The sequence below is a fragment of the Enterococcus sp. DIV0703 genome (genome assembly GCF_051711065.1).
GTDB classification, from domain to species: domain Bacteria; phylum Bacillota; class Bacilli; order Lactobacillales; family Enterococcaceae; genus Enterococcus_B; species Enterococcus_B hirae.
This window is the reverse complement of sequence record NZ_JBIOLX010000001.1, coordinates 173,015-288,357: the sequence shown is the minus strand read 5'-3', so window position 1 is coordinate 288,357 and position 115,343 is coordinate 173,015. Positions and strand designations below refer to the sequence as shown.

The window sequence follows — 115,343 nt, the reverse complement described above, 5'->3', positions numbered from 1 at the left end:
GCCCTTCGTTTCATCTATCCACCAAGAAAAATGACAGCTTGCTAGAGTGATTGTTTGGTCATCGATCATCGTCTGACTGATCAAAATTTTCCGAGTGTGGTAATCCTCTTTTTGCTTTGTTTCAGAAACATAGATTGCTTCACTGGTTAGCGGTGTCTTAGAAAGCAGCGCGTTCCCCTCTTCATAAATTCCATAACCGACATGACTCATTTCCCAACTCCAATAATAGTCTTTCCCTTGTTTGGCTAAGTAGCGCACCAAACAATAAGCAAAATTATCGACATGGACGGGCGATTGTTCTATAACTGGACAAAAATTATTTAATTCTTCATTCACGATACTTTCGGAAGTGATTAATTGATTGACTTCTTGTAAAGCAATCACATCATAATCTGCTTGACAGATTTTATCTACGATCTGGCGCATCTTTTCTTCTGGTGATTCTTCTAACCAGCTATGTGTATTCAAAGTCATCATCTTCATCTTCAATTCTCCTTATTGATTAAAACTTACTTCATTTCTTTTATGATAGGATAGCCATGGATCATTAGCTGTGATTGTTTACCCGCTCGCAGATATTCAAAAAAATAAGTCTGAGAACTCAAAAACGAAGTATAGCGTTTTCGTGTTTTCAGACTTATTTGAGAAACAGAAAAACTGACTATCGGAAACCAAATAAGGAATTAAATTTGGTACTGGTCATCTTACTCATTATTGTTGGGTGTCTTTTATGATGATCACAGTTTTATTTCGCCAATTACTGTTCCTAATTCCGTTGGTCCTAAATGTTTGAGAATCATTTCATTGACTTTCCCATCCGTAAATACCACCATAATCGTTATATCTTTTCCTTCATTTTTGATTTCGGTTAGATTCATTTGTGCCAGTTTTGTTCCTGCTTCAACGGTCTGACCTTCTGTTACCAGGATTTCAAAAGCTGGTTGATCCATTTGGACTGTGTCGATTCCCATATGGATTAGTACTTCTGCACCTTCTTCTGTTTCCATTCCAATAGCATGTTTGGTTGGAAAAATACTAACTACTTTCCCAGTAATAGGTGCCACAACTTCACCAGTCGTTGGAATAACAGCAAAGCCATCACCCATCATTTTCTTTGAAAAAACAGGATCGTTGACTGTTGCCAAGTCTATCACTTCACCAGCTGCTACAGTCTGCAACTCTTTTCGTATACCTAACGTTTGATTATTAGCTGTTTCTTTTTCAACAACAACTTCTTCTACTGGAGCAGGAATAGGCGCCCCCGATTGAAGCAAATCTTCGATATCTGATTTTAATACATCGGCTTTTGGACCATAGACAGCTTGTACACCATTATCTTTGACGATTAGCCCCATAGCGCCTGCACGTTTCCATTCTTCTTCTGAACCTACTTTCTCACGATCAGCTACACTTACACGTAAACGTGTCATACACGCATCTACATCTTTGATATTATCTTTCCCGCCTAATAAGTGAATGATTTTGATGATTTGTGGGTCTGACGTGCCAGCTTGGACTGTCGTTTGTTCTCCATTCCCATTGCTATCGTTACTGTCACTATCATAATTACCATTACGCCCTGGTGTAGCAAAATTGAATTTTTTGATCATGAAGTTTGCCACAAAGTACGTAACGACTCCAAACAAAATGACGCAAATGACGAAGTTAAGCAAATCGCCACCAAGTCCCGCTTTCATCGCTAGAGGAGTTCTAGTTAACAATTCGATATTTCCAAAGGAATGAACACGTAACGGTAATAAATCTGCCATTGCAAATGCTGCCCCTTGGATCACAGAATAAACAATATAAAGTGGAACTGCAGCAAACATAAACATAAATTCTAATGGTTCAGTAACCCCTGTTAGAAAAACAGCTAATGCAGCTGAGAAATACATGGAACGATAGCGCGCTTTTTTATCAAGATCAACATTTCGATACATGGCTAAAGCTAACCCCATTAAAATACCAGAAGAACCAATCATTTGTCCCACTTTAAAACGAGCTGGTGTCCAGTTGTTCAACACAAATTCATACTGTGACAAATCCCCCGCACCTTTTAAATTGACCAAATCAGTAGCCCAAGCTAACCATAAAGGATCTTGTCCAAAGACTTGCGTTCCTGCTTGTGCACCAGATAAGATTTCATACGTGCCCCCTAATTGCGTATAATTGATCGGAATCGTCAACATATGATGCAAACCAAAAGGTAACAATAATCTTTCTAAGGTACCATAAAGAAATGGCGCTAAAACCGGTGCACTTTCTTGTGACTGAGCAATCCAAAGACCAAAATTATTAATACCTGCTTGGACATTTGGCCAGACAACAGCCAATACTAAAGCTACAATCGTTGACCAAAGAATCACTACAAAAGGAACAAATCGTTTTCCATTAAAGAAAGATAACGCATCAGGTAATTTACGATAATTGTAATATTTATTATAGGCCATTGCACCAACAAAACCAGCAATAATCCCTACAAACACGCCCATATTCAACGCAGGTGCCTCTAATACACTAGTAAAAAATCCTTTGACCATGATCTTCGTGCCAAATAATGTATGGGTAAAGGCATCTTCATTTGCTAGCATCTCACTCGTCACTCCGAAAATCGCTCCCGTGATCCGGTTGATCAAAACAAATGATATTCCTGCCGCAAAAGCACCACCTGCACGCTCTTTTGCCCAACTTCCACCTATTGCTAAAGCAAACAACAGATGTAAATTCCCGATGATCGCCCAACCAATATTTTCAATGACACCACCCGTTGTTACTAAAAAAGCTAAATCGGGATCAATCAATGGAATAGATTTCCCGATACTGATCATCAAACCCGCAGCTGGCATCACTGCCACAACAACCATTAAAGCTTTCCCAAATTTTTGCCAAAACTCAAAATTAAATAATTTCTTCATAACTCCTGCTCTCCTTTATGCAATCGGTTTCGTTGTTAGTTATTATAGCCTTTGTTTCTTTTTTTGTAAATGCTTTATTTTTGATTTTATTCACTTTCTACCCAAACAGTCGCTATCAGAAGAATCATTTTCTTTTCGCATTTAGTAGTAACTTATTATCAAAACAGTGAATGTTTTCCAGGAAAATTATCTTTTCATTTCTTTATTTTAAATCCCCGCTGAAAAATTCTGCTTTATTTATATTGACTTACGCAATCGGTTGCGTTTATTATAAACGTATCAATGAAATTATCTAGGAGGAGTACAATGAAACAAATCAAGCGCCTATTTCAAATTGATCCTTGGAAGATCAGCACCAACACATTAGATCGGGAAAATCTCCGTTTACAGGAATCTTTAACTAGTATTGGTAACGGATACATGGGCATGCGGGGGAATTTTGAAGAAGCCTATTCAGGTGATCATCATCAAGGAACTTATTTAGCTGGGGTTTGGTACCCCGATAAGACTCGTGTTGGCTGGTGGAAAAATGGCTATCCCGAATATTTTGGCAAAGTGATTAATGCAATCAATTTTATTGCCATGGATATCTATATCGATGAGCAATTATTAGACCTTGCTACAATCGAACCAGAAGACTTTTATTGGGAATTGAATATGAAAAACGGTGTGTTATCACGTAGTTACACAGTAACCACTGCAACTAACAAACTAAAGATCACCTTTGAACGTTTTTTAAGTATCGTCAAAAGCGAAGCTGCTTATATTCGTTTAACAGTTACGATGCTCGAAGGAAATGGCACGGTCAAAGTCATCTCTAAATTGGATAGTAACGTTCAAAATGAAGATAGTAACTATGATGAACATTTTTGGAATGAAATCGGTCGAGGTACTTCTGATGAAACAGCCTACTTAATGACCAAAACGATTCCAAATAATTTTGCGATCGAACAATTTACCGTAACAGCTGCCATGAGACATTTCGTGAATGAAGAATTAGCGCAACCAATTTACCACGAAGATACATTAGCCGTCCTTGGGGAATTTTCTTTCGACTTAACAACGAATCAATCCGTGACACTTGATAAAGAAGTACTTGTATTGACGAGCCGTGACATTCCCGAAGCACAGCAAGTCCAACAGATTCTCCAAGAATTTAGTGACTTACAAAGTCATTATCTGCAAGCAAAAGCAGAACAAACCACTGCTTGGAGCAAACGTTGGGCACTGGCTGATGTGGTGATCGAAGGTGACGAGGAAGCACAGCAAGGGATTCGTTTCAATCTTTTCCAACTATTTTCTACTTATTACGGCGAAGATGAACGTTTGAATATTGGACCCAAAGGCTTTACAGGAGAAAAATACGGTGGTGCTACTTATTGGGATACGGAAGCTTACGCTGTCCCTTTATATCTTGCTTTAGCAAAACCTGAAGTGACAAAAAATCTCCTTAAATATCGCCATAATCAATTGCCTCAAGCTATTCATAATGCCCAACAACAAGGGTTAAAAGGTGCCTTGTACCCAATGGTTACTTTTACAGGAGTCGAATGCCACAACGAATGGGAAATCACCTTTGAAGAAATCCATCGTAACGGTGCGATCGCTTATGCGATTTACAACTATACGAACTATACAGGTGACACCGCTTATTTGAAAAAAGAAGGGTTAGAAGTATTAGTTGAGATTGCTCGTTTTTGGGCAGATCGGGTTCATTTTTCAAAACGTCATAACAAATATATGATCCATGGTGTGACTGGTCCGAATGAATATGAAAACAACATCAATAACAACTGGTATACCAATACGATAGCTTGCTGGGTATTAACGTATACTAGGGAAAACTATTTAAAATTCCAAACAGAAACTACTGTAACGATCACTGATGAAGAACTAACGAATTGGCAAACCATTGCAGAAAATATGTATTTTCCTAAAGATGAAGAATTAGGTATTTTTGTCCAACATGATACATTTTTGGATAAAGAATTATTGCCGGTATCAGAGCTATCTCCTAGCGAGCTTCCATTAAACCAACATTGGTCTTGGGACAAAATTTTGCGTTCTTGTTTCATTAAGCAGGCGGATGTGCTACAAGGAATCTATTTCTTCAACGACTCGTTTAGTAAAGAAGAAAAACAACGAAACTTTGATTTTTACGAACCAATGACCGTTCATGAGTCTTCCCTTTCACCAAGCATCCATGCCATTTTAGCTGCTGAATTAGGTATGGAGGATAAGGCAGTGGAAATGTATCAACGGACAGCTCGCCTTGATTTAGATAATTATAATAACGATACCGAAGACGGCTTACACATCACGTCGATGACTGGTAGTTGGCTCGCAATCGTCCAAGGATTCGCTCAAATGAAAACAGATCACGAACAGTTACGCTTTGCTCCTTTCTTACCAAACACGTGGACAGCCTACTCCTTCCATGTGAATTATCGTGGTCGTTTATTATTTGTTTCGGTGTCTAGTGAACAGGTGCAATTGACCTTAGTATCAGGCGAAAGTTGCCCATTAAAGGTGTACGAAAAAACGTATCTTTTAGAAGACCAGTTAAAGGTACCTTTGCGTAAGGAGGAATTAGATGTTTAAAGGAGTTTTGTTTGACTTAGATGGGGTGATTACAGATACTGCGGAGTTCCATTATCGCGCTTGGAAAAAATTAGGTCAGGAAATCGGTGTTCCCATTGATCGAACATTCAACGAACAATTGAAAGGGGTTAGTCGAGAAGATTCACTTCGCTTATTGCTTTCCTACGGACAAAAAGAAAGTGAGTTTTCCCCACAAGAATTTCAAGAATTAGCGCACAGAAAAAATGAGTACTATCTTGAAATGATTCAAGCGATCACGCCTGCAGATGTTTTTCCAGGGATATTGCCATTACTTGAAGAATTGAGAGCAAACAAGATCAAGATTGCCCTTGCTTCAGCTAGTAAAAACGGACCTTTCCTCCTTGCTAAAATGGCATTAACGCCATTTTTCGATGCAATTGCCGATCCTGCAACGATCAAACTGGGTAAGCCGGCTCCCGATATTTTCTTATTGGCCGCAAAAGAAATTGGCTTATCCCCACAAGAATGCATCGGGATCGAAGATGCACAATCTGGGATCAAAGCAATCCGTGCTAGCGGGGCATTTCCAATTGGTGTTGGACGAATAGAAGATCTTGGAAAAGATATCCCAGTCGTACCTGATACGACTTGCCTTACACTAGACTATTTAAAAAATGAGTGGACACAGTATGTCTAAACCTTCCATCACTGTGATCCCCATTCCCAACACCAACTTGAAGCAAATCACATTGAAGAACGACGAACTCACAGTCGTTCTTCTCAACTACGGGGCAAGGCTTCATCAAATTCTAGCTCCAGATAAAAATGGTCACTTAGAAAATGTCTTATTATCTTATGATTCCTTAGAAGACGTTTTAAAAGATCAAAGCTATTTTGGGGCAACGATTGGACCAGTCGCTGGCAGAATTAAAAATGGCTCTTGGGCTGATCATCAGCTAGAAAAAAACGAAGGAAATCACCATATCCATGGTGGTTCAAACGGTTGGGCATTTCAGTATTGGGAGGTAGAAGTTTTTGAGACTCCTACAGCGATCGGTGTTGTTTTTTATTTGCAGGATACTTTTTCCGGTTATCCCGGTCCGATCACCGCAACCGTTACGTATCAGATTGTTCAAAATAAATTAGAAATGATCACCAAGACAAGCAGCTCGACTGAAACTATCTGCAACCCAACGAATCATGCGTATTTCAATCTTTCTGGCAATGGCAAACGAGATATCTACGATCATGAACTAACGATCCAAACAGATGGAATATTAGCCTTAGATCACGAAAAAATACCAACTGGTGAAGTGATCGCTCTCAGCGACTTACCGCTTAATTTTAAACACTCACATTCGCTAATGGAAATTTTAACGAATGATCCAAACGGACTAGATGATGCTTTTGTTTTAAGTACACCTAAACGAACGAAGAAAATACTTACCTTGACCGAAAAGCAAGCTGGTCGCCAGTTGTCTATAGCAACGACGAGCAAAAGTATGGTATTATTTTCTACGACTGGATTTGAAGCAGATTTTTTAATCAATGGCCAAAAAATGCACTCAAATTATGGGTTGGCAATTGAACCACAAGAACTTCCTGATGCCGTTCATTTCCCTGAATTTGGGTCAATCGCATTATATCCGGGACAAGAAAAAATTTGCTCTACCACTTATCAATTTCATCGTTTAAATGAAAAGCAAGTCTAGAAAAGAGGTGTATCGTTTATGGCGATCACAGTGAAGGATGTAGCCAAAAAAGCTGGTGTTGCGACCTCGACTGTTTCACGGGTCATCAATGACCATCCAAGCATCTCAGAGGCAACCAAAAAGAAAGTACGAAAAGTCATGGATGAACTAGGCTACGTACCAAATATCACTGCTAGAAATCTAGGGAAAAGAATTTCTAGCGCAATTGGCGTCATTCTCCCACCCCTTGATTCAAAAGAACGGATTGGGAATCCTTTTTATCTTGAGATCATGGAAGCGATCAATGAAGAAGCACGCCGTTATGATCTGACAACTGCTATAGCAACAGCCAAAAATTTTGATACTTTATTAGAAAACGTGCAACGGATGCATCTGCAAAAACAAGTCGATGGGTTTATTTTAGTTTATTCCGACAGTGAAGATCCTGTCATAGATTATCTCTATACGAATGAGATTCCTTTCACTTTGATTGGTCAGCCTTACCGACATGAGAATGAAATCATTTATGTCGATAATGATAACCAATTATTAGGTAAACAAGCCACGGATTTCTTGATTCAAAACGGTCATGAAAACATTCTTTTCGTAACCAATACAACCCACGAGAGCCTTTACTTCGAACGTTATTTTGGCTACCAAAAAGCCTTGATGCTAGCTGGACTTACAGTTCATCCTAGTGTAGTGATCGAACAACCCGAAGATTATTTAGCTTTTGATGCCATTTTGAAAAAGTCCCAAGCAACAGCGCTGGTAGTCATTGACGATATTTTTGCCTTACGAACGATGCAACTAGCACAGATGTATGGCTATCGAATTCCTGATACCCTATCAATCATCAGCTTCAATAACTCTATTTTCGCTACATTGACTCACCCTTATTTAACCAGTATCGATATCGATATTTCTGAATTAGGAAGGGTTGCGATGCAAAAATTATACGAATTGATCCATGATGAAATCAGCAGCGGTGTTCGTTTAGTCATTCCTCATCAACTCGTCAAACGAGAAACCGTCGTACCTCGCTTACAAGAAAAAAAATAAAACAACTGTTGAACACACAAATAAACTATTTGTAGTGTCTTCAGTTGTTTTTTTTACTATACAGGTTCATTTTTTAAGAATCTACACTCTTCAAATAACTCTTCCATGAAAAAGAAACTGAGTATAAAAAGCTATTTCGCTTCTCGTTCTCAAACCTTGATGGTGCCTAGACTATTCACTGGTACGTTTTTTCATCTTTTGATTAAGCCAGAAACCACTCAAAATCGTAAAAATCGGTGCTAAGATCGAGAAGAAAGTAAATGGTAGATATTGTAATGCGCTGACTTTCATCGTGCCCATAATAAAGGTACCACTAACTCCCCACGGAACGAGTGAATTAACGGTTGCTCCAGCATCTGCCAAAGTTCTGGTAAGATACTTTTTATTAACGCCCGCACGATCGAACGATCGCTTAAAGGTTTCGCCTGGTAAAATGATCGACAAGTACTGTTCGCCTACGATCAAATTGATCCCGATACAGCTTAATGCTGTAAAGCCAACCAAGCGAGAAGGCCGATCCATTTTTTCTCGCAATTCCTGAACAATCGTTTCCACAATCGTATATTTGATCAATAAGCCACCCAAAGCTAAAGCTAGAAGAATCAAGCTTGCTGAACCAAGCATACTAACAATTCCCCCTCTTGAAAGCAATTCATTGATTTTAGGGTCTGCTGTATGGGCAACATAGCCGTTCATTAAAATATTAGCTACTTTTGACATCGTTAAATGTGGTTGATTGATGAAGGAAAGAACAATCGCAGCAGTTGAACCAACTAGTAGTGTTGGAATCGCTGGAATTTTTTTAATCGCTCCACCAAACAAGATCACTAATGGGATCAACGTCCATGGAGAGATCCAGAAACCTGCTTTCATGTTTTGGATCATATCCGTGATCGCATGTAGATCCGCTGTGTGACTTCCATTCCCAAGAAAAACATAAAATAACATAGCAATTAAAAATGCCGGCAAATCAGTGTAACGCATTTGAGCGATATGCTCAAATAAATTTACTTCTCCGATCCCTGCCGCCAGGTTCGTAGTATCAGATAACGGCGAACAATTATTTCCTAAAAAAGCCCCCGAAACAACTGCTCCTGTCGTCATCGCATCACTAAAACCTAAAATATGACCGATTCCTAAAAAAGCAATACCGATCGTTGAAATCGTTGTAAATGAGCTTCCCACCGTAATCCCGACGATTGCACAAACAAGAAAAGCAGTCGGTAAGAAAAAGCGAACCGAGATCAATTGGAAACCATAAACCATGATCGTTGGAATCGTTCCAGATAAAATCCACGAAGCTACCAAAACACCAATCAATAGAAAAATCAAAATTGGAATGATCCCTGGAGTAATTCCTTTGACAATCCCATCATGAATCTCATCCCATGAGAAACCTCTAAATCGTCCGTAAAATAACAAACACATGAAAGCGATTAGTATAGGAATATGCGGAGACAATTGAAATCCAATAATCAGTATTCCTAATATCGCCAACAATATGAATAAAACTGCCATACTTTCTTTCACAGATATTTTTTTATTCATCGTATCTTCTCCTATTTTTTTACAAAAAAAGCCCTACCTAAAAAAAAGCGTTCTTTTGGTAGGACAACTGGTCATAGCATCATTTTTTTGTTTTAGCGGATAGACGATGCTAATGACGATTATTTTCTCAAATCCGCTGAACCTTATGATTAGCGTTATTTTCGCAAAGGTTCCCTGATTAAAAAGCATACATTTGGCAAACCATGCTGTAACAGACATGAGTTACTTCTGGAACACCGTTTGTTAGGAATAAGGGACTGTGACAAGATTTTTGTCATAGCCCCCTTCCCTATTTACATTTTTTACTTGCTTCTTATTTATTCTATTCTTTTAAACTCTTTTCTACTTCGCTTCCCCAAGAATCATTTTTAAAACGATTGATAATCAAAGGAATGACAAACATAACGATTGCAATAACTGCTACCAATAATGCATCCGTCAAGGTAGATGTTCCTAAAGTGGATACAACTACTGCAATGATAGAGAAAATCAACATGCAGCTAACTACCCAAGCCATTCCATTTCCTTTTTTACCAATTCGATAAGGACGTTCTAAATCTGGATGGCTTTTTCTCATTTTGATCAATGAAACAGCAATCAAAATATAGACGATACAATAAATAACAGTTGTAGCATTTGTTAATGTTAAGAATACAGCACTGACGTCATCCATTACGCCGTAAAGTAAAGCGAATAATGAAATAACGATTGATTGAGTTAATACGACATTACGAGAAACACCATATTCATTTTCTTTATGGAATCCAAATTTAGGTGGTAAGAAACCTTCACGTGCTACTTGGATAATCGTTTTAGATGGTCCAGTTACCCATGCAGATAATTGAAGTAACACACCGATAAACACCATAAAGCTGAAGATGTTCCCGATAATTGTTGGTAAGCCAAGGATTTGGCAATAAATCAAGATTGGTTGCGTAATGTTTGCTAATTCCATTTTTCCATTTGGTACAACATTGGCAACTAACATTGCATTGATCACGTTCAATAAAACAAGACCAATCAACGCAATAAAGACCCCTTTAGTGTAGTTTTTCGTTGCATCTTTTAAACGAGGCATGTAAACAGAACTCATTTCGATACCAACAAAAATAAATGTGATACCTGCAAGATATTTCAATGATTCACTATGTTGTAAATCTGGGAAAGCTTTTGACCAAGAAAAATCTCCTAAGTAACCATTAGATACTAGACCCACTTTGAATGCGGCGAATAAACCAAGGACAAACATGATAACCACTGGGATATACACACCTAACCAAACGCCGATGTTCCCACCAACTTTGGCCATATCAAATTTCAAGTTCAAAATTGTAATGATCCAATAAATAACTAAAATACAACCTAATACAAATAAATGATTATTGCCTAATTCTACGTTCCCGAATGTATTTCCTAATAATGGACCTAATGTTGATGCAACCATAACCATCCCTGGGAACATTTGAACCCAAAGCAACCAGGCAACAACAAATCCCCATTTACTTCCTAAGGCAGTTTTGACCCATAATTGTGGTCCACCTTCTTGTGGAAGCATCGTAGAAAGCTCACCAGAAACCATCGAAATAGGACCGGCAAAAAACAGTACGGCAAAAATTGAATAAAAAATCAATGTCCAACCAACGGCTGCTAAAGTCGGAATACTCCGAACTGTCGCACACAAAGCCATCGTCAGACCGACAAAGGTCCCAAGACCCATTTTACTTACTTGTGATTTACTCACTGTTGACACGCTCCTTGTTTTTTTTGAATAAAAAAACGTTGTCTTCAAAGTAATCCCAAGTCGCAAGACAAAAGCCAAGAGGTTGTTCCCCACAACTTTTTTAGTATAAAAACGATGCTTAGTGACTGGATTTTATTAGTTATTATTTGCTAAAAAAGAAAAATCTGAAATAGTCTTGTGTTCCATTCGCTGTATTTGTATTGAAGCTTTTCGATATTTCTCTTCATTCATACCAAATACCTAAAAGAGCGCAAGCTATTTCAAAACAACCTCGGCTGTTTTGAACGGATTACTTGTATCGCTTCAAAGACAACCTGTAAAACAAAAAACACCTGAGCAGATAACAGAAGTGCTGAGCTCAGAAAAACCAGCAGAAGAATCTAAAAAATAACTTTTTGTATTTTAAAGATCCTTCAACTGTATTTTTCGATTGAGCTACCACCGTTTATTCGGTTTTATAGCATACAATAAAAGTGACTTCTACTTCTTATACTCAGAATGTTTTTTATTTTATTATTTTTCTTCGCTTGCTAGTAATTGATTTGCGTAGATTTTTTCTAATTTTTCTTGAAGAGCTGCTTTGATTTTTCCAGCATATTCTTCGAAGTTTTCTGCTTTATTCATGTATGGTGTCATTACACTTGCACGTAAAACAGTTACTTTTCCTGCACGGTTCCATTCTTCATCTGAGAAACCTAATTGGTTCACAAATTGTAATGGGCTGTTGCCATAATCTGGAATAGCAAAGTCAGTGTGTGATGTCAAGAATTCATTACCATAGATGCTACCTTTAACGTATGAAGAGTAGTCATAAACGTCATGATTCAATTTGTTCATTGCAACTAGATCGTCGTTGCCTTTTTCTTTAAATACATAGTCAACCATATTGAAATCTGGGTAAGTTAATGGATGTACTTCGATTTCTTTATCGCCAACTTTAAATGATAAATCTTGTAAGAAGTTATAGAAACGATGTGCTCCTTCGATTGAAGCTCCCATCAATTTACCATAACCAGTTACATTAAGTGGTAAGACATGATGTGCAGCCCAAACACTAGCAGCAGTTGCTCCTGCTTTTGAACCTTCTAAAATGTATGCACCAAGTAATGCTGGGATATCTGCGCCTTTTTCAAACACGTAAGTAGCAAAGTAAGAAATAACGTCGCGCATACGTACGTCTTTGATGACGATCCCACCAGCTGAGTAAGGAACATAACCCATTTTATGTGGATCAATTGTTACAGATTCTGCTTCTTCAATTGCTTTGAAGGCACGGTGTACATCTTCTAAGATATAATCTTTGTTTTCTGTAAATACATGATGTTTTGCATGAACATCTTTTAATTCTTCAAATGGAATAAAGTTATTTTCTTCGTCTAAGAAAATGGAACGACCATAACCGCCGTAAGCAGCATCAACATGCAAGTAGAAGTAAATACCATCTTTTTCTAATACTCGACGTAATGCAACGATTTTATCGATACCGTCAATGGCTCCTTCTTCTGTCGAACCAACAACACCGACTACACCCAAGATTGGTGTTTTTTCAGCTGCTAGTTGACGAACGATTTTTTCAAGTTCGTTGATATCCATTCGATAGTTGTGATCAACTGGTACAGGGATTACTTGATCTAACCCGATACCGATGATATCAGCTGCTTTTAGCCATGAGTAATGTTTCGTTTGTGGTACTAACCATTTTCCTAATTGTTGTAAATGTTTTCCGCTACGTGCAGAATGTGCTTTGATGTCATCAATTTTTTCTGGAACACTATCTAACAAGTCCATGATTTCTTTTGTAGACATGTTCATCAATTCCCAGTCACTTTTTCCTGAGACTAATTCAGGTGCAACTTCTTTCATTGCAAGTGGAAGTGATTTGATGTTACGTGCATACCAAAGACCTTCTAAGTTAGCTAAAGAACCATCAGCAACGATGTGTCCCCAGCCATCTTTATAGCCCATTAATTTCGCAAACTCTAGTCCTACTTCTTCTTCCATTTGACTTGTTGCTGGAGAAGATTCGTAAGCAACGTTGTTACCATTCCATAGCATTGCGAAATTATATGCTAGTAAAGATGGCATTAATGTTTCAGAGTTCATATGACCCCAATAACGTCCAGCTGTATGCCATGGTACTGAGTGAGTACGCATACGAGCTGAGATTTCAGATAAAACATCTTTTGTTTTATTGACTGTGTGCTCAAAACTTGCACTACTTTGTTCTTCTGGTGTAATAACTGGCATGTCTTGTGGCATGTAGTTTTGTCGCCAGCCTAAATGTTCATCTACTAAATCGTTCAACAAATCTTTATAGAGTTGGCCGTTCTCCGCTTTGTCTCCGATAAATAGTGCATTTAGGTTTAATTCATTTGACAATGATTCCATGTGAAACCCTCCTAAAAAATATTTAAATTTTGTCGAGCCCTACATTACACCTGTTTTTTATTTCTGTAAACTAAATCACAAGTGATTTTTTAATCATTTTGTAATAATTATCAATTGTGCGAATTGTTTACACATTTAAAAAAATTAAAAAAAACGAGGGAATTTACAAAAGTAAATTCCCTCGTAAAGATTGTATTAACGAGATCCCACGTCACCCTTTTAGGTTGGGTTTCAAAATTGGAATCTTGTAATAGAGTTGACCATTTTCAAGCCAAAAAATTACTAAATTCTAATCAACTACTTTGGCCAAAAAGTAATTTTTCTTACCCTTTCGAATAACCACAAACTTACCATCAAATTCCTTCGATGGATCTATGACAAAATTTAAATCGGTAACACGGTCACCGTTAATACTTATAGCTCCGTTTGAAACATCTTCACGCGCTTGGCGTTTTGATGGTTCAATTTTTGTGGAAACCAATAATTCCACGATATTTTCAGGTTTGCTTGAAATTTCAACGTTTGGCATTTTACCAAATCCTTGAGCGATCTCAGCTGCATTTAATTCTTTGATGTTTCCAGAGAACAATGCTTCTGTTATTTTTTGTGCTTCTTTCAAGTCTTCTTCACTATGAACGAATCTCGTCACTTCTTCTGCTAAACGTCGTTGTGCTTCACGTTTTTCAGGTTCAGTTTCAACTTTTTTCGCCAAATCTTCAATTTCTTCTTGTGATAAGAAAGTAAAGAATTTCAAGTATTTCACAACATCTCGGTCATCTTGGTTCAACCAGAATTGGTAGAACTCAAATGGTGATGTTTTCTCAGGATCTAACCAGATAGCGCCACCGGCAGTTTTACCAAATTTTGTCCCATCCGCTTTTAACATCAATGGGATCGTTAAACCGAATGCTTCTGCTTCTGGTCCTTCTAATTTACGGATTAAGTCTAATCCAGCTGTGATGTTCCCCCATTGATCAGCACCACCGATTTGTAGTTGAACATCATATGTTTTGTGTAAGTGTAAAAAGTCAATTGATTGCAAGATTTGGTAAGTAAATTCTGTAAATGAGATACCGACTTCCAAACGACTTGCTACGATATCTTTCGCTAACATCGTGTTAATATTGAAGTTTTTACCGTAATCACGTAAAAATTCAAGTAATGAGATTTTTGATAACCAATCATAGTTATTTACAAACGTGATGTTTGCATCTTTCCCAAATAATTTTCTCATTTGGTTAGATAAAGCATCAACATTATGTTGGACTTGTTCCATTGTTTGTAAGACACGTTCTGTCTTACGGCCACTTGGGTCTCCAATTGTACCTGTTCCGCCACCGATCAGAATGTATGGATGATGTCCTGCCAATTGAAATCTTTTCATCATCATAAATGGAATCAAATGTCCGATGTGCATAGAATCCCCAGTTGGGTCAACTCCGCAATATAGTGAAATACTCTTTTCGTCAACAAGTTCACGAAGTCTTTCTTCATTCGTTTGTTGGTTAATGGCATCACGCCAAGTTAATTCGTCGATAATATTCATGTTAAATCCCTCCGTATCATTTTATTGTGAAAGCAGGAACCTGCTATCATTCATACTAATTAAAATCAATAAAAAAAATCCCTTGGTTAACTAACCAAGGGACGAAATCTCGCGGTACCACCCATTTTATATGTTTCATTCAAAACATATCACTCAAACATTTAACGCTGTCACGTGACAAATCAATGCCAAAGGCTCCTAAAATGTAATTCGTCTTAAAGCTTGTACTAGTTCTCAGCAACCACTAGCTCTCTGAAACATTGGCTTTAATAACTACTGCGTTTTGATCATTGCCTGTTATCAAGTTAATATGTGTCTATCATAGAACGCTATTTTTTCTTTGTCAATAAAAAAGATAAAAATTTCTTTCTATACTTCTTCAACAATGGAATAAAACAGTAAAATCCGAACATTCTTTTTTTAAAATTATTTGCATCCAATTACCTAAAATAACTCATTGATCCCTTTATTTCATCCGTTTTTTCTAAGATGAATGATCCATTCAATTGCGCTCATTTGACCATCAAATGAAAATTTTAAAAATTTTTGAAGCTTAAGAAAATTTTATAAACTAGTATTTATCAACGACAAATTTACTTCTTTTATTTTATTATTTTAACGTTTTCGATCATCTAAGCGATCAAATACCTCTTTCTCTCACCCTAATTAATGTTATTATTTCCCATTCAATCGAAAGTATAAAGGCATCAATTCCTGCATACCATCTAAAATCAACTTTTCAGCATCTTTTAATTCATTCGGATAAAAATAAAGCTTACCAAGTTGGAAGGTTTTATCCTCCATTGCTTTTTTTAATTCGATTTGTTTTTGCTTATCCGTCAAATAGGTGGCTAACGGCAGGTGATCCACCAGTTCATGTTCTGGTTGCGGCCAAATATAATACTCTTCAACTGGGATGTGCTTACTCCATTCCTTTAAAACCGTTAGTAGATGATTGAAGGACGAAATACTTCCTTGGCGTTCTTCACTTTTATAATGTTGAAACATCAAATAGATTTGAAATTGTTTTTTATTTAGCAAAGTAGCTAAACAAGCATTTTCCTGTTGGCGTCCTTCACTACGGTACGCACACCAAAAATGGCTTCTGAGATTCCAACCATTCGTCCAACTTTCGATTTTTGGTTTTCTCATCTGCCATTGCAAGGGGGTTGCTTTTGCCACTTGTTCATTCATTTTTTTCCACTTTTGCCAGTGTGTTTGATACCTCACCTTAAGCTGTACTAATTCTTCAGTAGTATAACTTTCTTTTAGCTGCTTAAAGGTATACATCGAACGATCAAACAATTCATAATCACTAGTTAATAAATCCATTCCGCCACTTCTTTCTTAACGATTTCCCTATCCTACATTGTAAAGACTATCAATGAGAGAAACAATAAAAATAGCAAGAAAAGAGTGAGCATGGAATTATTTCGGTGAAAATACTCGATAATCATCTTCCTTTATCATTTAAATCTTGTTTTGCTTGTGTAATTGGTTGTCTATTAACTGGATTCTGCTTTGTTGTCCCATTTTTCTGTACTTTGTCTTTTAATTGAGCTTTTTGTCGCTGTCCATTTCCTTGTTCTGATTCCATATGCTTTTCCAGAGAGGCGATCAGCTTATCTGTATATTCTATATCTTGTTTTACCAATCCTTTAAAACTATTAATCAAAGGCATCATTTTGGCAACCAGAAGTTGTGATTGACTCTGAGTAGTGTTTTCCAGTTGAACATTCAAATTTAAAAAACGCTCTCTTTCCTTGCTCACATCTTTCTTTAACTTTTCAAGACTTTTTGTTCCTAGAAGTTTTTTCCCTAATGCTAACTCAGCTTTTTGAGCGTCAATTTCTTTTTTCAACATATATTTTTGTAACCAATTCACACCTTTTGCTAATTTTTCTTCGTTTTTGTTCATACTATCCTGCAATTTATCGATTCGTTGAGTCAAATGAACCTTCATATTTTCCTGATCTCGTGGTTCTACGTCTAATTTTTTTGCATGATTTAAATAATTTAATCGATTCATCCGTTCTTTTTTCAAATAAGAAACTCGAGCATACTGCTTCTGTCTTTGCTTATCTAACTCTAGGATCGTTTTATATGTATGTAAAAATTCCTTATCCAATAGCATGGGAATTTCCATCTTTATACTCTTTTTTTTATTTCCATTTACCTCAGTTAATTGGTAAATCTTGGCATTTTTTTTAGATACTACTTCTTGTTCAACAAGCTGATAAATTTTTTCTTTTGTTTTAACCTCTTTTGCTTTTGGTAGTATTGACATTTTTTTACTCCTTATCATTTAGTAATCGAGATATTTCGAAAACGAATGCGTTGTGCCTAAACTTAGACGAAACGTATTTGGACAAACAAAACTTTCCAAACATATTACTAATTACGTGAATCGTGTTCAGGCGTTGATCTTTGTTGTTTCTCTGGTTGGCTTTGTTGTTTCCCTGGTTGGCTTTGTGGCTGCGTAACTCCTTCTATCAGAGTATATAATTCACGTGGACCATTTGTTTTTTGTTCATCATTTATTTTTATTGTTTCATGCACTTCATTTGTTTTTTGTTCACCATTTATTTTTATTTTTTCATGCACTTCATTTGTTTCATGCACTTCATTTGTTTCTTGCTCATCATTTCTTTCCATTTCAGCTTGTACTTTATTCTGATATTCATGTAACTCCGCATTTAGTACTTGTGGGCGATGATTCTTGATATTTTCAAATCTCTGCTGTGTCTCTAAGAAATTTTTTTCGGTCGTATAAATTGAGCGAGCAAGTTCGCCTAATAGCGGTGCCACGTACGGAAATAGACTGGCTGATACTTTATTATTTAAATCTATAAAACCTTTCTTCACCATACTAAATTGTTCATTCATATTCAAATCAGAATATTCTTTCGTTATTTTATTTATCCATTTCTTCTTTATCTTTTTACTATCAACCTCCCCACTCAAACTATAGCCTTTCCCATAAAGTGATGATAGATCAGACTCCAGTTTACCTTTTATAAGCTTTTGTTCATTTTCCAATGAACGCTTCTCTTTTTCCAATGCTCCTATTTCACCTGTAAAATAACTTAAAAATCTTCTAAACGGTGAAGCTTTGATCTTATCGATTTCATCAGTCTTCTCCTTGATTAGTACTGGTATTGCATTTAACCGATCCAATTTGTTATCCATGTTGTTTTTTTCACTAGTGTAGCTAGTCAATTCTACGCCTATCTCTTCTTCCAACGACTGAATTTTTATTTTTATTTTGTCTTCATCACTCTCTAAATTGTTTTGCATACTAATTACTGACCTCATGTCTTTATTTAGTTCAAAACACTTTTGTACTTCATTTTTAGGAACAACTAATGATTCCTTGTATGAACCAAAAGAATATTCGCTCATTAGACGTAGATCTGATTTTTCGTGTTTTTTCAACAGGTTTTGTTTGTTTTGTTCAATTGACGCAATTTTAGCTTGGTCGTTAGTGACATACGCTGCTATACATTCCTTTTTATATTTCTTAAATTTATCTTCCTGTTCCATTTCTAAACTAGATACTGCCACGTTTTTATTTTTGTTATTTAAATCCCCCATATCTGCTTATCTCCTTTATTACTTTAGTGTGTTAAGAATAACACGCGCGACAACTGTTATTTCTCCGACATTTTCTCAGTTTGGAAATTTTTGTTTTAAAATTGTTTATCCTTTGTTTTTTTGATTTGAAAGCATATTCTCATAAGTGTTCTGGAATAGAAAAAAACTGACTTTTGTTCCCATTTTTACTGGTTAAAAAGTCAGCTATATAAATATTTTGTTATTTATGATTCTATATTAGTTAATAAAGTTTCAAAGAAAATAGCACTAGAAGCTGCTCCGGGATCGATATGGCCAATGGCTCTTTCCCCTAGATAAGAGGCACGTCCTTTTTTAGCTACTAAATCTTTTGTATGTTCCTTCGCTTCTTCAATCACTTCTTCTGTTAATCGATTATTCTTCAAGGCTTCAGTAACAGGTAACCAGACATCTAGCATCGTTTTCTCTTCTGCTTCTGCTTTCCCTCTAGCTTGAATCCCATTTTTTCCTTCTTCAATGATTTTCCCTAATTGTTCTTGTGATGTAATCACATCAATGTCTTTTGTAGCCTTCATCATATTCATAAAGGCAGAACCATATAATGGTCCAGAAGCACCTCCAACTTTTGAGATCATTGCCATCGAAAGAACCTTGAACGTGTCACTGATCGTTTTCGGTTGTTCTTTTTGAAACGCTTCTTGATAAGCCGTCATCCCTCGCCCCATATTATTGCCATGATCGCCATCACCGATCGGCGTGTCGAGCTCACTCAGATAACTTTTATTTTCATCGATTTTCTCTGTAAAATCCGTTAACCACGCTTGAATTTCTTTGACCGTTAGTTCCATTATTCTCCCACCTTCTACCACGAAATTGTGTGAACTTCACTTTCCAATGCTTCCTGCCATTTCTTAGTTGTTAGGTCAATCATCGTCAGAGATAATCCTTGCATGTCTAAAGAAGTCATAAAATCACCGACTTTATGAAATATCACTTTGACTGCTTCTTGATCGAGTAATGATTGGACATCATTCATAAAAACAAAGAGTTCCATCAATGGCGTGCCACCCATCCCATTAACTAGCACTCCAACTTCTTTTGGTTTCTCTGGGTAGTCAGCTAAAATTTTTGTTACTAATTCTTCAGCTAATACTTTAGCAGGTTGCAACTTTTCTCTACGATAACCAGGCTCGCCATGGATCCCTACTCCGTATTCGATCTCATCTTCGGCTAATTCAAATCCTGGCTTTCCTACTTCAGGAACCGTGGCCGCACGCAATGCCACACCAATCGTCTTGATCGCTGGAACTAGTCTATCTCCTAGTTCCTTCAATTCTTGCAAGGATGCACCTTTCCTAGCGGCATCCCCTAAGATTTTATGCACAAGAACTGTTCCAGCCACTCCACGTTTTCCAGCAGTATATGTGCTATTTTCCACCGCAATGTCATCATCCACTACAACACTTTCTACTTCAATCCCTTCCATAGCCGCCATTTCTTTAGCCATGTCAAAATTGAGTACATCTCCTGTATAATTCTTGATGATCAATAAAACGCCTTTTCCTTGATCCGCTTCTTTGATAGCTATCTGAATCTGATCAGGTGTCGGCGAAGTAAAAACATCTCCTAAAACTGCAGCACTCAACATCCCAGCACCAACAAAACCTGCATGCGCTGGTTCATGACCACTTCCTCCCCCAGAAACCAAGCCAACTTGTTCTACTTGATCATTTTTTGCTACTACTCGAGAATCAGCTACTTGGTGAATCATTTCTGGATAACTTATCACTAAACCAGACAACATTTCTTCTACGATCGTACTAGGATTATTCATGATTTTTTTCATTTCACGTCCACCCTTTCTTTCCCGCATTCTGTGCTTCCGTTAGTATTTGTTGAGGATCATCCGTGATACCTGCTGTGATCGCTCCAGCAAAAGCCCCTTCAACAAGTGGCGCATCCACAAGGTAGTATTTCTTTTGTTGGTCTTCATCCAACATTTCCTTGGCCATTTCAGCGTTCAAAACCGCACTCCCGATATCCGCAAACACAAAATACATGGCGGAATCAGCTGATTGGTTGATCGCATCGATGATTTTCATCGGATCAGAACCAATTCTTCCCTCTACTCCTCCTAAGGAAAAAAGTAACACATCTTCTGATTGTTGCATCTGTTCAATCATTTCTTTGAGTCCATCCGTTAACTGTTGACTATGGGAAACAAGTAAGATACTTTTTTTCATGCCATTTCTCCTTCTTCCTTTTGTGGTCACACCAAGTTTGCGCTTTCATTCTTTTGATCATCAACTACATTCTTTTGCATAGTTCCAGTATATAATAGAATGTCCATTTTTTGGAAATGATGCGCTGTAATTGACTAGCTAATTCCAATTGCGACTTAAGAAATAAATTTTGATATACTATTTTTAAAGAAAGGAGTGATCAAATGATCATTACAACAACAAACAACGTGGAAAATAAAGAAGTAACAGCATATAAAGGCATTGTTTTTGGTGAAGTCATTACTGGAATCAACGTATTAAAAGATATCGGGGCAGGATTTCGCAATGTTTTTGGCGGACGTTCAAAAAGCTACGAGGATGAATTGCTTGCTGCACGTGAAGAGGCCTTAGCAGAAATGCAAGAGCGTGCTCGATCATTAGGTGCAGATGCAGTCATTGGGATGAAAATGGATTATGAAGTATTGGGGAGCGATAACGGAATGCTAATGGTCACCTGTAGTGGGACAGCGGTGACATTAAACTAGTTCAGACATGAGGTTGTGAAAAGAGTGTCTTGACCTGAGCGCTCACCAAGTAAAAACTGCGACGAGTAATCGCAGGAGCATTAAGGATGAAAATCTCGAAACAGCTCCTCATGTTTTGAAAAATTCAGGCTTATTTCAAGGAGCTGATGTTTGAACACCGTTTAGCAAGAGGCTGTGAAAGAAGCGTTTAGCTCCGAGCAAATAAGAGAGGATTTTTTAAAATAGCTCCTCATATTTTAGAAAATCATCGCTTATTGTTGAGGAGTTGCTTCTTGAACGCCGTTTAGCAAGAGGCTGTGAAAAGAGCGTCTTGACCTTCGGCGATAAGTCAAAAAATCTCGAAACAGCTCCTCATGTTTTGAGATTTTTTGACTTATCGCCGAAGGTCAGCTCTTTGAACGCCGTTTATTCGTTTTTAGAGATACTAGAAGAGACTGAGATAGAACTCTCACTTAAAAAATATTCCGAACCTGTTCTACCAATACACCGATTCAAAAAACAGATGGATATAAAATAAGGTGTTTCCTAAAAAATATACGTAAAAACGTTAAATTTTAGGGAACACCTATGCTCTTTTTTCCTAAATTTAATTGATTATCCAAGTAAGATACTGCTATCTAATTATTTATGTACGTTGCTCTTTTCATCAATGGATTATTTTCTATTCTACTATCTATGATTGCTGGCATTTCACCATCCGATTATCCTCTTGAAGTTCGATTCGTTTTATTGCTATTTTGCATTTGATCTTTTTTATCACCTCGGTTGTTGAGCTTTTCTACCCGCTGTTGAGCATTCTCTTTTAATTGGTTTATCTCTTGCTTTCTCACTAGAAGCTCTTCTTTAAATTTTTCATGTTTTCCTTTCCAACCTTGTACATTTCTTTCCAGGTCCTCAACCTTTTGCTCCATGATGTTTAATTTTCCACTAATTTTCAAGTTGTTCTCTTCTGTGTTTACTAACATCTCGTAGTCCCTTTGTCTTCACTTCAACAACATCGTACTCTGCTGACAGTTCACTAAGTTTCGCTTTAGGAACGTTAATTTCACTTTTCACCTGATCACAGACAGCTATATTCTTATCTAAATTCCCAGTGACCATTTTTTCTAAGTTACCCTTCTGATTAATATCTTCAATCAGTTGATTATTCGTATTTTTAATATCCTCAGTAACTGTTTTTACATCTTGTGTTAATTTAGTTTTTTCTCCTGTAAAGATGTTAAACAACTTCCGTACAAAAGGATTGTTGAAATCAGTGACGGCTTGGTTCTTAGTAACGAGATCCGTATCTAGTTTTTTTTATCTCGTATTTACCTCCCCAATAGATGTATCTACCTCACCTATTTCAGCTATTTGTTGATCGTCTTTTTGAACAGGCGATAGCTTTTGTTCTATTTGGCTAATCTTATCTTTAAATTGGGATTCAAAATTATTTACCTTTTTATCTAAATCATCAATTAGAGGATTATCGAGTTGTTCTGATGCTGCAGCCATTCTCTCCAGAGTTTTTTGCTATGCTGATTTTATATTGTTTACTTTTTTTATGTCTTTAGAAACTTTTTCTTTAATTCTTTTATTGTTCTCTAATGCATTATTGTATTGTTTTTGTGAACCTTCAAAAGCTTTTTGATTCGGTATAGTTTTCTCATCTGTAAACTTTTTTTGCTTCTTTAAAATTTCCCTTTAGAGTTTCTAACTCCTGATCGCTGTACCGTGCGGTTGATGGTACTTGAGTAACTTTTTTTATCGTGACTTTCCATATTTCATTTCACTCCTCTGTTTTTCGTACTAACATATGTAATACAAGAGTATCAGGAGTTTATTCATGTTATTTACTAATAATTTTTTTGTTTGAGAATTTTTGACGATGCCTTGCTAAGTTACTATGCCCTTGAATGTTTTTTACTATTAAGCTTCTGACCATTTTGCATGTTTAGTGAGTCCGGTTGATCCAAGTATATAGTAGCTTTTTGTTGTGCTTGATTAATCTTTTTACGGATTTTTTGAGGTTTCTTCGAGTTGTCGTTAATTAGTTTTCGGGCTTCAAGTTGTAGTGGTTCTATTCCATCCTTTAGCGTTGTCACCTTCCTTATGATTTCAGCATATACTTTCATTGCATAAGGTTTAACTGCTTTTACTTTTTCCTTTTGTACTTTATCTAACTCTTCTTTGAACATTTTTATTTCTTTTTCTAAGCCTTTTTTTACTTGTTTTGCAATTTCATCTGTAGATTCTATTGTCTTAAAACGTTCCTTAAGATTATTCGGTGGATAGGCTACAATTAACTAGACAGAAAAATTAAGGTGTGTAGACTAGAAGAAAACATACCAGGAGGAATTTTTATGTCTAAGAGAACACGAAGAACTTTTTCACAAGAATTCAAGCAACAAATCGTCAATCTTTACTTAGCTGGAAAGCCACGTGTAGAAATCATTCGAGAATATGAACTAACAGCTTCAGCATTTGACAAATGGGTAAAGCAATCTAAAACGAGTGGTTCATTCAAAGAAAAAGATAATCTTACGCCTGAACAAAAAGAATTGTTAGAACTACGTAAAAGAAACCAGCAATTAGAAATGGAAAATGATATTTTAAAGCAAGCAGCGCTGATATTCGGACGAAGAGACAAGTAATCGATGCGAATAAGCATCTTTACCCTATATCAGCGATGTGCAGAATATTAGGTCTATCACGTCAGTCCTATTATTATCAATCAAAACCAAAGAAAGACGAATCAGAACTTGAAGAAGTAGTCGCTGAAGAATTTATCCGCAGCCGAAAGGCCTACGGCTCAAGAAAAATAAAAAAAGCCTTATCAAAACGAGGCATTCAGATCAGCCGACGAAAAATTAGTAGAATCATGAAAAATAGAGGATTAAAATCGAGCTATACTGTTGCTTATTTTAAAGTACATCATTCTACTTGCAATGAAGCCAAAACGACAAACGTATTGAATCGTAAATTCTTAAGAGACAACCCATTAGAAGCGATCGTAACAGACTTGACTTATGTACGAGTCGGGAAAAAATGGAATTATGTCTGTTTCATTTTGGATCTGTTCAATCGAGAAATTCTCGGCTATTCTTGTGGAGAACATAAAGATGCCGTTCTAGTAAAAAAAGCATTTAGCCGTATCAAACAACCTCTGACAGAGGTTGAGATTTTTCATACTGATCGTGGAAAAGAGTTTGATAACCAAGCTATTGATGAATTATTAACAACTTTTGACATCAATCGATCATTGAGTCATAAAGGCTGTCCTTTTGATAATGCCGTAGCTGAATCAACTTATAAGTCGTTGAAAGTAGAATTTGTCTATCAATACACATTTGAAACCTTACAACAATTGGATTTGGAGTTATTTGACTATGTCAATTGGTGGAACCACCTTCGGTTGCACGGTACACTTGGCTACGAGACACCGGTTGGTTACCGTAACCAGAAATTGGCGCAGCGAATCCTTGATAATGAGCTCGGATGTGCTAACGCTAGCGAGGCAGTCTAACTTTAACTGTTAGCTCCTGCCGAAGATCGTCACATCCGAGGAGGCTCATTGTCAAGGACAATCGGAATAGCATACGGAAAGAAGTTCTGCACCTTATAAAATTTGTCAAAAAAACTGTTGCCATTCCACGGAAAGCGTGCCTTAAGTTCTTCTGGAAAACGTTCCCCAAGTTTTTCCTGAAAGCGTTCCTCAAGTTTTGCCTCAAAGCGTTTCTTAAATTCTGCCTCCCAATCCTTAGTTTTCAAGGTTGTTTGCTGTATGGGGTTCCTTGGTTGCTCTTTTTTTCCAGTAAAAAAATTAAGCAAGCGTTTGAAGAATGACGGTTTCTCACCAACTTTACTACTTAAGCTATCTACTAGATTGTTATTTACGGGTTCTAAGGAAGATGTCTTCAATTTACTAAGCTGATTCTTTCTTTCTTTTTTTATTTCTTTTTTTATTCCTTCTTTTATTTCTTTTATTTCTTCGATTTCTTCTTCTACTTCTTCTTCGATTTCTTCTTTTATGTCTTCTTCTGTTTCTTTTTTTATTTCTTTTAGTTCCTTAATAACATCCCTATTTGGATACAAGTCTTTTATAATATTTTTTACTCTAGTCTCTGATTCCTTGATTTGTTGGTCTATTTCCTCCTTTTGCTTCCGTGCATTAGGACCAAACTCCTCAACTTCTGGATCTCGCTTACTATCGTCAATTTCACTTTTTGGTTTTGTTTTCGGTTTCTCTATAATAGGTATCTCATTATATTCTTTAATAAAAGCATCTGTCCCCTCAGCGAATTCATCTTTAAGGTCTTCATGTACTCTTTCTGTCCTCTTACTAGCTTTCGAAAAATAATTAAGACCCTCTGCCTTACTCCTTTTCTGCCATGCAGCGTCAATCTTGTCTGATAGATCTTTAAGGTTTTGTAATGCTTCATCCTTAGAAACTGGCCTTCCCATTCTTATTTCACTCCTTCGTATATTGATAAATTAAGCGTAACATGACAATAAAAACTTTATTTTTTAATAATTTCTTTGTTTGGAAATTTTAAAAAAAGTTTCATTCTTCTAGAATAAAAAGACACTTCATCGTACCCTTAAAAATTCTGCGAGATCAAACTAACGTTTTTCAAAACAAGTAGCATTTAGTATCCTCTATCTGTATTTACTCTTCAGCATTAACCAATCGTTGACTTCACCTCCGAAAGCAAACAAAAAAATCAAGAAGATCAAAAGCAATTTTTGCTTTTCCATTCTTGATTTTAATGCCAATCCTATATTTTTCTTATTTACAGATTCAAAAGATGCTCCTTCAATAACAGACCACTTTTTTCTTCAGAAATCTCTTGTATCACTTGATACGTATATCATATCTTAGTAAAACATCAGGCAAGATACCGCCACATATTAGAGAGTACAAAATTTTATTCTCTATAATGTATGTACTTCTCTGCCAATTGATTGATTCGTTTGGTTATGTACTTGTTGAGATTGCCGGTTGCGATTTTTGTTATTTTTTAACAACTTCTTATTCCAGGCATTCGTTACCAATATTCTATACTTTTGGTAATCAACAGATTTTTTCGGTGACTGATCCACTTTTTCTGAAGGTTCCTTATCTTTAAGTTCCAGCATCATCCAAAAACCCAATTGTTCTTTTATCTTTGGTTGTTGCTCCTTAATAAATTTTAAACTTTTCTTTATTTGAGCAGCTAGTTCATTATTAATCTTTGGATGTTCTTCTCCTGTTGGATATTTATTTTTCAGCTGTTTCAACTGGCTTTTTAAATCTGCCAATCCATTGTTAACATGATCAACTTCCTTTCTTGCCTTGATAAAAATTCTCTCAGCCTGCTCATTCTTTTCTGTTTCAATCCTTTTTCGCTCAATGAGTTCCTTTATTTTATTCTCAAAAGTTGTCGATAAGACACTTTTTTTGGCAGTGTACTTTTCTCTAGCTTTTATATGTTTTTTAGTAAATCGACTAAGAAATCGTTTTACTCTCGGCTGATCGCTATTAATCATTTTTTTCGTTGATTTCTCCCAATCCTTATGTATCTTCGCAATTTCTTGGATAATTTTTTTCACAGAATGACTTGCCTTATCACGCTCTTGTATCGTTAAGTCATATAATTGTTTAAAGTCACTGGAAAAGATATTTTGAACTTTCATATCTAATTCGGTGCTTTTATGGACTAAATATTGATACAAACCAGGTGCATTTAATTCTTCAATACGTACATTTTTATTTCCCAATTCAGCCGAAAGTTGATTGGTAAAGATATTTTCTCTTTCATTCAAATGTTTGCTTTTAGCATTTTGTTCCCTTCTTTCATTTGTTTGATTTACTGTTTCGATTACTGTTTGATCTATCGCTTTGCTTATCAGACGAATAAATCCTTGTTGATCTTTACTTTGTTCTTGCTTACGGTATTCGTCTATTTTTTGCAGATTTTGTGTTATACCTCCCACAGTACCTTTAACTTCTTCTAAATTCTTCTGTAAATTTTCTATTTTTTTCGTTAAAGCTTCCCTATTTACCTCTTTTGGTATATTTTCCTTTACTATTTCATAATTCTGATTTAAATCATTCAAAGTGGCTCCTATGTTTGCACACTTTTCTTTCCACCCCTCAAATATTTCATTACTAGAGAAAACTTCATTAAGGATATTCTCATTTCTTGTGTAAACTGTTTGTGCTTCTTCTATTTTAGAATTCATAGTATTAATTGTAGCTTTTTTTGTATCTAAATCTGTTCGTAATTCGGCCTGTTCCTTAGTAAAAAAATTAATGATTTTTCTAAAGAACGACTGATCAATCGCTTTAATTTTCGATTCTATTTGTTCAGCATCTGATTGTAGAGATAACTTTTCAACATAGCTATCCAAAAAATTTTTTTTGGCTTCATCACGTTCTCTTATACTATTTAAGATATTTTTAGTTTCTTCGTCTAGTTTAGATAACTTTGTATGTGCTTCTTCCTTTTTACTTTCTAACGGGCTTAATTTGTCGATAACTTCAGTTTCTACTGTCTCATAAAGAGAAGAATCTTTTTGTTTAAAAAATTCTCGTTCTTCATCTACTGATAATCTACCTTCTTGGACTATTGATTGAGTTTCTTGCTTACTTTCTGGTATCCTCGCTTCTTCATTATTAGGAGAATGTTTTATTTTTGCACGTTCTCTTTTATCTTGAATTTCTCTATTTGTTTCTTTCATAATATGTAAATCCCACTTTGCTTTTAAGTAGTCATTCTCTACTTTTCTTGCTTTATCATTATGAGGATGGGTTGAATAAGCGTCATAAATTGAGAAGAGCTGTGCTTTTAATTTTTTTTGCGCCTTCAATTCTTCACGACTATATTCCTTATCTGTTGCTTTAATTGGGTGTCTTAGCATCATTGCTAACTTTTCCTCTTCTTTTTCATGAATACGAGCTGCGTTTTTATAATTTTCTCCGTGAGGATAGGTAGCGTGACTATCCATTGTTTTATAGGCGTTCTCTACTATTTTTTTTTGCTTATCAATCTCTGCTTTTGTAAATCCTCTACCTTCTGCTATTTCTGTCATTAGATCCCCTTCTCTTATTTGATTAATAATCTGAATGTAACACAAATGTAGAGTTTTTTTAGCCAAAAATTTCTAAATAACAGATTTTTTGTTCTATGCTAATGATATTTATTCCTAGCGACTTTCTTTATTGATGAGAATCGCTGAACCAATAACTGTTTTTTATCTTTATCTCCTCATCATTAACTACAAATATTATTTTTTCCTTCATAAAAAATATCATTCGTTTGTTTTTTTGGAACAATCTTCGATGTTGAATATTTAGAATATTATTTAGCAAGTAAAAAGGATGTGATTTTTCGCCCCATCAAGCAAAAAATCACATCCATATCATGTTAGAACATCTTTTTCATTCACTTTTCCAACGATCCTTTTCAAAAACTATCTTTTAGAACAAGGATAGCCGATGAATCAGCATGAGTTTCATTCACTTTTACTTCGCCAAACGGTAGATAGCATCTGCATAAATGGCAGTTGCTCTGAAAAGGTCATCCAGACTCATAAATTCGTTGGCTTGGTGCATTGTATCTGTATAGCCTGGGAACATTGCGCCGTAAGCTACACCACGTTTCAATAGTCGGCCATAGGTTCCGCCACCAATGATTTGTTCATAGCCTTTTTCGCCTGTATGGTCTTCATAAACTTGCAATAAAGTTGCTACCAATGGATCTTCCATTGGTACATAGTGAGGTTCCATGACACGTGCGCCACGAGTAACTGCTGCTCCTTCTGCTTTCATCGTTGTTGCAATGTCATTTTCTAAGCCGTCAACGGTAACCCCTTTTGGAAAACGGAAGTTCATGTTGATATAGTTATCTTCTTCTGACCCATTTTCTTTAAAGGCAAACAATCCAGCGTTCATGGTCAATTTACCCATTTTTTCGTCTTCATGGGCAACCCCTAATTTTTCTCCATAAAAATCTTCATGGACATAGGCTGCTGCTACATGGATGAATTGTTTAGCAGAACCGATAAATTCATAATCGTCTAAGAATAATGCTAAGAATGAACCGGCATTGATCCCTGATTGAGGACTTGCACCATGTGCGCCCTTTCCGATCAATTCGATTTTCACATAGGTATTATCCGCTTCGATCGAACCACTTACTGGGTTTGCTTCAACAAAACGATAAAAAGCTTCTTCCATTTGGATCGCAGCTTCCGCACTTGGTACTTCAAGAGTCGCTGTTGCTGTTCCAGGCACCATGTTTTCACGTAAACCTGAAGTAAATGTCTTCAAGACATAATCTCCTGCGTTGTCTCCTTGGAAACGTAGTGCGAAAGAAACATTTCCTTTCTCACCATTGATGATTGGAAATTCTGCATCTGGAGAAAAGCCAAAGTCAGGTTCTTCTTCATGTTCAAAGTAGTAAGCCATGTCTGCCCAACCACTTTCTTCATCACTACCAACTACAAAACGAACTTTTTTGGATAATTCCAAGTCAAGATCTTTGATGATCTTCATGGCATAGTAAGCAGCCATGCTTGGTCCTTTATCATCACTAGAACCACGAGCAAAGATTTTCCCATCTTTGATTACTGGTTCATAAGGATCTGTATCCCAACCATCCCCTGCTGGTACTACGTCCATATGACCAAAAATACCTAAAGTTTCATCGCCTTCACCAAGATCAATATGTCCTGCATAGTTATCAACATTTTTTACGACAAACCCATCACGTTCGCCATAAGCCAACATATGTTTTAGCGCATCTCGAGGTCCAGGTCCAAAAGGTGCATCAGGAGTTACTTTTGAATCATCCCGTTCACTGTTCACACGTAAAAGATTTTTTAAATCTTCAAGTAGTTCTTCTTTACGTGCTTCTACTTCTTTTTGCCAATCGATTGTCATAAAATCAATCCTCCACTCATTAAGTCTACCTGTCCATCATACCATAAATCCTGCCAAAAAAACGTGCAAAAAAATTTGTGGTTCCTTAGCCAAACGGTATTTTATTTAAAAATACTCAGTTATAATACAAGAAAGGAGGCGGAAAAATTGTTAATAGATAGCGATTTATTACAAAAAGTAATTCAACCACGCCCAGAAAAGTCACATAAAGGAACTTTCGGTCGTACTGTCTTGATTGGCGGTAACCATCAATTTGGTGGTGCGATCATCATGAGTGCACTAGCGGCTGTACACAGTGGCGCAGGATTAACGACTGTTGCTACAGACCAGCGGAATCAAGCACCACTTCACACCCATTTACCTGAAGCAATGTGCATCGACTGGCAAGAAAAAGAACAACTGTTAGCAGTGATGGACACGGCAGACGTTCTATTGATTGGTCCAGGATTAGGGGACTCCTCATTGAGTTTAGAATTATTAGCATTCACTTTAGCACATCAAAAAAGCCATCAGTGGTTAGTGATGGACGGTTCAGCATTAACATTATTCGCTAAAGAAAATCTAACCCTCCATTTTCCCGAGCAAACCGTCATGACTCCTCATCAAATGGAATGGCAAAGAGTAAGCTCACTTAAGATCGATGAACAAACGCCTGAGAACAACCGCAAGCAGCAAGCCAAATTAGGCGCAACGATTGTTTTAAAAAGTCATCGAACCACGATCTACGGGCAACAAGAATGCTATCAAAATACTACTGGCTCTGCCGCAATGGCCACTGGAGGTACTGGTGATACATTAGCTGGTATGATCACTGGATTCTTGGCACAATTCCCTAAAAACGATGAAACAATCGCAGCAGCTGTCTACCTGCATAGTTTTATTGGGGATCAACTGGCAAAAAAACAATATGTTGTTTTACCGACACAAATCAGTCAAGCAATCCCTCAATGGATGCACTATTTTAGTCAGAAAAAAGATGGAAACAAGGAGTTCTAATGATGGAAAAATTTACTGGATACACGCGTGAGCCGTTTTACTATGAAACCGATCAAATGGGGATCATCCACCACAGCAACTATATCCGTTGGATGGAAGAATCTCGTGTTGCTTTATTGGATCATTTAGGTTTCAGCTATACAAAAATTGAAAAACTAGGAGTGATCATCCCTGTTTTAGAAGTCACTTGCCAGTACAAAGAAATGATTCGTTATGGTGAAACTGTTCGTATTTTGCCTAAAATCGAACAATATAGTGGCACAAGATTAAATTTTAGTTATGAAATCTACGGTTTAGATGACGGAAAATTACGAACAACTGGCTCTAGCAAACATTGTTTTTTACTCGCTGACAATCAGAAGTTAACCAAACTTGAACGGGTAAATCCTGCATTAGATCGCTTATTCCACGAGTATGCACAGTTGGATAGCTGAAGAATAGTCTTTACCTCTTGTATTTTTTAGGATTTCCATTACGGATTTTCTTAAAAAAAATCAAAAAAGCTGCCTTTTTTCTTGTGTTGGCTTGATTCATCCGTATAATAAAATAAAAAGCAGGTGATCATCATGTATGTTGTGAAAGTATTGCACGGTTACATTGATAAAACAGGCTGCCGCACAAGAGAAAAAAATCCAGATAACTTATTGATTTTCAAAGAAAAAAAAGCATCAGAAGCTTTTGCTAAATCGATCGGAGGGCGTGTCAAACAACTGCACGAAGTACGCCCTGATTGAAATAAAACCTCAATCATTAGTTAGTCAACATGGTTGAGGTTTTTGCTTGTCCAAAAAATTTCTTTAAAAAACGAGCTTACCAAAAAGAGTGATCCTTTTGGTAGGCTCGTTTTTCTTACTATTTTCTCTCTTCTATCTTGAGAGGGTTAGTTTGTCACCAGTTAATTGAATATTAACAGCATCTACTATTTTTCCTTCTTTTGACAAAACAGCAATATTTATGCCCGCTTTATTTCTTGCAACATTTATATCGCCCACTTTTATCGCAGCAAACTGTTGGTCAGCATACGGTGTAAAACTTGAAGATACTGAGATCTCTTTCCCATTGATTTCTTGGCTAACAGAATTATAGTTCTTTGTCTGTGAAAATTCAGGATTTTTTCCTAACAGACGGATACCCGAAAAATTCCAAGAACTTTCTGAATCCCCATTTTTAAACTCAGGGAACAGCTTACGGATCTCTTCAGCTAACTGCTGGTTCATTTGTGCCTTGTCTCCTGCACCTGCCATCACAACCAAATAATCAGTTTGACTTAATGCTTCAAAATAGGTGTTAGCATTCCAAATACTCATCCATTTTGGATCTCCCTGTTGATAGATTGTTTCCCAAGCCTCTTTTGGTACTGAATGAATGGACTCTAAACCAAAATATTTTGCATTCGCTCGATTGACTTGTTTCGTTATATCCGTTTTTACGTGGGATAGTCCTCCCGAGTAAGCAGTATGACCAGTTTGATTATAAATCGTAAAGTTGGCAATCACCGGATTCAAATTCCCTTGTTTTTTTTGCTCTCTGACGTAATTGTATTGTTGATTGATCTCTCTATAAGAAAGTGCTATGTCATTGACTCCTAAAGCAAAAGTAAATAGAAATTGGGTAATCAATACGCCACTAATCACCCCATAAAACGCTCCCTGGGTAGATTTCAACACTTTATCTGGCCATTCAAACGCCATCGCCATAATGATAAATAAAACACCACCAAAAAATGATCTTCCCCAATCAAGTCCAGCTGGTGAAAGAGATAATACATAGATCGTGGCTATCCCTGCAAAGAGATAGATATAGGATAGTCTCAACCATTCTTTGTGTTTACTAAAGAAAATTCCCAACACGATCAGAATCGCCATCAACACAAAAAGAGCGAAACTATTTTCATATAGCGTTTTTGTGATTGAAAAAACACCTGAATACAATTTCCGAGGTAAAGACCACTGGCTACGAGCAAAATAAGTAGCTCGAACAGCATTTCCAGGGGCTGTTACCATCATGAATAACCCAAAAATTGCTCCTAACAATCCTGTGAACATCCATAGTCGTAAAGGCTTTTTCTTTTGATAATAAAAATAGAGGTAGCCAAGAACAATCAAGATCATCCCACCAGAAGTATTTTCATTACACCAACCAGCTAAGATTCCTAAAATGAGTAGCAATATGCTATTTACTATAGGATTAAAAGACAATTCTTGCTCTTTCTCATAATAGCGGTGGTAAAGAAATAGGAAACTGACAACGATGATACCTCCCCATAAATAGTTAGCAGCACCAGTTTCCCATAAAATTGTTTGACCGAAAGCTGGGACAAATAACCATAAAAATACATTAATTAAAAAATATTTGAAGGAATAAAACGTAGTATTATCTTTTGTGGTCATTTTATAAATCAATAATGTCAATAAAACATAGATCAGTGGATTGACCAAATTAAATACTGTTTTAGGCATCAACAAAAACAAACGTGCAATGATATGGACAACGGATCTTCCCGTCCAAGTCATATATTGTGTGTATTCATCATGTAAAATAGATGAAAAACTACTTGTTTTATACATATACTCAATATCATCCGCAATTAACGGTGTCAAAAAATTTAAAACAACCATGATAACATAGGCAGAAATAAGAACTAAAATTTTTTTATTATTGCGGATAGTCTCTTTTATTTGTTTCACTTCGCTCCTACTTTCTTCTTAAATTTTGCTATAAAAAGGGTTCCTGTGATTCACAAAGAAAATTATAGCATTTTTTGATTCAACTTACATTCTTACTTTTGTATTCGACTGCCACATAGATCAAATAAGGAAACAACCATCAGTAATCATGAATGCGTGTTATGTACGAATAATCAAAGGACTAACCCTATTCTCCGCCCCTGAAAAAGGGAGATAAAGACCAAACACCTGACCTGTTCGTTATTCGAAATAAGACAGCATAAGCAAGATTATCGCAATAGCAAGAGGCTGTGAAAGAAGCGTTCAGCTCCGAGCGAATAAGAGAGGATTTTTTAAAATAGCTCCTCATATTTTAGAAAATCATCGCTTATTGTTGAGGAGTTGTTTCTTGAACGCCGTGAATCAGAGGTCGTGAAAACATCGGGTAGCTCTGATGACAATAAGAAAGAATTTTTTGAAACAGCTTCTCATGTTTTGAAAAATTCAGGCTTATTTCAAGGAGCTGATGTTTGAACACCGTTTAGCAAGAGGCTGTGAAAGAAGCGTTCAGCTCCAAGCGAATAAGAGAGGATTTTTTTAAATAGCTCCTCATATTTTAGAAAACCATCGATTATTTTTGAGGAGTTGCTTTTTAAACGCCGTTTATTCACTTTTAGAGCCACCAGAAGCGACTGAGGGGAGTTTTGGTTCAGTCTCCTGTCGTTAAAGATACTAAAGAAAAGATGACCTTCTATTTTTGAAAAAGTCTGGGTCAATTCTGTGACAAAAGAAAAACCCCGCTCGATAAAAGCGGGGTATACGTTGGTTTAACAACGTTTATTTGATTATTTAGCTAAAGCATCTTTAGCTTGGTCAGCTAATGCAGTAAATGCTGCTGCATCGTGGACAGCTAAGTCGGCTAACATTTTACGGTTGATGTCGATTTCAGCTAATTTCAAACCGTGCATCAATTTTGAGTAGCTCAAGCCATTCATACGTGCTGCTGCGTTGATACGAGCAATCCACAATTTACGGAAGTCGCGTTTCTTTTGACGACGATCGCGATATGCGTAGTTGTATGAATTCATTACTTGTTCTTTTGCTGTTTTAAATAAAGTGTGTTTTGAACCGTAGTAACCTTTTGCTAATTTTAGCATTCTTTTACGACGTTTACGAGTGACTGTTCCACCTTTAACACGTGCCATGTTTAATTCCTCCTAATAAAAATAAATCTTCAAATTTCGATCTTTTTGTTTTTTTTATTTCATTTTTGCTAGTTGTTGGCGAATACGTTTGAAGTCGCCACTAGAAACCATGCTTGCTTTACGCAATTGACGGCGTTGTTTTTTAGTTTTACCGTGGAAACGGTGACTTGTAAACGCACGGAAACGTTTTAATCCGCCTTTACCAGTACGTTTGAAACGTTTTGCTGATCCGCGGTGTGTTTTTTGTTTTGGCATGACTATATTTCCTCCTCAAAATCTTTCGTTATCCGACTATCGACTGTCCAACAGTCAGTGAGTCATTCAAATTACTTACTGTCGTTTTTCGGTGCCAGCGTCAAGAACATGCTGCGTCCGTCCATTTTCGCTTTTTGCTCAACTGTCGCAATATCAGCAGTTTCTTCAGCTAAGCGATCCAAGACTTTTTGACCAATTTCTTTGTGGGTAATGGCACGGCCTTTGAAGCGGATAGAAGCTTTCACTTTATCGCCCTTCTCTAAGAACTTACGTGCATTACGAAGTTTTGTATTGAAGTCATTCACGTCAATTGTTGGACTTAAACGAACTTCTTTAACATTGATCACTTTTTGTTTTTTACGCGCCTCGCGGTCTTTCTTTTGTTGCTCGAAACGGTATTTTCCGTAGTCCATGATTCGCGCAACTGGTGGCTTCGCACTTGGGGCAACTAACACAAGATCTAAATTTGCTTGTTCTGCAATTTTCAATGCTTCTGCTTTTGTCTTAACTCCTAATTGCTCACCATCTGAACCGATCAATCGTAACTCACGTGCACGAATGCCGTCGTTAACCATCATATCCTTTGCTATGGTCATTCACCTCCAAATATTATGAGAGAAAGAAAAGCGTGCCGAATATTCGGCAATAAAAAAAACGAGTTCTCTTCCAGAACCCGCACGTACTTCACCTAATTCAATAGATGAAAACTATCTAGCCCAGTGACTGAATCAACTAAGGCGAGAAGCGGGTGCTTCTGCTTTTATTTCTCAACTTCAATAGTATAGCAAATCTATATTTTTTTGTCAATCTTTTTCACTAGAGACTCTCGAAACATTCCCTAATCAGTTAATTACTTTAGTTATATACTTGTCCAAATAAAAAACTTTTAGCTATCGAAACACACCCTTCATCAGACACTCAACTTTTTTGGTGACCGTCTTCCTTGAAACTACCGAATCCTACGCCACAATGCGATCAGCATCCAAACTGACAATATCAGACTGATGAATAAGGCGATCCCCCAACCAAAGACAGAATGTGTAAAAGGCAATTGTAGATTCATACCGAAAAAGCCTGTCACAATGGTAGGAACGGTCAGAATCAATGACCAGACTGTCAAAAATTTCATCGTGTCATTTAAGTTGTTGTTCAACAAATTATTATACGTTCCCGAAAGTTGATCAAGGATCTGGGAGGCCAAATTGGTCATTTCCACTGCCTGTTTTGCTTCAATCAATGCATCATCCAATTGTTCCTTCTCTTTTTCAGTGAGCTTTCGATAAATCGCTAATGCTTTGATTTGTTCTAATAATACGACATTTTGTTTTGTACCAGTCACTAGATAAACTAAACCAACTTCGAGGTCAGATAAAGCTAGTAAATTGCGGTTCGTAGTTTTTTCTCGCAACTTTTGGTTTAAGCGTTGTCGTTCACTATTCACTTCTTCGATCAACGGGAAGAAGGAATCTGAAATCAGAAAGAGCGTACGAAAAAGTAAACTGTATACATTTATCTCGGAATCCCGATCTAAGATTGAACGAATCAGGCGAATCACATATTCTGTATTTTGAGTCGTAAATGTAAATAGACCATTTTCTTTTAGAATAAATGCTACTGGACTTGTTTCATAGTGGTTTTCGATTTTTTGTTGATGAGGAACATTGGTGACTAAAAGTAAAATATCATCAAGAGTATCATATTCCACACGAGCACGTTCATTTTTGTCTAAAGAATAGGTAAGCATCTCATCACTAATGCCATACTCTTCCTTAAGATTTTTGATTCCCATTACATCATCTCTAGGCACATTCAGCCAAAAATTTTGATCAAAATTAAAAAAATGTTTTTCTCTCATACCGTCCCCTTCTTCCTGTGCTGATAGATTCATTAGGTATCTCACAACGATTCTTCTAAGTATTCTTGGCGAATTTACAAATCGTTAGCACTTCTGACCGCTGTCTCGCTTTTAAAAATAAATAAGCCGATGAAAAGCGAAAATAGCTCTCCTATTTTCAATTTCTTCGGCTTAGATATCGAAGTTATATCCTGTCTTCTTTATACTATCATTTTTTATTGGACTCAAGAAACAAAGACTTCTTGACGAATTTCTGCTAACTTTGCTTCAATCATGTTCAGCACTTCTACTTTTGCTTGGGGATCTTCCACAAAATTGAATCGATCCCCATCAATTTGAATTTTGGGACTTTCATTGTACTCGTCATACCATTGATCATAGCGACGATTCAATTCTTTGTAATAATCATATAAGCTTGGATCGAAGGAAAGTTGTTCATATGATCGTCCTCTTTTTTCGATCCGTTCAAGCATCGTATCAAATGAAACCCGAATATGAACCAATAAATCCGGATGTTTTTTATGTGCGGCATACGGCAACTCTTCCATCATATTTGCTAATAGCTCGTCATATACTCGAACTTCTGTTTCAGTTGCCCGACCCAAATCAGCATTCAAATGAAAAAGCAAAGAATCTTCATAGATCGAACGATCTAAAACATTGTTGTCTTCTTTCATTGCCTGCTTGATACTTTCAAAACGTTTATTCAAAAAATAGATTTGTAACAAAAACGCATACTGCTCAGGATTGGCATAAAATAAAGGCAATACCTCATTATCCTCGATTGACTCATAAAAAGCTCGACTTCCAAAGTGTTCAGCCATCATTTCTGTTAAACTTGATTTTCCAGCGCCAATGGTACCTGCTAAAACAATCACACTCATTAACCTCCAACTCACTTTATCACTAAATGTTGTGTCTTTTTCCAATTCTTTTTAAATATACCCCCAATATCTGGTGGTGTCAATTAGGAATAACAGGATATTTCCATTCATAAAATTCAATAAAATCTTAAGAAAAAAGAGGTTTTTCAACAGAAAACGTATTCTTTATTTTACTTCTGGGAAGGTTTTAGTAAAATAAAGATGAATTGTTTTTTGAACTTCTATGTTATACAATCTGTTCGTTAGCGCAAAGGATCCAAGGCGCTTTATTTTTTGCTCAAAAAAGTTATGGGAATAAAAGAAGGAGTTAGATTATGGCAAATTATGGCCAAGGGGAATCAAATGGTAAAATTATTCTGATGGGCGAACATGCAGTTGTCTACGGCGAACCGGCAATCGCTTTTCCTTTTCAGGCAGCAAAAGTAGTTGCTTCCTTGAATGAACACATCACTTCGTCAGGAGATCAGCTTGTTTCTTCCTACTATACAGGAATACTGCGTGATGCCCCACATTCGTTAAAAAACATCAAGCAGTTAGTATTCAACTTAAAAAAGGAACTGCAAATTGAGCAATCATTAGAGTTAACTATTCACAGCACTATCCCTGCCGAACGTGGAATGGGCTCAAGCGCTGCAGTAGCTACGGCAGTTACTCGTGCCTTTTACGATTATCTCGAACAACCACTTTCTCGCGAACAGCTCTTGACAAATGTCCAAATTTCAGAAAAAATTGCCCATGGTAATCCTAGTGGTATCGATGCTGCGGCAACAAGCAGTTTAGAACCAATCTACTTTGTGAAAGGACACCCGTTTGATTATTTCTCTTTAAATATCGACGCTTTTTTGATTGTCGCTGATACCGGAATCAAAGGTCAGACGCGAGCAGTGGTCAAAGACGTTGCTCATTTATTTGAAAAAGATCAGCAGAAAGTTGGACAAAAAATCCAACAACTAGGATACTTAACAAGGCAAGCCAAAAAAGCCATTGTTAAAAATAACCCCGAGCATTTAGCCCAAGCGATGAATGAAGCCCAACTAATTTTAAAAAATTTAACGATCAGCAACGATTTTCTTGATGTATTGATCGAAACCGCTAGAGATTCAGGCGCTTTGGGAGCAAAACTAACTGGTGGTGGTCGAGGTGGCTGCATGATTGCGCTAGCTCAAACAAAAACAAAAGCCCAAGAAATCAGCGAAGCCCTCTTACAAGCGGGAGCAGCTGCAACTTGGATTCAAGGATTAGGAGTACATACCTATGTTTAAAGGCAAAGCACGAGCATATACGAATATCGCCCTTATCAAGTACTGGGGTAAAAAAAATGAATCGTTGATTCTCCCGATGAATAACAGCTTATCACTCACATTAGATGCATTTTATACGGAAACTGAAGTCAGCTTTTCAGAAGCTTACACAGAAGACCAATTTTATTTAGATAATCAATTGCAAGATGAAAAAGCAACCAAAAAAATCAGTACTTTTTTGGATATTGTGAGAGAAGAAGCGGGTACCACGAAAAAAGCAAAAGTGATCAGCCAGAATTTCGTTCCGACTGCTGCGGGTTTAGCTTCTTCTGCCAGCGGCTTAGCGGCTTTAGCCGGAGCATGCAACGAGGCATTGAAATTAGGATTAGATGATCAAGCTTTATCAAGACTGGCTCGTAGAGGATCAGGTTCCGCTTGTCGGAGTATTTTTGGTGGATTTGTTGAATGGGAAAAAGGACACGATGATCAAAGTTCGTATGCTCATCCAATTTCCTCAGACGGTTTTGAAGATCACTTAGCGATGGTCTTTCTATTGTTGAATGAGCAAAAAAAAGATGTCTCAAGTCGTGATGGTATGCGCCGAACGGTTGAAACTTCAAGTTTTTATCAAGGATGGTTAGATTCTGTCGAAGCCGATCTTTATCAATTAAAACAAGCAATCAAAACTAAGAACTTTCAACTTCTAGGTGAAACTATGGAACAAAATGGGTTAAAAATGCATGGAACGACATTAGCTGCACGTCCGCCATTTACCTACTGGTCTCCTGATAGTTTAAAAGCCATGCAAGCGGTACGGGATTTAAGAAATCAGGGGATTCCTTGTTACTTTACTATGGATGCTGGCCCAAATGTGAAAGTGCTAGTTCAAAAAGACCATCTAGATAAGGTCAAAACAACATTTAGTGACTTATTTAGTAGCCAACAAGTCATTTCGGCTTTTGCAGGTCCAGGAATGACGATTATTGAATAAAGGGAGATTTTTATGATTGAAGTATCTGCACCAGGAAAACTTTATATTGCTGGAGAATACGCAGTTGTTGAAACCGGACATCCGGCTATCATCGTAGCCATTGATCAGTTTGTTACTGTAACCGTTGAAACCGCACGAAAAGTCGGCAGCATCCAATCTGAGCAATATAGTGGCATGCCGATTCGTTGGACTCGGCGTGATGGTGAACTTGTCTTGGATATTCGTGAAAATCCATTTCATTATATCCTTGCTGCCATTCGTTTGACTGAAAAATACGCACGAGAAAAAAATATTTTACTTTCTTTTTATGACCTAAAAGTGACAAGTGAATTGGATAGTTCTAACGGACGCAAATACGGTCTAGGCTCAAGTGGCGCCGTAACTGTCGCAACAGTCAAGGCATTGAATATGTTTTATGCGTTAAATCTTACACAGATTGAAATTTTTAAAATTGCTGCACTAGCAAATTTAACGGTTCAAGATAATGGCTCTTGTGGAGATATTGCAGCTAGTTGTTATGGTGGTTGGATTGCTTTTTCAACCTTTGATCACCAGTGGCTCCAAGAACAAGAAAAACAACATACAATCGTTGAACTCATCGAAATGGATTGGCCTGGTTTATCCATTGAGTCTCTTCCGACACCGAAAGATCTGCGTTTACTGATTGGTTGGACTGGTAGTCCTGCATCAACTTCTGATTTAGTCGATCAAGTCCATCGCTCACGTAAGGAAAAAATGGTAGCCTATCAAAAATTTTTACAAGATAGTACCTTATGCGTTCATGAAATGATTAAAGGATTCAAAGAAAATAACATTGATTTGATCCAAGCCATGATCAGGAAAAACCGACAACTACTCCATGAGCTATCGTCAATTACGGGCGTATTGATCGAAACGCCTGCTTTAAATAAATTATGTAGCTTAGCAGAAGAATACGAGGGTGCAGCAAAATCATCTGGAGCAGGTGGTGGCGATTGTGGTATCGTAATCGTGGATCAAAAATCCGGTATCTTGCCTTTGATGAGCGCTTGGGAATTAGCAGAAATTACACCCTTGCCATTACACGTCTATAGTAACCAACGAAAGGAAAAAGGATGAATCGAAAAGATGAACATGTCTCATTAGCTAAAGCTTTTCATAGTAAACAAAAAAATGAATTTGATACGGTTCGAATCGTTCATAACCCCTTACCTGAAGTTTCCATGTCAGAGATTGATCTACATACGACTGTTGCTGGCTTAACTTTAGACTATCCTTTATATATCAATGCTATGACTGGTGGAAGTGAAAAAACTAAAAAAATCAACCATGATTTAGCGATGATCGCAAAAGAAACAAATTTAATGATTGCCACGGGTTCAGTCAGTGCAGCTTTAAAAGATCCTGCTTTAAGCGATTCTTACACGATCATGCGTGACGTTTATCCAGAAGGAAAGATCCTTGCCAACGTAGGAGCCGGCACCTCTTTAGCACGAGCAAAAGAGGCGATTGAACTATTTCAAGCCGATGCTTTACAACTCCATCTCAATGCACCACAAGAATTGGTGATGCCTGAAGGGGATCGTGATTTTTCCAATTGGAAAGAATTGATCAAAGAAATCAGCGAAGGCATTTCGGTTCCTTTGATCGTGAAAGAAGTCGGTTTTGGTATGACTAGAGAAACGATCGATGAACTAGCCGAGTTGGGGGTTCAGACAATCGATATCAGTGGCCGAAGCGGAACCAGCTTCACTCAAATCGAAAATGCTCGTCGCAAAAAAAGAGAGTTAGATTATTTAGTCGATTGGGGACAATCAACGGTTACTTCTCTGCTAGAGGCAAACGAAGCCCAACATCAAGTAGAGATTCTTGCTTCTGGTGGTATTCGCAATGCCTTCGACCTCTTCAAAGCACTTTGTCTTGGTGCCAATGCAGTAGGCGTTTCTGGAACGATCTTAACGCATCTCATGACACACGGCGTGGCAGAAACGATCCAACTAGTCCAACAATGGCAAGCAGAACTTCAACGGCTATTGACCATGGTAGGAGCTAAAACTATCCAAGAACTTCATCACCAACCCTTGATCTTATCTGGAACTACTAAAGATTGGTGCGAAGCCCGAGGAATCCCTCTGACCAAATATGGCACACGAAAGAAATAAACAAATCGATTCAACTCAAAAAGGTTGTCCAATCATCGAAAAGATGAATGACGACCTTTTTTGTCTACAAAAATACAAAATTTTCTTAGAATGAGATTTTCTTATGGCGTTGACTCTATTTTATCCTTCACCAATCACTTCATACTTTTGTTCAAGTTTTCATGCGATAAATAATAGGATACCAATTCTTTTTCATCTGATAAACAAAAATAAAACCTATGTATCTTTGACAAACGGCTATAATTCCATTCCTGGCATCATTGGCGGAGCGCTAGGTTTTATTATACCCATCCCCTTCCCTATCTCAGGACTACTCGTTTCACATACTTTCCCTAGTTCTTTGCTTATTAGATCAGTCAATTGTTTTTTCCCCTGCTGTTTTTCCTGAACTGCTGTTTCACGCTTAAAGTTATCTGGATTGGTTAGTAGATAACTATAAATATCTCTCCAACTCATCTGAAGATCTCGTTCTATTTTTTTTCGTTTTTTATCCACTTTACCACCACTAAATAGATTGAGCGTTTTTCCGCCAGGGTTAATCCTGAATCGTATAATTTTTTCTAGCTGCATAGATCTTTTAAGATATAAACGTATTATGACATAATAGTCTATTTTATTTTGATTAAAACAAGGATTCTTTACATTCCCTAATTTTTTTAACGTTTGATCTAGCTCCTTAAGATTGTGGAGATTATTTTTTAATTGTTGCTTTCGTTGTTTTTCAGTCAATTCTTTAGTAACCAGTTTTAGTTCTTTTGTTGTTACTTTTTCTTTTGCTGCTATATTTTTTTCGGTTGCTGCTTCCTCTTTTAGTTTGTCATCCTCCGGTGTATTTTTTTCATCTGCGACAACTTTAGTGTTCACCACGTACTTTAATAAAGAATGATCGATCCATTTTTCACCTCTCCTACCAGTTAAATACTGCATTTCCTTCGTCAGTTTTTTTATCTCAGACTTGCAATTTTTGATTTCTTTTGCTATTTCGTTAAGCTCTTTTTTTTTGCTCTTGATCGTTTCACCATGTACTCGCTTGGTGCTTTTATATAATGCATTTTTTTTTGCTTTCACTGCGTTTTGAAGTTCCTGCTCACAATCTTCCTTTTTTTTAATTTGAGAATGCTTTTTCTTATACCAATCCTCTCTTTTCTTAGCCCGTTCTTCAATTTCTCTCTTTAGTTCATTTTTCAACTCTATGTATAGCTCAGTGCATTTGTGTACGTTTTCAAGTGGTTCTAAGTTTTCCCGCAATTTGACTTCTAATGAATCAACGGTTGACATCAATTGTTCTTTTCCCATATTTTCTTGATTTTTTGTTTTCTCAAATAATGGTTTTGTCATCCTAACAACTTCCTTTCTTTTTTCATTTTTACTTATCTAAAGTAACATGGTTCATCGGTCTTGATAAAACTACTTTTTCTAAAAAAGCGAATTAATCGTTTTTTTCTAACAAAAGAAATTCCTACGCTAGTTCTAACGATATTGATCCCCTTTCCGACAAAAAAAGCCCCTCTTTCCAGATCATCTTTATCTGGAAAAGGGGCTTGATTAACTATACTTGTATTGAATTAACCATTATAAGCATCAATAATGATTTGTTTTAGCTCACTGATCAATGGCTCTTTTGGATTTGCTGTTGTACATTGATCTTCATAAGCAAGTTCTGCCATACGGTCAACCGTTGAATCTAAGGTTTCTTGTGTTACACCTTGCGCCTTCAAGCTCATATTGATTCCAACTGATTGTCCTAATTCATAAACTGCTGTTGCTAAAGCTTCAACTAATTCCGCTGTTGTTTGTCCTTTTAACCCTAAGAACTTAGCAATATCTGCATAGTCTGTATCTGCACGGAAGTAATCATATTTAGGGAACATTGCATGTTTTTGTGGATCTTTTGCATTATAGCGGATGATATGTGGTAATAAAATGGCATTTGTACGACCATGTGGGATACCATATTCTCCACCAATTTTATGCGCAACTGAGTGACAAATTCCTAAGAAGGCGTTCGCAAATGCCATCCCTGCCATTGTAGAAGCGTTGTGCATTTTTTCTCGTGATTCCATATCAGGAGTTTTCACTGATTTTTCTAGGTAATCGAAGACTAATTTGATTGCTTGTAAGCTCAATCCTCTTGTATAATCAGAAGCCATAACAGAAACATAAGACTCAATCGCATGAGTTAATACGTCCATCCCTGTATCTGCCGTGACAGAAGCTGGTACTGACATGACAAATTGTGGGTCGACGATTGCTACATCTGGTGTTAATGCATAATCTGCCAATGGATATTTCACATGTGTATCACTATCTGTGATAACGGCAAAAGGTGTTACTTCAGAACCCGTTCCTGAAGTTGTCGGAATACACACAAATTGTGTTTTTTCTGGTTTATCGATCTTATATGTCCGTTTACGGATATCTAAGAATTTTTGTTTTGCTCCAAAGAATGAAGTATCTGGGTGTTCATAGAACATCCACATTCCTTTAGCAGCATCCATTGCAGAACCGCCACCTAATGCAATCACTGTGTCTGGTTTGAAATCAGCCATCAATTTCGTTCCTGCATAGACTGTGTTTGTTGAAGGATTTGGCTCAACTTCTGAGAAGACTTCGATTTTCACATCATTCTTACGTCTTGATAGTACTTCACAAACCGTATCACAGTAACCAAACTGCACCATACCAGGATCACAAACGATCATGACACGCTCTACGTTTTCCATTTTTTCTAAATAAAGCAAAGAGTTCTTTTCAAAGAAGATTTTTGGTGGTAATTTGAACCATTGCATATTATTTCTCCGTTTCGCTACAGTTTTGACATTGATCAAGTTGATGGCACTTACATTTCTAGAAACAGAATTTTTACCATATGAACCACAACCTAAAGTTAGTGAAGGGATCATTTCGTTGTAGATATTTCCGATTCCACCTTCTGCTGAAGGAGTATTTACTAAGATACGGCAAGCTTTCATCCGTAGACCAAACTTCACATGTAGCTCTTCATCCTCTGAGTGAATCACTGCAGTATGGCCTAATCCGCCTAAGTTCAACATTCCTTCGCATAATTCAAAGGCATGTTCTGTATTGTTTGCTTTAACCATTGCAAGTACTGGAGAAAGTTTTTCACGTGAAAGAGGGTAATCCGCTCCGACACCTTCTAATTCAGCTACTAACATTTTTGTCCCTTCTGGAACTTTGATGCCAGCTAGTTTTGCAATGTCCATTGCAGAATGTCCAACGATTGCTGGATTTACTGCGTATTTACCTTCATTCATCACTGCATCTTCTAATTTTGAAAGTTCAGCTGGTTTCACAAAATAGACTTGATGTGCTTGGAATTCTGCTTTAACTGCAGCATAGACTTCTTTGTCAACGATTACTGCTTGCTCAGAAGCACAAATCATTCCGTTATCGAACGTTTTAGAAACGATCAAGTCATTCACTGCTCGTTTGATTTTTGCTGTTTTTTCAATATATGCTGGTACATTACCTGGTCCAACACCTAAAGCTGGCTTTCCTGTTGAATAAGCAGATTTTACCATTCCTGCCCCACCAGTAGCTAAAACAATTGCGATCCCTGGATGATTCATCAACATTGAAGTCGCTTCAATCGATGGATGTTCAATCCATTGAATACAATTTTCAGGTGCGCCAGCTGCGATCGCTGCGTCACGAACGACACGTGCTGCTTCAGCAGAAGATTTTTGAGCACTTGGATGGAATGCAAAAACGATTGGGTTTCTTGTTTTCAACGCGATCATTGATTTAAAAATTGTCGTTGATGTTGGGTTAGTTGTTGGAGTTACCCCACAAACCACACCAACTGGTTCAGCAATTTCAATCAAGCCTTTTTGAACATCTTCATTGATGACACCAACTGTTTTATCGTGCTTGATGTTATTCCAAATATATTCAGAAGCATACATATTTTTGATCGCTTTATCTTCATAGATCCCACGACCAGTTTCTTCAACTGCCATTTTAGCTAACGGCATATGTTGATCTAATGCTGCCATTGCCATTTCATGCACAATATGATCTACTTTTTCTTGATCAAAGTTTTCCATCTCTTTTAATGCGACATTTGCTTTCGTTGCTAATTCATCAATCATTCCTTGAACATCAATAGTTTTTGGTTGTTCTTTCTCCATTACTTTAGCCATTGTCTTCCTCCTAATGGGTCATGGTTGTTTGTTAATTAATTCACATTCTCATCATACAACAAACCTTTTCAGATGTAAACCTTTATTGTGATTTTTTTCACAGTTTTTTAAATTTCGATTAAATCCTTTATTTATCAGTGTTTTTATTTATTATCCTAATTATCCAAAGTATTTTATCAAAAAAACAGTTTATTCAAAACTTAACAAAGTCAGAGTTTTAGGATAAAAAAAGAGCCCGAGACACCGTCTCAGACTCAACTACTAAGCTTTACCTATTTGTTTTCTTTACTATCTTCAGGTGTTTCAACAGTTTCAGTAGCTTCTTCTTTCACTTCTACTGTTTCAGCAACTTTTGGTTCTGTTTTTTCTACCGTATTTACTGTCGAATCATTGGTTACGACAGTTCCAGGTTTAACCGTTTTGATGGCTGCTCGATCGTATTCTAGAAAAATCCCTTCACAATCTATAACAACTGTGCGTTTTTCATTGTCGATCTCTGAAACAACACCATGTAATCCGCCGATTGTAACTACTTCATCGCCTGATTTCATACTGTCTAGTAAATTTTGTCGTTCTTGTTGTTGTTTCTTTTGTGAACGTGACATAAAATACCACATTGCTAAAAGAGCAACGAACATGACTAACATTGGTAATGATCCCATTTTTTTCACCTCACTAACATGTATCTACACACTCAACTTTAGCAGAAAAAGGCGTGAGACACTAGTTTTTTACATAAATTTAGTGAAAAAGATTAGAAACTTTTGGCATTCTCTTTATTAAACCCATATTCCTCAAAAAAGGCTGCTCGAAATTCTAATAAATTGTCATCCATGATCGCTTGACGCACTTGTTTCATCAAGTTTAATAAGAAGTACAAGTTATGGTAAGACGTTAACCGTATCCCAAATGTTTCATCACATTTGATCAAATGACGAATATACGCACGTGTATAATTTTTACATGTGTAGCAGTCACATTTCTCATCGATTGGGCGGAAGTCATGTGCGTATTGTGCATTTTTCACGACTAAGCGTCCTTGTGAAGTCATACAAGTACCATTTCTTGCGATACGTGTAGGCAAGACACAGTCAAACATATCGACTCCTCTAATCACGCCATCAATCAATGAATCTGCTGCACCAACACCCATTAAATAACGAGGTTTATCCTCAGGGATCAATGGTGTTGTAAACTCTAACACACGGTTCATTTCTGATTTAGGTTCGCCAACAGACAAACCACCGATTGAATAGCCAGGGAAATCCATTGAGATCAAATCTTTTGCACTTTGGCGACGTAAATCTTCAAACCCAGCTCCTTGAATGATACCAAATAATCCTTGACGATCAGGATTCAGATGGGCTTTTAAGCCTCGCTCAGCCCAACGTGAGGTTCTTTCCACTGATTTTTTGACATAATCATAGCTTTCATCAAAAGGAGGACATTCATCAAAGCTCATCATGATGTCTGACCCTAATTTATTTTGGATATTAATTGCTTTTTCTGGTGATAAAAACATCCGAGAACCATTTAAATGATTTTTAAAATGGACACCCTCTTCTTCGATGTTACGCATATCGCTTAGCGAGAACACTTGAAAACCACCTGAATCTGTCAAAATCGGTTGATCCCAATTCATGAACTTGTGTAAGCCGCCTGCTTCTTCTACCAAGTCTTCTCCAGGTCTTAACCATAAATGGTACGTATTACTTAAAATGACTCCCGCGCCCATTGCTTTTAATTCTTCAGGTGACATGGTTTTGACAGTTGCTAGTGTTCCCACAGGCATAAACATTGGTGTGGGAAATGTCCCATGAGGAGTGATCAATTCACCAAGACGGGCACCGGTATGTTTTTCTTTTTTGATTAAACGATAACGAATGGCAGGTTGTGTCATTCAATTCCCTACTTTCTCTATAATAATCGCATTGACAACTCCCATCATCATAATCGTTCTAACTCTTTTTTGCAAGGGTTCATTGGGTAACAGGTGTTTATTTAACCTTCATTTTTTAAAGAAATTATAATAACAGATAAAAGATAAAGAAAGCCAAATTGTTTCTTCTTTGTTATACTTATGGCATAAATAAAAAGGAGTGAAACTCATGCTATCTTCAAAAGAACTGAAACAACAAGCAAAAGACAGTTTAAAAGGTGGTTGGCTCCCCGTCAAGTGGACACGGAAATATAATAAAATTTTTAGAGAGCTGTTTGCTAATTTTGTGGCAAACAGTTCTTTTGTTTTTCATTGTTTAAACCTCGGCTGCGCTTGGTTGGCGTATCCCTCAGATGTGCGAAACAAAGGACATTTCACCCATCTAAGAGATACGATTATTACGCTGCCATTAAAAGCTGTTGGTGAACTTGTAATGGCGTTTTGGATTTCAAGCATCGTTGATAACGGCCATTGTTATAGTAGTTGATGTAATCTTCGATCATCGATACGAGATCTTCGCGTCTTGTAAATTTACGACGATAGTATTTTTCACGTTTCAATGTTCCCCAGAACCCTTCCATTGGCCCATTATCAATACAATGGGCTACACGAGACATGCTTTGTTTCATCCCTTGATTTTTGATTTTATTTCTCATGTTTTTACTGGTGTACTGAAACCCTCGATCGCTATGGAATAGCGGATGAGCCACAGGTTCAAGTCGAATCGCTTCGTCAAAGGTATCAAAAACCAACTTATTATCATTTCTATCGCTAATGACGAAAGAAACAATACGCCGATCTGCTAAGTCTAGAATGGCACTAAGATAAATTTTTTTTACTTGGTTTCCTAGAGTGTACTTGAATTCACTGATATCAGTTAGCCATTTTTCATTTGGTTTATCTGCATGGAAATTTCTATTTAGATAGTTCTTGGCAATATGATAAGGATTATTGGACGCTTTAGTAATTCCGCTTGGCTGGTGTTTGACGGTAGATTTAATTTGAAGACTACGACAAATCCGCAAGACTCTTTTGTCATTGACGTGCAAACCAAAGTTTTGAACCAAATCGTCACGGATTCTCCGATACCCCTTGTCGTTATCTGCTTCATAGATGTATCTTATTAGGTCTGCCAGGTGCTCGTTAAAGATAGTTTGAGCTGATTTTGGTTGCTTTAACCAACGGTAATACGCTGATCTGGAGACGTGTAAAAAATCACACATTAATTTTATCGAATAATTTTTGAGATCATGGAGTTCCTTAATTGCTTGGTATTCAAAGATATGACGGATGAGGTCTAGTCCCACTTCCTTTCTAACTCCCTGACTTTTTTTAAGAGGTCATTTTCCATTTCTAACAGTTTAATTTTGCGTTCTTGTTCAGCCAGTCGATCACGCATTTCTTCTTCTGGTGTCCGACTGGGTTCTGTTCCAGCTCGATGTCCTCGACGATCTTTTAAGCCGGCTTCGCCCATTTCCTTATATTTTAGTACCCAATTACGTACTTGTTGGTACGATACCTGATACTTGATAGCCGTTTTGCCATAGTTATGATCATGCACAATACAATAGTGGACAATTTCCACCCGTTCTTTGAAGGTTGTTTTTCTTGATTGACTCATTTGACTTCCACCGCTTTCTGTTTTGAAGTTTCCATGAGTATTATATATCTTTATCCAATTTCGTAGTTGTTTAGACTGTCTTAGTCCGTATTTCTTAGTAATTTCCGACAGACTCCCTAAACCATTTAGGTAATCATTTACAGCCTGAATCTTTGTTTCAATCGTATAGTGTGTATTCTTTCGTCTTGCTAATAAGCCAGTAGGCCCCTCATTCTCATAAAGCATAACCCAGTTACTTAAAGCAGCCCAACTAATGCCTGCAGTGCGAGCTAGGCTGGTCATACTGTCTTCACCATTCAAATAGCTTTCTACTAGTTCTACTCGTTTTTCTGGAGTGAGTTTCATCTTTCTTTTCGGCATACAAAATCCCCCCTATACAGGACTTTTATATTTCAGTGTCCTATATAGGGGGAGCATATCAAAACTTGTCTCAGTCTCTTCTAGTATTTCTAAATACGAATAAACGGTGAGATAAAACTAGTATCTTCGGAAAATTTGAGGAGCACCAAGCAGGTAACAATCAACATCAAAAACTAGTGTTTGTATTTCTTATCAATTTTCGGAAATTCTTTCTTATTTCTTGATACTGAACAATTTTGTCTCAACCTCAAATTATAGAGTCACTATTGCCCCAGCCACTTTATTAAGGATGATTATTTTATGAAACGATCACGCAATCAAAAAATTGATCACTTGAGAGCATTAGCAATTTTGTGTATCATTCTTGCTCATACAGGATTACAAGGAATCCTGTTCAATTTGCGTTGTTTTGATGTGCCATTAATGGCCTTTTGTTTAGCTATTTCTTATTACTATAGCAGCAAGAATCTCTCCTATATTTCCTATGTCAAAAAAAGATTCACTCGTTTAATGGTTCCAACTTATATATTTCTGGCGTTATTATTTACATCACTTTTTTTCATTGCTCAGATTACCGATACTCCTTATCAATTTAATATTTTTTATATTTTGCACGCTTTTTTCATGGATACAGGTTATGGTTATGCTTGGATTATGCGAACGTTTTTTCTTGTATCTTTACTCATGCCCTTCCTGTATAAATTGAGCAAAAAATACCAGCACTTTGTAGAAATACTTGGTATTTTCACTTTATTATTAATCCTCCAAATCTTTTTAGTTTATTTGATTCCTTATGTTCCAAGCTCATGGCAAATCCTTTATACTCAACTCGTTCCTTTAGCTTTTGGCTATTGTCCGATTGCTTTACTAGGATTACTTGTTTTTCAATTAGACCGAAAAAAACTATTACACTTATCAATTGTTATCTTATGTTACTTAAGCATTAGTTTCTATCTCTACGGACTCCATGGATTAACTTACTTTAAATACCCACCACAGTTGCCTTTTATTTTATATGGCTGTTTCTGTGGCTGTTTCTTATGGTATATGTTAGCTAAATATGAAGGGAATTTCTTCGCCCTTATCAGTAATTATCTTTCTCTTCATTCACAAGAACTTTATTTTATTCATATTTTCTATATTTATATTTATGAGTTTTATTTACCAAAGGAAGGAAGTCTGTTAAACAATTGGTTCTTTAATTTTATCTATTTACTTTCTATGTCATTACTTACGTTGTTTTTGATCAATCAAGGCAAAAAGAAAGTAAAACAAATTAAGAACAAAACACGCCAAGTAGAATGTGACGAGTAACCGCAGAAGCAGGAAAGAGAAATCTCTCGCATCAACTTTCCCTACTGAAAGTCAGCTGTTTAAACGTCTTTTAGCCATTTTTTACATGCGAAAGAGCTTGGGCTGTTCGTTTTTGTCCCAAGCTCTTTTGATTTATTCTTCTTCTGCTTCAGGCAATTGATGAAATTTGATCAACTCATTCACAGCCACAGGTACGACTGATAAAAAGCCTACTAACAACCAATGGTTTAAGCTAACATGCACTAAGCCAAAGAGTTCTTGGGTAAACGGTAAAAGTGCAATGACCGTAGTGATGACCAATGAAAGTACCGCCATTTCCAATAACGATTTATTCGTTGCTAAGTTCACTTTGAAAATTGACTGACTGCTACGCACATTGAATACATGGAGGATTGACGAGTATGCTAACACTAAAAAGGCAACTGTCTGTCCAACTTCTTGTCCTGCATCGACCCAAGGGCTAATAGTATCGACATAGCTTCCCAAATAATAACCAAACAAAGTCACGATCGTAAATATAGTCGCATTGATCGCAATTTTTTGTAGTAATCCTCGAGCAAAAATCCCTTCATTCTTAGGAATCGGTGCTTCGTCCATGATCCCTTTTTCTGCTGGTTCACGCCCCAAAGCAAATCCAGGCAACCCATCAGCAACCACGTTGACAAACAACAATTGAACTGCTGTAAACGGTGCTCCCCAGCCCACTAGCATCGCAATCAACACAATAAAAATTTCTGAGACATTACAACTCAACAAAAAGTTGATCGCTTTACGAATGTTTTGATAGACGGAACGTCCTTGACTAACCGCATCGACGATCGTTGCAAAGTTGTCATCGGTCAAGATCATATCTGATGCACTCTGTGCCACGTCAGTTCCAGTGATTCCCATTGCACACCCTACGTCACTTGCCTTCAAAGCGGGAGCATCGTTGACGCCATCTCCAGTCATAGCCACCACGGCACCAGTTCGTTGCCATGATTTAACGATCCGGATCTTGTCTTCCGGCGTAACACGAGCATAAACAGAAAGGTCTTTGACACGCTCGTCTAATTCATCATCAGATAGTGCTTGTAGTTCTGAGCCCGACAGTGCTTCGGCTGGATTTGATAAAATCCCTAATTCTTTGGCTATGGCACTAGCCGTAACAACATGATCTCCTGTGATCATCACTGTTTTGATTCCTGCTTTTTTTGCTCGTTTGATTGCTCCTTTACTTTCAGGACGAGGCGGATCAATCATGCCGATCAAACCAATCAAACGTAAATCTTTTTCTAATGCTTCTGACGTGATTTCTTGCGGTTCTTCTTCATAGGTAGCATAACCTACCGCAATGACCCTTAAAGCTTTTTTCCCAAAACTGTCATTGACGATCGTGGCCTGTTCAATGTCTCCTGAAGTAAAACGCGAAGCTAGGACGTCAAAAGCGCCTTTCGTAATTGAAATATATTTTTCACCCATTTGATGAACCGTTGTCATCATCTTACGGTCTGAATCAAAGGGTAGTTCTGCCACTCTCGGGTACTTTTCTTCTAATTCCTCTTTTGTGTGATAATTTTCTTCAACCGCTCGTACGATCGCGGCTTCTGTAGGGTTTCCTTTGACAATCAATTCATCATTTTCTTTTTCGACCGTCACATCGGTACAAAGAGCAGCCATCTTCAAGATTTCCATCGCACTATTGGTCATTGAGTCCTCTACATCAGTCACTTCATCTTCTTTGCTCCAAACTCGGCGGACACGCATTTTATTTTGTGTCAGCGTTCCCGTTTTATCTGAACAAATCACATTGGCTGTTCCTAAAGTCTCAACTGCGGGGAGCTGACGAATAATGGCATGTTTCTTCGCCATTTTTTGGACACCATATGCTAAAGTCAATGTAACGATAACTGTCAATGTTTCTGGCACCGCAGCGACGGCTAAAGAAATAGACGTCATAAACATTTCCAGTAAGGGTTCTCCTTGGAGTTCACCAATAATAAACACTAACGCTGCAGCAGCTAATGCGATAAAACTGATGCGTTTGCCTAGTTGATTCAATCGAATTTGTAATGGTGTTTTTTGAGCAGTGTTGTCATTTAAAAGTCCAGCAATCTTACCCATTTCGGTTTTCATCCCGATAGCGGTCACAATCGCTTTCCCACGACCAGCTGCGACTGTACACCCTTTAAACACCATATTGATTTGATCACCTAAGGCATCATCTTCTTGACTCACATAATCTGCATCTTTTTCGACCGCTTCACTTTCACCAGTCAGTGCCGATTCCTCTACTCTTAATTGCGAGGTTTCAACTAATCGAGCATCCGCCGCAATAGCTGAGCCAGATTCCAAGACCAGAACATCTCCCACAACTAGGTGTTCAGCATCCACTTTTTCAACTTTGCCATCTCGGATGACTGTGGCAGTTTGCTTGTTCATATCCTGAAGAGATTCCAACGCTTTTTCGGCATTTCCTTCTTGTACGATAGCTAATACTGAATTAATGATTACGATCGCAATAATCAACAGTCCTTCAAATAAATCCCCATGTTCGGTGGCAAAGGCAGTATAAAAAGAAATGACTGCTGCTACAAGTAAAATAATCGTAGTAAAATCAGATAAACTTCGTAAAAACTTTTTTGCCAATGACTCTTTAGGCGCTTCCTCAAATTTGTTTTTCCCTTGTTCTTGACTTCTTTTTTCTGCTTCTTGGGTCGTTAACCCCTGTTCAATTGTTGTTTTTGTTTCACTCTCCACTTCTTTCACTGTTTTCTTAAAATCATCCATCCTATTCCTCCTTTATTTTAAGCACACAAAAAAGGTACTTATTTTACTATACCATTGTTAAATTGCCTTATTCAACTATACCGCTTGTTGCTTCTCTAAAATAAGCATATCTCGTGAGCTTCTTTTTTGCAACCGCTAACAAAGTGTGCTATATTATAAGTGTAAGGAAGGAGGATACCATCAAATAAACAAAAGAATTTCTCGATAGATTAGTATAAGCAAACAAAGTTGTTAAAAGGTACAGGTTTCACCAATGAGGTCATGTGAAGTATAATCTTTTACAAATAGTGAATGCGTATGAGGCGTTAGATCATGCAGTATCTAAACCAGAAGTAACATGATACGTAAAAAAGAAGAACATGAATATCTGAAAACTGAATAGAATCAAGAGATGTTTCAACTGTTGAAGATGTAACAAAAACAAGATTTTTTGTTTATCAAGAAGAAATTCAACACGGTACTTTGCATGGGGCATGGAAAGTTACACTTATTTTGTTTATTTGATTCCTTCCGCATACGAAGAGCTGGGCTTATCGAGAGCCCAGCTTTTTTGTCGCCTGAATTTATTTATCTTCTGCAAGAAACGAATCCATGTCTCCTACACTTTTTAATTCCAACTAAAACAAAAAATAGAAAAAAATCAGTCAAAGAACCCATTTTTCTAGTTGAGGATTCTTTGACTGATAATTTATAATGGGCAATTACTGCCATTTTGTTTAATCGTATTGAAACAGCTTTTTTATCTTTATTTGACAAACATTGCATCGCCGAAACTAAAGAAGCGATAACGTTCATCAATAGCATGTTGGTAAGCTGCTAATGTTAATTCTCGTCCAGCAAAGGCACTCACTAACATGACTAACGTTGATTTTGGTAAATGGAAGTTTGTTGAAAAGGCCTCTACTACTTTAAATTGATAACCTGGTGTGATGAAAATATCTGTCCAACCACTATCTGCTTTGATTTCACCATCAAATTTAGTTCCAATCGTTTCAAGTGTACGGATCGAAGTCGTTCCTACGGCGATGATCTTGCCACCATTTTGACGGACTTGATTTAAGCGACTTGCTGCTTCTTCTGTTAGACGATAAAATTCACTGTGCATGTGGTGTTCTTCAATCTTGTCCACACTGACCGGCCGGAATGTTCCTAACCCTACGTGAAGTGTCAAATAAACGAGTTCTACCCCTTTTGCTTCGATTTCTGCTAACAATTCTTTGGTAAAATGTAATCCAGCTGTAGGAGCTGCTGCTGACCCGTTTTCTTTTGCATAAACAGTTTGGTAACGATCTGGATCCTCTAAACGTTCTTTGATATAAGGCGGTAAAGGCATTTCGCCCAATGATTCCAACGTTTCAAGAAAAATACCTTCGTATTCAAATTCAATGATTCTTCCGCCATGTTCTAATTCTTCTTTGACAACTGCTTGTAAACGACCATCACCAAATGTAATTCGTGTACCTACCTTCGCTCGTTTTGCCGGTTTGATCAACGTTTCCCAAGTATCTCCTTCTGTATTTGTCAAAAGTAATACTTCGAGGTGTGCACCTGTTTCAATTTTTTCACCATATAAACGAGCTGGCAACACACGTGTATTATTCATCACTAGCGCATCTCCTGGATGCAATTCTTCTAAGATGTCATGGAAATGTTTATCCGACATTTCCCCAGTTGTACGATCTAAAACTAGTAACCGAGAATGGTCACGGTCTTTTAGTGGTGTTTGAGCGATCAACTCTTCTGGTAAATCAAAGTCAAAATCTTCTGTTGTTAACATATCGTCACTCACTTTCTATCTTCTGCCTTGTCATTCTAACATTTTTACTGTTGCCTTGGCAAAACCCGCACTCGAAAAAAGAAGAAAGAGAAACGAACGAACAAACCGATTTCTTGCAAATAATCGTTTTATTTTTTTATAGATTTGATTGCATCATTGATATGATTGAGTTCAAAACGTTCAATTGTGCCTCCAAATTCCGTAGTGATTAAGTCATTCAATTTCTTTGCATCCATTTCTTTGACAATCGCTAAGACCCCTTCTTGTCCTTCTGGGATACAGTTAGCAATATAATGAAAAACATTTTCAGATTTTTTCTCTGCATGATGCGCTTGCCCAAAACCAATGACATCGCCAATTGCCCAGCCAAAGATCGCCCCTAATGGACCACCGATAAAGCCAATGATAATACCTAAAATACTATCACGCCACTCATTCTTTTCGCCTGAAAGATTCTCAAAATCCATCACTGTAAATCCTCTTTCGTCAAACGCGCGTTGAGCTAACATTACTTGTTGAACCTCAACATCTGGTTTTAGATCATTTCTTTTAAGTTTATTGAACACTTCTAAGCAGTGAACATCTTCCGCCATGTTGATCACTATTAGTGTATTTTCCGGCTCTACTTCGATGTTTGGATCTAGAGCTAGATCTTCCATTTCATAAAAAGAAGAATAATCATTTAGATCACCTGAAGCAATTTTAGCCATCAACATTTCTGACTTATTGAGTTGATCGTCAGATACTTTTTGAAAGTTGCCCATTTGATCCTTGATTTCTTTGTATTGATCTTCCGTCAAGACTTTTCCATTTTCAGTATTTCTATAATATTGTGCCATTGTCTTTTCAGCTCCTTCAAATAAATTGGATAAACATGTTCTACTAAAAAAATACATCAATTAAGTGACACTTTTTTATTTATTTTTTTTGTAATTAGAAAATAAATAAATAAAAAAATGCCTGAGTTTCTCACTCAAGCATTTTTTGTCTTTAACATTTATTTCTTCAAATGATAACTATACGTACTTATCACGATATTTTCTCGCCAAGATAAACGAAGTCTTAATCGTAAACTTGTTTGATTGTGTAAGATATTTTGCCAACGACGGTTTGGTACAAACTGTGGAATCAATACTGTCGTCGTATAGTTTTGTTTTGCGGCATTTTTACTTACCAGATCAACGTAGCGGATAATTGGATTTTCAATGGAACGATAAGAAGAATGAACAACTGAAAAACGGACATCAGGAAAATGTTTCTTAAAGTCTGCTTCAATTTCTTTTTCTTTTGCTATATCTTCATCCAATGACACGTGCATGGCCACCACATAATCCCCGATCGAACGAGCATAATTAATCGCACCGATGTTAACACGTGTGACATTTCCTACTAAAACCAGCACGGTATTTCCATCATAGTCATGTAACTTGGCGTCCGTTTCAAGTCGCAGCTGTTCTGCTACCTTTTTGTAGTGATCATGAATGCGATAGAAAATATACATCACAATTGGCATGATGATAAAGAATGGCCAAATATCACCTAAGCGGTAAACGAACAAAATCGCAATGATCGCATAAGAGATAAACGCACCTGTGATATTTGCAATAGATTTTCCTAACCAGTTCTTTCCTTCTTTTTTCCATTTAACGACCATTCCTGTTTGCGATAGCGCAAAAGGAATAAATACACCGATCGAGTATAACGGAATCAAACGTTCCGTTGAACCATGGAAAATAAATAAGAGAATGATCGAACCAAAAGCTAATGTCATGATCCCATTTGAGTACCCTAAACGATCTCCACGATCTTGATACATATGTGGCATGAACTTATCTTTTGCCAAATTGTATGCTAATACTGGGAATGCAGAGAATCCAGTATTGGCAGCAACCGCCAAGATCAAAGCGGTAGCAAATTGTAATACATAATACAATACGCCATGGCCAAAGACAGCTTTCCCAATTTGAGACAATACAGTAACTTCTTTTTCAGGTACGATCCCATACCAATAGTTGATGAACGTGATACCGACAAAGAAGAAGCCTAAGATCAAAGCCATCATTGTTAAAGTTGCTGCTGCATTTTTTGCTCGAGGTTTCTTGAAAAATGGTACGGCATTACTAATTGCTTCAACCCCTGTTAAAGAAGAAGAACCAGAAGAGAATGCTCGCAAAATCAATGCGATCGACACCCCTGGGATTGCAGCTCCAGGTAAGGCTGTTGCATGTAATGGTACGGCACCAGTAATGATATTAAACAGTCCGACCGCAATTAGCAACGTAATCACAATGATGAACGTGTAAACAGGGAATAGCAAGAAAGAAGCCGATTCCCTTAACCCGCGTAAATTCAGCATCATCAAGAGCAATACGATCGCAACTGAGATTGCTACTTGGTGACCATACAATGCGGGGATTGCCGAGGTAATCGCTTCGGCACCAGCTGACACGGAAACAGCTACCGTCAACATATAGTCGATCAACAAGGAACCTCCAGCGATCAACCCGGCATTTTTCCCAAGGTTTTCACTGCTGACGACGTAAGCTCCTCCGCCTTGAGGATACGCGTGAATGATTTGACGGTAAGAGAGAGTTAATGAAATCAATAGAATAATAACAAATGCTGCAATTGGCAGTGAATACCAAATGGCTGCAGTTGACAAGGCAACTAAAACAACCACAATCTGCTCTGTACCGTAAGCAATGGATGATAGGGCATCCGATGACAGCAATGCTAACGCGGCAAAACGAGTTAATTTATGCTCGTCGTTTTCAGCAGATTTCAACGGCTTACCTACTAACAACCTTTTTAAGTAGTCCAATTTTTTTACTCCTTTACACACATATTTACTTCAAAATTATTATTGTCAAAATTAAAAAAAATTTATCTTAAACAAGATGTTATAGTACGCTCCCATAATATAAAAGTCAATAAACTTTCATAAAATTAATTGAAAAAAATTAGAAAAAAAACAGTATTTTTTTCAATCGTACGTTAAATTAGCAAATGCCTTACATTTCAGCGACTTTTTTCCTTTTCTGTCAAAAAATGTAACATCTCACTCATCGAGATTTTTCTTTCCTATTCAATAAAAACTTTTACTTTTCGTAGAACTTGAACAACCAGCACTTTCCAAAAAATAAGTAAACGGACTGTGATTTTTTCTAGCAATCATCAATCATTGTGGAATCAGCCATAACAAACTTTACTTTTCTATTTTCAATTTTTTCAATTAAACTCGTTGTTTCTACAAAAAGAAAAAAATAGCTCCTCTGATCACCTAAGCTCTGTTAATAAAATAAAGGCCTTGTCAGACGAAAATACATGACTATTTCTGTCTAACAAGGTCTTCTTTTTTCAAACTGGTTATTGCTTTAACTACTAGTGGAAAATATGACTCTGATGTGCTGCTTCTTTGAATTTGACCATTTTTTCTTGGACATAAGGCGCAACAGCCGTTCCAATAACACCAAAGCTAACGAATAGACCAATCATGATCCAAATCGCATTTGCAGCATTTGGCCAATAGATTCCTCCTGCTGATTCTCGTAATAGATTAACCGCATGAGTGAATGGCAAGAATGGATTGATCATTTGGAAGAACTTCCCTGATACTTGGATAGGATAGTTCCCACCTCCACCAGAAATCGATAGCACGAGGATAATGATCGCAAGTCCCTTCCCAACGTTATCAAAGAGCGCCGCTAAAACATACACGATCATCATAAAGGCTAGCGAGATCAAAACGGCAAAGGACACGCTATAAACTGGATTATGGACATCCACGCCTAATAAAAAGATATTTCCTAAAGTAACGATCAAACTTTGTGCGACAGCCATCGTTAAGAACGTGAGCATTCGTGCAACAAATTGTTCTCGTTTTGTAAAATTGTTTCTTTCTTTTTTACCTAGATAGTAATCGGTTGTCGCTACACTTGATAGCAAGACAGCTCCCACCCACAAACAAAGTGCTGTATAAAATGGCGTACTTGCCGAGCCGTTGTTTGCAATTGGATACATCGTATTGGTTTTTAATTCTACTGGTTGCGTAAAGAAGTCACTCTCTTTCGTGGCATCTAGTTTCAATAATTTAATCACTTCTCCTAGATCAACTTCTTTTTCTCCTTTACGAATAGCATCTGCTGCTTTTTGGATACCTGTCTTGATGTTTGGCCAATCATTATTGATCAAATCAGCTGCTGCATTTACTGCCGTTTCAACTTGTGGCATTTTTTCATTCGCTGTTGTCATCGTACTTGTGATTTCATTTTTGATCGTTGGCCAGTCATTTTGGATAAAGTTAGCAGCTGTACTCAATTTGTTGGCTAACACTGGCAGGTCATTATTATACAGATCGGCTCCTTTATTGATCCCATTGACGATCGTTTCCATATTACCATTCAACATGGTGTTTGCATCATGGATCTCTTGTCCGATCGCTGGCATTTCTTTTTGGTACTTCTCTAATATCGCCACTGCATTGGTCACTGTTGCTTTTGTTGAATTTAACAGCGAATCAAAATCGATTTGGTCAGCCTTGCTTAACGCACCTTGAGCTGTTTCAATCGTGCTGATGACTTGATTTAATAGTGAATCAACGGTTGAACTGACTTGGTTCACATCGATTCCAGAAATCAAGTTATTGACATTTTCAGCAGCAGTTTGAACTTCCTCTAAGATCTCACTTACTTTTTCGACATTGCCTTCTTGAATGGCTTGTTTCAACGCAGGCAGGCGATTTTGTAAGCCGCTTAAAACTGGTTTGATACTATTTAATGTATCGATTATTTTTTGAAGTTTGGTATTACCCGTTTGATTCTGTAGCTGTGTCAAAAAGGTAATCAACTGATCAATCGCTTGTTGCTGTGCTGGTAAACTATTATAGAGATTATCCAATAGACTGAGTAAGTTTTTCTTCTCGTCTTCCGTCAATTGATGGTCTGTGATTGCTTGTTCAACATTCTTTGCAAATAGACCGATGGACGTTGCTGTCTGACTAATTGATTGTACCGTTGTATTCACGCTTGTTGTGATACCTGGTAATGCGTCTTTTAATTGCTCTGCACCTGATTTTGTTTGAGTAGCTAGATCTTTTGCTTGTGTTTCTAATTTCTTCACATCAGGTAAGATTTCTTGGACTTGTTGGATGATCGACAACCCTTGTTTCGCTTCAGTGATTCCTTGATCCATCGTTTCTTGGATCGATGAAAAATCCTGATCGATCTCAGCAATTTGTCGACCTGCATTTTGGATTTCCGGTATTTTTTGTTGTAAATCTAAAATGATTTTCGCTTGCTCTTGGAGCTGTGGCATTTTATCATTCAGTGCAACCACTTTTTGTCCCATTTCATCGACTTGTGGGAGATAGTCCACAAATTCATTGGCTTTGTTTAACTTTTCTTTAATAGAAGGTAGTTGTTTTTGTAAATCGAGTACTTGTTGCGTATAACCGTCGATCGTATCAAGGTTCTCATCCGTTGAAAGTATCATTGATTTGACCTTATTGATACTTACTAGATTCGAATCAATGTCATAACCGATCTCGTTAAAGACCTTCAATAACGTTGAACTAGCTGTCTTGATAAATTCATCTGTAATCTGGGTTTGGATCGCAGAAGCTCCTTTATCGGTGATCTTAGGAGCGATCGCATTGATTTTCTCATTCACCGTGTATTCGATTTTTGGCTTTCTGATCTCTCCACTCGTAAAACTTAACAAGTCTTCTGAGAAATCCTTCGGTAAGTAGATTCCTGCATAATATTTCCCAGAACGAACCCCTTGTTCCAGTTCTGCTTTTGAGTCAACGAATTGCCATCCGAGTTGTTTATTGTCATGAAGTGATTTGATCACTTCTTTCCCAATTGCGACTTCTTTCCCTCGAAATTCTGCCGGTTGATCTGCACTGTAAACCGCAATAGGCAATTCACCGGTATTTCCGTAAGGATCCCATAACGCTTTGATGTTGAACCACGCATATAATGAAGGGATAATCATAATTGCAATGATCAAAAGTGTAGCAATTGGATTTTTAAAAATTCTTTTCCAGTCAAGTAGATATAATTTTAATGTGTTTTTGATTGACCGCATAAATATCCCCTTCTTCTTTTTTCAGCTGCATTACTTTACCATGTAAATCATGTAATTTTCAATTCCCTTTTTTCAAAAAGTTCGATAATTTAGACATAATAGTCAAACTGTCCGATTGTCTGACCATAGAATTGAAGAAATAGTTAAATTTTACATGTACCACTTTACCATTAAATAAAGCAGAAAGAAATTTTCATGCTAAAAATCAGAAGAAGAAAACGCATCCAGAAAAAGTTTGCTCCTTTTACCAGCCCAGCTCTAATCATAAGTTAATACGATTTTACCTGCAGAGGGGTGTCCTTCAAGTTGATGGTGCGCCCAGATTAAATGATCAAGAGTTGCAGCTAATTCTTCTGCTACAAAAATATGGTAATTTCCTGTTTTATATGCAGCAATTAAATGAGTCAAAGCTTCTTGATCTGAGTATTCTTTTCTAGGAACAAAAGTCTCATAAAACCCATTTTTTTTCTGACGAGATGCAAGGGAAGGCAATTCATTCAACGCAACATAATGACCTTCTTCTTTCATAATTTTGATAGCCATGTCTCCCGCGATGCTTCCTTTCGTCGCATCGATCACAATATCTGCTTGATTACTGAATACTTCTTCAGGATTTTCTTGATCATAAGAAGAAAAATGAGTAACGCCTAAACTTCGGACTAATTCTTCATTTGTCTTTGATGCACTAGCAAACGTCCGAATCCCTTTTTGATGAAGTAATTGGATCAAACTAGTTCCTACGCCTCCTGAAGCTCCGGTCACCATTACCGTGTCAGTTGGTTGGATCGTTAGCAGATGATTAATCACATTGTAAGCAGTGATCCCCGTCGTTACCATTGCAGCCGCTTCTACCCAACTCATTTCATCTGGTATTTTAGCCACTTTACTTGCTGGTAAGACGATTTCTTCGCCGTAAGCACCTGACACAGGATGAACGACTACACGGTCCCCCACAGCAAATGAATCGACGTCACTTGCTACTTCCGTCACGATTCCTGCACCATCATTCCCTAATACGTAAGGGAATGTTAGGGTTCGAACTTCCTTCATCTTTCCTGAACGCAAAGCGACATCATAAGGATTGATACTAAACGCTTTCAATTCCACACGAAGATGATTTGGCGTGACCTCCCTTGGTGTGTCTACTATTTCTTGAAACACCTTTTCAGCTGGCCCATAACCACTAATAGCAAACCTACGCATCTCTACCCCCTCCTTTTCTTCTAGTTTACGTGTAACACCACTATTTGACAAAAAAACTGTTTTAATCGCATCGGTGGCCTTTCTCTTTCATAGAGAACAAGAGAAGGACTAAACATTTTTAGAAACAAAATAATTGTTTTATTTCTCACACTATGTTAAGGTACCTACACTAAACCGTAATTTTTACGATTTGAAAAATTAAAGAGATTATTGGAGGAAAATATGGCAAAAAAATCAAAAATTGCAAAAGCTAGAAAACAACAAGAAATGATTGCCCGCTATGCTGATTTACGACAAGAGTTAAAAGCGAATAAAGATTATGAAGCCTTACGTCAATTACCTTTAGATGCACGCCCTGAGCGTTTGAAAAACCGTGACTTGATCGATGGACGTCCTCGCGGATATATGCGAAAATTCGGCATGTCTCGTGTGAAATTTCGCGAACTAGCTCATCAAGGACTGATCCCTGGTGTCAAAAAAGCTAGTTGGTAATTAGTATTAGACAGACGAAAGATATTCTGGCAAAATAGCAGTCACTCTCTGAATAAGATAAACTAATCAAACACATATAAAAAAAGCCGTAAGGACTAAAGATAGGAAAACTATTTTTGGTCCTTACGGCTTTTTTATAAGTTGAACAATGCTGACTCAACTTTTTTCTTATCATTATCCAGCATTTTTTATTAAGAGTCAGAAACGACCGTATAGCGATTGACATCATTAACGCTCAGATCCAACGATTTCTCTTATAACCTTTGTTGATTGACATTCAAGATAATTAGCTTGTTCCTTTTATATGTAAAGGCATAATGTGCTTATTTAGCGACAGGGGTCAATGCTTCGATACCTACACTGATTTTAAGTGCATGATCGACTTCTGACATAATTCCTCGATCTAAATGACAAACTTTTTCTTTTAATCTTGATTTATCAATTGTTCTGATCTGTTCAAGTAAAATGACAGAGTCACGTTCGATTCCAGTACCAGTTGCTTTTATTCCAATATGCGTAGGCAATTTAGGTTTGGCCATTTTGGCAGTAATGGCCGCCACAATAATCGTTGGACTAAAATGATTCCCTAAATTATTTTGAATAACTAAGACAGGTCGTGTCCCGCCTTGTTCTGAACCCACGACTGGAGAAAGGTCAGCAAAATAAATGTCTCCTCTTTTTACCATAGGATTCTCCTTACTCTTCATATTCTCTAGGAATGCGCGTTCCTAGTACACAGGCTACCTCATAGTGGATCGTACCTAATTGATCCGCTACTGCTTGCATCGATATCTCTTTTTCCTGATTTTTACCAATCAAAGTAACCTTTGTTCCCAGTGGAACTTCCTGAGGTAAACGGATCATAATTTGATCCATACACACACGTCCAACAATTTCACATAAATTTCCATCCACTAGGACGGAAAAGCCTTGCATGTTTCGTAACCAGCCATCCGCATAGCCAATCGGGATCGTCCCGATCCACTCTGGTTGATCGGTAATATAGGTTTCCCCGTAGCCGATGCCTTCACCTTTAGCCAAACGTTTCACTTGGATCAACTCGGAAACTAACTCTAGTGCGGGTTCCAATGGATACGGTTCTGGCAGTGCATGCCCTGAAGGATTTAACCCATACATTGCTACACCAAAACGAATCATGTTACCAATTTTTTCATCATGCCATAAAGCAGTAGCACTATTACTTACATGAACATACTTAGGTAAAGCAGGCAATGCATCGATTGTCTCTATAAAACGTTGATGTTGCTGTTGCCAATACGTTTCATCCGCTTGATCAGCCGTTGAGAAATGGGTGAAAATCCCTTCCCATTCCAATACAGCACTTTCTTGAATAAATGAAACTGCCTCTACGACTTCTTCAGGTGTCAAAAAACCAATCCGTCCCATGCCGGTATCAACTTTCAAATGAAGTGCTAACGCATGTTTCAGCTTTCTTTCTTGCAGATATTCAACAGCCTGTTCTAACCATTCTTTGTTTCCTACAGTGATCGATAAATCATGGACAACCGCTAAAGTCAATGCGTCAATGGGAATCATATTCAACACTAAAATAGGTTGTGTGAATCCCGCTTCCCGCAATTCAATCCCTTCGTCTAGATTAGACACACAAAATCCAGTAGCACCTCCAGCCAGTGCAGCTTCTGCTGTCTGGACTGCTCCGTGCCCGTAACCATTTGCTTTGACTACAGCAAATAGCTCTTTTCCTTTTGGTAATCTAGCTAATTCTTTTTTGACATTTTCAGTAATAGCTTTTGTATGTATAATGACTCTTGTAGGTCGGTGCCAAGCGACAACCATGATTTTTCCTTCTTTCTAATCTTCTAAAATAATTTGTGCAAACGCTAATTCATCCGTATGCGTGATACTAACAAAACAAGTACCTGAATGAGGTGATTTTGTGACTACAGGTTGTCCTGCATCATTTTTTAAAATTTCAATTTCTTGAAACGTCACCTTACCAATACCAGTTCCCCACGCTTTTGAAAAAGCTTCTTTGCAAGCGTAACGCCCTCCGAGAAATTCTACTTGTCGGTGAAAAGGCAGGATTTGAAATTGCTCGATTTCATTTGGCGTCAACACTCGGTCGATAAAATTTTGTTTTTCTTTGATGATCTTTGCAATCCTTGGTAACTCAACTGCATCAATCCCAATTCCTTTAATCATAGACTCTACTCTTTTCAAAAATTTTAGAACACTCTCATTCTACCAAATTCTCGGTATTTTACCACCAATATGTCCATAAATAACTAAAAAGAAAGCTCCTCTTAAAAAAGAGAAGCTTATCATTTATTATTAATCGTTATTTGTACGGATCACAAATCCACGTTTTTTATCGTTTTGACGCTTACCGCCATCTTTTTGATGGTTATTATTTTTACTGTAGCCACCTTTTGATTTGTTGCCACGGTAGTTGTTATTATCGCGTCGATTACGGTTATTTCCGCCGCCACGTTTGCCATTTTTATTATAGCCTTTTTTCTGCATTGGCAATGGACGTTCTGGAGTGATTTTAACTGGTATTGCATCAGAAGGATCCTTCGCAGTCGTTTTTAGTAACAAAGCTACTAAATCTTGTGCAGAATACTCTTCAAGCAATTTATCTGCTGTTTGCAAATACTTGTCTAAGCCGTTTTCTTCAAGCTTAGCTTCAATTTGTTCCACTGCAGCACCTAGTTGTCCCTTGAATGCTTCTTTTTCAGTTGGCGGACGTAGAGTAGCCATCCGTTTTTTCGTTAAGTTCTCAATAACATGTAGGTAGCTCATTTCGTTTGGCGTAACGAATGTCACTGACATCCCGCCTTTACCCGCACGACCTGTACGTCCGATACGGTGAACATAACTTTCTGGATCTTGTGGAATGTCATAGTTGTAGACGTGAGTCACGCCTGAAATATCCAAACCACGTGCAGCTACATCCGTAGCAACTAAAATATCTAAATGACCATTTTTAAATGAACGTAAAACACTCATTCGTTTTTGTTGTGAAAGGTCCCCATGGATTCCTTCTGCACGATAACCGCGAGCTTCTAATCCACGTGCCAATTCATCAACACGTCGTTTTGTACGACCAAAAACAATCGTAAGTTCTGGTGTTTGGACATCGAACAAACGTGTCATGATATCGAATTTTTCGTATTCTTTTGCTCGAACATAATATTGATCGATTAAGTCAGCTGTCATTTCTTTCGCTTTGATCTTCACGTGTGTTGGTGATTTCATGAATTTCACGCCGATATTTTTGATTGCAGGTGGCATTGTTGCTGAGAATAATAATGTTTGGCGTTCTTCAGGTACTTTTGAAATAATACTTTCAATATCTTCCAAAAAGCCCATGTTCAACATTTCATCTGCTTCATCTAGAACTAATGTTTCCACTGTTCCTAATTTCAATGTGTGGCGGTTGATGTGATCCAGCATACGTCCAGGTGTTCCTACGACAATATGTGGACGATCTTTCAATCCACGGATTTGGCGACCGATATCAGCGCCTCCGTAAACAGCTTGTACACGTACTCTTTTATCACGACCAAGACGATAAAGCTCTTCTTGTGTTTGGATCGCTAATTCACGTGTCGGTGCAATGACTAACCCTTGCAATTCGTGGCGATTAGTGTCGATTTTTTCTAACATCGGCAAACCAAAAGCAGCCGTCTTACCAGTCCCTGTTTGTGCTTGTCCAATCACATCTTTTCCAGACAATGCTAAAGGGATTGTTTCTGACTGGATCGGTGTTGCTTCTTCAAAACCAGCACGCTCTACTGATTTCAATAATTCTGGTGATAATTCTAATTCTTTAAATTTCAAATGAATCCTCCTATATGGTTGTTAACTGAGGATGTAGCTTAATTTTTGCTACCCCGTCGATTGTTCGGTCAAAGTGTTTGGTTCTTTTTGACAGTGGCCACGTACGTTTTTACTCATTCTTAGCCCCTGTGGCACCACCGAAAAATCACTTTGCGAAGTTTAGGCATTAGAAAAGCCAAACGGGTCGCGTTCAGCTTTATCATTGTTATGACATCTGGCTCTAGCAATTTACATAAACGAAAGAACCAGTCCAATTTCTCTTCATCTTTCGGCAATAGGTTATTCTAGCATAATTTCTTATTTTCTGCAAGTTTGCAGTTTATTATTTCATTCCTTGCAATTGTTTAACGACATCAATCAATCCCATTCCATTGCTTCCTTTTAAAACGATGCTATCTTCCGGACGTATTTCTTCTTTCACCGTTGCAATGAGTTGTTCTTTATCTGTTTCAAAATATTGTACGTATAAATCTGGATACTTTTCGTTCAACTTTTCATATAATGCTTTCATTTGGGGCCCATATAAATAGACTCCCGCAAAATCAGCTGGATCAAGATGTTCAGCCAGACTTGCGTGCATCTTCAAAGCATCTGGTCCTAATTCCAGCATGTCCGCAAGTACAGCAAGTCTTCTCCCTTTTGTTGGTAAGTTGGCAAAAGTATCTAAGACCAATTCCATTGCTGTAGGATTCGCATTATAGACATCACTTAGAATCCCCGCACCATTTCCAGCACTTAGCCACTCCGTACGATTTTGCGTCACTGTGACACTTGCTAAACCTAGACGGATGGCTTCCGTTGGCAGACCAAAAAATTGCCCAACAGCATAAGCAATCAACGCATTGGTGACATTATAACTTCCAGGAAGAGGAATCATGAACGATTCATCATTGACGATAAAATGTGTGGCTGTTTTCTCTTCACTCGTTACCTCCGCCTGTAGCTGCCCTGTATTTAATCCAAATGTTTCAATTTTTTGAGTCAAACTTTCAGTCAAAGGTTTCAATAATGGTTCTTCTTCTGGGATAATCAACAGCCCATCTTCTCTCAAACCATCAACAATCTCCATTTTTGCTTGCGCGATTCCTGCTCGTGAGCCAAGGTTTTCAATATGTGCTTCACCAATCATCGTAATAGCCGCTACTTTAGGTCGGGCAATCAAAGAAAGCTCAGTGATCTCTCTGGCATGATCCATCCCCATTTCTAAAACGATTTTTTCGGTATCCATCGGCATATGCAAAATCGTATAAGGCAATCCAATATTATTGTTGTAATTTCCTTGTGTTTTATAGGTTTTGTACTTTTGAGCTAAAACTGAAGCAGTCAAATCTTTTGTCGTTGTTTTCCCATTACTTCCCGTAATTGCCACCACTTCAGCCCCAACTTTCGCTAGGTAGTACTTCGCCAGATCTTGCATTGCTTTTAGTGGATCATCCACAAGAATCACTCGAATCCCACTAGGTGCTTTGGTAGGTTCCAGACTCCAAAAAGTAGCAATCGCTCCATTATCCATGGCTTGTTGGATAAATTCGTGTCCATCTCTTGCTCCTTTTAGCGGCACGAACAACCCACCTTTTTCAATCTTGCGACTATCGAACTCCACACCTGTGATTTCCGTTAAATCATTCATTACGCTTCCTACAGCTTGAGCGATTTCTTGTACTGTTAGTTTCATAAAAAACCCGCCTTTTCGCATTTAGAAGCCGGAACAAATGTGAATGACATTCGCTCCAGCTTCTATTTTTATTTGTCTATTCGTTTGCTTCAAAAAAACCTTGTCGTTGATTAAAACGATTGATTCCTAATTGAATCAATTCTTCGATCAAATCGCCATACTTCAAGCCCATGTTTTCCCACAATAATGGATACATGCTAAATTGCGTGAATCCAGGCATTGTATTTAACTCATTTAGGAATAGTTCATTTTTATTCGTCAAGAAGAAATCACAACGGCTCAAGCCACTCCCACCTAGCATTGTATACGCAATTTTTGCATATTCCTGCGCTTTTTGATAGACCTCTTCCGGTACTTCAGCTGGGATTTGCATTTCAATCTTATTGTTAATGTATTTCGCATCATAATCATAGAATGCAACATCTTTGACTACTTCACCAGGTAACGTGGTACGCACGTCTTCATTCCCTAAAACAGCTACTTCAATTTCACGTGCTTCGATCCCTTGCTCAACGATCGCACGAGAATCATATTGATAAGCTAATGCAAGCGCATTTTGCAGCTCTTCACGGTTCTCCGCTTTAGAGATCCCTACACTTGAACCCATATTTGCTGGTTTGACAAACATTGGGTAAAGCAAAGACCCTTCACATTGATCAAAGATTTTTTTAGGATTTTCTTTCCATTGATTTTTCAAAACAGGGACATAAGGAACTTGTGGCACCCCTGCCGCTTGCAAAATGTATTTGGTCATGATCTTATCCATTGCACAAGCACTTGTTAAAACGCCAGCGCCGACATATGGCAAGTTCAATGTTTCCAAAAATCCTTGAATCGTTCCATCTTCACCATTAGGTCCGTGTAAGACAGGGAAAACAATCGTTCCTTCTTCTTTGATTTCTCCAGGATTGATCACTCTTCCCGTAAAGCCATCTGTCACTTTTCCGCTTGGGTCCCATGTCAAATGTAAGTCTTCTTTGCTCGCTGGTTTCTCTGTTAACAAAGGGCCTTTCACCCATTGACCTTCTTTGCTGATAAATATCAGTTGAACTTGATAGTACGTATAATAAATAGCATTTAAGACTGAAAACGCTGAAAGAACTGAAACATCATGTTCTGCACTGCGTCCACCATATAGTAAAGTAATCTTCAAAAGATTGTCCTCCCGTATCCAATATCTTTCACTTTTACTTCATATTTTAGCACAAAATCAAAAGAATCAAACAGCTTATTTTTCAAAAAGTCGATAAACTTATTTGTTAAATCAAGAAAAAAGGCACGGCATCGCTGCCTGCGCCTCTTTTTCGATTGTTGTTTTTCATCTATTCCATCTTTCGTTCATCAGGGACAATCCCTTGATTTAACAACCATTTATGGAAGAACCATTCTCCTATGCCAATTAATAAAGCAGGAATCAAAACTTTCATCCAGATGTTCGTCATATCATTCATAAAATAAAGATATACCCACAAAATGACTGCGGAAGAACCGGCATCTGCGATCGTCGCTGCAATATTCCCCACCTTTCGCAAAATGAGTAAATCACCTAATACATAAATCATCACAACGATAATGACCCCAACAATTGTCGAATCCATGAAGCTAACTCCGTATAATCCTGTTAATACGATCCATAAAATCGCCCAAATCATGATTGCTTTTACAATTAATGCTTTTACATGTTTCATTTTCCACTCTCTCCCCTCAGATTAGAAAAAAATTAGATAATAAAATATCTTTAATTATTTTATCATTTTAAAGACAATACAAGCAAAGATATCGTACTAATTGAGGGGAAAACAAACCTATTGTCGCTACTCATTGTTTGAAGATAACTTGACTTGTTCAAGCGCTTGAATTAATGCCTGTCTAAAGTTTTGATGATCTTGAGTGGTAAAAGGTTTAGGTCCTCTAGTTCGAAGACCTGCTTTGCGCAACCTTCCACTTTGGTAACGTTGTTCTAACAAGGAGTCAATCGTTGTTGCACTAAATTCTTTACCCGTTTGATGAAACACTCGTACCCTCTTTGATAAAACTAAAGAAGCTAACCCATAATCTTGTGTGATTAGAATATCTCCTTTGCGAATCAAGCCCACAATGCGGTAATCTGCGCTATCTGCGCCTTGATCAACGTACACAAATTGAACATACGCTGGATATTCTTTATGGGTGTAATGAGCCACGCTCGTCACGATCATGACTTCCACTTGATACAAACCAGCAATTTCAATTACATCTTCCTTAACCGGCGAACCATCTCCATCAATCATTATTCGCATGATGCCGCACCTCTCGTTTCCATAATAGATAAACACCCAGCACACCAAGGAGTAACCAGCTGATGTTCCCCCACTTAGCGTATTCCATTAATTGCACACTGATCGTAGGAACTCTTAACTTGTCAGTCAACTGCAACAGCACTGCAACGGGTAGCTCTAGCCAACGGGTAAGAACTAATAATAGCCCCATCAAGAGAAATTGATGGACCACACTCCCTTTGTTTTGTGTCGTAAATTTAATGATGACTCGTTGATCCATGGGAATATCCGTATCAGTGTCATAACACACACGATTTAACCAACCGCTGATCACAGCATGACAAAAACTTAAGAAAAACAATCCAATCACAAACGCAGTCGGGATCAATAAAATCAATAAAGAGAGAGATAGCCCGATCAACTGGACGATCACTGGAGGATAGGGGAAACTACGTAAGATACGATTACCAATCAGCTTAGCGACGACCATTCCAGCTATATAAGGTAGATACATATAAGTGGCTAAATGATCAAATCCATACAAAACTCCTACATAAAATGTACTAAACAAAAAGAGAAAGTTCCCCACCATTCCACTCAAAAAATTCATGAGATTGAGCCAACTTGGAAACTGCCAATTTTTTTTGCCTCGCCCTAAATAAAAAGCGGCTAAAACAAATAAAAAGAGAAAAACATAAATTGTAAGATCAAACAGTTCTGGCTCAACGAGCAAGCGTGCATTTCGAAGCAAAAACAATAAGACAAAAAACACAATAAACAGCACAAATTCTTTCGTGACAAAAATCGTTGTTTTCATCTCTTTAAAATCCAATTCATACCTAGGATAATGGCTGATGGTGTGATAAGCCATGATATAAAACAATGTATACAGCCCTAACGTCACAACGATTTGGGTCGTACCTGACAACTCGATCGAGCGAAAAAGCAAAACCAATAATAGTAGCGCAAAGATATATTTTTTGCCTGTCATATTCGTAAAACCCTGTCGCTTTTCATGGTAATTAACAGTCACATTTGCTGGAAGTAGCCAAGCTGCACTAAATCCCAATAAAATACTAGACAAATAAAACAAGGGGAAATAGAGCACACCAAAGATCCCTAATAACGAACCCGCCCCTCCCATTAAAAGAGCAATCATCAGTAATGTATAACTATCTAGACCTAAACGAATACTGCGGATCAAAAACAATCCCGTCATACGGAAAGTATAAAATAAGGTAAACGGTAAAATCGAAGCCCAGTTAGCCCCATCGCTCAAATTCAGAAATAAAAGGTAAGGAATAAATATAACCGTATTAGCTAAAATAAAAGGTGTTGATTGCGTAAAATTACGACCAAATTGTTTGATTTTCTCGAACATAAAAAAACTCCTTAGCGAGTAATTACAAAACTTATTTTTCATTCATTCTAGCATTAATCATAAGTAGAAACCAATTTTAGCCGATACTCTCAACTAAGAATTTCGACTTATAACGAGAGATAACCTATTGCGACACGTCTTCTTGTCAGTAATAGTAACACTCAAGCCAAAACAAACCACGAAAGATTGCCCATAAAAAATAGGACATTACCCAGAATCTCTTCTGACTAATGTCCTATCTTACTGGTACTTGAGTTTTTGTGAACTCAAGCAGACAAGCCCTTCTCCACAAAAGTCTTGCCCGACACCCTTGCATTCCGGCAAGTGATCACATCATGATCTTGTGTCTCCAAAATCAATTAGGCGCATCTGTAAACCAGAGGCCTTCTCGACCCGTCGCATGTCGTTACTTTAACACATATCCCAAAGTTATGCGAGTCTTTTTTTCATTTGATAATCGACCATTTGAAATCCTTGACCAATATCCGAGATCAGTTCACCAGCCATTTCAAAACCTTGATGAAGGTAAACGGCGATGGCTTGAGCATTGCCTTGATTGACACGTAGAAAAATCTCTTTGATTCCTTGTTCTCTAGCGATAGTTTCGTACCACTGAAAAAGAGCCGACGTCAATCCCTTCCCTCTGAATTGATTCATTAAGTATAACTTACTCAAATATATTTTGGATGCTATTACCTCATAGGCGGTATATCCGACCGTTTGCCCTTGCTCTTTTAAGAGAAAATACTGCACACCTTCCGCCACTTCTTTTTCAATCTGTTGTTTTGATTGATAGGTAGCCAACATATAGTCCACTTGTGCTTGCCCAATGATCGGAACAAATGCTTCTGGCCAAACTTCCTTGATCACTGATACCAACTCGTCAATTTCAGTTGGGGTTACCTTGACTTTTTCTAACATTCTTTTTCTTTCCTCTCTTACTGCTAAAAATTTCCTTGTGCTTTCTGGAACAGATACAACATAATCAAACTATACGCACCGACAGACCAAGGTTTCAATAATAGGACAATTTGGATATATTCCTTAAAAGATATTTTAGTTAACCCTGCGACCAGACAAACCAAGTCATCAGGCGCAAAAGGAATCAACATGGTCAAACACAGTACTTTTTTGATATCCTTCGTTTTCTGTGTCAGTAATTGGTCGAATTTTTGGTACTTTTTGGGCGATAAAATAAGTTGTACAAAACTAACGCCATAATAACGAACCAATAAAAAACCAATGGCTTCACCGATAATCAATCCAATACAGCTATAAAGTAATCCCCAGCCATTCCCAAACATCAACAAGCCTGCCACTGAAGAAATTCCTCCAGGTAGTATTGGGATGATCACTTGAATGATCTGCAGGAGAATAAAAATCACTACTGCATACTCCCCAAATTGTTGGATAAAGCGTTGCAAAGAAGTGGTTGATCGAAAGATCCCATGTTGATAAGCATAAATGATTAACACCAAAAAGAACAATAAGCCAATAATCGGGATTATTCGGATATATTTATGTAAATGATTGTGATCGTTCATTTTCAGTCTCTCCACCTTTTAGCGCTACTTTTCATTAAGAATCGTTGCAAAAGTAAACGTTTCACTTGATAAATAAGTCGAAGAATCGAAAATAGCTTCTCCTATTTTCATGATTCTTCGACTTATCCTATTGGTTTCTTTGTTTTATTTATGATCCAAAAAACTAGCAACTTTCGTCGTAATCAAATCGATCGCTACGTGATTTTCGCCACCTTCTGGCACGATGATATCGGCGTAACGCTTAGTTGGTTCGATGAATTGATGATACATCGGTTTAACCACAGTCAAATATTGTTCGATCACGGAATCCAACGTTCTGCCACGTTCTTCCATATCTCGTTTGATTCTGCGGATGATACGGATATCATCGTCTGTATCTACATATACTTTGATATCCATCAAGTCACGTAGATTTTCATCTTCTAGAATCAAAATGCCTTCTAATATAATTACTTCTTTAGGCTCTTGGATGATTGTTGCTTGACTTCTTGTATGTGCAACATAATCATAAACTGGTTTTTCAATGGCGTTATAGTTCAGTAGTTCTTTCACGTGCTGAATCAGCAGATCATTATCAAAGGCAAAGGGATGATCATAATTCGTATTCAATCGTTCTTCAAAGCTCAAATGGCTTTGATCTTTATAATAAGAATCTTGTTCAAGCATCATGATGGAATGGTCTGGAAAATTATTGAAAATGGCACGACTTACGCTTGTTTTACCGCTTCCTGATCCACCCGTCACACCAATGATAATTGGCTTGCTTTTTGTCATTGACTAAAACCTCTTTCATATCCGTTTTTACATTCTTATCTATTATAGCGAAAATACACGAAAATGCTATATTTTTCTGAAAATTAATGCTTCTCGATTTCCAAAAGAGGATAAAGTTCTGCTAACGAATCAATCCGATAAGTCGGTACGATTTCTGGAATTTCCGGCAACCGATTTTTGTTAAACCAAATCGTATCAATTCCTGCCAAGTTCCCTCCTTTAATATCTGAGGTCAATGAATCGCCAATAATAACTGTTTTTTCTTTTTCGAATTGAGGAATCTGTGAAAAGACATGATCAAAAAATTCTTTCATTGGTTTTTGGGCGCCCACATCTTCTGAAACAAAAATTTTTTTGAAATAGCCCAACATTTTCGCATCAGTCAAACGTTGATATTGCGTTTTCGATACCCCGTTTGTCACAATATAAAGATCCGCTTGTGAAGATAACGTCTGAAGCAGTTCATGACTTCCCTCAATCAAATCATGCCCCTGATTCAAGTAATGTCTGTATCTTTTCTCCATAGCTAAACTATCAACTGTTTTACCAAATTGTTGAAATAGTAGTCCAAAACGACTCCCGGTAACCTCTTCTCTCGTCATATTCCCTTTTTCAAATTCACGCCATAAGTGATGATTTAATGCCTTATAACTTGTTTTCACTTCTGGTGTCAATTCAATTCCTTGCTCTGCAAATAATTCATTTAATGCTTTTGCTTCTGTCATCTGAAAATCAAGTAACGTATCGTCTACATCGAATAATAAAGTATGATAATTCATTTTTTTCTCTCCTATTTAAAATATATTTTCAATTGCTTTAATTCGGTTAATGTCAGTGAACGATAGGCACCTTCAGCAAGTTGCTCATCTAACTGCAAAGGTCCCATCATTAGTCGCTTTAGCTTTGTCACTTTTTTACCACGTGCAAGGAACATCTTTTTTACCTGATGAAATTTTCCTTCTTGTATCGTTACTCGTACTCGACTGCTGTTTTTGGATGTTTCCATGATTGTTAATTGTGCAGGTAAACAACGATAGCCACCCTCAAAAACAATTCCTGCTTGAAAAGCTTCGATATCTGAAGCTGTCACTTGTTCATTGATCTGCGCCTCATAAGTTTTGAAGACTTTTTTATCAGGCAGCAACATTTCATATCCCAACTGACCATTTGATGTCAGTAATAGTAGTCCTGTGGTATCACGATCCAAGCGTCCGACAGGATAGAGCGGCTTCGTTCGATCCGCTGAAGCAATCAAGTCTAACACGGTCATTTTTGTTTGGTCTTTAACTGCAGTCACAGCACCACTCGGTTTATTCAATAAGTAATAGACCTCGTTTGTCGTTAAACGCTTACCTGAGACATCGATCTCATGAATCAAACTATCCACATTTCGGTTTTGGCAAAATTCGACACAACCATCCACTTTCACTTGTTTTGATGCAAATAAACGCTTCATCTCTTTTCGAGTCGTTTGTAAAGTTTCTTCAATTAATTTATCTAAACGCATGGTGCTTTCCTTTCTTAGCCTAACAAGCATTATAACCCGAAAGAGAGTAGATGCAAATAAGAAAGCCATTGTTATTCCTTGACTTAAATTCAGATTCGCGCTACGGTTAAAGAGTAAAGTGAATTGGATTTCTCATACACAGCGTAATGACCTGGTGGAGAAAAGTTGAATCCTGACTTTCTAAAGGTAGATGCGCGCATCTACCTTTTTGCGTTTTTTAAGCGCCCTAGCCAATAATGTGCACGAGAATAGCCGTCGAAAGTTCACTTAAATAAAATCTGTTGGTCTACGTTGCCGACAGTCACATTTTAAGGAGGAATTTTGGTTATGTCAGTATCATTAGAAGTAAGTAAGAGAGAAGTACGTCCCCGTTCATTGAGAAATAAATTGCGTCATGAAGGTAAAGTTCCAGCTATTGTTTATGGGTACAATGTTGAAAGTACTCCGATTGCTATTGATGGACAAATATTCAGTAAATTATTACGTGAAAATGGCGCAAATACAGTAATCACAATGACGATTGATGGAAAAAAAGTCAACACGTTGGTTCATAAAGTCCAAACGAATACCTTTACCAACCATTTTGAACATGTGGAATTTCTATCTGTGAACATGTCAGAAGAAACTGAAGTCGAAACTGAAATCGTTCTTGTTGGCGAAGCTGCAGGTGTGAAAGCTGGTGGTGTCTTAGCACAAAACCTTTACACTGTGATCGTCTCTGCTACACCAAGCAACCTACCAGAACGTATCGAAGTTGATGTAACAAACCTAAATCTAGGCGATGCAATCACAGTAGCCGATCTACCTGAAAACAACGATTATAAAGTCGTTTCTGATGGTGAAGAACAAATTGCTGCAGTAGCAGCTCCAACTGAGGAAGCTGAAACTACTGATGAAGAAAGCGAACCAGAAGTTATTGGTTCAACGGAAGAATAACAAGTGACTTGTTCGTGTCAAAAGCGTTGGTAACCTTCGCTTTTGGCACGTTTTTTTCTCTCCTTAAAAAAAACTTATACTTTGAAAAAAAGTACACGATTTTTGTTGCATTTTTAAAAAAAGTCTATTAGAATGAACCATCGTTACAGTAAATCGTTTATCCTAAATGAAGAAATAAAACATGTCTATTCGATAAAACGAAGGAGGTTAAACAGATGTTTGAAAGTTTTGACAGTAGTCGTAACCGGTATGCCTCTGTAGGTGTTGTATCAAGTTTACCAGATGAACTGATTGATAGTATCTGGTTTATTATTGACCTAGACCTTAAGGGAGTCATCCCCTTAGATAATATGTTAGCCTTTGATTTAATCGACAATAATGGAAAAGTAACTATGCATTTTTCGCAAGCTGGTAGTGATGTTGAGATGGGAATCGATTTACCGTTTCACTATTCATCAAGTTTTCCAAGCCAAGTATATGCTTATGATGATGGTACTAGAGAAACCATTCTTTTACCCAGCGAGATAAGACAGTATTAAGGTTCACAACCATTCGTTGTCCCTTTTGATTTGTACGCCCAGGCCAAGTAGTTGATCCTTTGAATTTATTCTTTGCGTTTCATTCTTTGAATTTATTCAGCGATTCAATTCTTGGCTTGTTTTATGATGCACATCATTGAAAATATCTTTGAAAATGAATCTGCAATACATTGAAATTTATCAAAATTATTTCATTTTTACCTAGTAATCTCAGGATAAACACTATATACTACTAACTAAATTTTATAGACAATAAGGAGTTTAAAAAATGCGCGATTTAACAAAAGGAAGTCCAGCTAAACTAATCTTAATGTTCACCGTTCCTTTACTTATTGGTAATGTCTTTCAGCAATTTTACAACATGGTCGACATGATCATCGTTGGTCAAACATTAGGGAAAAATGCGCTGGCTGCTGTTGGTGCAACCGGAAGCTTGACCTTTTTAATCCTTGGCTTCGCTCAAGGTCTTACTGCTGGATTAGCGATCATCACAGCTCAGCGTTATGGTGCAAAAGATTATCGTGGTCTTAAGAAAAGTTTTGCTGCAAGTGTTGTTATCAGTTTGGTTGTCACTATTGCATTAACCGTCCTTAGTTTAGTATTTATTCGTCCGATGCTGCAATTGATGCAAACGCCCGTTGAGATTATTGACCAAGCACAAACGTTTATTTCAATCATCTTACTAGGGATTTTCGCATCTATGAGTTTTAACTTGCTTTCAAATGTTATTCGCGCGCTTGGAGATAGCCGGACACCACTTTTCTTTTTGATTATTGCAGTGGTTGTCAACGTTGTGCTTGATTTGATTTTCATCATTTCTTTTGGAATGGGTGTCGAAGGCGCAGCAATTGCAACGGTTATTGCCCAAGTTTGCTCAAGCCTACTATGTTTAGTTTATATCAAGAAAAAAATTCCTTTGTTGCAATTACGTAAAAAAGATTTTCACTTTGATAAAGAAGAGATTCGTGTTCATTTGAACGCTGCTCTTCCAATGGCTTTTCAATCATCCATCATCGCCATTGGCGCCATCGTCCTTCAAGCTGCGTTGAACAGTTTAGGAACAGATGTCGTAGCCGCTCAAGCAGCAGCCAGCAGAATTGACCAATTTGCTAATCAACCAATGATGTCCTTTGGGATTGCTATTGCAACATTTACTGCTCAAAATTATGGTGCAAAAGAATATGGTCGAATTTTAAAAGGTGTTAAGCAAACACTTATGATGAGTATTGGCTTTAGTATTGTTGCAGGTGCGATCGTGATTTTCTTCGGTCATTCACTTATGCAGTTGTTTGTTTCACCGACAGAGACTCGTGTCTTTGAATTAGCTCAAACTTACTTCAATATCAATGGTTCCTTATATTGGATCTTAGCGATTTTATTTATCTTACGTTACACACTACAAGGACTTGGTCAAAGTAAGATTCCGACACTCGCAGGAATGATGGAATTAGTCATGCGTTCATTTGCAGCAATCATTTTAACTGGTTTACTTGGTTATACGGGTGCTGCAGCTGCTTCACCACTTGCTTGGGCAGGATCTGTCGCTGTTCTACTATACTCTTACTTGCGTTCAATGAAACAACTTAAATCTTTCGAGAATGAACAACAATACGCTATGGATGATCCTGAAATCCAATACAATAGTATCCAATAAAAGAAAAAAAGACATTTCTCTCATCGATCAGATAAGCAGAAATGTCTTTTTTATTAGCAATTTACATGATGTTCCGTTCAAAAAACGAAGGAGTCTGGTTAGATGATTTTAGCGATCAATTATTATATATGATCATTTTTACGAGTATTTTCATCCGTATCTTCTACTCGAACGTTTCCTTTTGTATCAATATCCAACTCTTCACGACTTACTTCTTCCGTCACTTGTTTCATATCTTCATGCTCTTTTTTGTGAATACCTACCTCTTCACGTACTACTGTATGTTTATTGACATCAATTTGTTCTTCTTTAAGAGGAATTGTAATCGTTTCGTCTTCCAAAGAATCATCTGAAATATTATCGCTTGCTTCAGCATTTACTGGTTTTCTTTCGATAACGATTTCTTCACGCTTCACAGGGACTTCCACTGTTTTAGTATCATTAACAACGTGTTTATGGATATCAACTTCCCCAGTTGTCACGTCATGGGTATTGACATCTAACTGTTCTTCTTTGAGTTGAATATTTTCATTATTTGTATTTAGTGTATCCGTTGGATCGGGCATATTTTGAGTCCGATCGTTTTCAACAACTGCTTCATTTGGCGCTTTGTAATCTTTAACCGTAATCACTATTTTCCCAGCGGCAATATCCTCTTTGTATGAATACAATGGATCATCGTTAACAGAATCATCCGCTTTTTCTGTATACGAATCTTCCTCATAGGTGTTAGACGTGAACGTATCTTTGATCCGTTCCCATAGCGAGCGTTCTTCATGCGTGCCTTCAACCTCATCCACATTCGTTTCTACATCAATTCCTGATAAACCAGAAAAACCAAAATTTTGAGCAGCATCTTTTGTCGTATAGATAATGATATCGTCTCGATCGTATCCTTCATCACGCAATTGTTCGATCACTGATAAAGCTTCTTCCCTCGTACTGTAACTACCAATAACTGTTAGATTTCTTTCATTCATGTGAATCCCTCCTGTTAATAGTATGTCTGTATTTAGTGATTCCGCTTACAGATCTATTCTATCGGATATTTTTTTTTAGAACAAATATATGGTTTACAAAGTAAAAAAGATGCCAATCCATTCAGCTAAGTCGAATGGATTGGCATCAGTTCTATCGTTTAAAATCTTATGATCAAGAGATCCGTCCACCAAAATGAGTAGGAAGCTTCCGACTAAGGGACAAAAAGAAAGTATAAACATCGGTTTATTCGTTTTTGGTAGTGGTTAGAATGTTTTGTCTTACTTCTCTCATTTTTTTTGATCGTGAAATGTAGGATTTTGTTTATCCCAGATTCTTCATTCTGTTTTATTCGAATCGATACTGTTTTCTGCTATTTCTTGTTTTTTGATTTTAAAATAGTCCACATGTGTATGGTTATATTCTAACACCGTAAATTGAAAAGAATCAATTTGGATCACTGTACCTGTCTTGATGTTTTTTTCATGGTTCGACATAAATCCAGATAGTGTGATAAAAGTAGACTCTTCAAATTCAGGGATCGTAACGTGGAAATAACGACCAAAATCATCTAACGTCAATTTTCCTGAAACAATATAGCTCCCATCTGCTTGTTTCGCTATCAATGCTTCATCCAAATCCGTTTCATCCCGAATTTCCCCCACGATTTCTTCTAAAATATCTTCAATCGTCACTAAACCACTCGTTCCTCCGTACTCATCTTTTAAAATAGCAATATGCTTTCCTTTTTTACGCATGATCGTCAATAATTTTTTGATGGGGATCGTTTCTGAAGTAACGATTGGTTCTTCCACCAACTCATCCACTGTTAATTGATCGTCTTTAAACGACTGCTTAATCAAATCTGGTAAAGTAACATAACCAAGGACGTGATCCTTTGACCCAGAAATAACGGGATAGCGGGTATGACCTCTTTGAATAGAAGCTTGAATCGCATCTTTCACTGTCTCACCAGCTTCAAAAACCTGCATAGAGGTTCGATCCACTTGGATATCTTTTGCCAACGTATCATCAAATTCAAAGACATTTTCTAAATAATAGTACTCTTCTTTCGTCAACTCTCCTTTTTCATAAGAATTCATAGCCACTAACGTCAATTCTTCTTGAGATAATGTCTCTTCTCCTTCTGAAACTAATTTCACGCCTAATACTTTTCCTAAAGCCGCAGCAGAATGATTCAACACCCAAATAAAAGGAAACATTGCTTTATAAAAATAATGCAACGGACGTACAACAAATAAGACCACTTGCTCTGTATTCACGATACTATAACTTTTAGGTAAAAGTTCTCCGATCACCACATCGATATATGTCACCAAAATAAACCCTAATGCGACAGAAATAGTTCCGCTCAATGCTGAGCTAAACGGCAATCGACCGATCCAAGGCTCTAGTAACGCCGCCACTGAGCCTTCGCCAACCCAACCAATGATCAACCCAGTCAAGGTAATTCCTAATTGACTAGCCGACAAGTAGTTATCTAAATGATGCGTGACATGTAATGCTAATTTGGCATTCTTTACATTTTCTCTTTCTAATTGTTCTAAACGTGAACGTCTGATTTTAACTAATGCAAATTCACTAGCTACAAAAAAAGAAGTCACCGCAATCATCAAAAATAATATGGCAAAATTAAGTACCATAACTTCCCACCTCTCTTCTCTCCCCTATTGTACCTCTTTTCGAAAAATAATTTAAATCAACGATCCACGATTGCATTGAGTTTCTTTAGAAAGTATCTTGACCCACAAAACTCTTTTAACTTAGCAAGCTTTGTCAAGCTTTTATCCAAAACTAAAATTTCATATAGCCGAAAAAAAAAGACTCTTTGTCTGATCGATTCCTTTACAATAGTTCTAGTAAAAAAATCAAAAGGAGATTATCTTATGCCCCTTAGTCAAGTTCTGAAAGAACACAAATTAATGAAAGTATCAGAAAATAGTATTCACTTGTGGAATCGAATGTTGAAAATTCACGGCTTAAGCCAAACCTTAGCCTATTTAACTACATTTAATTATGAAACTGAAAGTATCAAAAATATTATAAACAACCTTCATTTGCCAGCAGGAACAGATAAAGAACAGATTGAAACCTTGTTAAATGTTCTGGGCAAAACGGTGGTGGAATCAGGTTTTTCATCTGATCAGGAGTTACTAACCACAATTGACCAGTGGAACGCAATGCTTAAACTAAACGGTGCTGATGAAACCTTCGCTTTTCTAGCTACCTGTAACTATAATGATTCAATGATCAAATTTATCATAGCAAATCTTTACTTACCAGAAACGATAAATCCAGTCATTGAATCAGATAAAATCATTACGGCAGAGCGATCAACTATCACTTCAGATTTTCAATCCAACCAAGAACTACTAAATACGATTGACCAGTGGAACACGAGGTGTAAAGAACGTGGCCCAAACGAATGCTTAGCATCTTTGTCTAAATTAAACTATAAAGCCAGAAGTATTAAATTTATTATGGCTAACCTCCAGTTACCAAAAACAATGGACCGATTAGCCAACACACAAAAAATAGTTGAAGCAAACAAAATGAATATAATATCGAATTTCAATCAAAAAATAAAAATAATCGCAAAAAAAAAAAACGTTACACAGCCTAAACCACATCATTAATAACCTTGAATTACCAAAGTTGGATGCTGAAATACTAAGAAAAAAAATCATTCTAAAAACTCAAAAAGTAATCGAAATTGGTGTTAAAAAACACCTCGCTAAGATGAATTTCGCATATAAAAAGACGCAAACCCAAGTTTACATAAAGCAAATGCAACAAGAACCAAATGAAATTGACATCTACCTAGGAAAATCTCACCTAAAAGATTTAAAAAGAAAAGCAATCAATAGTATTTCAAATAAACATCTAAGCGAGCCTAAAAAAGCTAAACTCTCTTTGCAACGCTAAATAGCCCAAAAACAATGGGAGAAACATTCCAAGAAATGTCTCTCCCATTGAATACTTTATTCGCTAAAGTTTAACTTTTCCGTTCTTTTAACCACGTTTTTCTTGTTACACCAATTAGTAAAGGTACTGTTTCATGCTTTACTTCACTATACTCCAAGCCAAACCAAGTTTCTGGCGTGGTCGCAATTTTTTTAATTGCAAGTTTTGCTTGCATGATTTGTCGTTCCCATTTGCTGAGAGTCGTCACATTTGAGATCACTTCATCAATCAAGATAAATTGGAAATCACCGACTTCTCTTCCCGGAGTTAACGAGTAAGTCTGCGGTTGTTTTGGTAATCTTCCTTGTTTCATCAAATCATGAATGATTTGACGAACATAGACATTGATTTCTTGTTGTACTCTGAATCCTAAGAAGAGATTCACTTGTACGACAAAATCAGTATCCATCATATCGATTTGGTATTCTTTCGTATAAGGTTCATCCGTCACTTCCACATGTACGAACCAATATACACGTGCTCTTTTTGGTCGTTTGTCCAGAATCGAGTAGACAAATTGTCTACCAACTTTTCCTTCGGCCATATCTGGTACTAAGAACACCACATTAGTTTGATAAAGTGGCAATGAGTGATCATCTCTTAATTCCGCTAATTGTGGAATGTAATCTTTTAATGCCACATCTTCCGCAGCAGACTCACGGATGATATTTCCTTGTTCCCAAATAAACATGACAGCTAAAATAATGATCGCCATCAACACCGCAACAAACCCTCCGTGGAAAAACTTCACGATACTTGAGATGAAAAAGATGATCTCGATCGCACCAAAAAAGAAAGACACAATCCAGGCGAACCATTTGGAATAGTTGCTTTGGATCAAATAGAAATAAAGAAGTACCGTCGTCATCAACATCGTGACAGTAATTGAAAGTCCATAGGCTGCTTCCATATGATGTGATGTTCGGAAAGTAACCACGATCAACGAACAAGCCAACCATAAAATCAAATTAACCGCGGGAATATACATCTGACCGATACTGTTTCCTGGATACATGATTTTCAAGCGTGGTAAGAGTTTTAACTTAATCGCCTCTGATACCAATGTAAATGATCCAGTAATCAAAGCCTGTGAAGCAATGACCGCAGCGATCGTAGCAAACCCAACGCCAATAATCAACCAACCTTTAGGTAACATTTGGAAAAATGGATTGAGATTATTGATTTGTTGCACCTCTTGATTTTGATAAATATTCAGTAACCAAGCCGCTTGTCCGAAGTAATTCAATACTAAGCAAAGTTTAACGTAAGGCCAACTTAAACGGATATTTAATTTCCCCACATGCCCCAAGTCAGAATACAATGCTTCCGCCCCTGTCGTAGCCAGAAAGATGTTTCCTAAAATAAAGAGACCTAATCGATTGTCTGGACTAAAAAGTAGGCGAATCGCGTAGTAGGGGTTCAACGCTCGGATCACCGTCCAGTCTTGGCTGAAATTTATTAAACCCATCACACCTAAAAAAGTAAACCATAAAAACATGATCGGGCCAAACGCTTTTCCTACTATCTCGGTACCGAATCGTTGAACCATAAATAATACGAAAATGATGACTAATGTAATAATGACAATAATATTTTGATTGTTACCGAATCGATCAAAAAATTGTGGGATACCTCTTAACCCCTCGATTGCTGTCGTGACAGTCACCGCTGGGGTCAATACTCCATCAGCAAGTAGAGCAGCTCCACCGATCATTGCTGGTACGATCAAGTATTTACTCCCTTTCCTGACTAGTGTATATAAAGAAAAAATCCCACCCTCACCGTGGTTATCGGCATTTAACGCAATCACCACATACTTGATTGTGGTAAGTAATGTTAGTGTCCAAAAAATCAATGACACCGAACCAAGGACAAATTCAGGATTGATGCCTCGTAGTCCTCCGTTATCTTCTACGATGGCCTTCATTACATATAGTGGACTCGTTCCAATATCTCCGTAAACTACGCCCATCGCAACTAATAGACCAGCCATTGAAATTTTTTTAGTGTTGTGTTTTGTTGTCAATTGTCCCCCTCTTTTCTACTTTCGTTCACTATCGTATTTTCTTCACAAATCATTGATCTTTTATTTCATGTGATTTACTTAACTAGAGACCCCTACGAAGTGTCAAATCATTATACAAGATTTCATTTAGTAATGTCGACGGATATAGTCTGCTAAAAATGAATACACACCGAGACAAAAAAGAGCTCCTAGCAATGAAGGGATGAGGTAGAATCCTTTGATCGAGGGACCTAATTCACCAAGAACAAATTCTCCTAACCAGCTTCCTAAAAAACCGATCACTACATTTCCAGTGACACCGCCAGGTACATCCTCATTTAAGATCAATCCAGCGAACAGACCTAAAACGCCACCAACGATCAAAGTCAGAAAAAAATAAAGCATCTCGTTCCCTCCTTAAAAAATACACCTTTATTTTACGTTATTTTGAAAATTAGACCAAAGATTATGAATAGCTTTTATCCAAGTAAACTTTCCATAGGGATTTTAGCTATAAAAAGAAGGAGTAAGACATTGTCTCACTCCTTCTTTTTCAATGTAGCAAAAACAAGTATTTTTCACTGGCGTAGGCATTTCAACCCTCAGATTACTCTTTTTGCTATTTTATCGCTTAAACGATTATTTTGTTTCTTTTTCAGAACCATCTTCTGTTAACATCGCTTTTCTAGAAAGATTTACGCGACCTTGTTTGTCAATCTCAGTTACTTTGACAAGGACTTCATCACCCAATTTGACTACATCTTCTACTTTATTGACACGGTCATTTGAAAGTTGAGAGATGTGAACCAATCCGTCTTTTCCTTTGATCAAGTTAACGAAAGCACCAAATTTTTCAATACGAACTACTTTTCCTAGATAAACCTCACCGACTTTTACTTCTTTGGTTAAGTCTTCAATGATCTTGATTGCTTTTTGGATCATTTCTTTATCAGATGAAGCAATACTTACTTTACCATCTTGATCGATATCGATTTTCACACCAGTTTCTTCAATGATACCATTGATTGTGTCGCCACCTTTACCGATCACATCTTTGATCTTCGCAGGGTCGATTTGGATCATTTCGATTTTCGGTGCATATGGGCTTAATTCTTCACGAGGTGCTACAATCGTTGAAGTCAATTCTTCTAAGATTTCCATACGTGCTTGTTTTGCTTGGGCTAGCGCTTCTTTTAGGATTTGTTCCGTAATCCCTTGGATCTTAATATCCATTTGTAGAGCAGTTATCCCGTCTTTAGTTCCAGCCACTTTAAAGTCCATATCTCCCAGATGATCTTCTAATCCTTGAATATCTGTTAAAATCGTATAGTTTTCGCCATCTGAAACAAGTCCCATTGCAATCCCTGCAACTGGTGCTTTGATTGGCACACCGGCATCCATCAATGCTAATGTCCCAGCACAGATACTTGCTTGTGAAGAAGAACCATTCGATTCTAAAACTTCTGCCACTAAACGGATTGTATAAGGGAAATCTTCTTCTGAAGGAATCACTTGTGCTAGCGCACGTTCGCCTAAAGCACCATGTCCGATTTCACGACGACCAGGTGATCCCGCACGCCCTGTTGAACCAACAGAAAATTGTGGGAAGTTGTAATGGTGGATGAATCGTTTGCTAACTTCTACTCCCAGTCCATCAATAATTTGGTGTTCACCTAGTGGCGCAAGGGTACAAGCAGATAATGCTTGAGTTTGTCCTCGAGTAAACAAACCTGAACCATGAACCCGTGGCAACAAGCTTACTTCTGAAGCTAGTGGACGGATTTCGTCCAATTTACGCCCATCAGGACGAATCTTGTCGATCGTGATCAATTCACGAACTACATCTTTTTCTAAGTCCTCAGTAATTTGTTTTACTTCTTTTAGTAATTGATCTTCCTCTTCATGCCCGATAAATTTTTCGGCATAAGCTTCACGAATATCGATTTTTACTTGTTCGATATTGTCTTCACGAGCTAGTTTTTCTTCTGTCATAACAGCCGTTTTCATCGTAGCATAAGAAGCATCAAAGATTTCTTTTTTCAAATCTGCATCTACTTGTAACAAAGAAACTTCCATTTTCTCTTTGCCGACAGCTTGGACGATTTCTTCTTGGAAAGCAACTAATTCTTTGATTGCATCAAAACCAAATAGTAATGCTCCAAGCATATCTTCTTCAGAAACTTCTTTCGCACCACTTTCAACCATGTTGATTGCTTGTTTTGTACCTGCAACACTTAGTTCAATATCTGTTTGTTCCGCTTGTTCAACTGTTGGATTCAAGACATATTCGCCATTCACACGGCCGACTTCGACACCAGCAATTGGTCCATCAAATGGAATATCTGAAATTGATAATGCTAAAGAAGAACCTAGCATTGCAGCCATCGCAGGTGAACAATCTGTTTCAACACTCATCACGATGTTGGTTACTTGAACTTCGTTACGGAAGCCATCCGCAAACATTGGGCGGATCGGACGGTCGATCAAGCGAGCCGTTAAAGTTGCTTCTGTACTTGGACGACCTTCACGCTTGATAAATCCTCCAGGAATTTTACCGGCAGCATACATCTTTTCTTCATAGTTGATCGTCAACGGGAAGAAGTCAGTATCTTTTGCTTCTTTTGAAGCAACTGCCGCACTTAAAACTACAGTATCTCCATAGCGAACTAAAACTGCTCCGTTCGCTTGTTTTGCTAATTGACCGACTTCGATTTGTAAGGGACGGCCTCCCCATGTCGTTTTGAATATTTGTTTTTCTGACATAATTACTCCTTTTCTTTCTCGTGAAAGCAAGACGCTACTAAACAAATGAAAACCGCCAAACGTCGCTTATCCAGCTTTCATTTGGTTAGTAGGAGTCTATCATGCTTTTTTCGAGAATGGTTGTATTAGGTATTACAGTAAAAAAAGTGAGATTCATTTGAACCCCACTCTTTTTGTCAAAATTAACGGCGTAGACCTAAGCGTTTGATCAATTCGCGGTAACGTTGTACATCAGTCTTACGTAGGTAAGCTAACAAGTTACGACGGTGACCAACTTTTTTCATTAGGCCACGGTATGAATGATGATCTTTTTTATGCATACGTGCATGTTCATTCAAGTGGTTGATTTCTTCCGTTAATACAGCGATTTGTACTTCTGGAGAACCAGTATCCCCTTCATGGCGTGCATAGTCTTTGATGATTTCATTTTTACGTTCTTTTGAAATTGCCATTTCTTTCACCTCTTTCGATTATTCCCCTGTGACTGAGTAAAACGTTGGTGATTCGCTTAACCAAGTAACAGGCGATATGCCTTACGCATACAGCTATACTTTACCTGAATCTACGGGAGAAATCAAGTGAAGAATCATTAAGAAAATTTAGTTTTTAAACAAACTTTCTCCTACTTTTTAAATTTTATGTTAAACTATAATGCGAAAATAGACGTATAACTGTCTAAAAAGAAAGGGGTACATATTCCATGATCACAATGGATAATATCATCCGCGAAGGAAATCCTACTTTGCGGGAAGTAGCTGAAGAAGTTGCTCTCCCATTAAGCAAAGAAAATATCGACCTAGGAAAAGAAATGCTCGAATTCCTGAAAAATAGCCAAGATCCAATCAAAGCGGAAGAATTAAACTTACGTGGAGGGGTTGGTTTAGCTGCTCCTCAATTAGATATTTCTAAACGCATCATTGCTGTACACGTGCCAAGCCCTGATCCAGAAGTAACAGAACCCACGCTAAGTACGGTAATGTATAATCCAAAAATCCTTAGTCACTCAGTTCAAGATGCTTGCCTTGGCGAAGGAGAAGGCTGTTTATCTGTTGACCGAGAAGTACCTGGCTACGTAGTCCGCCACGCTAAGATCACGGTTTCTTATACAGATATGAATGGCGAGAAACATAAAATCCGCTTGAAAAATTATGAAGCAATCGTTGTCCAACACGAAATTGATCATATCAACGGCGTGATGTTCTACGACCATATCAACGAAAAGAATCCATTTGCCCTTAAAGAAGGCGTATTGGTGATTGAATAAAAATGATTGAAAGTTGTATTTCAATCTAAATGATTCGTAAGAAATTGAACTAAAAAGCAACATCTTCGGAAATCGCTACTCATTTTTTCGAAGATGTTGCTTTTTGACGTGGGGAGCCCCACTCCTTTTTTATATTACTAAGAATCAGCGATGTGTTCGTTGTCCATTAAACTGGTTTCTGTCTTTACTATGTCTATTTTCTCCCAACTTTTCTTCTTGTCGTTCAAGTTTACCTCCCGCTCTAGTTGTGCCTTCTACTATCTTTTTCTGCCCTAGATTCTCTGGAGATGGGCTTAACGTCAGATTCTTTTCCAACTCCAATAGGTCTATCTTGTTTGTTTTTGCCCAACGTTTTATTTCACCAATCATTTCCATCCATTTGTCTAACTGTTGTTCTCCGTTCTGTTGCGCATAGCATTGATTCTCTCGCTGAGCACGAAGTTGCTGAGTCAAGATTTTTAATTGATCTTTGCGTTCTCCTATTAGCTCATCTTTTTGCATTAATTGATTTTTAGTAATTTCTGTCTCTAATTCAGAATTTGATACTTTTAATTTATTGATTCCAACTTTAATTTTTTCAATTTGACCTTCTATTTTTTTTAATACATGTACTATTTCTGGAGTAGTTTTGCATTTTATATTTTCAATTATTGTTTCTGCTTCAGATCGTAACGCAAGATCTTTCTCGCATCTTTTTCTAGCCATCAAATTAAAGAGCGTGGCATTATTACTCGGCAATTGTTTTATTTTATCCTCAACTGTATTTTTATCATATAGATAAGGTTGTATCAGAACAGCCTGCGACTTGTATATTTCCACCACGAAACTTTTCCACTTCTCTAATTCTTTTTTTGCAGAATCTAGGTCCCGCCAGTCAAATTCAGAAGAGTTTAATTCGATTTCTTGTAGTTTTGTTTGTATTTTAACTATTCGTTCTGCCACTGCTCTTAAAAATGCATTTATTTCTGAAACAGGTCGCTTATTCACCTCATCTTGTAATTTATCTGCTTGTGCTCTAAATTCTAGATCCTCTTGACAAATGGTAAGATTCTTTTTTAAGAGAGCCTTTGTACGCCCACTTCTATCGAAATCCGATCCCCAGTTTTCATCGAACCAACTGATCGTTTGTTCAACGGTGCTTTGTTCGTATAAAAAGGGGAATTCTATTATATTTCTTTTCCGCTTTTCCAACATTTCAATACTCTTTAATTCAGATAGCAACTTTATTGTACCCCTTCCAAAAACTAGCTTGTTGTTCCAGTACTTTATCTCCAGAATTCTTTGTCTTTCATTCGATGATTCGCTGTTCTGCTATATTTGCATATTCAGCAAGCTTTTATTTCGATAGATAACTAATATCTTTCTGTGCATAATTTTTCATAGACAAGCGTTGAGATTGTTCTTTTATTAGCTTAGATTGAGCATCCTCCCCTTTATTTAGGAGGCTTATTTCAGTCTGATTTTTATTTGAACATGCATTGAATGTTGCTATTCGTAAGTTAGCTTGCTTTAAATTTACGCTAATTTCATCATCCAAAAAGCGAATCACGTTTCCAAACTGATAAATCCATCCTATCATGCGCTTCAACTCCTATATTTTATTTATGTCACGAATACTTCTGTAAAAAAGTAGAATCAAAAAATAAATTCAGCTGCAAAACTTCCTATTGTCCCATTTTACTTAAAAAATGAAACTAGTTTCTTCCTTCTTTTTCCCAAAAATAAAATAACTGGTACGATTCGTAAATGGATAAATCATACCAGTTATTTATTATTTAATGTTCTTATATATTCAGCCCAGGCAACTCTTTTCCTCGCTAAGCCGTTCTTTGTTTCATTAGTTTCAAGTACGTAAACTCTTGTACTACAATATTATTCTCTTAGTGTAACGATCTTACCTTAACCATTTCAGATATCATGACCGACTTTGATCCGGTTGGCCTACTTGTTGCATTATCTTGGGCTTCTTTGGATCTGGTTCTGCTTTTTGTGGTGAAGAGTTTACCCTTTTAGATAAAGGATTTTGTCTTGTATTTTTTACCTGTTGTACCTCATCCATGCTTTTTAATGTCTGTTGTGGTTGTTTTTTTAATTCGTTGATTTTTCCAATAGTTTCCTCAATAGCATACTTCTTATTTTTTAATAACTTAATCGATAGTACCATTGCGGAAGTATGTGTGCTTACATCTTTTTCGTATTTTTGAACGAATTGATTCGCCTCAAAATTTTCTTCTAATTTTTGATTGATTAAAGACGAAACGGGGTTTTCGATTCCACTTGCCTTGTCTGATTCATTGAATTCTTTGCTCATTTCCTCAATAAGCTGATTCTTCTGATTTTTTACGTACTCACTCACTTTTTTTCCTGATTCTGTCAGTTCCTTTCCTTGAGTTTCTCGAATCACTTCGTCAAATATAAAAATTCCTTCTATGTTTTCTTGGATGTTTGCTGTGACTTTAGCCTTTTCACCATTTCCTTGTACTGTTTTGCTAGTTGATTTATCCATTTGTTTTAGCTCCTTTACTTTAGTATGTAGAAAAATAGTACCTGAATAATTCATATTCAATGTTATTGCAACTTATATTACTATCTTGACTTCTTTTGATCTGGTTCTGCTTTTTGTGGTGAAGAGTTTGCCCTTTTAGATAAAGGATTTTGTCTTGTGTTTTTTACCTTTTGTATTTCTTTCATGCTTCTTAATGTCTGTTTTGATTGTTCTTTTGTTAATTTGTTGAATTCTTCGCTAACTTCCTTAATTAATTGATCCATAAGCTTATCCTTCGAATTTTCTAAGTTCTCAATCATTGATTTCTTTGACTTACTATCTATTTCTGTTGTGTCATGTATTTCCAGAATACGCTTGTTCAATAGGAAAGTTTCTTCTAACTTTTGATTGATGAAAGTCGGAATTGGATTGACTATTCCACTTGTTTTGTTTAACTCGTTGAATTTGTTACTAATTTCCTCAATATTCTGATTCTTCTGGTTTTTAAAGTATGTAACGCGGTAAAATCTTGATTTATTTAATACTTGTTCTCCTTTTTGTCCTATTGCTTGAATTCCCCATTGTGAAATGAAAATTTCTTCTATTTTTTGCTGGATAAAAGGCATATTTGTATTTACTGTTCCACTTGTTTTCAGTAGATTATTTGGTGAATTTACTTCTTTTTGGTCTTTCACTTCTGCGTTTTCTTGGATGTTTGCTGTGACTTCAGCCTTTTCATCATTGCCTTGAACTGTTTCGCTAATTGATTTATCCATTCTTAGTTCGTTGAATTCTTCACTAACTTTCTTAATTAATTGATCCATAAGCTTATCCTTCGAATTTTCTAAGTTCTCAATCATTGATTTCTTTGACTTACTATCTATTTCTGTTGTGTCATGTATTTCCAGAATACGCTTGTTCAATAGGAAAGTTTCTTCTAACTTTTGATTGATGAAAGTCGGAATTGGATTGACTATTCCACTTGTTTTGTTTAACTCGTTGAATTTGTTACTAATTTCCTCAATATTCTGATTCTGATTTTTTTTACAGAGGCTAATGAAGCTTTGTTTTGTTGCTAATTCTTGTTCTAATCTTTGTTCTAATTTTTGTTCTAATTTTTGTTCTAATTTTTGTTCTAATTTTTGTTCTAATTTTTGTTCTACTTCTTGAATTCCCCATTGTAAAGTGAAAATTTCTTCTATTTTTTGCTGGATAAAAGGCATATTGGAATTTACTTCTTTTTGGTCTTTCACTTCTGCGTTTTCTTGGATGTTTGCTGTGACTTTAGCCTTTTCACCATTTCCTTGTACTGTTTTGCTAGTGAATTTATCCATTTGGTTTAACTCCTTTACTTTAGTATGTATTAAAAACATCTATTGCTAAACTTGGTTCCCACTATTTTTTTATTATGTAGAAGAATAGTGCTTGAATTATTCATATTCCGTATTATTGTAATTTATAAATAAAATAGTCGAACGCTTATTTTTTCAAAAAAAATAAAATAACTGGTACGATTCATAAATGGACAAATCATACCAGTTATTCACTATTTAATGTTCTTATATATTCATCCCAGACTACTCTGCTCTTCATTAGCCTTCATAGAGAATTCCTGCTTTTATCAACTGTTGCTTAATCGTTCTCAACACATTAGTATCTGGATAACGGATGGTATGCAGATGAATCCCATCGGTCAGCTCAGATAACAACGTAGCATTACTTTTTTTATAGCGTTTCATAAACAATTCAATTTCTTGAGTTGTTTGGATATGAAGCATGCCTGTCAACTCACCATATAAGGGATGTTCTACAATGACATCTAAAACTTCGCCACCAGCTTCAACGATCAAGCGCAACTCTTCTTCTGTTTGCTCACGACCATGTTGGACAGCAATCTTGCTCACTAAGCCGTTCTGTGTTTCATTGGTTTCAAGAACGTAACCTCTTGCCGTTGCAATAATAGTCGCACCTGATGCCCTCAACAACGCAATATCTCCGACAATGATTTGACGGCTCACTTGAAAACGTGAAGCGAATTTGCTGGCACTGACCGGTTTTTCTTCATTTGCCAGGGTATGCAGAATCTCTTTGCGCCGTGCTTCTCCATCAATCATCCACTTTCTCCCCATTCAATTCATTTTGATAATCACGAGAATGTTTCATAAGATCGATATATGTCGCTGTGATCGTTTCTTTATATTTCGTATTTTCTAACCGACTAGCGATTTTTTCTAATACTTCTTGCTCCCTTTTTTCGTCATAGACTGCTTTTTTCGATGCTTGTTTGGTTTCGCCAATTTTCGTTACCGTGTCCATACGTTTTTCTAGTAATTTGACGATTTGTTGATCAATCTGATCGATTGTTTGACGTAAGTCTTCAAGTTTTTCTGGTTGTTGATCTTCTAATATTTTTTTGATTACTCGAGCAGGATTACCTGCAATCACTACATTATCAGGAAAAGATTTAGTTACAACAGAACCCGCTCCAACTACGACATTGTTTCCTAACGTAACACCTGGCGTAACAATCACACCACCACCAAGCCAGACATTATGACCAATTTTGATTGGTTTCGCATATTCTAAGACACTATTTCTTTTCACTGGATGAAGTGGATGAGTGGCTGTATAAAGTTGAACATTTGGCGCAAACATGCAATTGTCGCCGATTTCGATCGTACTTACATCTAAAAATGTACAGTTGTAGTTCGCATAGAAGTTTTCACCTACACGAATATTGTAACCATAATCAAAATTGATCGTTGGCTCCATGTAGATTTTTTCTCCCGTTTTTCCAAAGGTTTCTTTTAGTAATTGAGAACGTAGCTCTGCTGTTTCTGCTTGGTTGATGATCGTACTTTGGCTTCTTGCGTATTGACGATCCGCTACTAATTCCGGATCATTAGCAAAATATAATTCGCCAGCAATCATTTTTTCTTTTTCTGTTCTAATGGTCATAATTTGCTCCTTTTGATAATTTTTCAAATACTATAGCACCGTCCGTTTGCAGAAAATCATATTCTTGGTCTAACTGGATTGGCTCTTGGTTGATTACTAAGATTTGAGACTTCGTATTACGAAATTGGATTAAGTCACAAAACGGGTGTACTTGAAAACTCGTTCCGACGATGACGATCAACTCTGCTTGTTGAACAGCCGATGTTGCTCGCTCTATGACTTCATCATTAAATCCCTCCCCATACAACACGATATCTGGTCGAATTTGTCCCCCACATGTTGCATGTTGATCTGTTTGTAAATAGGTTTCCCAAGAAACTGTGTTCCCACATTTCCTACAATAGCAATGATAAAGATTTCCGTGAAAATTCACAAGTTTTGGACTTCCCGCTTTTTCATGTAATCCATCGATATTTTGGGAAACTACCCAAACTTGCTTTTTTGAGGCTAACTTTGCCATTTCTAAGTGAATAATATTTGGTCTTGCTGTTGGATGATAGATTTTTTTCACAAATGAATAAAATTTTTGTGGCTCATTGTTCATTGCTTCATGACTTAGAAGGTATTCGGGTTGTTCCAATCCATGATAGATTCCTTTTAACGATCGATAGTCGGGAATACCAGAAGGCGTTGATACCCCAGCGCCAGTTAGGAAAGTGATTTTTGAACTAGTGGCTATTGTTGCTACCGCTTCTTCAACGGTTACTTTTTTCATTTCCTTTCACCTCTCTCTTATTATACATCTATCTTTCGTTTATTGATTGATCGTACTTTTTATTCAAACGATTTCATTTTTTGAGAAACATCTCACAATATAGACTGACAAACCAATGAAAACGTGCTACAATACTGCTAGATTCTTCGGTATGATCATCACTATTGCTATCTAATAGTACGATAAACCAAGCATATAGAACAAAAGTGAGGTGAGTTGGTATGGTACCATCCATTATTTACTGGGGCGTGATTTTAGCTTGTATCGCCTGGTTAGCATTAAGTATTTATTTTTCAATTTTTTACCTTGCTCGTAAAGAAAATGGAAATCTTTGGGCATTTGCATTTTTCAATGTACTTGCTGCGATCGTTTTAGCGATTACCTTAGTTATTTTCCGAACATGGGGTTGGGGAATCACTCAATATTCAAGTCTGATTTATCTAATATTGGCTATTTATGGCGTAACGATTATTCTTCAAGCAATCTTAGGTCGTGAAAAAAAAGTAGTTAGTAAAACAGCATAATATACAGAAAGTCAGGATCGAAAATGATTGATTGGGTCAGCTATTGCTAAGCAGCTCATCTTTTCGACTGCTTTATTTTATATAATAAGTAGGAATTAGGACACTTAAATAGATTCGTGTCCTAATTTTTATTTATTTAATGAATAATTATTCTTTTACAACTCTCGCTCTTTTTGAATATCATTTTTCTTATTTTTTGTATAATTATAGAAATTTTCTATAGATATCAATACTTCACAAGAAAACTTCTGTTATAGATTGACAAAGTGCTTTGTCTATCGTAAACTATTTTTTGTATAAATAACTGAATACGAGATACCTCAATCAATGAGGTAGAGGTCGCGAGAATCATTAACCCTGTGGAGTGAAGCAAACACCGTGAAGCAGGACTAGGGAAGATCGCCGAAATGTACTCTTCTTTGCTTGAAGTTTACGTTGGGACACAAGTTAAGAGCTTGTGGACTGTCTTAGCAGTGATGCTAAGTTGCGCTATGTTTTGTGAGAGGTTTATCACTTTTGTGAAATGTTAGCGGCCCTTTTATATTCTTGAAGCGGTCGTTTTTTATTTCTCCTGATAAGCTACTGCAACGCATTTGTTTAACCGCTCGTAAAAAAATTATGCGTAAACAGTTAATTTGATAAGTACGTCTATCTGACAGTAAAATTAAGTTAGCTGAAGCGGAACTTCGCCCGTTTCATTCCTGATGAAATCGTCGAACCGTATGTGTAAAAAGAAAAGGAGAAAGATTATGAAAAAAAGTTCAGTTACACTTACCCTATTGATGGCATTTATTTTTTCATTCTTCACTGTAGGAAGTTTCGTGAATGCCGATGAGAAAACACCAACAGATGAGTTCCGTGTAGGTATGGAAGCGGGGTATGCCCCTTTCAACTGGTCACAGCAAACAGATGCCAACAACGCTGTACCGATCCAAGGTCAAAAAAGCTATGCTGGTGGTTATGACGTCCAAATTGCCAAAAAAGTTGCGGATGGATTAGGGAAAAAATTAGTCATCATGCAAACCAAATGGGATGGATTAGCCCCTGCGTTACAATCTGGCAAAATCGATGCGATCATTGCTGGGATGAGCCCCACAGCAGAACGTAAAAAAGAAATTGATTTTACCGATCCTTATTATGAATCACAACTTGTTGTAGTCGTCAAAAAAGATAGTAAATATGCCAATGCAAAAAGTTTGGCGGATCTATCAAATGCTAAGATTACTGCTCAATTGAATACTTTCCATTATAATGTCATCGATCAAATTCCTGATGTGCAAAAGCAACAAGCAATGGATAACTTCTCTGCGATGCGTACCGCTCTTGCTTCAGGTATGATTGATGGTTATGTCAGCGAACGACCTGAAGGGGTAACAGCAACTAGCGTCAATAAAGATTTAAAAATGTTAGAATTTACTGGTCAGAATGGTTTTCAAACAAATCCTGAAGATGTCCAAATCGCTATTGGAATGCGTAAAGGTGACCCAGATATCCAAAAAGTTAACCAAATTCTTAGCGGTATCTCTCAAAAAGAACGTACAGAAATTATGGATCAAGCAATCAAAGATCAACCCGCTTCAACAAATACAGAGGGAGAAAAAGCTGGTTTGTTCACTGATTTCAAAACGATTTGGGATCAATATGGGAATATGTTCCTTCGTGGTGCAGGACTTACGTTATTTATTGCATTGATTGGGACAGTTATTGGAACTACCTTAGGCTTGTTGATCGGTGTTTTCCGTTCTATTCCTGAGTCTGACAATGCCGTGACACGTTTCTTCCAAAAGTTAGCAAATTTACTACTATCGATTTATATTGAAATATTCCGTGGAACACCAATGATGGTTCAAGCTATGGTCGTCTTTTACGGATTAGCATTAGCCTTTGGAATCTCCCTTGATCGTACGATTGCTGCCTTATTCATTGTATCGATCAATACTGGTGCTTATATGACTGAAATCGTCCGTGGTGGTATTTTCGCTGTCGATGAAGGACAATTTGAAGCAGCGCAAGCAATTGGTATGACACATGGACAAACAATGCGAAAAGTAGTTGTTCCTCAGGTCTTACGTAACATCTTACCTGCGACCGGGAATGAATTTGTTATCAATATCAAAGATACAGCAGTCTTAAGTGTTATTGGTGTAGCTGATCTATTCTTCCAAGGGAACTCTGCTGCAGGAGCAAACTTCCAATTCTTCCAAACATTTACAATCGTAGGTATCATTTACTTGGTTATGACCTTTACGATTACCAGAATCTTGCGTGTAGTGGAGAAAAAAATCGATGGTCCTTCAGCCTATACAAAAATTGAAGAAGTTGACAACGCCAACTTGCAGGAATAAGGAGGAAGAATCATGAGTGAAGAAATCATTAAAATCAATCATTTAAGAAAAAGCTTTGGTGAAAATGAAGTATTAAAAGACATCAGCATGGATATCCATAAAGGTGAAGTTGTAACCATCATTGGTTCTTCTGGCTCTGGTAAATCAACTTTCTTACGCTGCATCAACCTTTTAGAAAAACCTACTGGCGGCGAAATTATGTATAATGGTGAAAATATTCTTGCGCCAAAATATAACTTGCCTAAATATCGAACAAATGTCGGAATGGTATTCCAATCGTTCAATCTTTTCAATAACATGAATGTCTTAGAAAACTGTATGTCTGGTCAAACGACTGTCTTAAAAAGAAACAAAGACGAAGCTCGTAAAGTCGCTCTTGAAAATCTAGAAAAAGTTGGAATGGAACGTTATATTGAAGCCAAACCTTCTCAATTATCAGGTGGTCAAAAACAACGTGTGGCAATTGCTAGAGCCCTCTCAATGGACCCAGATGTAATGTTATTTGATGAACCAACCTCAGCACTTGATCCTGAGATGGTCGGAGAAGTATTGAATACCATTCAAGACCTAGCTCACACTGGTTTAACGATGATTATCGTGACACATGAAATGGAATTTGCAAAAGATGTTTCTGATCGTGTCATCTTCATGGATAAAGGTGTTGTTGCTGAAGAAGGAACCTCTGATGATATTTTTGTTCATCCAAAAGAAGAACGTACCAAAGAGTTTTTATCACGTATCTTAAAAAAATAGAAGAAAGCCTTTATCCGAAACGACAGGTTCGTTTTGATAAAGGCTTTTCCTTTTTTGGGAAATGATTCACTATTTTCTCAATTTTCTCATGTTTATCTGCAATCTATTTGAACACCATTCATTAATTCATCAGTCGATCAGTCCTCTCTTCTTAGATTGATTGGTCTGATTGCATTTGTTTGAAAATGAATTTTTGAATATTTTCTGAATTAAGTTGTAATTTTTAGAAAATTCTATTAATATAGAAATTATCAAATTTTTTAGTTAGGATGATTAAACAATGGTTGAAGAGCAACAAGAACTACAGCGTGGACTTAAGAATAGACACGTTCAATTGATTTCGATTGGTGGTGCGATCGGAACAGGTCTTTTCTTAGGAGCAGGAAAAACGATTCAATTAGCTGGTCCCTCTATTTTACTGGCTTATCTTATTACCGGGTGCGTTTGCTTCTTTATTATGCGTGCCTTAGGTGAACTTTTATTATCTAATACAAATAATCATTCATTTCTTGATTTTGTTGCAGAATATCTTGGAAAAAAAGTTGCTTTCGTAACAGGTTGGACTTATTGGTTTTGTTGGGTTGCGATCGCCATGGCTGATTTGACAGCGATCGGGATGTATGTCCGTTACTGGGTTCCAGGAGTCCCACAATGGCTTCCTGAATTGATCGCTCTGATTTTACTGCTTGGTTTAAACATGGTGGCTGTTTCATTATTTGGTGAATTAGAATTTTGGTTTGCTTTGATCAAAGTCGTTTCCATTATTGCATTTATTATCGTTGGTATTTACATGATTCTTACCCATTACAAAACAAGTGCTGGACCTGCTAGTATCACCAATCTCTGGTCACATGGTGGCTTTTTCCCAACTGGTACGAAAGGATTCATTCTTTCCTTTCAGATGGTCACATTTGCCTTTACAGGAATCGAATTAGTCGGTTTGGTTGCTGGTGAGACCAAAAACCCTGAAAAAGTCTTACCCGAAGCTATCAATAATATTCCTATTCGAATCATTCTTTTTTACCTTGGTTCTTTGTTCGTTATCATGTCTATCTATCCTTGGAATAGCTTAGATGCGAACAACAGCCCATTTGTCGAAGTGTTTTCAGAAATTGGGATCACCATAGCCGCATCTTTGATTAATTTAGTCGTATTGAGTGCTGCGGCTTCTGCTTGTAACAGCGCGATCTACAGTACAGGACGTATGTTACGCTCTCTTTCACAAGAAGGTAGCGCGCCTAAAAAATTCCGTCAGTTGACTTCTCACCGTGTACCAGGAAATGCGTTAGTTTTTTCAACTATTGTGATTTTTATTTCCGTTATCCTAAATTATGTGATGCCTAGTGAAGTATTTACACTCGTCAGCAGTATTGCGACTACTTGCTTTTTATTTATCTGGGGAATACTCGTTTACACTCACTTAAAATATCGTAAAAGTATGTTAGGTAAAAAAGAGCATACGTTCAAAATGCCTTTTTATCCTTATAGTAATTTTCTTGTTTTTGCCTACATGATTTTCATTTGTCTAGTTTTATTTCTTGGCAAAGACACACGTATTGCCTTACTCTTAACTCCTGTTTGGTTTATTGGGTTATTGATCATTTATCGAATGAAATACGAGAAACAATCACTTTGAAATACAGACAACAATCCATACTAAAAAAATAGATTGATAAAAGTATGTTAGGACTCTCTTTTTTATAAGCCGCAAAAAATCTTTAGAATATGAGATTGAGACAAAAGTGTTTCGCATCAAGAATAAGAAGGAATTTCCGAAGATGCCACTTTTGTCTCACCATTTATTCGGTTTTAGAGCTTCTAGAAGCGACTGAGGCAAGTTTTGGCTCAGCCTCCAGATTTTTTGGTCAATTACTTATAGAACATCTCCCCTTCAATTACTCTCTCACAGAACCACTCAGGATATAATGATTATTTTAACTCAAGATCAATACTTTATACTCATTATTTGATTAGAAAAACATTGCTAAACTACGTTATTTTTGTTACTTTAAAAAAAGTATAAATAAGTAAAGGAGAAATCTATGACAAAAAAATTGACGTTCAAAGAAAGTATGTTTATCGGTTCAATGTTATTCGGTTTATTTTTTGGTGCTGGTAATTTGATTTTTCCCGTTCACATGGGACAAGAATCTGGCTCTGCCGTTTTCTGGGCCAATCTTGGCTTCTTAGTAACTGGGATCGGACTACCTTTTTTAGGTGTAATTGCCATCGGTGTTTCAAAAACATCAGGGGTTTATGAATTAGCAGAACGGATCGGCAAAAAATATGCTTTGGTTTTTACTGTTTTGCTTTACCTCGTCATCGGACCGTTTTTCGCCTTACCAAGATTAGCAACTACCTCTTTTGAAATTGGTTTAGCTCCATTTATCCAAGCCAAGCAACAACATGTATTTTTAGTTATTTTTAGTATTTTATTTTTCTTCACTGCTTGGTGGTTATCCAGACGGCCTACTAAAATCCTTGATTATGTAGGAAAATTCCTTAATCCTGCCTTTTTGATTTTACTAGGAATCTTGTTGGTACTTGCTTTTATTCATCCATTGGGTGCAATCGATCAAGCTACTGTCCAACCTAGTTATCAAGAACATGCTTTCTTTACTGGTTTTACTCAAGGATATAATACGTTAGATGCACTAGCTGCCTTAGCATTTGGTATCCTTATCGTTACTACGATTCGCAATATGGGCGTAACAAAGCCTTCTGAGATTGCTAAGGATACGATCAAATCTGGTGCAATCAGTATCGTTTTGATGGGAATCATCTACACATTACTTGCTTATGTGGGAACAATGAGTCTCGGTGGATTTGCTTTAAGTTCAAATGGCGGGATCGCCTTAGCGCAAATCGCAGATCATTATTTAGGAACTTATGGCAGCATCTTGCTCGCTCTTATTGTGATCCTTGCTTGCTTAAAAACAGGGATTGGACTAATCACTGCTTTCGCAGAAACCTTTACCGATCTGTTTCCTAAAAGAAATTACATTGTATTTGTGACACTAGCTAGTGCACTTGCTTGTTTGGTCGCTACTGTAGGATTGACAAATATCATCCAAATTTCATTACCTGTCTTGATGTTTATTTATCCTTTAGCAATGACCTTGATCTTACTCGTTCTTGTGGGTCCATTGTTTAAACAACGTCCTGCTGTTTACCGCATGACCACTTATTTTACACTAATTGCTTCAATTTTAGACGGTTTAAATGCTTGCCCAGACGGAATCAAGCAAACCAGCTTTGTCAAAACGTTGTTAGACTTCGCAACGAATTATCTGCCATTCTTTAAATTAGGAATGGGTTGGATCGTCCCAGCATTGATTGGTTTAGTAATTGGCTTGATTTGGAGTATGGTTAAAAAAGAAACACCTGTTGTAGAGTAACGGCATCTAGGACGATCATTCTTCTAAAAGAAGGAACGGTGTGCTATCATCACTTCTGTGAAATGAACAGAGCATATTTGAAGTAACTTTCCATTATTAGATTGCATCTAACAGTGGAAAAGTGCTTCAAATATGCTCTATTTATATATACAAGAAGGAACCTGTGTATTTTTACTTCTATTTTCGGCTCTGGATTTTTTACTAAGTCATTAGAATCAACAGATAACTGACAAAATTACTTTTTGAATGAATCCATTGGATGTATTTAACTATTTAGTCAAATGGCTAGCAGAAATATATTTTCCTAAAAAAATTACCAACTTCCAAAAACTTTCGTCACAAAAAATTCACAACTCCTGAGTAATATATAAGCATACCAACAAACAACCCTAACAACACTTTTTCATTTTTAACTCCTTATCCTGCTAGCTCCCCGGCTAGCAGGACTTTTTTATTGAACTAGAAATGGCTGAGACAAACCTGAAAAATAGTTTTGTCTCAACCATTTTGTGTTTTAGTTTATCTATCACCAACCAGCCAGCTTTTGTCATTCCTAGTAGTCTTGCCAAATTTTCAAAGTATCATTCTTGTTTTTCGTTTTATCGTATCAAAAAAACTGCCAATTCATCCAAGTAGGATTATGAAAACCTGTAAAGTAATAGAGGCATAGATAAATTACCCAAATACTACCAATTAAGACATCGATTCGTTTTCCAACTTTAGATTTTACTGATTCTCCCAAGCCAACAAACACCATCATCAGACCAATCAAAAATAAATTTAATGCGTTTGTATAATAGTTATCCAAATCTGGAAATAGGACGAACACTATATTTAAAGAAACAACGATTGCAGCTGCAGAAAGGAATAAAGAATCAAATATATTCCATCCGGCTATCTTCCAATTTTTGGTCATATAATTAATCAAACGATTCTTTGGCACCCATAACACCTCTCTATTGATTGATAAAATCCATCTATCCTCATGACTTAATTATGTACTGCTCTAGTATTGATTTTAAGTTTTCTCTTCGCCAACATCATATGAAAAAAAGCAAAAAGCGACGGAAAATGAAGAATCTATTCCATCGCTTTTTTTGCTTCTATTTAGATAACCGCTCTTGATCTCCTGCTGGAGAAAGACTGGTGATTTTTTCGATTTGATCAATTGGAACCATTCGTATTTGTTGTTCCTTGTTTTGTAGGCGAATCATGACTACTTCTTTTTCAACATTTTTTGTAGCTACCCAGCCTGAAATCGTTTCGTACTTATTACTTTTTCGATTGGCTCTTACTTGTAAAATCACTAAACTATGTTGAGTAGCTGCTTTTTGCAGCTCTAAAACAAACTTTCCTTGCAAACGTACATTCTCTGCTATTTTTTCAGTGTCATTTACAAAAGAATCAAAAAGCTGATACGACGTATGCGTGACTAACTTGGTCAATTTCTTCATTGGTGATACTGTTTCTTCGTTCATTGAATGCACTCCTCCTTTAGCTAAGAAAGTGTTACTTAATTAACTATATTCTACCTAAGATTTAACGAAATAACAAGAATATTATCTATACTGAGCAACAAAAAGAAAGCGTTACCTATATAGATATATCGTTATTTTATTTATCTTTTTTCCATTCTTGCATCCAATACTTGAGCCCTTCAGTCAATAATTGGTAAGTTTCATCAAAGTTATCGGTATAGTATGGATCAGGAACATTTTGTGTTTCTTTTCCAGGAACCCGACTTAAAAATAAATGGATCTTATGTTGTGCGTCGGTCGGTGCCATCCGTTGTAAATCCTCTACGTTAGATTGATCCATGCCAATGATCCAATCAAATCGTTGAAAATCTTCTTCTGTGATTTGGCGTGCAATCATTTGACTCGTATCCACGTTCTCATTTTCTAAAATTTTCTTTGTTCCTTTATGAGGTGAACGCCCCACTTCATAAGTGCTTGTCGCTGCAGAATCAATCAAAAATCGATCAGATTGTCCGTCTTCAGCTACCATTTTCTTCAACAAACCTTCTGCCATTGGTGAACGGCAAATATTTCCTAGACATACAAATAAAACTTTCGTCATGTTTGCTCTCCTTCTAATCATTTGTTTCCAGCTCTTCTTTTGCATACAACCGATAGGAATATAATTCTGTATCTTTGGCTAAGCGGAACAATTGGACGGCGATTTCTAGAGGCGTCTCTTCGTAATCATGTGTAATCCAATTGATTAGAACCCCACTACATCCATAAGAAAAAAAACGAGCATAAAACAATTTGTCCGCTTTTGATAACTGCTTTTCTTCATCCATTTGATCAAAAATCTTAATAAATGATTGCTGGATAACAGCAGTAAACTCTTTTTGTAGTATTTCTTGGTCAGATGTAACAGTGTTCGCATAAAATTCTTTTTGTGCAGCAATTGCCTTCAACATTTTTAATGCTTGCTCTTCCCAATTGTCTAAAGAAAGGGAATGAGGATCTAAATAGCATAAACAATCTTCGTAATACACCCATCGCAACAAATCGTATTTATCTGTAAAATGGTAGTAAAATGTTTGGCGATTGATGCCTGCCTCATGGGCGATTTTCTGTACACTGATCTTTTGAAAAGACTGCTTTTGACATAAATCAATCAATACGTTTTTAATCAATTGCTTAGTATGCGGTGTATCGCCCATCTCATCATCTCCTATCTTCTTTACAAAAACTTCTCATTCTACGATTTTCTTGAAAAAGTATTTATATGGACAGTCGATTCAAGTATCCTTTTTTATACTTGATAATCGTATCCAAAATGTTCATAGGCATATGGTGTGGCGATCCTTCCACGAGGTGTCCGTTTCAAGAAACCTTTTTGGATCAAAAAAGGTTCATACATATCTTCAACAGTTTCTCTTTCTTCACCAATATTGACAGATAACGTACTCAATCCAACCGGTCCGCCACCATATAATTCAATCATCGTACGTAATAGTTTCTGATCGACATAATCCAAACCTGCCTGATCGACTTGTAACAACGTTAATGCTTGATCGGCAATGGTTTGATTGATCTTGCCGTCTCCCTGTACTTGTGCAAAATCACGTACCCTTTTTAATAAGCGGTTAGCGATTCGTGGTGTTCCTCTTGAACGTCTAGCAATTTCCAGTGCTCCTTCTTCAATGATCTCTGTTTGAAAAATATCAGCAGAACGAATCACGATTTCTCTTAAATCAGCTTCTTCATAATATTCCATATGAGAAATGATCCCAAATCGATCACGAAGTGGCGCTGAAAGCATACCTGCACGAGTTGTTGCGCCAATTAATGTAAAAGGTGGTAAAGGAAAATGAACAGGATGAGCAGTTGGTCCTTGTCCAACCATTATATCAACGTAAAAATCTTCCATGGCAGAATAAAGCATCTCTTCTGCTACACGAGGTAATCGATGAATTTCGTCAATAAATAAAACATCGCCAGCTTCTAACTCATTTAAAATAGCAACCAGATCTCCTGGTCGCTCGATTGCGGGACCACTAGTTGTTCGTATATTGACTGCCATTTCATTCGCAATCACCATTGCCATTGTCGTTTTCCCTAATCCCGGCGGACCATATAACAAAACGTGATCCAACGGCTCTTCCCTGTGACGGGCAGCTTCAATATATATTTTGAGTTCCTGTTTCACTTTCTTTTGACCAATATATTGGGAAAGTAACCGTGGGCGGAGGGTCTTCTCTAAACTTAATTCATTCTCGCCCGTTTCAGGGGATAATAACTGTTCATCGGTCATCTTTTTCCCTCCTTATTTTTTCATCATTAATTTTAAAGCTTGGCGTAAGTATTCATCTGTTGTGAGATTTTCTACTTCTTTTAGTTGTTTCTCGACCCGCTTGACCTCTTTATCACTATATCCAAGTGCTGATAAAGCTTCCATTGCTTCTGATAATGCCGTCGCATCTTGTGCTGTACTTTCATCAAATAAATTGAAGGGCGTATCGATACTTAATTCGCCAAATTTTCCTTTTAAATCTAAAATCATTTGTTGAGCTGTTTTTTTACCCACACCAGGGAATTTGGTCAGATAAGTCACATCCCCTGTTTCAACCGCTTGAATCAATCCTGAATGATCATCACTAGCCATAATTGCTAAGGCACTTTTTGGTCCAATTCCTGAAACACTAACTAACCTTAAAAATAATTGCTTTTCTTCTAAAGAATCAAATCCGTACAGAAGATGTGCATCTTCTCGAATGACCTGATGGATGTAAAGTTTGATTTCTTTGTTTAGCTTACTACTATAACGATAGGGATTGCCTAATGCAATTTGATAACCGATCCCATTTGTTTCGATCACTAAATAATAAGGATTGATAAAGGTTACTACACCTGTAAGATATTCATACATCTGTTATCCTCTTTCTTTCACACACATATGTTCGCATATTTTCTTCCATTGTAGCATACTTTTTCTTTTGAAAAAAGAGAACAGAAGATCGAGCTACGCTTCTCCTTTTTAACGTAAGTTTATCAAGGTTTTTAGGATAAACATTTTTTGCAAGAGATTTTAATTTGAACGATCAGAGTTTCAGCACTTTCCTCAAAACAAAGGATCAATATTCAGGAAACAACGCTTCAATAAAGATAAATAAGAAAAAACCTTGAAACAATCAAAAATTGTCTCAAGATTTTTTACCCAAAAATAAAGCTCTTCCTTATTCAACTTGTGATAGATATTCTCCATATCCTTGTTCTTCCATTTCTTCATATGGAATAAACTTTAAAGCCGCAGAATTGATGCAATAACGTAGTCCGCCTTTTTCAGCAGGACCATCATTGAATACATGCCCTAAATGAGAATCTGCTTGACTGCTTCGCACTTCCACTCGGTGCATACCATGAGAAAAATCGGCCTTTTCTTTAATATCTTTTCTAGTGATTGGTTTACTGAACGCCGGCCAGCCACATCCCGCATCGTATTTTTCGGCTGAGCTAAACAATGGCTCCCCACTGACAATATCGACATAGATCCCTTTTTCATAGAAATCATCATATTTCCCACTAAATGGTCTTTCTGTTGCGTTTTCTTGCGTCACAGCATATGAAATTGGAGATAATTCCTCTTTTAAATCACGCTCATTTTTCTTGAAATCACCCACTAAAAACGCCTCCTTTTTCTTTTAATCATAACGACAAAAGTATCAGAAGCAAACATTCTGCTCATAGTAATAATTGCTTAGACTTTACGACGTCTAGCAAACTCGACGAAACGAAATTTATCTAAACGGTGAATTGATTCTGTATACTCGAAACACCTTGTATCTTCGAGGTGAACCAGTCCTCTTACTACCACGACATAGCAATCTCCATGTAGATCCATCATCTCTTCGATTTCAGGAGTTACTTCTTCAACGGTAATTTCTTTCTGGGCGTAAGCAATCGTTAGTTGCAATTCATTTTCAAAGTATTCGTAGATCGAGCCAGCAGCTTGTGTTGCTGTTAAAGTTGGTACCACATTTTTTAATAAATAATCACGATCTAATATGACCACTTCTCCATTGATTTTCCTTTGACGAACCAAATGCCAAACCGGCGTTTTTTTCTTCCAGCCTGTTATTTCACTCAATGATTGGTCCACTTCTGTTTCTTCGATTAATTGAACGATAGTTTCACTTGGGATTCGTTGTGTTTCCTGTAATTCTTTGTAGCTTGTTAATCCTGCAATTGGAAAATCAAATCGATTGCGGTCTAAAACAATCGAACCCTTTCCTTGTTTCTTTTGGATATAACCTTCAGTCGTTAACAGGTTAAGCGCTTTTCGAATTGTTTCTCGTGAAACACCATAAATTTGAATCAGCTGATTTTCACTAGGGAGCAAAGTATGCGGAGGATATTGTTGATCCAAAATTTTTTGCTCTAAATCTAAAAAAATTTCATTAAATTTATTCATTACATCTCCTCCACTTAATATTCAATTTCTTTTATTCGCATATAAACTATACTACAGCTTTTTTGTTATTTCAATCGCCCCCTCTTTTCACATATCCCTACACTAAGCCAAGTGTAACGATTACATTTTTTCATTTTTCGCTTGTAAAACGCTTGCAATAGTAGGAAGAAACAAGTATAGTATGGATAAGATAACTTGTGTATACAAGTTTAAAAAGAAAGGGGTTTATTCCTATGGCAAAGTACCAAGCAGATGCTGAGAAACTGTTAAAGGAAATTGGTGGAAAGGAAAATATTGCTGCAGTTAGTCATTGTGCCACTCGGATGCGCTTTGTCTTAAATGATCCAAAAAAAGCCAATGAAGAAGCAATCGAAGATATTCCTAGTGTGAAAGGGATGTTTACCAATGCTGGGCAATTCCAAGTCATTATTGGTAACGATGTTTCAACCTTTTACAACGACTTCGTTGCTGTATCAGGTGTTGAAGGCGTATCCAAGGAGCAAAGTAAAGTTGCTGCTAAACAAAATCTCCACCCTGTCCAACGAGCAATCGCTGTTTTGGCAGAAATTTTTACACCATTGATTCCAGCCATTATCGTAGGGGGACTGATTTTAGGTTTCCGGAACGTATTAGAAGGAATCCAATTTGAAAGTCTTGGTGGAACAATTGTTGAACACTCTCAATTTTGGAACGGCGTAAACGGCTTTTTATGGCTACCTGGCGAAGCAATTTTCCATTTCTTACCAGTTGGTATCACTTGGAGTATCGCGAAAAAAATGGGCACTACACAAATATTAGGAATTGTTTTAGGGATTACGTTAGTTTCACCGCAATTATTAAATGCCTATAGTGTCGCATCAACAGCTGCGGCTGATATTCCATTTTGGGATTTTGGTTTTGCTCAAGTTGATATGATTGGTTATCAGGCACAAGTCATCCCAGCAATGCTTGCTGGATTTATGTTAGCTTATCTTGAAATTTTCTTCCGTAAATATATTCCACAGTCGATTTCTATGATATTTGTTCCATTGTTCTCTCTACTCCCAACAGTCTTAGCTGCCCATGTCATCTTAGGACCTGTGGGTTGGACAATCGGTAGTTGGATCTCAAATATTGTTAATACTGGCTTGACTTCTTCAATCAGTTGGTTATTTAGTGCCGTCTTTGGTTTCTTATATGCACCTTTAGTAATCACCGGCTTACACCATATGACGAATGCCATTGATATGCAATTGATTGCCGATTTCGGCTCTACGAATCTTTGGCCAATGATTGCTTTATCAAATATCGCACAAGGTTCGGCAGTTCTTGCGATCATCTTCTTACATCGCGGAAATAAAAAAGAAGAACAAATCTCGATTCCAGCAATGATTTCTTGTTATCTAGGGGTAACTGAACCTGCAATGTTTGGGATAAATCTAAAATATGTTTACCCATTTGTTGCCGCAATGGTTGGTTCAGGTTTAGCTGGAATGTTTGCCAACTTGATGAATGTACGTGCTAATGCAATTGGTGTTGGTGGACTACCTGGTATTCTAGCCATCCAAGCAGAAACTTGGGTTCCGTTCATCATTTCTATGATCATTGCAGTTATTGTTCCATTTGGTTTAACCGTAATCTTCAGACGTCAAGGGATCTTAAATAAAATCGATCCTGCTGTACCCGTAGAAGACACAACTGGCTTACAACTACAAACAGCTGATGGAAACAACGTTTCACCACAAAAATTTGAAGCTGCCAATGCAACAGCAGTTTCTGCTCCGACAGAAGAGTTATTCGCTGTAGCAGATGGACAAATCAAGGAAATCACCGAAGTAGCAGATCCTGTTTTTGCTCAAAAAATGATGGGTGAAGGTTATGCTGTACTACCTTCCAACGAAAAAGTTTATGCTCCAGTCGCTGGTAAAGTAACAAATATTTTTGATACACAACATGCGATTGGTCTTTTAACTAATGAAGGTCTGGAAGTTCTCGTTCATATGGGTCTAGATACTGTCGAATTGAATGGGCTACCTTTTACGATCCATGTAAAAGAAGGCGATTCAGTCACGCCAAAAACACAACTAGCCGACATGGACCTCACAGCAATTGAGCAGGCTGGGAAGAAAACGGACATCTTAGTTGTATTAACAAATAATGAAAAAGTTGCTGCCTTAACATTAGATCAAACAGGTCTCGTTCGTCATAGCGAACAAATTGGAAAAGCGCAACTAAAATAAAAAATACTACTGTATAAAAATAACCTGAAAAAATTCTTCTAGTGAATTTTTTCAGGTTATTTTTCACTCTTTAAGCGTTGGTACTTTCATCAACGCTTTAGTCAGTTTGATCGTCACTATGCTTAAAAACGACAAAAAGAAATAGCCGTCACTTTAGCAGAGTATGGCTATTTCTAAACCAAAATAAAACTGTGCCACCGTCTTTCGCGGTGCTGTCTAGAGGAGTTGTTAGCGCAACTCCTCTTTCATTTTCATTATACCAATTCCTTCAGGTATCTACAACTTTCGCAAAGATAGAATTCCTCTTAAAAACCTTAACTAAAAATAACACTTTTATGTTTTAAAAAACACGTTTCTCGTGGCGACAATATGCTACAATAAATTCGACAGTAAAGTGGATCGACGGTGGCAACTTCTCACAAAGGTGGTGGTGCTTATGGGAATAAGTACTAAAATCTATGAAAGGAGTTCACTTTTTGTCCGCATATGAGATCGTTCAAACCATACTTGGCTTTGGTACGTTCACCATCGCTTTAGTCAGTTTGATCGTCACTATGCTTAAAAACGACAAAAAGAAATAGCCGTCACTTTAACCGAAGTCTGGCTATTTCTCTTTGAAATATCTGATTAAACGGTCACCGTCTTTCGCGGTGCTGTCCAGGGGAGTTGTTGGTCGCAACTCCTCTTTCGTTTTTATTATACCAGTTACTTTAGGTATTTACAACGTTCTTAAAGATAGAATTCCTCTTAAAAAACCCTAAATAAAAATAACGTTTTTATGTTTTAAAAAACACATTTCTCGTGGCGATAATATGCTACAATAAACTCGACAGTAAAGTGGATCGACGGTGGCAACTTCTCACAAAGGTGGTGGTGCTTATGGGAATAAGTACTAAAATCTATGAAAGGAGTTCGCTTTTTGTCCGCATATGAGATCGTTCAAACCATGCTTGGCTTTGGTACTTTCACCATCGCTTTAGTCAGTTTGATCGTTACTATGCTTAAAAACGACAAAAAATAGCCGTCACTTTAGCAGGAGACTGGCTATTTTTTGTAAAATAAAAATTCGCCACCGCCTTTTGCGGTGCTGTCCAGGGGAGTTGTTGGACGCAACTCCTCTTTCGTTTTTATTATACCAATTACTTCAGGTATTTACAACTTTCGTAAAGATAGAATCCCTCTTAAAAACCCTAAATAAAAATAACGTTTTTATGTTTTAAAAAGTACGTTTTTCGTGGCGACAATGTGCTACAATAAACTCGACAGTAAAGTGGATCGACGGTGGCAACTTCTCACAAAGGTGGTGGTGCTTATGGGAATAAGTACTAAATCTATGAACGGAGTTTGCTTTTTGTCCGCATACGAGATCGTTCAAACCATGCTTGGCTTTGGTACTTTCACCATCGCTTTAGTCAGTTTGATCGTTACTATGCTTAAAAACGACAAAAAGAAATAGCCGTCACTTTAGCGAGTATAGCTATTTCTTTTTGAACTATTAAACTAATTCGCCACCGTCTTTCGCGGTGCTGTCTAGAGGAGTTGTTGGACGCAACTCCTCTTTCGTTTTCATTATACCAATTCCTTCAGGTATTTACAACTTTCGTAAAGATAGAATCCCTCTAAAAAAACCTAAATAAAAATAACGTTTTTATGTTTTATAAAACACGTTTCTCGTGGCGATAATATGCTACAATAAACTCGACAGTAAAGTGGATCGACGGTGGCAACTTCTCACAAAGGTAGTGGTGCTTATGGGAATAAGTACTAAAATCTATGAAAGGAGTTCGCTTTTTGTCCGCATATGAGATCGTTCAAACCATACTTGGCTTTGGTACGTTCACCATCGCTTTAGTCAGTTTGATCGTCACTATGCTTAAAAACGACAAAGAATAGCCGTCACTTTAGCGGGAGACTGGCTATTCTTATTCTTTGTCGAATATTTAAATTCAACCGCCACCGTCTTTCGCGGTGCTGTCTAGAGGAGTTGTTGGTCGCAACTCCTCTTTCGTTTTGATTATACCAATCACTCATACACTTTGCAATTCTAAATATGACTGAAAGTAGTGGACACAAACTTGAACGTTCCTATCTCAATTTCTGATTTCCGTCAACTGCAGCTACATAAAATTTTTCAAACCTTGATAAACTGCACCGATTGGAAATCCAACGATACTGTAATAGTCGCCTTGAATTTCTTTAACAAATGCACCTGCAAAACTTTGAATACCATACGCACCAGCTTTATCCATATAATCACCGGTTACTAAATAGGCTTCGATATCCTTAGTTGTCAAAGGATAAAAGGTCACCTTAGCTTGTGCTAAGATTTTTTCTTCTTGATCACCTTTCGTCAGCACCACGGCTGTATATACTTCATGCGTTTTCCCACTAAGTTTTTGAAGGATAGCTTTTGCCTCTTGTTCATCCGCTGGTTTACCGATGATCTCATCATTGAAAACAACTGTCGTGTCACTTGCAATCACCAATACATCATTATCGTATTGATGTTTGACTACTTTTGCCTTTTCAGTTGCCATTCGCTCAACATAATTTTTAGGTTTTTCTTGAACAAAAGGTGTTTCATCGATATCAGCCGGATGAACATCAAATGCACTAACCAGTCGCCCTAATAATTCTTTTCTTCTAGGGGACTGCGAAGCTAACACAATTTTCATCTGTTTCTTCTCCTTTTCATGAGACTCATTAATGTGGATCTTGGATGCGTTTAAACATTCTTTCCATATCTGAATTAGTAAAATGGATCAACACAGGGCGTCCATGGGGACAATTAAAAGGATTTTCACATTGGGCTAAGTCCTTCAATAAAACCCTCGCCTGAACTTCATTCAAATAATGATTTGCCTTGATTGAACGTTTACAGCTCATCATGATTGCTGTGGCTTCTCTAAATTTCTTCACGCTAACGCTACCCGTTGTTAATAACATATCGATCATTTCTCGAATAATCGCTTCTTCCTCTCCAGCTGGATACCAAGTAGGATGTGCTCTGACGATAAAACTATTTTGACCGAATTCTTCTAGATAAATACCTGCTTCTTCAAGCAATTGTTTTTTCTCTTTCAGTTTCAAAGCATCACTATTGGGATAATCTAATACAAACGGCACAAGTAGTTCTTGTAGATCGTTAGAAACTTCGCCAATTTTTTCTCGAAAATATTCATACTTGATTCGTTCTTGCGCTGCATGTTGATCAATAATGTATAAGCCATCCTGACTTTGAGCAAACAAGTACGTTCCATGCATTTGTCCAAAATA

104 protein-coding genes, 2 pseudogenes, 1 riboswitch and 2 other annotated features (2 of these 109 running past the window's edge) are annotated in these 115,343 nt (G+C 37.2%); of the genes and pseudogenes, 31 read left to right on the top strand and 75 right to left on the bottom strand.

Annotation, left to right across the window (positions count from 1 at the left end; translation table 11 throughout):
- Together IGK81_RS01385 and IGK81_RS01380 are read right to left on the bottom strand one after the other, a co-directional pair.
- A protein-coding gene (locus IGK81_RS01385; protein ID WP_034699277.1) for an endonuclease/exonuclease/phosphatase family protein crosses the window boundary here: on the bottom strand, positions 1-483 show its 5' portion. 351 nt of this gene lie to the left of the window's left edge; only the first 483 of its 834 coding nucleotides appear in the window; its start codon is at positions 481-483; the stop codon falls past the left edge of the window.
- 254 nt (positions 484-737) lie between these two features.
- Positions 738-2,915, bottom strand: a complete 2,178-nt coding sequence (locus IGK81_RS01380) for a PTS transporter subunit IIBC (protein WP_034699280.1) — start codon at positions 2,913-2,915, stop codon at positions 738-740.
- A 306-nt stretch (positions 2,916-3,221) separates the two neighbouring features.
- On the opposite strand from IGK81_RS01380, the gene IGK81_RS01375 reads away from it, so the two are divergent.
- The 4 genes from IGK81_RS01375 to IGK81_RS01360 are packed head-to-tail and all read left to right on the top strand — an operon-like array spanning position 3,222 to position 8,230.
- Entirely contained in the window at positions 3,222-5,516 is a 2,295-nt protein-coding gene (locus IGK81_RS01375) for a glycoside hydrolase family 65 protein (RefSeq protein ID WP_034699283.1), read from the top strand.
- Positions 5,509-6,174, top strand: a complete 666-nt coding sequence (gene pgmB, locus IGK81_RS01370; RefSeq protein WP_034699286.1) for a beta-phosphoglucomutase — start codon at positions 5,509-5,511, stop codon at positions 6,172-6,174. Before IGK81_RS01375 ends, pgmB begins: the two co-directional genes overlap by 8 nt.
- Positions 6,167-7,189, top strand: coding sequence for an aldose epimerase family protein (locus IGK81_RS01365; RefSeq protein WP_034699289.1), 1,023 nt, complete (start codon positions 6,167-6,169; stop codon positions 7,187-7,189). The genes pgmB and IGK81_RS01365 overlap by 8 nt, the downstream gene beginning before the upstream one ends.
- Before the next feature lie 18 nt (positions 7,190-7,207).
- Entirely contained in the window at positions 7,208-8,230 is a 1,023-nt protein-coding gene (locus IGK81_RS01360) for a LacI family DNA-binding transcriptional regulator (protein ID WP_034699292.1), read from the top strand.
- 171 nt (positions 8,231-8,401) lie between these two features.
- Here the strand turns inward: IGK81_RS01360 and nhaC are convergent, their stop codons facing one another.
- From nhaC to dhaM, 10 genes are all read right to left on the bottom strand, one after another.
- Complete coding sequence (nhaC, locus tag IGK81_RS01355) at positions 8,402-9,778, bottom strand: Na+/H+ antiporter NhaC (RefSeq protein WP_010720262.1); 1,377 nt, start codon at positions 9,776-9,778, stop codon at positions 8,402-8,404.
- A 322-nt stretch (positions 9,779-10,100) separates the two neighbouring features.
- Positions 10,101-11,519 (bottom strand): tyrosine-tyramine antiporter, encoded by a 1,419-nt coding sequence (gene tyrP / locus IGK81_RS01350; RefSeq protein ID WP_010720263.1) that lies wholly within the window; start codon positions 11,517-11,519, stop codon positions 10,101-10,103.
- Positions 11,520-12,032: 513 nt separating this feature from the next.
- On the bottom strand, positions 12,033-13,907 hold the full coding sequence (tdc, locus tag IGK81_RS01345) for a tyrosine decarboxylase (protein WP_010736916.1): 1,875 nt from the start codon (positions 13,905-13,907) through the stop codon (positions 12,033-12,035).
- A 289-nt stretch (positions 13,908-14,196) separates the two neighbouring features.
- A complete protein-coding gene (gene tyrS / locus IGK81_RS01340) occupies positions 14,197-15,453 on the bottom strand; it encodes a tyrosine--tRNA ligase (RefSeq protein ID WP_010736915.1) in 1,257 nt (418 codons plus the stop codon).
- A 94-nt stretch (positions 15,454-15,547) separates the two neighbouring features.
- Positions 15,548-15,753: a binding site (T-box leader), on the bottom strand.
- Between the two features lie 375 nt (positions 15,754-16,128).
- Positions 16,129-16,785, bottom strand: coding sequence for an HI_0552 family protein (locus IGK81_RS01335; protein WP_034699296.1), 657 nt, complete (start codon positions 16,783-16,785; stop codon positions 16,129-16,131).
- Positions 16,786-16,906: 121 nt separating this feature from the next.
- Positions 16,907-17,740: a hypothetical protein gene (locus tag IGK81_RS01330; protein WP_034699297.1), complete on the bottom strand. Its 834-nt coding sequence runs from the start codon at positions 17,738-17,740 to the stop codon at positions 16,907-16,909.
- 107 nt (positions 17,741-17,847) lie between these two features.
- A complete protein-coding gene (locus IGK81_RS01325) occupies positions 17,848-19,047 on the bottom strand; it encodes a hypothetical protein (protein ID WP_034699305.1) in 1,200 nt (399 codons plus the stop codon).
- Positions 19,048-19,271: 224 nt separating this feature from the next.
- Positions 19,272-19,874 carry a dihydroxyacetone kinase subunit DhaL gene (gene dhaL / locus IGK81_RS01320; protein WP_010720270.1) on the bottom strand — a complete coding sequence of 201 codons (603 nt, stop codon included), beginning with the start codon at positions 19,872-19,874 and terminating at the stop codon, positions 19,272-19,274.
- A 14-nt stretch (positions 19,875-19,888) separates the two neighbouring features.
- On the bottom strand, positions 19,889-20,872 hold the full coding sequence (gene dhaK / locus IGK81_RS01315) for a dihydroxyacetone kinase subunit DhaK (protein WP_034699308.1): 984 nt from the start codon (positions 20,870-20,872) through the stop codon (positions 19,889-19,891).
- A gap of 1 nt (position 20,873) precedes the next feature.
- The gene (gene dhaM, locus IGK81_RS01310; protein WP_010736909.1) at positions 20,874-21,269 is read right to left on the bottom strand and encodes a dihydroxyacetone kinase phosphoryl donor subunit DhaM; all 396 of its coding nucleotides are present in this window, start codon (positions 21,267-21,269) and stop codon (positions 20,874-20,876) included.
- Between the two features lie 203 nt (positions 21,270-21,472).
- Between dhaM and IGK81_RS01305 the strand changes: the two genes are divergently transcribed.
- Positions 21,473-21,793 carry a putative heavy metal-binding protein gene (locus IGK81_RS01305; RefSeq protein ID WP_034699311.1) on the top strand — a complete coding sequence of 107 codons (321 nt, stop codon included), beginning with the start codon at positions 21,473-21,475 and terminating at the stop codon, positions 21,791-21,793.
- 701 nt (positions 21,794-22,494) lie between these two features.
- Here the strand turns inward: IGK81_RS01305 and IGK81_RS01300 are convergent.
- The 4 genes from IGK81_RS01300 to IGK81_RS01285 form a co-directional block, all read right to left on the bottom strand.
- Positions 22,495-22,731, bottom strand: coding sequence for a hypothetical protein (locus tag IGK81_RS01300; RefSeq protein ID WP_232622355.1), 237 nt, complete (start codon positions 22,729-22,731; stop codon positions 22,495-22,497).
- Positions 22,721-23,020 (bottom strand): hypothetical protein, encoded by a 300-nt coding sequence (locus tag IGK81_RS01295; RefSeq protein ID WP_232088549.1) that lies wholly within the window; start codon positions 23,018-23,020, stop codon positions 22,721-22,723. Before IGK81_RS01295 ends, IGK81_RS01300 begins: the two co-directional genes overlap by 11 nt.
- A 72-nt stretch (positions 23,021-23,092) precedes the next feature.
- Positions 23,093-23,287 carry a hypothetical protein gene (locus IGK81_RS01290; RefSeq protein ID WP_034699314.1) on the bottom strand — a complete coding sequence of 65 codons (195 nt, stop codon included), beginning with the start codon at positions 23,285-23,287 and terminating at the stop codon, positions 23,093-23,095.
- Between the two features lie 389 nt (positions 23,288-23,676).
- Entirely contained in the window at positions 23,677-23,970 is a 294-nt protein-coding gene (locus tag IGK81_RS01285; RefSeq protein ID WP_438757389.1) for a hypothetical protein, read from the bottom strand.
- Positions 23,971-24,135: 165 nt separating this feature from the next.
- Here IGK81_RS01285 and IGK81_RS01280 point away from each other — a divergent pair.
- A protein-coding gene (locus IGK81_RS01280) for an IS3 family transposase (RefSeq protein WP_087043335.1) occupies positions 24,136-25,298 on the top strand; the annotation gives its coding sequence in 2 pieces (ribosomal slippage) (positions 24,136-24,412 and positions 24,412-25,298; 1,164 coding nt in all).
- Positions 25,299-25,327: 29 nt separating this feature from the next.
- Here IGK81_RS01280 and IGK81_RS01275 read toward each other — a convergent pair.
- From IGK81_RS01275 to pepV, 3 genes are all read right to left on the bottom strand, one after another.
- On the bottom strand, positions 25,328-26,236 hold the full coding sequence (locus tag IGK81_RS01275; protein WP_438757386.1) for a hypothetical protein: 909 nt from the start codon (positions 26,234-26,236) through the stop codon (positions 25,328-25,330).
- Between the two features lie 471 nt (positions 26,237-26,707).
- On the bottom strand, positions 26,708-28,846 hold the full coding sequence (locus IGK81_RS01270) for a hypothetical protein (RefSeq protein ID WP_232622354.1): 2,139 nt from the start codon (positions 28,844-28,846) through the stop codon (positions 26,708-26,710).
- Between the two features lie 433 nt (positions 28,847-29,279).
- Complete coding sequence (pepV, locus tag IGK81_RS01265) at positions 29,280-30,698, bottom strand: dipeptidase PepV (protein ID WP_431393607.1); 1,419 nt, start codon at positions 30,696-30,698, stop codon at positions 29,280-29,282.
- Positions 30,699-30,845: 147 nt separating this feature from the next.
- Between pepV and IGK81_RS01260 the strand changes: the two genes are divergently transcribed.
- The 3 genes from IGK81_RS01260 (at position 30,846) to IGK81_RS01250 (ending at position 32,428) form a co-directional block, all read left to right on the top strand.
- Positions 30,846-31,694, top strand: coding sequence for an NAD(P)H-hydrate dehydratase (locus IGK81_RS01260; protein WP_034699320.1), 849 nt, complete (start codon positions 30,846-30,848; stop codon positions 31,692-31,694).
- Between the two features lie 2 nt (positions 31,695-31,696).
- Positions 31,697-32,128: an acyl-CoA thioesterase gene (locus IGK81_RS01255; protein WP_034699323.1), complete on the top strand. Its 432-nt coding sequence runs from the start codon at positions 31,697-31,699 to the stop codon at positions 32,126-32,128.
- 132 nt (positions 32,129-32,260) lie between these two features.
- Entirely contained in the window at positions 32,261-32,428 is a 168-nt protein-coding gene (locus tag IGK81_RS01250; RefSeq protein ID WP_010720280.1) for a hypothetical protein, read from the top strand.
- A 132-nt stretch (positions 32,429-32,560) separates the two neighbouring features.
- Here IGK81_RS01250 and IGK81_RS01245 read toward each other — a convergent pair whose 3' ends face one another.
- The 7 genes from IGK81_RS01245 to IGK81_RS01215 form a co-directional block, all read right to left on the bottom strand.
- Positions 32,561-34,381 (bottom strand): DUF3329 domain-containing protein, encoded by a 1,821-nt coding sequence (locus tag IGK81_RS01245; RefSeq protein WP_051641768.1) that lies wholly within the window; start codon positions 34,379-34,381, stop codon positions 32,561-32,563.
- Between the two features lie 494 nt (positions 34,382-34,875).
- Positions 34,876-35,031, bottom strand: coding sequence for a hypothetical protein (locus IGK81_RS01240; protein ID WP_158000812.1), 156 nt, complete (start codon positions 35,029-35,031; stop codon positions 34,876-34,878).
- 174 nt (positions 35,032-35,205) lie between these two features.
- Complete coding sequence (gene rplT / locus IGK81_RS01235; protein ID WP_010720283.1) at positions 35,206-35,565, bottom strand: 50S ribosomal protein L20; 360 nt, start codon at positions 35,563-35,565, stop codon at positions 35,206-35,208.
- A 54-nt stretch (positions 35,566-35,619) separates the two neighbouring features.
- Positions 35,620-35,820, bottom strand: coding sequence for a 50S ribosomal protein L35 (gene rpmI / locus IGK81_RS01230; protein WP_002289309.1), 201 nt, complete (start codon positions 35,818-35,820; stop codon positions 35,620-35,622).
- Positions 35,821-35,891: 71 nt separating this feature from the next.
- Positions 35,892-36,416: a translation initiation factor IF-3 gene (gene infC, locus IGK81_RS01225; protein WP_010720284.1), complete on the bottom strand. Its 525-nt coding sequence runs from the start codon at positions 36,414-36,416 to the stop codon at positions 35,892-35,894.
- A gap of 44 nt (positions 36,417-36,460) precedes the next feature.
- Positions 36,461-36,586: a sequence feature (ribosomal protein L20 leader region), on the bottom strand.
- A 183-nt stretch (positions 36,587-36,769) separates the two neighbouring features.
- Entirely contained in the window at positions 36,770-37,675 is a 906-nt protein-coding gene (locus IGK81_RS01220; protein WP_010736889.1) for a magnesium transporter CorA family protein, read from the bottom strand.
- Positions 37,676-37,899: 224 nt separating this feature from the next.
- Positions 37,900-38,559, bottom strand: coding sequence for a deoxynucleoside kinase (locus tag IGK81_RS01215; protein ID WP_025480266.1), 660 nt, complete (start codon positions 38,557-38,559; stop codon positions 37,900-37,902).
- A 314-nt stretch (positions 38,560-38,873) separates the two neighbouring features.
- On the opposite strand from IGK81_RS01215, the gene mvk reads away from it, so the two are divergent.
- Genes mvk through fni form a run of 4 tightly spaced genes read left to right on the top strand, consistent with a single transcriptional unit; the run spans position 38,874 to position 42,932 of the window.
- Entirely contained in the window at positions 38,874-39,821 is a 948-nt protein-coding gene (gene mvk, locus IGK81_RS01210; RefSeq protein WP_010720287.1) for a mevalonate kinase, read from the top strand.
- Complete coding sequence (gene mvaD, locus IGK81_RS01205) at positions 39,814-40,791, top strand: diphosphomevalonate decarboxylase (RefSeq protein WP_034699326.1); 978 nt, start codon at positions 39,814-39,816, stop codon at positions 40,789-40,791. Before mvk ends, mvaD begins: the two co-directional genes overlap by 8 nt.
- Before the next feature lie 12 nt (positions 40,792-40,803).
- Positions 40,804-41,889: a phosphomevalonate kinase gene (locus IGK81_RS01200; RefSeq protein WP_010720289.1), complete on the top strand. Its 1,086-nt coding sequence runs from the start codon at positions 40,804-40,806 to the stop codon at positions 41,887-41,889.
- A complete protein-coding gene (fni, locus tag IGK81_RS01195; protein ID WP_034699329.1) occupies positions 41,886-42,932 on the top strand; it encodes a type 2 isopentenyl-diphosphate Delta-isomerase in 1,047 nt (348 codons plus the stop codon). The genes IGK81_RS01200 and fni overlap by 4 nt, the downstream gene beginning before the upstream one ends.
- 237 nt (positions 42,933-43,169) lie before the next feature.
- Here the strand turns inward: fni and IGK81_RS01190 are convergent, their stop codons facing one another.
- The 6 genes from IGK81_RS01190 to IGK81_RS01165 all read right to left on the bottom strand — a co-directional run bounded on the left by IGK81_RS01190 (position 43,170) and on the right by IGK81_RS01165 (position 51,015).
- Positions 43,170-44,228 (bottom strand): hypothetical protein, encoded by a 1,059-nt coding sequence (locus tag IGK81_RS01190; RefSeq protein ID WP_431379532.1) that lies wholly within the window; start codon positions 44,226-44,228, stop codon positions 43,170-43,172.
- A 269-nt stretch (positions 44,229-44,497) separates the two neighbouring features.
- On the bottom strand, positions 44,498-47,095 hold the full coding sequence (gene adhE / locus IGK81_RS01185) for a bifunctional acetaldehyde-CoA/alcohol dehydrogenase (RefSeq protein WP_034699334.1): 2,598 nt from the start codon (positions 47,093-47,095) through the stop codon (positions 44,498-44,500).
- Between the two features lie 272 nt (positions 47,096-47,367).
- Positions 47,368-47,757 (bottom strand): preprotein translocase subunit YajC, encoded by a 390-nt coding sequence (gene yajC / locus IGK81_RS01180; RefSeq protein ID WP_010720295.1) that lies wholly within the window; start codon positions 47,755-47,757, stop codon positions 47,368-47,370.
- A 92-nt stretch (positions 47,758-47,849) separates the two neighbouring features.
- Positions 47,850-48,995: a tRNA guanosine(34) transglycosylase Tgt gene (tgt, locus tag IGK81_RS01175; protein ID WP_010720296.1), complete on the bottom strand. Its 1,146-nt coding sequence runs from the start codon at positions 48,993-48,995 to the stop codon at positions 47,850-47,852.
- 437 nt (positions 48,996-49,432) lie between these two features.
- Positions 49,433-50,341: an IS3 family transposase gene (locus IGK81_RS01170; protein WP_197538272.1), complete on the bottom strand. Its 909-nt coding sequence runs from the start codon at positions 50,339-50,341 to the stop codon at positions 49,433-49,435.
- Positions 50,332-51,015: a helix-turn-helix domain-containing protein gene (locus IGK81_RS01165; protein WP_034700759.1), complete on the bottom strand. Its 684-nt coding sequence runs from the start codon at positions 51,013-51,015 to the stop codon at positions 50,332-50,334. Before IGK81_RS01165 ends, IGK81_RS01170 begins: the two co-directional genes overlap by 10 nt.
- Positions 51,016-51,315: 300 nt before the next feature.
- Between IGK81_RS01165 and IGK81_RS01160 the strand changes: the two genes are divergently transcribed.
- Positions 51,316-52,329, top strand: coding sequence for an acyltransferase family protein (locus IGK81_RS01160; protein ID WP_438757376.1), 1,014 nt, complete (start codon positions 51,316-51,318; stop codon positions 52,327-52,329).
- A gap of 132 nt (positions 52,330-52,461) precedes the next feature.
- Here the strand turns inward: IGK81_RS01160 and IGK81_RS01155 are convergent, their stop codons facing one another.
- The 6 genes from IGK81_RS01155 to IGK81_RS01130 form a co-directional block, all read right to left on the bottom strand.
- The gene (locus IGK81_RS01155) at positions 52,462-55,098 is read right to left on the bottom strand and encodes a cation-translocating P-type ATPase (RefSeq protein ID WP_034698735.1); all 2,637 of its coding nucleotides are present in this window, start codon (positions 55,096-55,098) and stop codon (positions 52,462-52,464) included.
- A gap of 745 nt (positions 55,099-55,843) precedes the next feature.
- A complete protein-coding gene (gene queA / locus IGK81_RS01150) occupies positions 55,844-56,875 on the bottom strand; it encodes a tRNA preQ1(34) S-adenosylmethionine ribosyltransferase-isomerase QueA (RefSeq protein WP_010720324.1) in 1,032 nt (343 codons plus the stop codon).
- A gap of 128 nt (positions 56,876-57,003) precedes the next feature.
- The gene (locus tag IGK81_RS01145) at positions 57,004-57,714 is read right to left on the bottom strand and encodes a hypothetical protein (protein ID WP_034698732.1); all 711 of its coding nucleotides are present in this window, start codon (positions 57,712-57,714) and stop codon (positions 57,004-57,006) included.
- 158 nt (positions 57,715-57,872) lie between these two features.
- Entirely contained in the window at positions 57,873-59,696 is a 1,824-nt protein-coding gene (locus tag IGK81_RS01140; RefSeq protein WP_010720326.1) for an amino acid permease, read from the bottom strand.
- A gap of 560 nt (positions 59,697-60,256) precedes the next feature.
- Entirely contained in the window at positions 60,257-62,962 is a 2,706-nt protein-coding gene (locus tag IGK81_RS01135; protein ID WP_034698729.1) for a YhgE/Pip domain-containing protein, read from the bottom strand.
- 258 nt (positions 62,963-63,220) lie between these two features.
- Positions 63,221-64,165 carry an NADP-dependent oxidoreductase gene (locus IGK81_RS01130; RefSeq protein WP_034698726.1) on the bottom strand — a complete coding sequence of 315 codons (945 nt, stop codon included), beginning with the start codon at positions 64,163-64,165 and terminating at the stop codon, positions 63,221-63,223.
- A 222-nt stretch (positions 64,166-64,387) separates the two neighbouring features.
- On the opposite strand from IGK81_RS01130, the gene rpsN reads away from it, so the two are divergent.
- Positions 64,388-64,657 (top strand): 30S ribosomal protein S14, encoded by a 270-nt coding sequence (gene rpsN, locus IGK81_RS01125; RefSeq protein ID WP_010736862.1) that lies wholly within the window; start codon positions 64,388-64,390, stop codon positions 64,655-64,657.
- Between the two features lie 323 nt (positions 64,658-64,980).
- Here rpsN and IGK81_RS01120 read toward each other — a convergent pair whose 3' ends face one another.
- The 14 genes from IGK81_RS01120 to IGK81_RS01055 all read right to left on the bottom strand — a co-directional run bounded on the left by IGK81_RS01120 (position 64,981) and on the right by IGK81_RS01055 (position 77,621).
- Positions 64,981-65,343 (bottom strand): type II toxin-antitoxin system PemK/MazF family toxin, encoded by a 363-nt coding sequence (locus IGK81_RS01120; protein ID WP_010720330.1) that lies wholly within the window; start codon positions 65,341-65,343, stop codon positions 64,981-64,983.
- Positions 65,344-65,353: 10 nt separating this feature from the next.
- Positions 65,354-66,475 (bottom strand): alanine racemase, encoded by a 1,122-nt coding sequence (alr, locus tag IGK81_RS01115; protein WP_010720331.1) that lies wholly within the window; start codon positions 66,473-66,475, stop codon positions 65,354-65,356.
- Between the two features lie 15 nt (positions 66,476-66,490).
- Positions 66,491-66,841 carry a holo-ACP synthase gene (gene acpS, locus IGK81_RS01110; protein WP_010720332.1) on the bottom strand — a complete coding sequence of 117 codons (351 nt, stop codon included), beginning with the start codon at positions 66,839-66,841 and terminating at the stop codon, positions 66,491-66,493.
- Positions 66,842-66,970: 129 nt separating this feature from the next.
- Positions 66,971-68,482, bottom strand: coding sequence for a degradosome RNA helicase CshA (cshA, locus tag IGK81_RS01105; protein ID WP_010720333.1), 1,512 nt, complete (start codon positions 68,480-68,482; stop codon positions 66,971-66,973).
- A 322-nt stretch (positions 68,483-68,804) separates the two neighbouring features.
- Complete coding sequence (locus tag IGK81_RS01100; protein ID WP_034698723.1) at positions 68,805-70,157, bottom strand: UDP-N-acetylmuramoyl-tripeptide--D-alanyl-D-alanine ligase; 1,353 nt, start codon at positions 70,155-70,157, stop codon at positions 68,805-68,807.
- 76 nt (positions 70,158-70,233) lie between these two features.
- Positions 70,234-71,310, bottom strand: coding sequence for a D-alanine--D-alanine ligase (locus IGK81_RS01095; RefSeq protein WP_010720335.1), 1,077 nt, complete (start codon positions 71,308-71,310; stop codon positions 70,234-70,236).
- Positions 71,311-71,479: 169 nt separating this feature from the next.
- Complete coding sequence (locus IGK81_RS01090; RefSeq protein ID WP_034698720.1) at positions 71,480-71,845, bottom strand: DUF2512 family protein; 366 nt, start codon at positions 71,843-71,845, stop codon at positions 71,480-71,482.
- Positions 71,846-71,971: 126 nt separating this feature from the next.
- Positions 71,972-72,436 carry a YaiI/YqxD family protein gene (locus IGK81_RS01085; RefSeq protein WP_034698750.1) on the bottom strand — a complete coding sequence of 155 codons (465 nt, stop codon included), beginning with the start codon at positions 72,434-72,436 and terminating at the stop codon, positions 71,972-71,974.
- Positions 72,420-73,796: a hypothetical protein gene (locus tag IGK81_RS01080; protein WP_034698717.1), complete on the bottom strand. Its 1,377-nt coding sequence runs from the start codon at positions 73,794-73,796 to the stop codon at positions 72,420-72,422. The genes IGK81_RS01085 and IGK81_RS01080 overlap by 17 nt, the downstream gene beginning before the upstream one ends.
- Before the next feature lie 429 nt (positions 73,797-74,225).
- Entirely contained in the window at positions 74,226-74,717 is a 492-nt protein-coding gene (locus tag IGK81_RS01075) for a GNAT family N-acetyltransferase (RefSeq protein ID WP_034698714.1), read from the bottom strand.
- 23 nt (positions 74,718-74,740) lie between these two features.
- The gene (locus IGK81_RS01070; RefSeq protein WP_034698710.1) at positions 74,741-75,340 is read right to left on the bottom strand and encodes a TVP38/TMEM64 family protein; all 600 of its coding nucleotides are present in this window, start codon (positions 75,338-75,340) and stop codon (positions 74,741-74,743) included.
- 144 nt (positions 75,341-75,484) lie between these two features.
- Positions 75,485-76,114 carry a uridine kinase gene (udk, locus tag IGK81_RS01065; protein WP_010720341.1) on the bottom strand — a complete coding sequence of 210 codons (630 nt, stop codon included), beginning with the start codon at positions 76,112-76,114 and terminating at the stop codon, positions 75,485-75,487.
- An 83-nt stretch (positions 76,115-76,197) separates the two neighbouring features.
- Positions 76,198-76,893: a YjjG family noncanonical pyrimidine nucleotidase gene (locus tag IGK81_RS01060; protein WP_010720342.1), complete on the bottom strand. Its 696-nt coding sequence runs from the start codon at positions 76,891-76,893 to the stop codon at positions 76,198-76,200.
- Between the two features lie 11 nt (positions 76,894-76,904).
- The gene (locus IGK81_RS01055; protein ID WP_034698708.1) at positions 76,905-77,621 is read right to left on the bottom strand and encodes a 16S rRNA pseudouridine(516) synthase; all 717 of its coding nucleotides are present in this window, start codon (positions 77,619-77,621) and stop codon (positions 76,905-76,907) included.
- A 327-nt stretch (positions 77,622-77,948) separates the two neighbouring features.
- Between IGK81_RS01055 and IGK81_RS01050 the strand changes: the two genes are divergently transcribed.
- From IGK81_RS01050 to IGK81_RS01040, 3 genes are all read left to right on the top strand, one after another.
- Positions 77,949-78,557, top strand: coding sequence for a 50S ribosomal protein L25/general stress protein Ctc (locus IGK81_RS01050; RefSeq protein ID WP_010736853.1), 609 nt, complete (start codon positions 77,949-77,951; stop codon positions 78,555-78,557).
- A gap of 215 nt (positions 78,558-78,772) precedes the next feature.
- The gene (locus tag IGK81_RS01045) at positions 78,773-79,096 is read left to right on the top strand and encodes a DUF960 domain-containing protein (RefSeq protein ID WP_010720345.1); all 324 of its coding nucleotides are present in this window, start codon (positions 78,773-78,775) and stop codon (positions 79,094-79,096) included.
- A 268-nt stretch (positions 79,097-79,364) separates the two neighbouring features.
- Positions 79,365-80,750, top strand: coding sequence for an MATE family efflux transporter (locus tag IGK81_RS01040; protein WP_010736852.1), 1,386 nt, complete (start codon positions 79,365-79,367; stop codon positions 80,748-80,750).
- Between the two features lie 122 nt (positions 80,751-80,872).
- On the opposite strand, the gene IGK81_RS01035 is transcribed toward IGK81_RS01040, so the two are convergent.
- Both IGK81_RS01035 and IGK81_RS01030 read right to left on the bottom strand, forming a co-directional pair.
- Positions 80,873-81,730, bottom strand: coding sequence for a DUF2382 domain-containing protein (locus IGK81_RS01035; protein WP_034698704.1), 858 nt, complete (start codon positions 81,728-81,730; stop codon positions 80,873-80,875).
- Positions 81,731-82,066: 336 nt separating this feature from the next.
- Positions 82,067-83,392 (bottom strand): hemolysin family protein, encoded by a 1,326-nt coding sequence (locus IGK81_RS01030; protein ID WP_010736850.1) that lies wholly within the window; start codon positions 83,390-83,392, stop codon positions 82,067-82,069.
- Between the two features lie 243 nt (positions 83,393-83,635).
- Between IGK81_RS01030 and IGK81_RS01025 the strand changes: the two genes are divergently transcribed.
- Both IGK81_RS01025 and IGK81_RS01020 read left to right on the top strand, forming a co-directional pair.
- Positions 83,636-84,385 (top strand): hypothetical protein, encoded by a 750-nt coding sequence (locus IGK81_RS01025; RefSeq protein WP_051641765.1) that lies wholly within the window; start codon positions 83,636-83,638, stop codon positions 84,383-84,385.
- 19 nt (positions 84,386-84,404) lie between these two features.
- Complete coding sequence (locus tag IGK81_RS01020) at positions 84,405-84,674, top strand: hypothetical protein (RefSeq protein ID WP_051641764.1); 270 nt, start codon at positions 84,405-84,407, stop codon at positions 84,672-84,674.
- Positions 84,675-84,744: 70 nt separating this feature from the next.
- Here IGK81_RS01020 and IGK81_RS01015 read toward each other — a convergent pair whose 3' ends face one another.
- From IGK81_RS01015 to rpsO, 4 genes are all read right to left on the bottom strand, one after another.
- Complete coding sequence (locus IGK81_RS01015; RefSeq protein ID WP_034698703.1) at positions 84,745-86,739, bottom strand: KUP/HAK/KT family potassium transporter; 1,995 nt, start codon at positions 86,737-86,739, stop codon at positions 84,745-84,747.
- Between the two features lie 126 nt (positions 86,740-86,865).
- The gene (locus tag IGK81_RS01010; RefSeq protein WP_010720351.1) at positions 86,866-87,123 is read right to left on the bottom strand and encodes a GlsB/YeaQ/YmgE family stress response membrane protein; all 258 of its coding nucleotides are present in this window, start codon (positions 87,121-87,123) and stop codon (positions 86,866-86,868) included.
- A gap of 234 nt (positions 87,124-87,357) precedes the next feature.
- Entirely contained in the window at positions 87,358-89,481 is a 2,124-nt protein-coding gene (gene pnp, locus IGK81_RS01005) for a polyribonucleotide nucleotidyltransferase (RefSeq protein WP_034698701.1), read from the bottom strand.
- Between the two features lie 182 nt (positions 89,482-89,663).
- Positions 89,664-89,933 (bottom strand): 30S ribosomal protein S15, encoded by a 270-nt coding sequence (gene rpsO / locus IGK81_RS01000; protein ID WP_010720353.1) that lies wholly within the window; start codon positions 89,931-89,933, stop codon positions 89,664-89,666.
- Between the two features lie 248 nt (positions 89,934-90,181).
- Here rpsO and def point away from each other — a divergent pair, with 248 nt between their 5' ends.
- Entirely contained in the window at positions 90,182-90,745 is a 564-nt protein-coding gene (def, locus tag IGK81_RS00995; RefSeq protein WP_010720354.1) for a peptide deformylase, read from the top strand.
- 144 nt (positions 90,746-90,889) lie between these two features.
- Here the strand turns inward: def and IGK81_RS00990 are convergent, their stop codons facing one another.
- From IGK81_RS00990 to IGK81_RS00960, 7 genes are all read right to left on the bottom strand, one after another.
- A complete protein-coding gene (locus tag IGK81_RS00990) occupies positions 90,890-91,939 on the bottom strand; it encodes a hypothetical protein (RefSeq protein ID WP_431393565.1) in 1,050 nt (349 codons plus the stop codon).
- Positions 91,940-92,081: 142 nt separating this feature from the next.
- Complete coding sequence (locus IGK81_RS00985; RefSeq protein WP_232622351.1) at positions 92,082-92,324, bottom strand: hypothetical protein; 243 nt, start codon at positions 92,322-92,324, stop codon at positions 92,082-92,084.
- Positions 92,325-92,660: 336 nt separating this feature from the next.
- Complete coding sequence (locus tag IGK81_RS00980; RefSeq protein ID WP_438757363.1) at positions 92,661-93,251, bottom strand: hypothetical protein; 591 nt, start codon at positions 93,249-93,251, stop codon at positions 92,661-92,663.
- An 80-nt stretch (positions 93,252-93,331) separates the two neighbouring features.
- Positions 93,332-94,564: a hypothetical protein gene (locus tag IGK81_RS00975; protein ID WP_438757362.1), complete on the bottom strand. Its 1,233-nt coding sequence runs from the start codon at positions 94,562-94,564 to the stop codon at positions 93,332-93,334.
- Positions 94,565-94,822: 258 nt separating this feature from the next.
- Positions 94,823-95,344: a transcription repressor NadR gene (locus tag IGK81_RS00970; RefSeq protein ID WP_034698694.1), complete on the bottom strand. Its 522-nt coding sequence runs from the start codon at positions 95,342-95,344 to the stop codon at positions 94,823-94,825.
- Complete coding sequence (locus tag IGK81_RS00965; RefSeq protein WP_034698692.1) at positions 95,337-96,188, bottom strand: chorismate mutase; 852 nt, start codon at positions 96,186-96,188, stop codon at positions 95,337-95,339. The genes IGK81_RS00970 and IGK81_RS00965 overlap by 8 nt, the downstream gene beginning before the upstream one ends.
- Complete coding sequence (locus tag IGK81_RS00960) at positions 96,178-96,903, bottom strand: NAD-dependent protein deacylase (RefSeq protein WP_010736844.1); 726 nt, start codon at positions 96,901-96,903, stop codon at positions 96,178-96,180. The genes IGK81_RS00965 and IGK81_RS00960 overlap by 11 nt, the downstream gene beginning before the upstream one ends.
- A 221-nt stretch (positions 96,904-97,124) precedes the next feature.
- Here IGK81_RS00960 and IGK81_RS00955 point away from each other — a divergent pair, with 221 nt between their 5' ends.
- The 5 genes from IGK81_RS00955 (at position 97,125) to brnQ (ending at position 103,923) form a co-directional block, all read left to right on the top strand.
- The gene (locus IGK81_RS00955) at positions 97,125-97,427 is read left to right on the top strand and encodes a hypothetical protein (RefSeq protein ID WP_010736843.1); all 303 of its coding nucleotides are present in this window, start codon (positions 97,125-97,127) and stop codon (positions 97,425-97,427) included.
- Between the two features lie 325 nt (positions 97,428-97,752).
- Positions 97,753-97,927: riboswitch (Lysine riboswitch) on the top strand.
- 249 nt (positions 97,928-98,176) lie between these two features.
- Positions 98,177-99,772 (top strand): ABC transporter permease subunit, encoded by a 1,596-nt coding sequence (locus IGK81_RS00950; RefSeq protein WP_010720364.1) that lies wholly within the window; start codon positions 98,177-98,179, stop codon positions 99,770-99,772.
- Between the two features lie 12 nt (positions 99,773-99,784).
- A complete protein-coding gene (locus IGK81_RS00945) occupies positions 99,785-100,525 on the top strand; it encodes an amino acid ABC transporter ATP-binding protein (RefSeq protein ID WP_010720365.1) in 741 nt (246 codons plus the stop codon).
- A gap of 280 nt (positions 100,526-100,805) precedes the next feature.
- Complete coding sequence (locus IGK81_RS00940; protein ID WP_034698690.1) at positions 100,806-102,161, top strand: amino acid permease; 1,356 nt, start codon at positions 100,806-100,808, stop codon at positions 102,159-102,161.
- A 406-nt stretch (positions 102,162-102,567) separates the two neighbouring features.
- Positions 102,568-103,923 (top strand): branched-chain amino acid transport system II carrier protein, encoded by a 1,356-nt coding sequence (gene brnQ / locus IGK81_RS00935; RefSeq protein WP_010736841.1) that lies wholly within the window; start codon positions 102,568-102,570, stop codon positions 103,921-103,923.
- Positions 103,924-104,530: 607 nt separating this feature from the next.
- Here the strand turns inward: brnQ and IGK81_RS00930 are convergent.
- The 8 genes from IGK81_RS00930 to treR form a co-directional block, all read right to left on the bottom strand.
- Positions 104,531-104,866 (bottom strand): hypothetical protein, encoded by a 336-nt coding sequence (locus tag IGK81_RS00930; protein ID WP_034698688.1) that lies wholly within the window; start codon positions 104,864-104,866, stop codon positions 104,531-104,533.
- Between the two features lie 160 nt (positions 104,867-105,026).
- Positions 105,027-105,401: a hypothetical protein gene (locus tag IGK81_RS00925; RefSeq protein WP_010720369.1), complete on the bottom strand. Its 375-nt coding sequence runs from the start codon at positions 105,399-105,401 to the stop codon at positions 105,027-105,029.
- A gap of 136 nt (positions 105,402-105,537) precedes the next feature.
- Positions 105,538-106,002, bottom strand: coding sequence for a low molecular weight protein-tyrosine-phosphatase (locus IGK81_RS00920; RefSeq protein ID WP_010720370.1), 465 nt, complete (start codon positions 106,000-106,002; stop codon positions 105,538-105,540).
- A gap of 13 nt (positions 106,003-106,015) precedes the next feature.
- Positions 106,016-106,597 (bottom strand): TetR/AcrR family transcriptional regulator, encoded by a 582-nt coding sequence (locus IGK81_RS00915; protein WP_010720371.1) that lies wholly within the window; start codon positions 106,595-106,597, stop codon positions 106,016-106,018.
- Between the two features lie 92 nt (positions 106,598-106,689).
- On the bottom strand, positions 106,690-107,691 hold the full coding sequence (gene ruvB / locus IGK81_RS00910; RefSeq protein WP_010720372.1) for a Holliday junction branch migration DNA helicase RuvB: 1,002 nt from the start codon (positions 107,689-107,691) through the stop codon (positions 106,690-106,692).
- 12 nt (positions 107,692-107,703) lie between these two features.
- Positions 107,704-108,306: a Holliday junction branch migration protein RuvA gene (gene ruvA, locus IGK81_RS00905; protein ID WP_431393479.1), complete on the bottom strand. Its 603-nt coding sequence runs from the start codon at positions 108,304-108,306 to the stop codon at positions 107,704-107,706.
- Positions 108,307-108,613: 307 nt separating this feature from the next.
- Positions 108,614-109,057, bottom strand: coding sequence for a peptide-methionine (R)-S-oxide reductase MsrB (gene msrB, locus IGK81_RS00900; RefSeq protein WP_034698687.1), 444 nt, complete (start codon positions 109,055-109,057; stop codon positions 108,614-108,616).
- Positions 109,058-109,134: 77 nt separating this feature from the next.
- On the bottom strand, positions 109,135-109,848 hold the full coding sequence (gene treR / locus IGK81_RS00895; protein WP_034698685.1) for a trehalose operon repressor: 714 nt from the start codon (positions 109,846-109,848) through the stop codon (positions 109,135-109,137).
- A gap of 233 nt (positions 109,849-110,081) precedes the next feature.
- On the opposite strand from treR, the gene treP reads away from it, so the two are divergent.
- The 5 genes and pseudogenes from treP (at position 110,082) to IGK81_RS00870 (ending at position 113,960) form a co-directional block, all read left to right on the top strand.
- Positions 110,082-112,067: a PTS system trehalose-specific EIIBC component gene (treP, locus tag IGK81_RS00890; RefSeq protein WP_034698684.1), complete on the top strand. Its 1,986-nt coding sequence runs from the start codon at positions 110,082-110,084 to the stop codon at positions 112,065-112,067.
- A 436-nt stretch (positions 112,068-112,503) separates the two neighbouring features.
- Positions 112,504-112,648, top strand: a pseudogene (gene pepG1, locus IGK81_RS00885) (type I toxin-antitoxin system toxin PepG1).
- Positions 112,649-112,968: 320 nt separating this feature from the next.
- Positions 112,969-113,088, top strand: a complete 120-nt coding sequence (locus IGK81_RS00880) for a putative holin-like toxin (RefSeq protein ID WP_080704594.1) — start codon at positions 112,969-112,971, stop codon at positions 113,086-113,088.
- 312 nt (positions 113,089-113,400) lie between these two features.
- Positions 113,401-113,523 (top strand): putative holin-like toxin, encoded by a 123-nt coding sequence (locus IGK81_RS00875; RefSeq protein ID WP_309543703.1) that lies wholly within the window; start codon positions 113,401-113,403, stop codon positions 113,521-113,523.
- A gap of 295 nt (positions 113,524-113,818) precedes the next feature.
- Positions 113,819-113,960: pseudogene (locus IGK81_RS00870) on the top strand (putative holin-like toxin).
- 224 nt (positions 113,961-114,184) lie between these two features.
- On the opposite strand, the gene IGK81_RS00865 reads toward IGK81_RS00870, so the two are convergent.
- Entirely contained in the window at positions 114,185-114,742 is a 558-nt protein-coding gene (locus IGK81_RS00865; protein ID WP_034698682.1) for a Maf family protein, read from the bottom strand.
- A gap of 28 nt (positions 114,743-114,770) precedes the next feature.
- Positions 114,771-115,343, bottom strand: partial view of a DNA mismatch repair endonuclease MutL gene (mutL, locus tag IGK81_RS00860; RefSeq protein ID WP_034698748.1) — the 3' portion only. The gene runs 1,527 nt beyond the window's last position; 573 of the gene's 2,100 nt are visible here — the last part of the coding sequence; its start codon lies off the right edge, out of view; it ends in the stop codon at positions 114,771-114,773.

Excerpts from the sequence above, each read along its gene's own strand:
- IGK81_RS01380 (WP_034699280.1), bottom strand. The coding sequence starts at position 2,915 with ATGAAGAAATTATTTAATTTTGAGTTTTGGCAAAAATTTGGGAAAGCT.
- IGK81_RS01375 (WP_034699283.1), top strand. The coding sequence starts at position 3,222 with ATGAAACAAATCAAGCGCCTATTTCAAATTGATCCTTGGAAGATCAGC.
- pgmB (WP_034699286.1), top strand. The coding sequence starts at position 5,509 with ATGTTTAAAGGAGTTTTGTTTGACTTAGATGGGGTGATTACAGATACT.
- IGK81_RS01365 (WP_034699289.1), top strand. The coding sequence starts at position 6,167 with ATGTCTAAACCTTCCATCACTGTGATCCCCATTCCCAACACCAACTTG.
- IGK81_RS01360 (WP_034699292.1), top strand. The coding sequence starts at position 7,208 with ATGGCGATCACAGTGAAGGATGTAGCCAAAAAAGCTGGTGTTGCGACC.
- nhaC (WP_010720262.1), bottom strand. The coding sequence starts at position 9,778 with ATGAATAAAAAAATATCTGTGAAAGAAAGTATGGCAGTTTTATTCATA.
- tdc (WP_010736916.1), bottom strand. The coding sequence starts at position 13,907 with ATGGAATCATTGTCAAATGAATTAAACCTAAATGCACTATTTATCGGA.
- tyrS (WP_010736915.1), bottom strand. The coding sequence starts at position 15,453 with ATGAATATTATCGACGAATTAACTTGGCGTGATGCCATTAACCAACAA.
- IGK81_RS01335 (WP_034699296.1), bottom strand. The coding sequence starts at position 16,785 with ATGGATTTATTAACTAGTGATTATGAATTGTTTGATCGTTCGATGTAT.
- IGK81_RS01330 (WP_034699297.1), bottom strand. The coding sequence starts at position 17,740 with ATGTCAATACTACCAAAAGCAAAAGAGGTTAAAACAAAAGAAAAAATT.
- IGK81_RS01325 (WP_034699305.1), bottom strand. The coding sequence starts at position 19,047 with ATGGGGGATTTAAATAACAAAAATAAAAACGTGGCAGTATCTAGTTTA.
- dhaL (WP_010720270.1), bottom strand. The coding sequence starts at position 19,874 with ATGGAACTAACGGTCAAAGAAATTCAAGCGTGGTTAACGGATTTTACA.
- dhaK (WP_034699308.1), bottom strand. The coding sequence starts at position 20,872 with ATGAAAAAAATCATGAATAATCCTAGTACGATCGTAGAAGAAATGTTG.
- dhaM (WP_010736909.1), bottom strand. The coding sequence starts at position 21,269 with ATGAAAAAAAGTATCTTACTTGTTTCCCATAGTCAACAGTTAACGGAT.
- IGK81_RS01305 (WP_034699311.1), top strand. The coding sequence starts at position 21,473 with ATGATCATTACAACAACAAACAACGTGGAAAATAAAGAAGTAACAGCA.
- IGK81_RS01290 (WP_034699314.1), bottom strand. The coding sequence starts at position 23,287 with ATGGCTGCAGCATCAGAACAACTCGATAATCCTCTAATTGATGATTTA.
- IGK81_RS01285 (WP_438757389.1), bottom strand. The coding sequence starts at position 23,970 with ATGTTCAAAGAAGAGTTAGATAAAGTACAAAAGGAAAAAGTAAAAGCA.
- IGK81_RS01275 (WP_438757386.1), bottom strand. The coding sequence starts at position 26,236 with ATGGGAAGGCCAGTTTCTAAGGATGAAGCATTACAAAACCTTAAAGAT.
- IGK81_RS01270 (WP_232622354.1), bottom strand. The coding sequence starts at position 28,846 with ATGACAGAAATAGCAGAAGGTAGAGGATTTACAAAAGCAGAGATTGAT.
- pepV (WP_431393607.1), bottom strand. The coding sequence starts at position 30,698 with ATGACAATCGATTGGCAAAAAGAAGTAGAAGCACGTAAAGAAGAACTA.
- IGK81_RS01255 (WP_034699323.1), top strand. The coding sequence starts at position 31,697 with ATGGAAAAATTTACTGGATACACGCGTGAGCCGTTTTACTATGAAACC.
- IGK81_RS01250 (WP_010720280.1), top strand. The coding sequence starts at position 32,261 with ATGTATGTTGTGAAAGTATTGCACGGTTACATTGATAAAACAGGCTGC.
- rplT (WP_010720283.1), bottom strand. The coding sequence starts at position 35,565 with ATGGCACGTGTTAAAGGTGGAACAGTCACTCGTAAACGTCGTAAAAGA.
- rpmI (WP_002289309.1), bottom strand. The coding sequence starts at position 35,820 with ATGCCAAAACAAAAAACACACCGCGGATCAGCAAAACGTTTCAAACGT.
- infC (WP_010720284.1), bottom strand. The coding sequence starts at position 36,416 with ATGACCATAGCAAAGGATATGATGGTTAACGACGGCATTCGTGCACGT.
- IGK81_RS01220 (WP_010736889.1), bottom strand. The coding sequence starts at position 37,675 with ATGAGAGAAAAACATTTTTTTAATTTTGATCAAAATTTTTGGCTGAAT.
- IGK81_RS01215 (WP_025480266.1), bottom strand. The coding sequence starts at position 38,559 with ATGAGTGTGATTGTTTTAGCAGGTACCATTGGCGCTGGAAAATCAAGT.
- mvk (WP_010720287.1), top strand. The coding sequence starts at position 38,874 with ATGGCAAATTATGGCCAAGGGGAATCAAATGGTAAAATTATTCTGATG.
- mvaD (WP_034699326.1), top strand. The coding sequence starts at position 39,814 with ATGTTTAAAGGCAAAGCACGAGCATATACGAATATCGCCCTTATCAAG.
- IGK81_RS01200 (WP_010720289.1), top strand. The coding sequence starts at position 40,804 with ATGATTGAAGTATCTGCACCAGGAAAACTTTATATTGCTGGAGAATAC.
- fni (WP_034699329.1), top strand. The coding sequence starts at position 41,886 with ATGAATCGAAAAGATGAACATGTCTCATTAGCTAAAGCTTTTCATAGT.
- IGK81_RS01190 (WP_431379532.1), bottom strand. The coding sequence starts at position 44,228 with ATGGGAAAAGAACAATTGATGTCAACCGTTGATTCATTAGAAGTCAAA.
- adhE (WP_034699334.1), bottom strand. The coding sequence starts at position 47,095 with ATGGCTAAAGTAATGGAGAAAGAACAACCAAAAACTATTGATGTTCAA.
- yajC (WP_010720295.1), bottom strand. The coding sequence starts at position 47,757 with ATGGGATCATTACCAATGTTAGTCATGTTCGTTGCTCTTTTAGCAATG.
- tgt (WP_010720296.1), bottom strand. The coding sequence starts at position 48,995 with ATGACACAACCTGCCATTCGTTATCGTTTAATCAAAAAAGAAAAACAT.
- IGK81_RS01165 (WP_034700759.1), bottom strand. The coding sequence starts at position 51,015 with ATGCCGAAAAGAAAGATGAAACTCACTCCAGAAAAACGAGTAGAACTA.
- IGK81_RS01160 (WP_438757376.1), top strand. The coding sequence starts at position 51,316 with ATGAAACGATCACGCAATCAAAAAATTGATCACTTGAGAGCATTAGCA.
- IGK81_RS01155 (WP_034698735.1), bottom strand. The coding sequence starts at position 55,098 with ATGGATGATTTTAAGAAAACAGTGAAAGAAGTGGAGAGTGAAACAAAA.
- queA (WP_010720324.1), bottom strand. The coding sequence starts at position 56,875 with ATGTTAACAACAGAAGATTTTGACTTTGATTTACCAGAAGAGTTGATC.
- IGK81_RS01145 (WP_034698732.1), bottom strand. The coding sequence starts at position 57,714 with ATGGCACAATATTATAGAAATACTGAAAATGGAAAAGTCTTGACGGAA.
- IGK81_RS01135 (WP_034698729.1), bottom strand. The coding sequence starts at position 62,962 with ATGCGGTCAATCAAAAACACATTAAAATTATATCTACTTGACTGGAAA.
- IGK81_RS01130 (WP_034698726.1), bottom strand. The coding sequence starts at position 64,165 with ATGCGTAGGTTTGCTATTAGTGGTTATGGGCCAGCTGAAAAGGTGTTT.
- rpsN (WP_010736862.1), top strand. The coding sequence starts at position 64,388 with ATGGCAAAAAAATCAAAAATTGCAAAAGCTAGAAAACAACAAGAAATG.
- IGK81_RS01120 (WP_010720330.1), bottom strand. The coding sequence starts at position 65,343 with ATGGTAAAAAGAGGAGACATTTATTTTGCTGACCTTTCTCCAGTCGTG.
- alr (WP_010720331.1), bottom strand. The coding sequence starts at position 66,475 with ATGGTTGTCGCTTGGCACCGACCTACAAGAGTCATTATACATACAAAA.
- acpS (WP_010720332.1), bottom strand. The coding sequence starts at position 66,841 with ATGATTAAAGGAATTGGGATTGATGCAGTTGAGTTACCAAGGATTGCA.
- IGK81_RS01100 (WP_034698723.1), bottom strand. The coding sequence starts at position 70,157 with ATGAAACTAACAGTACAAGAAATCGCTCAAGCTGTAGGAAGCGTAATG.
- IGK81_RS01090 (WP_034698720.1), bottom strand. The coding sequence starts at position 71,845 with ATGAAACATGTAAAAGCATTAATTGTAAAAGCAATCATGATTTGGGCG.
- IGK81_RS01085 (WP_034698750.1), bottom strand. The coding sequence starts at position 72,436 with ATGCGAATAATGATTGATGGAGATGGTTCGCCGGTTAAGGAAGATGTA.
- IGK81_RS01080 (WP_034698717.1), bottom strand. The coding sequence starts at position 73,796 with ATGTTCGAGAAAATCAAACAATTTGGTCGTAATTTTACGCAATCAACA.
- IGK81_RS01075 (WP_034698714.1), bottom strand. The coding sequence starts at position 74,717 with ATGTTAGAAAAAGTCAAGGTAACCCCAACTGAAATTGACGAGTTGGTA.
- IGK81_RS01070 (WP_034698710.1), bottom strand. The coding sequence starts at position 75,340 with ATGAACGATCACAATCATTTACATAAATATATCCGAATAATCCCGATT.
- udk (WP_010720341.1), bottom strand. The coding sequence starts at position 76,114 with ATGACAAAAAGCAAGCCAATTATCATTGGTGTGACGGGTGGATCAGGA.
- IGK81_RS01060 (WP_010720342.1), bottom strand. The coding sequence starts at position 76,893 with ATGAATTATCATACTTTATTATTCGATGTAGACGATACGTTACTTGAT.
- IGK81_RS01055 (WP_034698708.1), bottom strand. The coding sequence starts at position 77,621 with ATGCGTTTAGATAAATTAATTGAAGAAACTTTACAAACGACTCGAAAA.
- IGK81_RS01050 (WP_010736853.1), top strand. The coding sequence starts at position 77,949 with ATGTCAGTATCATTAGAAGTAAGTAAGAGAGAAGTACGTCCCCGTTCA.
- IGK81_RS01045 (WP_010720345.1), top strand. The coding sequence starts at position 78,773 with ATGTTTGAAAGTTTTGACAGTAGTCGTAACCGGTATGCCTCTGTAGGT.
- IGK81_RS01040 (WP_010736852.1), top strand. The coding sequence starts at position 79,365 with ATGCGCGATTTAACAAAAGGAAGTCCAGCTAAACTAATCTTAATGTTC.
- IGK81_RS01035 (WP_034698704.1), bottom strand. The coding sequence starts at position 81,730 with ATGAATGAAAGAAATCTAACAGTTATTGGTAGTTACAGTACGAGGGAA.
- IGK81_RS01030 (WP_010736850.1), bottom strand. The coding sequence starts at position 83,392 with ATGGTACTTAATTTTGCCATATTATTTTTGATGATTGCGGTGACTTCT.
- IGK81_RS01025 (WP_051641765.1), top strand. The coding sequence starts at position 83,636 with ATGCCCCTTAGTCAAGTTCTGAAAGAACACAAATTAATGAAAGTATCA.
- IGK81_RS01010 (WP_010720351.1), bottom strand. The coding sequence starts at position 87,123 with ATGCTTTATTTTTTTCTGACTTTGATCGTTGGTGGCGTTTTAGGTCTG.
- pnp (WP_034698701.1), bottom strand. The coding sequence starts at position 89,481 with ATGTCAGAAAAACAAATATTCAAAACGACATGGGGAGGCCGTCCCTTA.
- rpsO (WP_010720353.1), bottom strand. The coding sequence starts at position 89,933 with ATGGCAATTTCAAAAGAACGTAAAAATGAAATCATCAAAGACTATGCA.
- def (WP_010720354.1), top strand. The coding sequence starts at position 90,182 with ATGATCACAATGGATAATATCATCCGCGAAGGAAATCCTACTTTGCGG.
- IGK81_RS00990 (WP_431393565.1), bottom strand. The coding sequence starts at position 91,939 with ATGTTGGAAAAGCGGAAAAGAAATATAATAGAATTCCCCTTTTTATAC.
- IGK81_RS00985 (WP_232622351.1), bottom strand. The coding sequence starts at position 92,324 with ATGATAGGATGGATTTATCAGTTTGGAAACGTGATTCGCTTTTTGGAT.
- IGK81_RS00980 (WP_438757363.1), bottom strand. The coding sequence starts at position 93,251 with ATGGATAAATCAACTAGCAAAACAGTACAAGGAAATGGTGAAAAGGCT.
- IGK81_RS00975 (WP_438757362.1), bottom strand. The coding sequence starts at position 94,564 with ATGGATAAATTCACTAGCAAAACAGTACAAGGAAATGGTGAAAAGGCT.
- IGK81_RS00970 (WP_034698694.1), bottom strand. The coding sequence starts at position 95,344 with ATGATTGATGGAGAAGCACGGCGCAAAGAGATTCTGCATACCCTGGCA.
- IGK81_RS00965 (WP_034698692.1), bottom strand. The coding sequence starts at position 96,188 with ATGACCATTAGAACAGAAAAAGAAAAAATGATTGCTGGCGAATTATAT.
- IGK81_RS00960 (WP_010736844.1), bottom strand. The coding sequence starts at position 96,903 with ATGAAAAAAGTAACCGTTGAAGAAGCGGTAGCAACAATAGCCACTAGT.
- IGK81_RS00955 (WP_010736843.1), top strand. The coding sequence starts at position 97,125 with ATGGTACCATCCATTATTTACTGGGGCGTGATTTTAGCTTGTATCGCC.
- IGK81_RS00950 (WP_010720364.1), top strand. The coding sequence starts at position 98,177 with ATGAAAAAAAGTTCAGTTACACTTACCCTATTGATGGCATTTATTTTT.
- IGK81_RS00945 (WP_010720365.1), top strand. The coding sequence starts at position 99,785 with ATGAGTGAAGAAATCATTAAAATCAATCATTTAAGAAAAAGCTTTGGT.
- IGK81_RS00940 (WP_034698690.1), top strand. The coding sequence starts at position 100,806 with ATGGTTGAAGAGCAACAAGAACTACAGCGTGGACTTAAGAATAGACAC.
- brnQ (WP_010736841.1), top strand. The coding sequence starts at position 102,568 with ATGACAAAAAAATTGACGTTCAAAGAAAGTATGTTTATCGGTTCAATG.
- IGK81_RS00925 (WP_010720369.1), bottom strand. The coding sequence starts at position 105,401 with ATGAACGAAGAAACAGTATCACCAATGAAGAAATTGACCAAGTTAGTC.
- IGK81_RS00920 (WP_010720370.1), bottom strand. The coding sequence starts at position 106,002 with ATGACGAAAGTTTTATTTGTATGTCTAGGAAATATTTGCCGTTCACCA.
- IGK81_RS00915 (WP_010720371.1), bottom strand. The coding sequence starts at position 106,597 with ATGGGCGATACACCGCATACTAAGCAATTGATTAAAAACGTATTGATT.
- ruvB (WP_010720372.1), bottom strand. The coding sequence starts at position 107,691 with ATGACCGATGAACAGTTATTATCCCCTGAAACGGGCGAGAATGAATTA.
- ruvA (WP_431393479.1), bottom strand. The coding sequence starts at position 108,306 with ATGTATGAATATCTTACAGGTGTAGTAACCTTTATCAATCCTTATTAT.
- treR (WP_034698685.1), bottom strand. The coding sequence starts at position 109,848 with ATGAATAAATTTAATGAAATTTTTTTAGATTTAGAGCAAAAAATTTTG.
- treP (WP_034698684.1), top strand. The coding sequence starts at position 110,082 with ATGGCAAAGTACCAAGCAGATGCTGAGAAACTGTTAAAGGAAATTGGT.
- IGK81_RS00880 (WP_080704594.1), top strand. The coding sequence starts at position 112,969 with ATGAAAGGAGTTCGCTTTTTGTCCGCATATGAGATCGTTCAAACCATG.
- IGK81_RS00875 (WP_309543703.1), top strand. The coding sequence starts at position 113,401 with ATGAACGGAGTTTGCTTTTTGTCCGCATACGAGATCGTTCAAACCATG.
- IGK81_RS00865 (WP_034698682.1), bottom strand. The coding sequence starts at position 114,742 with ATGAAAATTGTGTTAGCTTCGCAGTCCCCTAGAAGAAAAGAATTATTA.